This window comes from Herbaspirillum hiltneri N3 (genome assembly GCF_001267925.1).
Lineage (GTDB): Bacteria > Pseudomonadota > Gammaproteobacteria > Burkholderiales > Burkholderiaceae_D > Herbaspirillum > Herbaspirillum hiltneri.
This window is the reverse complement of record NZ_CP011409.1, coordinates 1,949,134-2,064,476: the sequence shown is the minus strand read 5'-3', so window position 1 is coordinate 2,064,476 and position 115,343 is coordinate 1,949,134. Positions and strand designations below refer to the sequence as shown.

101 protein-coding genes, 1 tRNA gene, 1 other RNA gene, 3 pseudogenes and 1 riboswitch (2 of these 107 only partly in view) are annotated in these 115,343 nt (G+C 61.3%); of the genes and pseudogenes, 67 read left to right on the top strand and 39 right to left on the bottom strand.

What is annotated here, in order from left to right; translation table 11 throughout:
- Window positions 1-1,696, bottom strand: the 5' portion of a protein-coding gene (locus F506_RS09275) for a GGDEF domain-containing protein (RefSeq protein ID WP_053196845.1). It extends 32 nt beyond the left edge of the window; 1,696 of the gene's 1,728 nt are visible here — the first part of the coding sequence; it begins with the start codon at window positions 1,694-1,696; its stop codon lies off the left edge, out of view.
- 217 nt (window positions 1,697-1,913) lie between these two features.
- Window positions 1,914-2,003: transfer RNA gene (locus F506_RS09270), tRNA-Ser, on the bottom strand.
- A 263-nt stretch (window positions 2,004-2,266) separates the two neighbouring features.
- Between F506_RS09270 and F506_RS09265 the strand changes: the two genes are divergently transcribed.
- Entirely contained in the window at window positions 2,267-4,147 is a 1,881-nt protein-coding gene (locus F506_RS09265; RefSeq protein ID WP_053196843.1) for a GGDEF domain-containing protein, read from the top strand.
- Window positions 4,148-4,250: 103 nt separating this feature from the next.
- Here the strand turns inward: F506_RS09265 and serS are convergent, their stop codons facing one another.
- Window positions 4,251-5,549: a serine--tRNA ligase gene (gene serS / locus F506_RS09260; RefSeq protein WP_053196841.1), complete on the bottom strand. Its 1,299-nt coding sequence runs from the start codon at window positions 5,547-5,549 to the stop codon at window positions 4,251-4,253.
- 157 nt (window positions 5,550-5,706) lie between these two features.
- Here serS and F506_RS09255 point away from each other — a divergent pair, with 157 nt between their 5' ends.
- On the top strand, window positions 5,707-6,309 hold the full coding sequence (locus tag F506_RS09255; RefSeq protein ID WP_053196839.1) for a hypothetical protein: 603 nt from the start codon (window positions 5,707-5,709) through the stop codon (window positions 6,307-6,309).
- 15 nt (window positions 6,310-6,324) lie between these two features.
- Here the strand turns inward: F506_RS09255 and F506_RS09250 are convergent, their stop codons facing one another.
- A complete protein-coding gene (locus tag F506_RS09250) occupies window positions 6,325-7,620 on the bottom strand; it encodes a replication-associated recombination protein A (protein ID WP_053196837.1) in 1,296 nt (431 codons plus the stop codon).
- A gap of 210 nt (window positions 7,621-7,830) precedes the next feature.
- Between F506_RS09250 and fdxA the strand changes: the two genes are divergently transcribed.
- Window positions 7,831-8,166, top strand: a complete 336-nt coding sequence (gene fdxA / locus F506_RS09245) for a ferredoxin FdxA (protein ID WP_053196835.1) — start codon at window positions 7,831-7,833, stop codon at window positions 8,164-8,166.
- Window positions 8,167-8,185: 19 nt separating this feature from the next.
- Here the strand turns inward: fdxA and lolA are convergent, their stop codons facing one another.
- A complete protein-coding gene (gene lolA / locus F506_RS09240) occupies window positions 8,186-8,851 on the bottom strand; it encodes an outer membrane lipoprotein chaperone LolA (protein WP_053196833.1) in 666 nt (221 codons plus the stop codon).
- Window positions 8,852-8,862: 11 nt separating this feature from the next.
- On the bottom strand, window positions 8,863-11,190 hold the full coding sequence (locus tag F506_RS09235) for a DNA translocase FtsK (protein ID WP_053196831.1): 2,328 nt from the start codon (window positions 11,188-11,190) through the stop codon (window positions 8,863-8,865).
- A gap of 332 nt (window positions 11,191-11,522) precedes the next feature.
- On the opposite strand from F506_RS09235, the gene trxB reads away from it, so the two are divergent.
- Window positions 11,523-12,476 carry a thioredoxin-disulfide reductase gene (trxB, locus tag F506_RS09230; RefSeq protein ID WP_053196829.1) on the top strand — a complete coding sequence of 318 codons (954 nt, stop codon included), beginning with the start codon at window positions 11,523-11,525 and terminating at the stop codon, window positions 12,474-12,476.
- A gap of 79 nt (window positions 12,477-12,555) precedes the next feature.
- Window positions 12,556-13,209, top strand: a complete 654-nt coding sequence (locus tag F506_RS09225) for a Smr/MutS family protein (protein WP_053196827.1) — start codon at window positions 12,556-12,558, stop codon at window positions 13,207-13,209.
- Window positions 13,210-13,215: 6 nt separating this feature from the next.
- Here the strand turns inward: F506_RS09225 and F506_RS09220 are convergent, their stop codons facing one another.
- Entirely contained in the window at window positions 13,216-14,103 is an 888-nt protein-coding gene (locus F506_RS09220; protein WP_053196826.1) for a LysR family transcriptional regulator, read from the bottom strand.
- Between the two features lie 153 nt (window positions 14,104-14,256).
- On the opposite strand from F506_RS09220, the gene F506_RS09215 reads away from it, so the two are divergent.
- Window positions 14,257-15,270, top strand: a complete 1,014-nt coding sequence (locus F506_RS09215) for an aldo/keto reductase (protein ID WP_053196824.1) — start codon at window positions 14,257-14,259, stop codon at window positions 15,268-15,270.
- Between the two features lie 33 nt (window positions 15,271-15,303).
- Here F506_RS09215 and F506_RS09210 read toward each other — a convergent pair whose 3' ends face one another.
- The 4 genes from F506_RS09210 to F506_RS09195 all read right to left on the bottom strand — a co-directional run bounded on the left by F506_RS09210 (window position 15,304) and on the right by F506_RS09195 (window position 19,814).
- A complete protein-coding gene (locus F506_RS09210; protein ID WP_053196822.1) occupies window positions 15,304-16,494 on the bottom strand; it encodes a PA0069 family radical SAM protein in 1,191 nt (396 codons plus the stop codon).
- A 101-nt stretch (window positions 16,495-16,595) separates the two neighbouring features.
- Window positions 16,596-17,693 carry an ABC transporter substrate-binding protein gene (locus F506_RS09205; protein WP_158443124.1) on the bottom strand — a complete coding sequence of 366 codons (1,098 nt, stop codon included), beginning with the start codon at window positions 17,691-17,693 and terminating at the stop codon, window positions 16,596-16,598.
- Window positions 17,694-17,764: 71 nt separating this feature from the next.
- On the bottom strand, window positions 17,765-18,103 hold the full coding sequence (locus F506_RS09200) for a P-II family nitrogen regulator (RefSeq protein ID WP_007881397.1): 339 nt from the start codon (window positions 18,101-18,103) through the stop codon (window positions 17,765-17,767).
- Between the two features lie 97 nt (window positions 18,104-18,200).
- Entirely contained in the window at window positions 18,201-19,814 is a 1,614-nt protein-coding gene (locus F506_RS09195; RefSeq protein WP_053196817.1) for an NAD+ synthase, read from the bottom strand.
- Window positions 19,815-19,893: 79 nt separating this feature from the next.
- On the opposite strand from F506_RS09195, the gene F506_RS09190 reads away from it, so the two are divergent.
- Window positions 19,894-21,042 (top strand): GNAT family N-acetyltransferase, encoded by a 1,149-nt coding sequence (locus F506_RS09190; protein WP_053196816.1) that lies wholly within the window; start codon window positions 19,894-19,896, stop codon window positions 21,040-21,042.
- Between the two features lie 66 nt (window positions 21,043-21,108).
- On the opposite strand, the gene ppa is transcribed toward F506_RS09190, so the two are convergent.
- Window positions 21,109-21,648, bottom strand: coding sequence for an inorganic diphosphatase (ppa, locus tag F506_RS09185; RefSeq protein WP_053196814.1), 540 nt, complete (start codon window positions 21,646-21,648; stop codon window positions 21,109-21,111).
- Here ppa and F506_RS23395 point away from each other — a divergent pair.
- Window positions 21,647-21,817 carry a hypothetical protein gene (locus F506_RS23395; protein WP_158443123.1) on the top strand — a complete coding sequence of 57 codons (171 nt, stop codon included), beginning with the start codon at window positions 21,647-21,649 and terminating at the stop codon, window positions 21,815-21,817. The two genes, ppa and F506_RS23395, sit on opposite strands and share 2 nt — an antisense overlap.
- Here F506_RS23395 and F506_RS09180 read toward each other — a convergent pair.
- From F506_RS09180 to hemC, 4 genes are all read right to left on the bottom strand, one after another.
- The gene (locus F506_RS09180) at window positions 21,814-23,013 is read right to left on the bottom strand and encodes a heme biosynthesis protein HemY (protein WP_053196812.1); all 1,200 of its coding nucleotides are present in this window, start codon (window positions 23,011-23,013) and stop codon (window positions 21,814-21,816) included. The two genes, F506_RS23395 and F506_RS09180, sit on opposite strands and share 4 nt — an antisense overlap.
- A gap of 44 nt (window positions 23,014-23,057) precedes the next feature.
- Entirely contained in the window at window positions 23,058-24,227 is a 1,170-nt protein-coding gene (locus tag F506_RS09175) for a uroporphyrinogen-III C-methyltransferase (protein WP_053196810.1), read from the bottom strand.
- On the bottom strand, window positions 24,224-25,006 hold the full coding sequence (locus F506_RS09170; RefSeq protein WP_053196808.1) for a uroporphyrinogen-III synthase: 783 nt from the start codon (window positions 25,004-25,006) through the stop codon (window positions 24,224-24,226). The genes F506_RS09175 and F506_RS09170 overlap by 4 nt, the downstream gene beginning before the upstream one ends.
- A 64-nt stretch (window positions 25,007-25,070) precedes the next feature.
- Window positions 25,071-26,030 (bottom strand): hydroxymethylbilane synthase, encoded by a 960-nt coding sequence (hemC, locus tag F506_RS09165; protein WP_053196806.1) that lies wholly within the window; start codon window positions 26,028-26,030, stop codon window positions 25,071-25,073.
- A 164-nt stretch (window positions 26,031-26,194) separates the two neighbouring features.
- Between hemC and ppc the strand changes: the two genes are divergently transcribed.
- The 4 genes from ppc to F506_RS09145 all read left to right on the top strand — a co-directional run bounded on the left by ppc (window position 26,195) and on the right by F506_RS09145 (window position 31,853).
- Window positions 26,195-29,107, top strand: a complete 2,913-nt coding sequence (gene ppc / locus F506_RS09160) for a phosphoenolpyruvate carboxylase (protein WP_053201417.1) — start codon at window positions 26,195-26,197, stop codon at window positions 29,105-29,107.
- Between the two features lie 162 nt (window positions 29,108-29,269).
- The gene (locus tag F506_RS09155) at window positions 29,270-30,202 is read left to right on the top strand and encodes a DMT family transporter (protein WP_053196804.1); all 933 of its coding nucleotides are present in this window, start codon (window positions 29,270-29,272) and stop codon (window positions 30,200-30,202) included.
- Window positions 30,203-30,251: 49 nt separating this feature from the next.
- Window positions 30,252-31,175 (top strand): dienelactone hydrolase family protein, encoded by a 924-nt coding sequence (locus tag F506_RS09150; protein WP_053201415.1) that lies wholly within the window; start codon window positions 30,252-30,254, stop codon window positions 31,173-31,175.
- A gap of 198 nt (window positions 31,176-31,373) precedes the next feature.
- Window positions 31,374-31,853: a GNAT family N-acetyltransferase gene (locus tag F506_RS09145; protein ID WP_053196803.1), complete on the top strand. Its 480-nt coding sequence runs from the start codon at window positions 31,374-31,376 to the stop codon at window positions 31,851-31,853.
- Window positions 31,854-31,969: 116 nt separating this feature from the next.
- Here F506_RS09145 and F506_RS09140 read toward each other — a convergent pair whose 3' ends face one another.
- Window positions 31,970-32,797 carry an HDOD domain-containing protein gene (locus F506_RS09140; RefSeq protein ID WP_053196800.1) on the bottom strand — a complete coding sequence of 276 codons (828 nt, stop codon included), beginning with the start codon at window positions 32,795-32,797 and terminating at the stop codon, window positions 31,970-31,972.
- A 237-nt stretch (window positions 32,798-33,034) separates the two neighbouring features.
- Between F506_RS09140 and argH the strand changes: the two genes are divergently transcribed.
- The 7 genes from argH to F506_RS09105 all read left to right on the top strand — a co-directional run bounded on the left by argH (window position 33,035) and on the right by F506_RS09105 (window position 41,086).
- Complete coding sequence (gene argH, locus F506_RS09135; RefSeq protein WP_053196798.1) at window positions 33,035-34,426, top strand: argininosuccinate lyase; 1,392 nt, start codon at window positions 33,035-33,037, stop codon at window positions 34,424-34,426.
- 404 nt (window positions 34,427-34,830) lie between these two features.
- Window positions 34,831-35,997, top strand: a complete 1,167-nt coding sequence (locus F506_RS09130; protein WP_053196796.1) for an ABC transporter substrate-binding protein — start codon at window positions 34,831-34,833, stop codon at window positions 35,995-35,997.
- 217 nt (window positions 35,998-36,214) lie between these two features.
- Window positions 36,215-37,096 (top strand): branched-chain amino acid ABC transporter permease, encoded by an 882-nt coding sequence (locus F506_RS09125; RefSeq protein ID WP_053196794.1) that lies wholly within the window; start codon window positions 36,215-36,217, stop codon window positions 37,094-37,096.
- 4 nt (window positions 37,097-37,100) lie between these two features.
- The gene (locus tag F506_RS09120) at window positions 37,101-37,991 is read left to right on the top strand and encodes a branched-chain amino acid ABC transporter permease (protein WP_053196792.1); all 891 of its coding nucleotides are present in this window, start codon (window positions 37,101-37,103) and stop codon (window positions 37,989-37,991) included.
- Window positions 37,991-38,752 (top strand): ABC transporter ATP-binding protein, encoded by a 762-nt coding sequence (locus F506_RS09115; RefSeq protein WP_053196790.1) that lies wholly within the window; start codon window positions 37,991-37,993, stop codon window positions 38,750-38,752. Before F506_RS09120 ends, F506_RS09115 begins: the two co-directional genes overlap by 1 nt.
- A complete protein-coding gene (locus F506_RS09110; protein WP_053196789.1) occupies window positions 38,749-39,483 on the top strand; it encodes an ABC transporter ATP-binding protein in 735 nt (244 codons plus the stop codon). The genes F506_RS09115 and F506_RS09110 overlap by 4 nt, the downstream gene beginning before the upstream one ends.
- Before the next feature lie 106 nt (window positions 39,484-39,589).
- Window positions 39,590-41,086: a cryptochrome/photolyase family protein gene (locus tag F506_RS09105; protein ID WP_053196787.1), complete on the top strand. Its 1,497-nt coding sequence runs from the start codon at window positions 39,590-39,592 to the stop codon at window positions 41,084-41,086.
- A 70-nt stretch (window positions 41,087-41,156) separates the two neighbouring features.
- Here the strand turns inward: F506_RS09105 and F506_RS09100 are convergent, their stop codons facing one another.
- On the bottom strand, window positions 41,157-42,137 hold the full coding sequence (locus F506_RS09100) for an SDR family NAD(P)-dependent oxidoreductase (RefSeq protein ID WP_053196785.1): 981 nt from the start codon (window positions 42,135-42,137) through the stop codon (window positions 41,157-41,159).
- A gap of 272 nt (window positions 42,138-42,409) precedes the next feature.
- A pseudogene (locus tag F506_RS23080) lies at window positions 42,410-42,814 on the bottom strand (indolepyruvate ferredoxin oxidoreductase family protein); the annotation flags it as partial.
- A gap of 331 nt (window positions 42,815-43,145) precedes the next feature.
- Between F506_RS23080 and F506_RS23485 the strand changes: the two are divergent.
- Window positions 43,146-43,301, top strand: a complete 156-nt coding sequence (locus F506_RS23485; protein WP_167552701.1) for a hypothetical protein — start codon at window positions 43,146-43,148, stop codon at window positions 43,299-43,301.
- A 13-nt stretch (window positions 43,302-43,314) separates the two neighbouring features.
- Window positions 43,315-44,163, top strand: a complete 849-nt coding sequence (locus F506_RS09090; protein WP_053196781.1) for an NAD-dependent protein deacetylase — start codon at window positions 43,315-43,317, stop codon at window positions 44,161-44,163.
- 4 nt (window positions 44,164-44,167) lie between these two features.
- Here F506_RS09090 and cfa read toward each other — a convergent pair whose 3' ends face one another.
- Window positions 44,168-45,331, bottom strand: coding sequence for a cyclopropane fatty acyl phospholipid synthase (gene cfa, locus F506_RS09085; protein WP_053196779.1), 1,164 nt, complete (start codon window positions 45,329-45,331; stop codon window positions 44,168-44,170).
- A 375-nt stretch (window positions 45,332-45,706) separates the two neighbouring features.
- On the opposite strand from cfa, the gene F506_RS09080 reads away from it, so the two are divergent.
- From F506_RS09080 to F506_RS09060, 5 genes are all read left to right on the top strand, one after another.
- On the top strand, window positions 45,707-46,627 hold the full coding sequence (locus tag F506_RS09080) for a GGDEF domain-containing protein (RefSeq protein WP_144424028.1): 921 nt from the start codon (window positions 45,707-45,709) through the stop codon (window positions 46,625-46,627).
- A 263-nt stretch (window positions 46,628-46,890) separates the two neighbouring features.
- Window positions 46,891-47,196 (top strand): hypothetical protein, encoded by a 306-nt coding sequence (locus F506_RS09075; protein ID WP_053196775.1) that lies wholly within the window; start codon window positions 46,891-46,893, stop codon window positions 47,194-47,196.
- A 109-nt stretch (window positions 47,197-47,305) separates the two neighbouring features.
- Window positions 47,306-48,190, top strand: coding sequence for a protease HtpX (gene htpX / locus F506_RS09070; protein WP_053196773.1), 885 nt, complete (start codon window positions 47,306-47,308; stop codon window positions 48,188-48,190).
- A 91-nt stretch (window positions 48,191-48,281) separates the two neighbouring features.
- Window positions 48,282-48,455: riboswitch (FMN riboswitch) on the top strand.
- Window positions 48,456-48,538: 83 nt separating this feature from the next.
- Entirely contained in the window at window positions 48,539-49,048 is a 510-nt protein-coding gene (locus F506_RS09065) for a 6,7-dimethyl-8-ribityllumazine synthase (protein ID WP_053196771.1), read from the top strand.
- A gap of 290 nt (window positions 49,049-49,338) precedes the next feature.
- Window positions 49,339-49,596 carry a hypothetical protein gene (locus F506_RS09060; protein ID WP_407638240.1) on the top strand — a complete coding sequence of 86 codons (258 nt, stop codon included), beginning with the start codon at window positions 49,339-49,341 and terminating at the stop codon, window positions 49,594-49,596.
- Between the two features lie 150 nt (window positions 49,597-49,746).
- Here F506_RS09060 and F506_RS09055 read toward each other — a convergent pair whose 3' ends face one another.
- The gene (locus tag F506_RS09055) at window positions 49,747-50,361 is read right to left on the bottom strand and encodes a DUF2242 domain-containing protein (protein ID WP_083457696.1); all 615 of its coding nucleotides are present in this window, start codon (window positions 50,359-50,361) and stop codon (window positions 49,747-49,749) included.
- Between the two features lie 309 nt (window positions 50,362-50,670).
- On the opposite strand from F506_RS09055, the gene F506_RS09050 reads away from it, so the two are divergent.
- The 3 genes from F506_RS09050 to F506_RS09040 all read left to right on the top strand — a co-directional run bounded on the left by F506_RS09050 (window position 50,671) and on the right by F506_RS09040 (window position 52,980).
- Window positions 50,671-51,714 (top strand): NAD(P)H-dependent flavin oxidoreductase, encoded by a 1,044-nt coding sequence (locus F506_RS09050; protein ID WP_053196767.1) that lies wholly within the window; start codon window positions 50,671-50,673, stop codon window positions 51,712-51,714.
- A 284-nt stretch (window positions 51,715-51,998) separates the two neighbouring features.
- Window positions 51,999-52,220 carry a hypothetical protein gene (locus F506_RS09045; RefSeq protein ID WP_053196766.1) on the top strand — a complete coding sequence of 74 codons (222 nt, stop codon included), beginning with the start codon at window positions 51,999-52,001 and terminating at the stop codon, window positions 52,218-52,220.
- A gap of 358 nt (window positions 52,221-52,578) precedes the next feature.
- Complete coding sequence (locus tag F506_RS09040; protein WP_053196764.1) at window positions 52,579-52,980, top strand: response regulator; 402 nt, start codon at window positions 52,579-52,581, stop codon at window positions 52,978-52,980.
- Window positions 52,981-53,037: 57 nt separating this feature from the next.
- Here F506_RS09040 and F506_RS09035 read toward each other — a convergent pair whose 3' ends face one another.
- The 4 genes and pseudogenes from F506_RS09035 to F506_RS09020 form a co-directional block, all read right to left on the bottom strand.
- On the bottom strand, window positions 53,038-53,223 hold the full coding sequence (locus tag F506_RS09035) for a hypothetical protein (protein WP_053196762.1): 186 nt from the start codon (window positions 53,221-53,223) through the stop codon (window positions 53,038-53,040).
- Window positions 53,224-53,760: 537 nt separating this feature from the next.
- A complete protein-coding gene (locus tag F506_RS23075; RefSeq protein ID WP_053196760.1) occupies window positions 53,761-54,090 on the bottom strand; it encodes a hypothetical protein in 330 nt (109 codons plus the stop codon).
- Window positions 54,091-54,384: 294 nt separating this feature from the next.
- Window positions 54,385-54,858: pseudogene (locus F506_RS09025) on the bottom strand (sensor histidine kinase N-terminal domain-containing protein); the annotation flags it as partial.
- Entirely contained in the window at window positions 54,855-55,532 is a 678-nt protein-coding gene (locus F506_RS09020; protein WP_053201188.1) for a response regulator, read from the bottom strand. The pseudogene F506_RS09025 and the gene F506_RS09020, both read right to left, overlap by 4 nt.
- A 398-nt stretch (window positions 55,533-55,930) precedes the next feature.
- Here F506_RS09020 and F506_RS09015 point away from each other — a divergent pair, with 398 nt between their 5' ends.
- From F506_RS09015 to F506_RS08975, 10 genes are all read left to right on the top strand, one after another.
- Complete coding sequence (locus tag F506_RS09015) at window positions 55,931-56,917, top strand: Bug family tripartite tricarboxylate transporter substrate binding protein (protein WP_144423978.1); 987 nt, start codon at window positions 55,931-55,933, stop codon at window positions 56,915-56,917.
- 42 nt (window positions 56,918-56,959) lie between these two features.
- On the top strand, window positions 56,960-58,054 hold the full coding sequence (locus F506_RS09010) for an ABC transporter substrate-binding protein (RefSeq protein WP_053195237.1): 1,095 nt from the start codon (window positions 56,960-56,962) through the stop codon (window positions 58,052-58,054).
- A gap of 182 nt (window positions 58,055-58,236) precedes the next feature.
- The gene (locus F506_RS09005; RefSeq protein WP_053195238.1) at window positions 58,237-60,045 is read left to right on the top strand and encodes an ABC transporter permease; all 1,809 of its coding nucleotides are present in this window, start codon (window positions 58,237-58,239) and stop codon (window positions 60,043-60,045) included.
- A gap of 71 nt (window positions 60,046-60,116) precedes the next feature.
- Window positions 60,117-61,196 (top strand): ABC transporter ATP-binding protein, encoded by a 1,080-nt coding sequence (locus F506_RS09000; protein WP_053195239.1) that lies wholly within the window; start codon window positions 60,117-60,119, stop codon window positions 61,194-61,196.
- 62 nt (window positions 61,197-61,258) lie between these two features.
- Window positions 61,259-61,333: non-coding RNA, sX9 sRNA (locus F506_RS22635), on the top strand.
- 81 nt (window positions 61,334-61,414) lie between these two features.
- Window positions 61,415-62,488 (top strand): RsmB/NOP family class I SAM-dependent RNA methyltransferase, encoded by a 1,074-nt coding sequence (locus tag F506_RS08995; RefSeq protein ID WP_235471517.1) that lies wholly within the window; start codon window positions 61,415-61,417, stop codon window positions 62,486-62,488.
- Window positions 62,488-63,111: a phospholipase D family nuclease gene (locus tag F506_RS08990; RefSeq protein ID WP_235471443.1), complete on the top strand. Its 624-nt coding sequence runs from the start codon at window positions 62,488-62,490 to the stop codon at window positions 63,109-63,111. The genes F506_RS08995 and F506_RS08990 overlap by 1 nt, the downstream gene beginning before the upstream one ends.
- 30 nt (window positions 63,112-63,141) lie before the next feature.
- Entirely contained in the window at window positions 63,142-64,506 is a 1,365-nt protein-coding gene (locus F506_RS08985; protein WP_053196758.1) for a mechanosensitive ion channel family protein, read from the top strand.
- A gap of 114 nt (window positions 64,507-64,620) precedes the next feature.
- The gene (locus F506_RS08980; RefSeq protein WP_053196757.1) at window positions 64,621-65,817 is read left to right on the top strand and encodes a DesA family fatty acid desaturase; all 1,197 of its coding nucleotides are present in this window, start codon (window positions 64,621-64,623) and stop codon (window positions 65,815-65,817) included.
- 60 nt (window positions 65,818-65,877) lie between these two features.
- Window positions 65,878-66,219 (top strand): MliC family protein, encoded by a 342-nt coding sequence (locus tag F506_RS08975; RefSeq protein WP_235471441.1) that lies wholly within the window; start codon window positions 65,878-65,880, stop codon window positions 66,217-66,219.
- Window positions 66,220-66,343: 124 nt separating this feature from the next.
- Here F506_RS08975 and rpmG read toward each other — a convergent pair whose 3' ends face one another.
- The 3 genes from rpmG to radC all read right to left on the bottom strand — a co-directional run bounded on the left by rpmG (window position 66,344) and on the right by radC (window position 67,590).
- Window positions 66,344-66,511 carry a 50S ribosomal protein L33 gene (gene rpmG / locus F506_RS08970; protein WP_016833197.1) on the bottom strand — a complete coding sequence of 56 codons (168 nt, stop codon included), beginning with the start codon at window positions 66,509-66,511 and terminating at the stop codon, window positions 66,344-66,346.
- Window positions 66,512-66,535: 24 nt separating this feature from the next.
- On the bottom strand, window positions 66,536-66,772 hold the full coding sequence (rpmB, locus tag F506_RS08965; RefSeq protein ID WP_007877026.1) for a 50S ribosomal protein L28: 237 nt from the start codon (window positions 66,770-66,772) through the stop codon (window positions 66,536-66,538).
- Between the two features lie 143 nt (window positions 66,773-66,915).
- Complete coding sequence (gene radC / locus F506_RS08960; protein ID WP_053196753.1) at window positions 66,916-67,590, bottom strand: RadC family protein; 675 nt, start codon at window positions 67,588-67,590, stop codon at window positions 66,916-66,918.
- Between the two features lie 200 nt (window positions 67,591-67,790).
- On the opposite strand from radC, the gene F506_RS08955 reads away from it, so the two are divergent.
- The 11 genes from F506_RS08955 to F506_RS08900 all read left to right on the top strand — a co-directional run bounded on the left by F506_RS08955 (window position 67,791) and on the right by F506_RS08900 (window position 80,404).
- Complete coding sequence (locus F506_RS08955; RefSeq protein WP_053196751.1) at window positions 67,791-68,246, top strand: FKBP-type peptidyl-prolyl cis-trans isomerase; 456 nt, start codon at window positions 67,791-67,793, stop codon at window positions 68,244-68,246.
- 10 nt (window positions 68,247-68,256) lie between these two features.
- Window positions 68,257-69,219, top strand: a complete 963-nt coding sequence (ispH, locus tag F506_RS08950) for a 4-hydroxy-3-methylbut-2-enyl diphosphate reductase (protein WP_053196749.1) — start codon at window positions 68,257-68,259, stop codon at window positions 69,217-69,219.
- A gap of 568 nt (window positions 69,220-69,787) precedes the next feature.
- Window positions 69,788-70,717: a branched-chain amino acid ABC transporter permease gene (locus F506_RS08940; protein ID WP_053196745.1), complete on the top strand. Its 930-nt coding sequence runs from the start codon at window positions 69,788-69,790 to the stop codon at window positions 70,715-70,717.
- Between the two features lie 31 nt (window positions 70,718-70,748).
- Window positions 70,749-71,966 (top strand): ABC transporter permease subunit, encoded by a 1,218-nt coding sequence (locus F506_RS08935; protein WP_053196743.1) that lies wholly within the window; start codon window positions 70,749-70,751, stop codon window positions 71,964-71,966.
- A 39-nt stretch (window positions 71,967-72,005) separates the two neighbouring features.
- Complete coding sequence (locus F506_RS08930; RefSeq protein ID WP_053196741.1) at window positions 72,006-72,776, top strand: ABC transporter ATP-binding protein; 771 nt, start codon at window positions 72,006-72,008, stop codon at window positions 72,774-72,776.
- Window positions 72,777-72,800: 24 nt separating this feature from the next.
- Window positions 72,801-73,526 (top strand): ABC transporter ATP-binding protein, encoded by a 726-nt coding sequence (locus F506_RS08925; RefSeq protein WP_053196739.1) that lies wholly within the window; start codon window positions 72,801-72,803, stop codon window positions 73,524-73,526.
- 155 nt (window positions 73,527-73,681) lie between these two features.
- Window positions 73,682-74,113 carry an RcnB family protein gene (locus tag F506_RS08920; protein WP_053196736.1) on the top strand — a complete coding sequence of 144 codons (432 nt, stop codon included), beginning with the start codon at window positions 73,682-73,684 and terminating at the stop codon, window positions 74,111-74,113.
- Window positions 74,114-74,328: 215 nt separating this feature from the next.
- A complete protein-coding gene (putA, locus tag F506_RS08915; RefSeq protein WP_053196734.1) occupies window positions 74,329-78,000 on the top strand; it encodes a trifunctional transcriptional regulator/proline dehydrogenase/L-glutamate gamma-semialdehyde dehydrogenase in 3,672 nt (1,223 codons plus the stop codon).
- A gap of 269 nt (window positions 78,001-78,269) precedes the next feature.
- A complete protein-coding gene (gene hslV, locus F506_RS08910) occupies window positions 78,270-78,806 on the top strand; it encodes an ATP-dependent protease subunit HslV (protein ID WP_053196732.1) in 537 nt (178 codons plus the stop codon).
- A gap of 18 nt (window positions 78,807-78,824) precedes the next feature.
- Window positions 78,825-80,177, top strand: a complete 1,353-nt coding sequence (hslU, locus tag F506_RS08905) for an ATP-dependent protease ATPase subunit HslU (protein WP_053196731.1) — start codon at window positions 78,825-78,827, stop codon at window positions 80,175-80,177.
- A gap of 29 nt (window positions 80,178-80,206) precedes the next feature.
- Window positions 80,207-80,404, top strand: coding sequence for a hypothetical protein (locus F506_RS08900; RefSeq protein WP_053196728.1), 198 nt, complete (start codon window positions 80,207-80,209; stop codon window positions 80,402-80,404).
- Between the two features lie 40 nt (window positions 80,405-80,444).
- Here F506_RS08900 and F506_RS08895 read toward each other — a convergent pair.
- The 3 genes from F506_RS08895 to F506_RS08880 form a co-directional block, all read right to left on the bottom strand.
- A protein-coding gene (locus F506_RS08895) for an IS3 family transposase (protein ID WP_144424027.1) occupies window positions 80,445-81,676 on the bottom strand; the annotation gives its coding sequence in 2 pieces (ribosomal slippage) (window positions 80,445-81,308 and window positions 81,311-81,676; 1,230 coding nt in all).
- A gap of 113 nt (window positions 81,677-81,789) precedes the next feature.
- The gene (locus tag F506_RS08885) at window positions 81,790-82,434 is read right to left on the bottom strand and encodes a DedA family protein (protein WP_053196722.1); all 645 of its coding nucleotides are present in this window, start codon (window positions 82,432-82,434) and stop codon (window positions 81,790-81,792) included.
- A gap of 87 nt (window positions 82,435-82,521) precedes the next feature.
- Entirely contained in the window at window positions 82,522-83,736 is a 1,215-nt protein-coding gene (locus tag F506_RS08880; protein ID WP_053196720.1) for a serine hydrolase domain-containing protein, read from the bottom strand.
- Between the two features lie 194 nt (window positions 83,737-83,930).
- On the opposite strand from F506_RS08880, the gene F506_RS23070 reads away from it, so the two are divergent.
- On the top strand, window positions 83,931-84,146 hold the full coding sequence (locus F506_RS23070) for a hypothetical protein (protein ID WP_144424025.1): 216 nt from the start codon (window positions 83,931-83,933) through the stop codon (window positions 84,144-84,146).
- Here the strand turns inward: F506_RS23070 and F506_RS08875 are convergent.
- The gene (locus F506_RS08875) at window positions 84,100-84,804 is read right to left on the bottom strand and encodes a GntR family transcriptional regulator (protein ID WP_053196718.1); all 705 of its coding nucleotides are present in this window, start codon (window positions 84,802-84,804) and stop codon (window positions 84,100-84,102) included. The genes F506_RS23070 and F506_RS08875 overlap by 47 nt on opposite strands.
- Window positions 84,805-85,278: 474 nt before the next feature.
- Here F506_RS08875 and F506_RS08870 point away from each other — a divergent pair, with 474 nt between their 5' ends.
- The 6 genes from F506_RS08870 (at window position 85,279) to F506_RS08845 (ending at window position 93,176) form a co-directional block, all read left to right on the top strand.
- A complete protein-coding gene (locus F506_RS08870) occupies window positions 85,279-86,553 on the top strand; it encodes an ABC transporter substrate-binding protein (RefSeq protein WP_053196716.1) in 1,275 nt (424 codons plus the stop codon).
- A gap of 99 nt (window positions 86,554-86,652) precedes the next feature.
- On the top strand, window positions 86,653-87,528 hold the full coding sequence (locus F506_RS08865; RefSeq protein ID WP_053196714.1) for a branched-chain amino acid ABC transporter permease: 876 nt from the start codon (window positions 86,653-86,655) through the stop codon (window positions 87,526-87,528).
- Window positions 87,529-87,536: 8 nt separating this feature from the next.
- Window positions 87,537-90,068 (top strand): branched-chain amino acid ABC transporter ATP-binding protein/permease, encoded by a 2,532-nt coding sequence (locus tag F506_RS08860; RefSeq protein ID WP_053196712.1) that lies wholly within the window; start codon window positions 87,537-87,539, stop codon window positions 90,066-90,068.
- Between the two features lie 38 nt (window positions 90,069-90,106).
- Window positions 90,107-90,889, top strand: coding sequence for an SDR family oxidoreductase (locus tag F506_RS08855; RefSeq protein WP_053196710.1), 783 nt, complete (start codon window positions 90,107-90,109; stop codon window positions 90,887-90,889).
- The gene (locus F506_RS08850; RefSeq protein ID WP_327063302.1) at window positions 90,870-91,856 is read left to right on the top strand and encodes a 3-hydroxyacyl-CoA dehydrogenase; all 987 of its coding nucleotides are present in this window, start codon (window positions 90,870-90,872) and stop codon (window positions 91,854-91,856) included. The genes F506_RS08855 and F506_RS08850 overlap by 20 nt, the downstream gene beginning before the upstream one ends.
- Window positions 91,857-92,249: 393 nt before the next feature.
- Window positions 92,250-93,176, top strand: a complete 927-nt coding sequence (locus F506_RS08845; RefSeq protein WP_053196707.1) for a LysR family transcriptional regulator — start codon at window positions 92,250-92,252, stop codon at window positions 93,174-93,176.
- Between the two features lie 2 nt (window positions 93,177-93,178).
- On the opposite strand, the gene F506_RS08840 is transcribed toward F506_RS08845, so the two are convergent.
- Entirely contained in the window at window positions 93,179-94,852 is a 1,674-nt protein-coding gene (locus F506_RS08840; RefSeq protein WP_053196705.1) for a sensor domain-containing diguanylate cyclase, read from the bottom strand.
- A gap of 139 nt (window positions 94,853-94,991) precedes the next feature.
- Complete coding sequence (locus F506_RS08835; protein WP_200907721.1) at window positions 94,992-95,225, bottom strand: hypothetical protein; 234 nt, start codon at window positions 95,223-95,225, stop codon at window positions 94,992-94,994.
- On the opposite strand from F506_RS08835, the pseudogene eno reads away from it, so the two are divergent.
- Window positions 95,211-95,414: pseudogene (gene eno, locus F506_RS08830) on the top strand (phosphopyruvate hydratase); the annotation flags it as partial. The gene F506_RS08835 and the pseudogene eno overlap by 15 nt on opposite strands.
- Window positions 95,415-95,709: 295 nt before the next feature.
- Window positions 95,710-96,603, top strand: coding sequence for a LysR family transcriptional regulator (locus tag F506_RS08825; RefSeq protein WP_144424023.1), 894 nt, complete (start codon window positions 95,710-95,712; stop codon window positions 96,601-96,603).
- 107 nt (window positions 96,604-96,710) lie between these two features.
- On the opposite strand, the gene pyk is transcribed toward F506_RS08825, so the two are convergent.
- The 5 genes from pyk to gcl all read right to left on the bottom strand — a co-directional run bounded on the left by pyk (window position 96,711) and on the right by gcl (window position 103,139).
- Window positions 96,711-98,123, bottom strand: coding sequence for a pyruvate kinase (gene pyk / locus F506_RS08820; RefSeq protein ID WP_053196698.1), 1,413 nt, complete (start codon window positions 98,121-98,123; stop codon window positions 96,711-96,713).
- A 77-nt stretch (window positions 98,124-98,200) separates the two neighbouring features.
- Complete coding sequence (locus F506_RS08815) at window positions 98,201-99,466, bottom strand: glycerate kinase type-2 family protein (protein WP_053196695.1); 1,266 nt, start codon at window positions 99,464-99,466, stop codon at window positions 98,201-98,203.
- Between the two features lie 146 nt (window positions 99,467-99,612).
- Entirely contained in the window at window positions 99,613-100,500 is an 888-nt protein-coding gene (glxR, locus tag F506_RS08810; RefSeq protein ID WP_053196693.1) for a 2-hydroxy-3-oxopropionate reductase, read from the bottom strand.
- Window positions 100,501-100,547: 47 nt separating this feature from the next.
- Complete coding sequence (gene hyi / locus F506_RS08805) at window positions 100,548-101,327, bottom strand: hydroxypyruvate isomerase (RefSeq protein ID WP_053196691.1); 780 nt, start codon at window positions 101,325-101,327, stop codon at window positions 100,548-100,550.
- 36 nt (window positions 101,328-101,363) lie between these two features.
- On the bottom strand, window positions 101,364-103,139 hold the full coding sequence (gcl, locus tag F506_RS08800) for a glyoxylate carboligase (RefSeq protein ID WP_053196690.1): 1,776 nt from the start codon (window positions 103,137-103,139) through the stop codon (window positions 101,364-101,366).
- 164 nt (window positions 103,140-103,303) lie between these two features.
- Between gcl and F506_RS08795 the strand changes: the two genes are divergently transcribed.
- From F506_RS08795 to mutS, 8 genes are all read left to right on the top strand, one after another.
- The gene (locus F506_RS08795; RefSeq protein WP_053196689.1) at window positions 103,304-104,212 is read left to right on the top strand and encodes a LysR family transcriptional regulator; all 909 of its coding nucleotides are present in this window, start codon (window positions 103,304-103,306) and stop codon (window positions 104,210-104,212) included.
- Window positions 104,213-104,328: 116 nt separating this feature from the next.
- Window positions 104,329-104,532 (top strand): hypothetical protein, encoded by a 204-nt coding sequence (locus tag F506_RS23060; RefSeq protein ID WP_144424022.1) that lies wholly within the window; start codon window positions 104,329-104,331, stop codon window positions 104,530-104,532.
- Between the two features lie 15 nt (window positions 104,533-104,547).
- The gene (locus F506_RS08790; RefSeq protein ID WP_053196687.1) at window positions 104,548-105,846 is read left to right on the top strand and encodes an NCS2 family permease; all 1,299 of its coding nucleotides are present in this window, start codon (window positions 104,548-104,550) and stop codon (window positions 105,844-105,846) included.
- A gap of 214 nt (window positions 105,847-106,060) precedes the next feature.
- Window positions 106,061-107,551, top strand: a complete 1,491-nt coding sequence (gene xdhA, locus F506_RS08785; protein ID WP_053196685.1) for a xanthine dehydrogenase small subunit — start codon at window positions 106,061-106,063, stop codon at window positions 107,549-107,551.
- 12 nt (window positions 107,552-107,563) lie between these two features.
- Window positions 107,564-109,975: a xanthine dehydrogenase molybdopterin binding subunit gene (gene xdhB, locus F506_RS08780; RefSeq protein WP_053196683.1), complete on the top strand. Its 2,412-nt coding sequence runs from the start codon at window positions 107,564-107,566 to the stop codon at window positions 109,973-109,975.
- A 25-nt stretch (window positions 109,976-110,000) separates the two neighbouring features.
- Window positions 110,001-111,080 carry a xanthine dehydrogenase accessory protein XdhC gene (gene xdhC / locus F506_RS08775; protein WP_053196681.1) on the top strand — a complete coding sequence of 360 codons (1,080 nt, stop codon included), beginning with the start codon at window positions 110,001-110,003 and terminating at the stop codon, window positions 111,078-111,080.
- Window positions 111,081-111,212: 132 nt separating this feature from the next.
- Window positions 111,213-112,511, top strand: a complete 1,299-nt coding sequence (guaD, locus tag F506_RS08770; RefSeq protein ID WP_053196679.1) for a guanine deaminase — start codon at window positions 111,213-111,215, stop codon at window positions 112,509-112,511.
- A gap of 274 nt (window positions 112,512-112,785) precedes the next feature.
- On the top strand, window positions 112,786-115,343 hold the 5' portion of the coding sequence (gene mutS, locus F506_RS08765; protein WP_053196677.1) for a DNA mismatch repair protein MutS. It continues 139 nt past the right edge of the window; the window shows 2,558 of its 2,697 coding nt (coding positions 1-2,558); the start codon lies at window positions 112,786-112,788; the stop codon falls past the right edge of the window.

The window sequence follows — 115,343 nt, the reverse complement described above, 5'->3', positions numbered from 1 at the left end:
TGTGCTTGGCGGCGTACAGCGCTTCATCGGCCTGCCGGATCAACTGATCGAGATCTTCTTCCGTGACCAGCGCGCTGACGCCAAAGCTGGCGGTGATGCGGAGCTCGCGGCCGTCATCGAGCGCAAACGCCTGTGCCGCCAGCATTGCGCGCAATTTCTCCGCTACCGCCACACCCTGCCCCAGATCCGCCTCGGGTAGCAGAATGATGAATTCTTCGCCGCCGTAACGCGCAAACACATCCACCTTCCGCAACAGCTGTGCGATCTTCTGCACGGCATTGCGCAGGACGTTGTCGCCGGCAAGGTGGCCGTAGCTGTCATTGAGGCGCTTGAAGTGATCGATGTCGAGCAGCACCAGCGCCAGGTTGCGCCCGTAGCGTTGCGCGATCGCGAGTTGCTGTTCGCTCTGCGCGAAGAAGGCGCGGCGGTTCAGCACGCCGGTCAGGAAATCGGTATTGGACGACAATTGCAACTGACCGATCAGCGTTTCGCGTTCGCCGGCCAGGCTGATGCGCTCCAGACTGCGCTCCTTGAGCACCTGCAGCGCGCGCAGCATGTCGCCGATTTCATCCTTGTGACGCGCCTGCGGGATCGGCGCGTCGTGATTGCCTTCGGCCAGGCCGACCACCAATTGCGTCGCCTTCAGGACCGGCCGCAGCACGCGCTGGCGCACCAGATACAACAACATGAAAAAGAACACGAATGCGAACAGCGTCATCGTGATCGCGCCAACCAGCAGATTGAATGCCTGGCGATGGCGGATTTCCGCCTCACGGATCAAATCGACCAGGATCACGTCTCGCAGCCGCAGGATCGACGCCATCGGCGGCACGTAACGCGCCGCCAGCTCAGCCGTGCTGACCCCGTATGAACCGGATAACAGGCCGGTCTGCAGCAAGCCGTCCAGGAAAGGAAAACCCTGCCCGAAATATTGCGTATCGAGATCGGAGAGCGCCGTGCGGAACGCCGCATTGTCCTTGTAGGCGCGCATTTGAATGTCGAGCAAGGTGCGCAACTGCTCGATGCGGCCGTAGAGCTTGCCGATTTCAATCACTTCGCTTTTGGTCAGCGGACGCTGCATGATGACCGGCGCGGTAAATTTGGAACCGACCTGACCGGCGTATTCGCGCAGGCTGGCGGCGACGCGCATACCGGTCAGACCGTCCAGCACCTCGGGATCGGACCGGATGGCGATGCTCGACAAATCCGCCACCGACGACACCAGCATGGGAATCAGGTCGACCATGCCGTCGACCGCCTCCGTGATTTCGCGCGAGGAACGCTGCCACCTGACCAGACCGACCTGCTGGTCGATGCGCTCACGCGCCGGCCCCAGCGCCTGGCGCACCGCCTCAATCTTGCGGATCGCCGGCGCATAGCGAGGGTCGACCTCCTGGCGCAAGCTGTCGAGCAAATGGAACAGCGCTTCGTCGCTGTCGCGCCGCGCTGCATCCAGCCGCTTGCGCAACGCCGGCAAGGCCTCGGGATCGCCGCCCATGAGGGCATTCGAGGGGCCGCGCTCAACCGAGATCTTTTCCATCGCCAGCATCGTCAGCTGCACCACGCGCACGGCATCGACACTGCGCGCGCCGCGCCGGTAGGCATCCCACTCGATCAGCACGATGCGCGCGGCCAGCACGGAAAACAGCAGCATCAGCGCGAGCGAGACAAGCCAGAACAGGCGATTCAGCGACATCAAGACACCCCGGATGCCCGTGACGATTCAGCCGGGCACATTAATTATTATCAAAAAAGCAATGAAACCTACCATTATAAATCAGCCGGCTTGAATTGCTTATTTTTTAGGCAGGCACTCCGAATGCAAGCGAAGCGGAAAACGAGATGCACACAGGAAACGATAATGCAGGCGGATAGCAAAACGCCCGCATGAGCGGGCGTTTGTGCTTTGATTCTGGCGGAGAGGGTGGGATTCGAACCCACGGTACGATTTAACGTACGCCTGATTTCGAGTCAGGTACATTCGACCACTCTGCCACCTCTCCGGTTAACTTAGTCGAATTGCTTACCCTAGGGCAGCAAAGCAAAAGATTATAGCAGAACCGATTTGAAGATGGAAAGAGCCTTCCTTATAAATCTTTAAATATTTCCCCCGCCTCGTTGTCGAAAATAATTTACACATCATCATCTTGTCATAAATCTTCTCTACGATCAGATGTTGCCCGGCGTTTGGACGCTTTTGGCATGCATGCCGGCGCATGACCGGTACTTATCCATTACCTCTACGGCTGTATCCACTGGACCTGACATGGCCCCATTTGCCTCGCACGATTTCGACCACCATGTTCCGCCCTTGCCTGCCGGCTTGGGCGAGCCGGGCAATGCCCAGACGGCGTCCGAACAGCAAGACTCGCAATTGCTGTCGCATCTGCACGAAATCATCGCCCAGCGCAGCCTGACCGCGCTGTTCCAGCCCATCATCCGCATGCGCAGCGGCGAGATCATCGGCTACGAAGGCCTGATCCGCGGCCCGTCCAACAGCCCGCTGCATTCGCCGCTGAACCTGTTCAAGGTCGCGCGTGCCAACAAGCTGTCCGTCCAGGTCGAACATCTGTGCCGCCACATCGTCATGGCGCAATTCGCGCAATCGGGCCTGCCCGGCAATCTGTTCCTCAACGTCAGCCCGGGCGCGCTGGTCCAGCCCGAGGCGATCCAGGGCGAGACGCTGCGCCATCTCGAAAAACTCGGCATCAATCCGCAGCGCATCATCATCGAACTGACCGAGAACGAACCGACCTACGATTACACCTTGTTGCGCAATGCCGCCATGCATTACCGCGACATGGGCTTCCAGATTGCCATCGACGATCTGGGCGAAGGCTTCTCCAGCCTCCGCCTGTGGTCCGAACTGCAACCGGAGTACGTCAAGGTCGACATGCACTTTATCCAGGGCATCAACAATGACCCGATGAAATTGCAGTTCGTGCGTTCGATCCAGGAAATCGCCGAAAAGTCCGGCTCCATCGTCATCGCCGAGGGCATCGAAACCCAGGCCGAGCTGCTGACCATCCGCGACCTCGGCATCGCCTGCGGCCAGGGTTATCACATCGCCCGCCCGCACGCCAATCCGAAGACCGTCGTCGCCGACGACATCAGCAAGATCCTGCGTCGCGACAAAGTGCCGCTGACCACGCAAAAATACGGCCCGACAAAGAAGAGCGCCACCGTCTTCAAACTGCTGCGCGAAAGCCAGTACGTCGCACCCGACGTGTCCAACGACGAGGTCTACAACCTGTTCGTCAACGATCCCCAATTGCAGGCGCTGCCGGTCGTCAGCAACGGCATCCCGGTCGGCCTGATCAACCGCTACAGCATGGTCGAGCGCTTCGCGCGCCTGTACGGCCGCGAGCTGTACGGCAAGAAATCCTGCACCTTTTTCATGGATCCCAACCCGCTGCTGACCGAACAGGACACCAGCCTGCAGGACCTCAGCCACATCCTCGTCCAGGCCGAATCGCATCACTTGTCGAACGGCTTCATCATCGTCGACCAGGGCCAGTACGTCGGCATGGGCACCGGCCACGACCTGCTGCGCGAAATCACCCAAATGCAGATCGAAGCGGCACGCTACGCCAATCCGCTGACGCAGCTGCCGGGCAACGTGCCGATCAACGAACACATCGAGTTCCTGCTGCAAAGCGGCGTCGAGTTTTGCATCTGCTACTGCGACCTCGACAACTTCAAACCCTTCAATGACGTCTACGGCTACCGCAAGGGCGATGACATGATCCAGCTGACCGGCCGCACGCTGAGCCAGTTCTGCGACACGCAACTGGACTTCATCGGCCACATCGGCGGCGACGATTTCCTGATCATGTTCCAGAGCGAAGACTGGGAACACCGCTGCAACGCAATGCTGGACGCGTTCGCGGTCGCCTCGCAGAATTTCTACTACGTCGAAGACAAGGAACGCGGCGGCTATTACAGCGAAGACCGCCAGGGCAATCGCGTACTGCATCCGCTGGTGAGCCTGTCATTGGGGGCGGTCAAGATCGAACCATCGCAATACTCCTCGCCGCACCAGATCGCCTCGGCCGCGACCAAGGCCAAGAAGCAGGCCAAGAAGACGCCGGGCAACAGCCTGTTCATCGAGCGGCGGGTACCGGCGACTTTCTCGTGGGCAATGTAAACGATCACAAATAGCTGAACGCCCTAATAGGCGGCGCATAAAAAATGGCTGGCGCCCCTGCGGACGTCAGCCATTTTTCATGGTGCGGCGTGGATGGCGCAGATTACGGCACCAGCTTTTCCAGTCCGCCCATGTAAGGGCGCAATACCTCCGGGATCACGACGCTGCCGTCGGCCTGCTGACCGTTTTCGAGCACCGCCACCAAGGTGCGTCCCACCGCCAGGCCGGAGCCATTGAGCGTATGCACCAGTTCCGGCTTGCCCTGGGAATTGCGGAAGCGCGCCTGCATGCGGCGCGCCTGGAAAGCTTCGCAATTCGACACCGACGAGATTTCACGATAGGTGTTCTGCGCCGGCAGCCAGACTTCGATGTCGAAGGTCTTGGCTGCGCCGAAGCCCATGTCGCCGGTGCACAGCGTGATCACGCGGTACGGCAGGCCGAGCTTCTTGAGGATGTTTTCGGCGTGGCCGAGCATTTCGTCCAGCGCCTCGTAGGATTTTTCCGGATGCACGATCTGGACCATTTCGACCTTGTCGAATTGATGCTGGCGAATCATGCCGCGCGTGTCGCGGCCGTAGCTGCCGGCTTCCGAACGGAAGCACGGCGAATGCGCAGTCATCTTCAGCGGCAGCGTGTCGCCGGCGACGATTTCGTCGCGCACCAGGTTCGTGAGCGGCACTTCCGCCGTCGGAATCAGGTACAAAGCGGCGTTGTCGCTGGTGTCGCCTTCCTGGCCGCCCTTCTTCGCCGCAAACAGATCGGCTTCGAACTTCGGCAGCTGGCCGGTGCCGCGCAGCGAATCGGCGTTGACGATGTACGGCGTGTAACACTCGGTGTAGCCGTGTTCGAGCGTGTGCGTATCGAGCATGAATTGCGCGAGCGCGCGATGCAGGCGGGCGATGCCGCCCTTCATGACGGCGAAGCGCGAGCCGGTGAGCTTGGCGGCGACATCGAAGTCGAGGCCGAGCGCGGCGCCGACGTCGACATGGTCCTTGACTTCAAAATCGAATGCGCGCGGCGTACCGACCTTGCGCAGCTCCACGTTGCCGCTTTCATCGGCGCCGGCCGGCACGGATTCGTGCGGCAGGTTCGGCACGGCCAGCAGGAAGTCGCTCAATTGCGCCTGCACTTCTTCCAGGCGCGCAGCGGATGCCTTGAGCTCGTCGCCGATGCCCGACACTTCCGCCATCACCGCCGATGCATCCTCGCCCTTGCCCTTGAGCATGCCGACCTGCTTGGACAGGCTGTTGCGCTTGCCCTGCAGTTCCTCGGTGCGGGTCTGGATCTGCTTGCGCTCGCCTTCGAGCGCATTGAAAGCGGCGACATCAAGCTGGAATTTGCGCGCGGCCAGGCGGGCTGCGACATTGTCGATGTCTTTACGAAGAAGTTGGATGTCGATCATGGAGTGCCAGATAAAAGAATACGAAATGAATGCGGTAAAAACGAGATTGTACCAAGGACATTGACCATCCTCGCGGGCCACCGGCTGAATGCACGAAAAATAGCCACGCTTGCGTTACCATTGCCGCCAACGTCCAGCACCGCTACAGGAACCCGCCATGTCCGACAAACCCTCCCAGCCAAGCCAACCACCTTTGATCGCCTACCTGATCGGCTTCGCGCTGTCCGCTTGCTGCGCCGCCTGGGCCGGCTCGCAATTCGCCCTGACCGGCTCGAGCATCGGCTACGGCGTGCTGACCGGGCTCGCCTTCGGCGCCATGTTCGCCTTCGGGCAACGGGTCAAGAATCGTCTGTTCCCGACGCCGGAATCGACCAAATGGAAGATCAACGCCGGTCCCAGCGCCGCCGACCTGCGTCCGGCCCGTCGCGCTGCCGCGCGTGCCAAGCCGGTGACGGTAGCGTTCGACGATGAATTCATCAAGACCGCTCGCGCCGGCACCGAACTGGAAAGCATCGCCTGGCAAGACCTCGAGCGCATCGTCATCACCATCGGCGACGATTTCCTTCCGATGCCCTACTGGATGCTCGCTACCGCCAAAGGCGGCATCCGCCTGCCCAACGACACCCCCGGGCTGGAAAGCCTGATGGAAGAGTTCAAAGTGAAATTGCCGGGCTACGACAACGACGCCACCTATGCGGCAGTGATCGCGGCGATGGGAGCGATGGAAGGCGTGTTCGAGGTGTGGAAGAAGGCTGCCTGATTTCGCAGACCTGCTTCAATCCTTGTTGTTCTTCTTATACTCGCGATCAAGCTCGCGCAGATGCGCCATCTTGTCGCCGATCTTCGCCTCAAGTCCGCGCGGCACCGGCTGGTACCAATGCGGATCGGGAATTCCCTCCGGCAGATAGGTCTCGCCGGCGGCGTAGCCTTCCGGTTCGTCATGGGCATAGCGATACAGCTTGCCGTAGCCCAGTTGCTTCATGAGCTTGGTCGGCGCATTGCGCAGGTGCTCCGGCACGCCGCGCGACTTGTCCTTGGCGACAAAGGCCCGCGCCTGGTTGTAGGCCATGTAACCGGCATTGCTCTTGGCCGCAATCGCCAGATAAATCACCGCCTGCGCCAACGCCAGTTCACCTTCGGGCGAACCGAGGCGCTCATACGTTGCGGCGGCGTCATTGGCGATCGTCATGGCGCGCGGATCGGCCAGGCCGATGTCTTCCCACGCCATGCGCACGATGCGGCGCGCCAGGTAACGCGGATCGGTGCCGCCGTCGAGCATGCGCGTGAGCCAGTACAAAGCGCCATCCGGGCTGGAACCGCGCACCGATTTGTGCAGCGCTGAAATCTGGTCGTAGAACGCGTCGCCGCCTTTGTCGAACCGGCGCAGCGCATCGCCCAGGCATTCCGCCAGCAGTTCCGTGCCGACACTGGCAACATTCTTCGCCTGCGCGGCGCGCGCCACGATTTCCAGGTTGTTGAGCAGCTTGCGGCCGTCGCCGTCGGCGCTGGCGATCAGCATTTCCTTGGCTTCAGGTTCAAATTGCAGGCCGTCAAGTTCATCGCGGCAGGCGCGGTCGATCAGCGCGCCGAGATCTTCTTCCGTCAGCGACTTGAGCACGTACACGGCCGCGCGCGAGAGCAGCGCGCCGTTGACTTCGAAGGAGGGATTTTCCGTCGTCGCGCCGATGAAGGTGAACAAGCCGCTTTCCACGTGCGGCAGGAAGGCGTCTTGCTGGCTCTTGTTGAAACGATGCACTTCATCGACGAACAGGATGGTGCGGCGACCGGTATTGGCGCGGATCACTTCCGCGCGCTCGACCGCTTCGCGGATGTCCTTGACGCCCGACAGCACCGCCGACAGCGCGATGAATTCGGCGTTGAAACTGTCCGCCATGATGCGCGCCAGGGTGGTCTTGCCCACACCCGGCGGGCCCCACAGAATCATCGAATGCGGCTCGCCCGATTCGAACGCCACGCGCAGCGGCTTGCCCGCGCCGAGCAGGTGCTGCTGGCCGATGACATCGTCAAAGGAGTGCGGGCGGAGACGTTCGGCTAACGGCGCGGAATTCATGGAGCGGTCAAATTGGGGAATTAAAATGGATTGCCAGTCTAACCGATCCGGCGGCGGGTTATCGACCGGGATGCTAGAATCCTGCCGGGCTTGCGAGATGGGACAGATTGGGACGGGTTGGAACGGGTTGCCGGGCAAGCTTTCTATCCGCAACTTGCCCTTTTGCTTACGTTATTCCTTACTCGGCGCGCGACCGGCGCGTTCCTGCTCATGCCTTTTGTCGTCACCGATTCCTGCATCGCCTGCAAATACACCGACTGCGTCAGCGTCTGTCCGATGGATTGTTTCGTCGAAGGCCCGAACTTCCTGGCCATCGATCCGGACGGCTGCATCGATTGCTCGATGTGCGTGCCGGAATGTCCGGTCGGCGCCATCTACAATGAAACCGACCTGCCCGAAGGCCTGAGCCATTTCACCGAACTGAACGCCAAGCTGGCCAAACATCCAGGCTGGAAACCGATCACCCAGGCCCAGGCGCCGATGCCGGACCACGCGCAATGGCGCGAGGTCGAGGGCAAGATCGGCATGCTCAAGACGTCGACCTGACCCTTGCCGCTACATCCGCTTATTGATTGAAGACGTCGGCGCCCTTGGGCACGACGAAACTGAAGCTGGTCGCCTTCAGCGGCGGATTCTTCTCGAAATTGGCGAACGACAGCAGCGAGGTCTGGCCGAACGAATCGCGCAGTTCCATCGCATGCGGTACGCCGTCCTTCAAGCCGATGCCGATCCGGTCAAAGGTCGTGTCCTTGGTTTTGGGCGTGGCTTCCAGCCATTCCATGCCGTCCTTGGCGCCGCCCTCTTTCAGCGTGAAATTCTTTTCCAGATCGTTGCTGCCGAAGAGGATTGCCGCGGGCGACGAACCGAGCGCGTTGCCCAGCTTCTTGGTGGTGACCTGGTTCAGGTCCTTGTCGTAAATGAACAGCTTGTCGCCATCGGCCTGCAAGACTTGCTCATACGGCTTCTGGTAGGTCCAGATGAATTTGCCCGGACGCGAGAACACAAACGTTCCGCTCGAGGTGTTCGATACCTTGACGGTGCCGCTGTCGGTCTTGACCAGGCGCTGCACGAACTCGCCCTTGGCCGATTGCGTCGACGCGACGAACTGCTTGAACTGCTCCAGCGCGCTCGCCGAAGCCTGCGCCGAAAACAGCGCAGCGCTCAGACCGATCGCCGCCGCGGCAACATGCCATTTGTTCAGAAGAGGTGATGCCTGTCTTTTTATTTGCATGGTGTGCGTCTTTACTCTGTAGTGTTTCCTGCCGGCACGAGAATTTCCCGGTTGCCGTTCGATTGCATCGTCGACACCAGACCGCTCTGCTCCATCTGCTCCAGCAGACGCGCGGCGCGGTTATAGCCGATGCGCAAGTGACGCTGCACCAGAGAAATCGAGGCCCGGCGATTTTTCAGCACGACCGCGACGGCCTGATCATAGAGCTCATCGCCTTCGCTGCCGCCCGCAGCGCCGCCGACTGCACCATCGGCATCGTCGGCAACGCCTCCTTCTAGGATGCCCTCGATGTAATTCGGTTCCCCCTGCTCTTTCAGGTGATCCACCACGCGATGGACCTCTTCATCTGAAACAAAGGCGCCATGGACGCGAATCGGCAAGCCGGTGCCCGGCGGCATGTACAGCATGTCGCCCATGCCGAGCAGCGCTTCCGCGCCCATCTGGTCGAGAATCGTGCGCGAGTCGATCTTGCTGCTGACTTGGAAGGCAATGCGGGTCGGCACGTTGGCCTTGATCAGGCCGGTGATGACGTCGACCGAAGGACGCTGGGTCGCCAGGATCAGGTGGATGCCGGCGGCGCGCGCCTTTTGTGCGATACGCGCGATCAGCTCTTCCACCTTCTTGCCGACCACCATCATCAGGTCGGCCAGTTCGTCGATGATGATGACGATGGTTTCGAGCTGTTCCAGCGGTTCCGGCGCATCCGGTGTCAGGCTGAACGGATTCGGGATCTTCTCGCCGCGCTTGTCGGCATCGATGATTTTCTGGTTGTAGCCAGCCAGGTTGCGCACGCCCAGTTTCGACATGCGCTTGTAGCGGCGCTCCATCTCGGCCACGGCCCAATTCAGCGCATGGCCCGCCTGGCGCATGTCGGTCACAACCGGCGCCAGCAGATGCGGGATGCCTTCGTAGATCGACAGTTCCAGCATCTTCGGATCGATCAGGATCAGGCGCACCTGCTTCGGCGTCGACTTGTACAGCAGCGACAGGATGGTGGCGTTGATGCCGACCGATTTGCCTGAACCGGTGGTGCCCGCGACCAGCAAGTGCGGCATCTTGGCGAGGTCCGCCACCACCGGATTGCCGGCGATGTCCTTGCCGAGCGCGACGGTCAGGGTGGAGTGGCTGTCGTTGTAAACCTTGGAGCCGAGGATTTCGGTCAGGCGCACGATCTGGCGCTTGGGATTGGGCAGCTCCAGGCCCATGTAGTTCTTGCCCTGGATGACTTCCACCACGCGGATCGAGGTCAGCGACAGCGAACGCGCCAGGTCGCGCGCCAGGCCGACGATCTGGCTGCCCTTGACGCCGGTGGCCGGTTCGATTTCGTAGCGGGTGATGACGGGGCCGGGATACGCCGCGACCACTTTGACTTCGACGCCGAAGTCGGACAGTTTCTTCTCGATCAGGCGACTGGTGAATTCCAGCGTTTCCACGGAAACCGTCTGCTGCGCCGGCGGCGCTTCGTCCAGCAGCGACAGCGGCGGCAGACTGGAGTCTATATCCTGGAACAGGCTGGTCTGGCGTTCCTTCTCGATGCGCTCCGACTTCGGCACCGCAACCACCTGGGGCTCGATGCGGATCGGCGGCGCCTCATCGATCTTGGCGCGCTCCTGCACCACGACCTCTTCGCGCTTGACGGCGGCAACGTGGCCGACCTTGCGGTCTTCGCGCGCCGAGTAGAAATTGCGGATCCAGAAAATACCGTCTTCAATCGCGCCGCCAATACGTTCGACCGCCGCCAGCCAGGAGACATGGAAGAACAGGCTGAAGCCCAGCCCGAACAGCAGCAGCAACAGCAGTGTGGCGCCGGTGAAACCGAGCGAGGTCTGCGCCGCGCTGCCGATCATTTCGCCCAGCACGCCGCCAGGCGCACGCGGCATCGGCGCCTTCATGGTGTACATGCGCATGTATTCGAGGCCGAGGCTGCCGGCCAGCAGGAACACGAAGCCGATGGCGCGGATCAGGCCTTCCTGGTGATGTTCGGGTTCGGTTTCTTTCTGCACCAGGAAGCGGTTGGCCATGCGGCGATAGCTGCGCCAGATGGAATGCCCCAGCAGCACACACCACCACCAGGTCGACATGCCGAAGATGTACAGCATCAGATCGGCCATCCACGCGCCGACGCGGCCGCCCCAGTTATGCAGGTGCGGCACGGAGTTGGCCACCGACCAGCCCGGGTCGCTGCGCGAATAAGTCAGCAGGATCAGCGACAAATACACCAGCAAGGTCGCCATGGCCAGCCAGCGCGCTTCGTACAGGAGGCGCACCAGCCTGCTCGGCAGCTGCGGAGTTTCGGCGGCTTTGGTGTTGCGGGTATAGGCTTGGCTGGTCTTGGTCATAAATCTTTATCTGGCGCGCCTGCGGGGCGCATTTAACTCAGGCGACATTGTAACGGCGATTGCCGGGCAGAAAACCGGCTAGCGGAAATCCGCGGCAAATCAGGGCGGGCCGCCCTATTGATCGGATAGCGTAATTCCATCGGGCCGGTCTGGCGCTTCGTCTATAATCTTAACCGTTTTGCAGCGCAATATAGGATAAACGGCAACATAAGCCGCCGTCTCGGGTAACGCAGTTGACAATCCTCGCGCCTGCATTGAAATCCGGCAGTCCGGCATCATTTTCTTCCCATGCCGCTGCACCCCGCTTCTGTTCAGTTCATTAAGAGTATTTTATGACCACGCCCAAACACGCCAAGGTTTTGATTCTCGGTTCCGGCCCCGCCGGTTACAGCGCAGCCGTCTACGCAGCCCGCGCCAACCTCAATCCGGTGCTGATCACCGGCGTCGAGCAAGGCGGCCAGCTGATGACCACCACCGACGTTGAAAACTGGCCCGGCGATCCGATGGGCGTGCAAGGCCCGGAACTGATGCAGCGCCTGCTGCAGCACGCCGAGCGTTTCAACACGGAAATCATTTTTGACCATATCCACACGACCAAGTTGTCGGAACGGCCATTCCGCCTGATCGGCGACTCCGGTGAATATACCTGCGACGCGCTGATCATCGCCACCGGCGCTTCGGCGCAATACCTCGGCCTGCCGTCGGAAGAAGCCTTCATGGGCAAGGGCGTGTCGGCCTGCGCCACCTGCGACGGCTTTTTCTATCGCGGCAAGGAAGTCGCCGTGGTCGGCGGCGGCAACACCGCGGTCGAAGAAGCGCTGTATTTGTCCAACATCGCCAGCAAAGTCACCATCATCCATCGCCGCGACAAGTTCCGTGCCGAGCCGATCCTGATCGACCGCCTGCTGCACAAGGTCACCGAAGGCAAGATCGACATCAAATGGCATCACACGCTCGATGAAGTCGTCGGCGATGAAAGCGGCGTCACCGGCATCAAGATCAAGTCGACCCAGGACGGCAGCGTCACGCCGATCACGCTGCACGGCCTGTTCATTGCCATCGGCCACAAACCGAACACCGGCATCTTCGACGGCCAGCTGGACATGCATAACGGCTACATCAAGACCCGCACCGGCCTGGAAGGCTTCGCCACCGCCACCAGCATCAACGGCGTGTTTGCCGCCGGCGACGTGCAGGATCACATTTACCGCCAGGCCATCACCAGCGCCGGCACCGGCTGCATGGCCGCGCTGGACGCCCAGCGCTACCTGGAAGGCCTGGAGTAAGCGGCTTGTCATCGCAGCCCTCCCTCTTCATCGCGGGAGGGCTTTTTCATTTCTTACCGGCCTCACCGGCTCGACAATCATGGCGACCATCAAGGATTTTTCGGCGCTCAAGTCATTGCGCAAGGATCTCAAGGCGCAGGAAGAAGCCCGCCTCGCCGCCGAGCGCCAGCGCCTGGAGGACGAAAAGCGCCTGCGCGCCGAAGCCGACATTTTCCGCACCAGCGTCGGCAAGATAGCACCGCTGCGCAGCAATGAAAAAGCGGCCCTCGTTCCGCCGCAACCGTTGCCGATCGCGCGCCACCACATTGCCGACGAACAGGCGGCGCTGATGGAATCGTTGTCCGACGAATTCACTTTCGACACCCTGCTCGACACCGATGAGAACCTCAGCTTCGCGCGTCCCGGCGTGGGCAGCGACGTGCTCAGCAAATTGCGGCGCGGCCATTGGGCAATCCAGAACCAGCTCGACCTGCACGGCCTGCGCCGCGACGAAGCACGCGAAGCGCTCGGAGAATTCCTGCGTCAGGCGCGCCGACGCGGCCAGCGCTGCGTACGCATCATCCACGGCAAGGGACTGGGCTCGGTCAACAAGGAGCCGGTGCTGAAACAGAAAGTGCGCAACTGGCTGGCGCAGAAGGACGAAGTCATCGCCTTTTGCCAGGCGCAACCGGCCGATGGCGGCTCGGGGGCGCTGATCGTGTTGCTGCAATCGAGCGCACCGGCGGCGCGCTAGCACTGATCAACGAATTTTCAGTATCTCGGCAAGCCAGTCGACGAACACCCGCACACGCGGCGACAGATGGCGATTGTGCGAGTACACGATCGCCACCGGCAACGGCGGCGGCTTGAACTCCGGCAGCACTTCTTCAATCATGCCCTGCGCCAGCAAGTCCTCCGCGCCCAGCAAAGGCGCCTGCACCAATCCCAGTCCCGCCAGGCAACACGCCATATAAGCCTCGGAGCTCGCGACCGATACCTGGCCACGCAGCTTCAACGTCTTCAGCTCGCCGTTCTGCATGTACTCCCACGGCAGCTCGCGGCCGGTGCGGCTGGAAAAATAATTGATCATCACGTGCTGCCCCAGCTCCGCCAGCGTACGCGGCCGGCCGTGGCGATCGAGGTAGGCCTTGGAAGCGCAAGTGATCTGCTCCATCGCGCCGATGCTGCGCGCAATCAGCGTTGAATCGCTGAGGAGGCCGACCCGCACCACGCAGTCGACGCCTTCGCCGATCAGGTCGACGAAGCGATCGCTGGCATTGAGTTTGACGCTGATGTCCGGATAACGCGCGAAGAACTCCGGCAGGCGCGGAATGACGTTCTTGTGCGCCAGCCTTTCGGGCAGGTCGACACGCACCACGCCCTGCGGCTGTTCGTTGTCGAACAGGTTCTCGACATCCTGGAATTCCGCCAGCAAGCGCTGGCAACGCTCAAGGTAAGCCGCGCCGTCGTCGGTCAGCGTGACCTTGCGCGTGGTCCGCTGCAGCAAGCGCACGCCGACGCGCTTTTCCACCGCCTGGATGGCGTTGGTCACGGTCGCCGCAGGCAAGCCCATCTGCTCGGCAGTCTTGCTGAAGCTGCCCAGTTCGGCGACGCGCACGAATACTTCCATTGCCTGCAAGCGATCCATATTGATAATTAATTATTTTCGAATAAAGAAATCATTTTAACGCCATTTATTCGAAATTAAACAAGTCCAATAATATCACCATGCGCCAAGGAATGGCTGCTGTCGCCCTCTCTCCGGCTGGCGCCCCTCACTTTTCGACTGGAAGGAATCATCATGGAACAACGCATACTCGGCCGCGACGGCCTATCCTCGTCGGCCCTCGGCCTCGGCTGCATGGGCATGTCGGATCTGTACGGCCCGGCCGACGAACAAGCCGGCGTCGACACCATCCATGCCGCGCTGGACGCCGGCGTCACGCTGCTCGATACCGGCGATTTCTACGGCATGGGTCACAATGAAATGCTGATCCGCGACGCCTTGCGTAGCAAAGGCGGCGCCGGAGCCGGCAGCCGCGACAAGGTCCTTCTGAGCGTGAAATTCGGCGCCATGCGCGACGCCGGCGGCAACTGGGTCGGCATGGACAACCGTCCGGCGGCGGTCAAGAATTCCCTGGCTTATACCTTGCGCCGTCTGGGCACCGACCATATCGACATCTACCGTCCGGCGCGCCTCGATCCATCCGTGCCGATCGAAGACACCGTGGGCGCCATCGCCGACGAAATCAAGGCTGGCCGGGTGCGTCACATCGGCTTGTCGGAAGTCGGCGCGGACACCCTGCGCCGTGCTCACGCAGTGCATCCAATCACCGATTTGCAGATCGAGTATTCACTGATCTCGCGCGGCATCGAAAAAGATATCCTGCCGACCTGCCGCGAACTGGGCATCGGCATCACCGCTTACGGCGTACTGTCGCGCGGCCTCATCAGCGGTCATTGGGATCCGGCGCGCAAGCTGGCGGCGAACGATTTCCGCGCGCACAGCCCGCGCTTCTCGGGCGACAACCTGGCGCATAACCTGTCGCTGATCGACGTGCTGCGCCGTGTCGCCGCCGACAAAGAGGCCACACCGGCGCAAGTGGCGATTGCCTGGGTACTGGCGCAAGGCAGCGATATCGTGCCGCTGGTCGGCGCACGCCGCCCGGAACGCCTGACGGAATCGCTGGGCGCGCTCAAGCTGACGCTGACGGCACAGGATCTGGCGCGCATCGAAGAAGCAATTCCGGCCAATGCCGCGGCGGGCGATCGCTATGCCGCGCATTCGATGGCGCATCTGGACAGCGAGAAGTAAGACCATCGCGGGGAAGCGCCCCGCCCCGGCCGGTCAGAACAGATTGAACTGGCCGGACGGGGACGCTCTCGCCGGCCGGGCGGGCGCCACGAATTGCGAGGCGTCGAGCATGTCGAACCAGCCGTGCTGATGCATGCCGCTGCGCTGCACGGCCTTTTCAAAACGCTGGCGTATCAGCTCCGCCCACACGCCTTCACCGCGCATGCGCGTGGCGAAATCGGAGTCGTTGTCCTTGCCGCCGCGCATTTCGCGGATGCGGTTCATGACACGGTTCGCCCGCTCCGGAAAGTAGGTCTGCAGCCATTGCTGGAACAGCGGATTCACCTCCCATGGCAAGCGCAGCACGGTGTAACCGGCGCGGCGCGCGCCGGCCTCTGCGGCAGCCGCGACGATGTCTTCCAGCTCCGGCTCGTTGATGAAGGGAATCACCGGCGCAACGCTGACGCTGACCGGAATGCCCGCTTCAGCCAGCGTGCGGATTACCCGCAGGCGGCGCGTCGGCGTGGCCGCACGCGGCTCCAGCTTGCGCGCCAGCGCCGGGTCGAGCGTGGCGATGGTGACGGCGGCAATCATCTGGCGCCGCGCGGCCATCGGCGCCAGGATATCGATGTCGCGTTCGATCAGCGAAGATTTGGTGATCAGCGCCGCCGGATGACGGCAGTCGCTCAGTATCTGCAACACGCGCCGCGTGATCTGCAGTTCTCGCTCACATGGCTGATAGGCGTCGGTATTGATGCCGACGGTAATCGTCTCGGGCAGATAGGACGGCTTCGCCAGCTCGCGCAGCAGCAATTCCGGTGCGTTGGTCTTGGCAAAAATCCTGCTCTCGAAATCCAGCCCCGGCGACAGGCCGAGATAGGCGTGCGTGGGCCGCGCGAAGCAGTACACGCATCCGTGCTCGCAGCCGCGATACGGATTGAGCGACGCATTGAAAGGCAGGTCGGGCGACTTGTTGCGGCTGATGATGGTCCTGGCGGTTTCTTCGGTGATGATGGTGCGCAGGGCCGCAGGTTCGCCGCCTTCGTCCGTTTCTCCATTCTCCGGTTCAGGCACGCCCCAGCCGTCGTCGAAACCGACGCGTTGTTCCACTTCATAGCGTCCCTGCATATTGCTGACCGCGCCACGGCCCTTGCGCGCATCGAACACGCGCGTGAATGTCTCGCCTTCGCTCTCGCGCACTTGCGTGATTTGCAACGGTACTTTGCGGTAACCGGACTTGCTCATGGGGTCATTGCCTCCGCATTTGAATACTGTACATATATACAGTATTTTAAACCAAATGCGATGGCAATCGTGAAAACAGGGATTTCCCTGAATTGACGGCCTCAGTTCATGAAACGGGCGTCCTTGGTCATAGTCGCGATATCCACGTACATCGACCCTTGATGCCGGGTGGAGGAGAAATTGACGGCATAGCCGCCGCCGTCATAGTTGCGCGCGTTGATGCTTTCGAGCGCACGGATCAGGCGCTCGCGCGTGAGATTGCGCCCTGCCCGTTTCAGCCCTTCCACCAGCACGCGCGCGGCAATATAGCCTTCCAGGCCGGTGACGGAGAGTTCTTCGCGGCCGGCTTCAGCCACGCGCTTGCGATACTCGGCGACCAGCGGCATCGACATCCGCCACGGCAACGGCACCACTTGCGTAACCAGGAGGCCGTGCGCCAGTTCGCCCAGTTCGCCGGCCAATTGCTTGTTGCCGACGAAAGACACGGCGAAGAATTGGCCGAGGAATCCATCGTCGCGCAAGCCGCGCACGAGGCGCGCGTTGACCTGGTAGTCGGCACTCACCAGCATGACGACGTCGGCATGCACGGCCAGCGTCTTCTCGATCAGCGGCGCCAGATTGATCCCGCCGTGGCTGATGCCGATGCTGGTCAGCTCGATGGCTTCGCGCCGTGCGTGGTTTTCCAGGTCCTGCTTGAGCGACACGCCATACTGGTCTTGCTGATACAGCAGCACCAGCTTGCGCGTGCCGAGCCAGTTCATGTTGCGCAGGAAACGGGCATATTCGTCCGCATAACTGGCGCGAATCGAAAACAGATGGCGGTTGAAAGATGGCTGGAGCGCGCCGCCGGTGAAAGGCGCGAAGAAAGGAACACGTGCCCGCGAAGCGATCTGCAGCCCCGCCTGGCTGGCCGGCCAGCCGACGAATCCGAACAGGGCGAACACCCCGTCCCGCTCTATCAGTTGTCGCGTGTTGTAGGCGGCGAGAGACGCCGTGTACTGGTCGTCGCGGGTGAGCAGCTCAATACGCCTGCCGTGGACGCCGCCTTGCTGGTTGATTTTGTCGAAATAGATTTTGGCGCCGTTCAGCGCCTGGCGCGCGTATTGCGCCGTGGGGCCGGACATGCCGGCCGATTGCCCGAGCAGGATGCGGGTATCGGAGACGCCGGCGCCGGCATGTGCGGGGGAGAACAAACACATGAACAGCAAGATCGGAAGAATTCGAAACAACCACCGAAGCTGCTCCGACATGCGATCCCCCCTTCACGGTGTTATACCGCTTCCGCTCCTGTCTCGCCGGTACGGATGCGAATGACCTGTTCGACTTCCTGTACGAAAATCTTGCCGTCGCCGATCTTGCCGGTGCGCGCGGCCTTGATGATGGCGTCGACCACCGGTTCCACCACGCTGTTGTCGACCACGACTTCGATCTTCACCTTGGGCAGAAAATCGACCACGTATTCGGCGCCGCGATACAGCTCGGTATGACCCTTCTGGCGGCCGAAACCCTTGACTTCGGTGACGGTCAGTCCGGTGACGCCGACTTCGGCCAGCGACTCGCGCACTTCGTCCAACTTGAACGGTTTGATGATAGCAGTGACTTGCTTCATGGCTATTCCCTCCTTATAAAATGTCGCAGAAAATCGAATTAAATCAATAAAAGTTTTTACGAAACACTCTTAATTATGAGCGCGGCACGACGTAATATTATTCGCGGAATCTTGATGTAATCGGATATCGCCAATCACGGCCGAACGCTCTGTGCGTGACCCGGATACCGACCGGAGCCTGGCGCCGCTTGTATTCGTTGATCTTGATCAGGCGCGTGATGCGCTCGATATCGTCCTTCTGGTAACCGGCCCGCTCGATCTCGCCGATGCTGAGGTTCTCTTCCATGTACATCTGCATGATGGCGTCGAGCACTTCATACGGCGGCAGCGAATCCTGGTCTTTCTGGTCGGGCCGCAACTCGGCCGACGGCGCACGCGTGAGAATGCGTTCCGGAATGACTTCGGAAATACTGTTGCGGTAAGCACACAGGCGATAGACCAGTGTCTTGGCGATGTCCTTGATCACCGCGAAGCCGCCGGCCATGTCACCGTACAAGGTGCAGTAGCCGACCGCCATTTCGCTCTTGTTGCCGGTGGTCAGGACGATGGAACCGTACTTGTTGGACAGCGCCATGAGCAGCGTGCCGCGAATGCGCGCCTGGATATTTTCTTCGGTGGTGTCTTCCTTGAGTCCCTTGAACTCCTCGGACAGGGTGCTGCGGAAGGCCGAGAAGCAGTCGTTGATCGGGATCTCGTCGTAACGCACCTTGATGCGCTCGACCATGTCGCGCGAGTCGATCCAGGAAATGTCGGCAGTGTAAGGCGACGGCATCATGATCGCGCGCACCTTGTCGGCGCCCAGCGCATCGACGGCGATGGCCAGCGTCAGCGCCGAATCGACGCCGCCGGACAGGCCGATCAGCACACTAGGGAAACCGTTCTTGCCGACGTAGTCACGCACACCCAGCACCAGCGCCTGGTATACCTGCGCTTCGATCGACAGCGCAGGCGCCATCTGCGGATTGCGGATCTGCACGCCGTCGAATTCGATGACCTGCAAATCTTCCTGCGCGTGGGCGAGGCTGGCGACCAGCTCGCCGGCGATATCCATGGCGAAGGAATTGCCGTCAAAAATCAATTCGTCCTGCCCGCCCACCAGGTTGGCGAACACCAGCGGCATGCCTTGTTTGGTGACGTTGTCGCGCATCACGTCGAGGCGCAGCAACTGCTTGTTCATGTGATACGGCGAACCGTTCAGGATCAGCAGGACTTGTGCACCGGCATCCCTGGCGCGCGCAGGAGCGCGCGGGAACCAGGTGTCTTCACAGATGTTGATGCCGAATTTCGTGCCCTTGACGTCGAACACCAGCGGCGTCCCGTCAGGCGTGAAGTAGCGTTTTTCGTCGAACACGCTGTCGTTGGGCAGTTCCAGCTTGTGGTAGCTGCCGGTGATCCGGCCGTTCAGCAGGACCGATGCCGCGTTGAAGCGCGCACCATCCTTGAGCACCGGATGACCGACGACCACGTGTACGTCTTTCAGTGTCGCCAGCTCGGCCGTCAGCGCTTGCAACGCTTCTTCGGTTTTTGCGTAGAATGCCTGACGCAGCAACAGGTCTTCAGGCGGATAGCCGACCAGCGACAACTCCGGAGTGAGGACGATATCCGCACCCTGCGCTGCGGCACGGCGAGCGAATTCGACGATTTTGTTGCGATTGCCCGAGATATCCCCAACGGTGCTGTTGATCTGGGCGATGGCGACTTTGACTGACATGATGGCCACAAGTAAGAAATAACGGTAAGAAAATGACGAAGAGTAAGGACGGAACACCTGTGCCAGGGAGCTGCACGCAGTGAACGCAGAGGCTCATTATCGCACGCGAATCATTTCTTCTCTGGCAGAAGTTGGCCGGCCGGCATGGGATGCGCTGCTTGCCGCCCAGGCCGACGCGACGCCTTTTTTGTCCTACGCTTTCCTGCATGCGCTGCACGAAAGCGGCTCCGCCGCCAGGGACACCGGCTGGGAGCCGCAATACCTGACGCTGTGGCAAGGCGATACCTTGAAGGCGGCCCTGCCGCTCTACCTGAAATATCACTCCTACGGCGAATACGTCTTCGACTGGGCCTGGGCCGAAGCCTACGAGCGTCACGGCTTGCCCTATTACCCCAAGCTGCTGTCGGCGATTCCGTTCACGCCGGTCAGCGGCGGCCGTCTTCTCGCGGTTGACGGCGCCGCGCGCCAGGCGCTGGTGCAAGCCTTGCAGGAACTCCAGGAAGCTGCGCAGACCTCGTCCACCCACGTGCTCTACCCTCCCGCGGCGCAAGCGCAGACGCTGGCCGAGGCTGGCTTCATGCTACGCAGCGGCGTACAGTTCCATTGGCACAACGAAGGCTACCGCGACTTCGCCGAGTTCCTGGCGACGCTGGAACGCAAGAAGCGCAAGAACATCCTGGCCGAGCGCCGCAAGGTGGGCGAAGCGGGCGTGACGTTCCGCCATCTGCGCGGCCATGAAGCCGGCGAAGGCGACTGGCGTTTCTTCCACCGCTGCTATCGCCACACTTACGCGGCGCATCATTCGACGCCTTACCTGAACCTCGACTTTTTCCTGCGCATTGCCGCCGAGATGCCGCAACACCTGCTGCTGACGATCGCCCGTCGCGACGGCAAAGCCATCGCTTCGTCGCTGGTGGTGTACGACGACGACGCGCTGTACGGCCGTTACTGGGGAGCCCTGGAAGAGGTGCCTTGCCTGCATTTTGAAACGGCTTACTACCAGCCGCTGGAATTCTGCATCGACAACCGGATCGCCTGGTTTGAAGGCGGCGCCCAGGGCGAGCACAAGATGGCGCGCGGTTTCCTGCCGCAAAAAACCTGGTCGGCGCACTGGCTCGCGCATCCTTCGTTTGCCGATGCGGTGGAGCGTTTCCTTGAACGGGAAGGCGGCGGCATCGACGATTACCTGAGCGAACTCAACGAGCGCAACCCGTTCCGCGCGGGTTAATTCCGGCAGGGACAAAAAAAGCGCACCCGCAGGTGCGCTTTTTTCTGCAATGCAAGGATTGCCTGATTATTTGGCTTGCTGCTTCTGGTAGGCTTCGACGCCGGCCAGGATTTCCGCCTTGGCCGATTCAGGACCTTCCCAGCCGTCGATCTTGACCCATTTGCCCTTTTCCAGGTCCTTGTAGTGCTCGAAGAAATGCTGGATCTGCTTCAGGCGCAGTTCGTTCATGTCTTCCGGCTTTTGCCAGTGCGTGTAGATTGGCAGGACCTTGTCGACCGGCACGGCCAGCAGCTTGGCGTCAACGCCCGACTCATCGGTCATCTTGAGCACGCCGATGGGACGGCAACGCACCACCACGCCTGGGAACAGCGGGAACGGCGTGATCACCAGCACGTCGACCGGATCGCCGTCTTCCGAGAGAGTTTGCGGGATGTAGCCGTAGTTGCACGGATAGTGCATCGCGGTACCCATGAAACGGTCGACGAAAATGGCGCCGCTATCCTTGTCCACTTCATACTTGATCGGATCGGCGTTCATCGGGATCTCGATGATCACATTGAAGTCGTTGGGCAGGTCGCGGCCGGACGGGACGTTATTCAGGCTCATGGTGCTTTCTCGTAAAGAAATGATGGGATGGGAAACCCGGAATTATAACGGCATTCAGGCCGTCAACCTCAATCTGCGCCGAATCCGCATGCTCTTGAAAACAGGCAATAAAAAAGCCGCCGGGGCCTTGCAGCGACCCGGCGGCTATTTTCGAACCTGCAAAAACTAACGAATCGCCGTCGCCAGCGCGCATTGCTTGTAATGCGCCGCGGCCTGTTCGTGCTGGTCGAGCGCATCATGCAGCTGGCCAAGGCTCAGATGCGATTCGCGCACGGTGCGCGGCTCGATCGCATCGGACAAGGCTTGCTCCAGATGGCGCTGGGCCTTGCCCCACAGCTTCTGGCGCAGGCAGAACATACCCAGCGTCAGCGCCAGTTCGGCATCGGTCGGACGTTTCGCCAGCCAGGCCTCGCAGCGTTCGATCTGTGCCAGCAGCGCAGGCGAACCGGCTTCCGCCGTCGAATCGCGGTAGGCGCGGATCAAGCGATCATCCCAGTCGGCGGCCAAGGCGCGTTCCAGCAAGGTGCGCGCTTCGTCGTGCAGGCCACGGCTGCTGAAGGCCTGGGCGGCGCGCGCAGCGATATAGGGCTTCAGGCGATCAGCGTTGGGCACCTCGGCCCACAGGCGGCGGATCGATTCGGCGTCATGCGCACGGTCCGACAGCAAAGCGTCGTAAGCCATTTCGCGCAGGCGATTGGACAAGGCCGGATGCAGCGCATTGCGCTTGTCCAGCGTTTGCACCAGACGCAGCACTTCCGGCCAGTTCTTGGCTTGCTGATTGGCCTTGAGCGCCCATTGCAGCGCCTGGATGTGGCGCGTGCCGTTGGCGTTGAGCTCGTCGACGGTGTCGAGCGCGGCCTTGAACTGGTGGTCGTCGACCAGCAATTCCAGCGTCGTCATCAGGCGTGCGGCCTTGAGGCTGTTATCGCCGTCGGTGCTGGCCAGCCAAATGTCGCGGCGGTCGGTCTGGCGCATGCGATGTGCCGCACGCGCGCCGACCAGCGCAGCGATGCCCGCGTTGTCGGGCAGTTCGGCGGCGCGCGTGGCGGCTTTTTCAGCGTGGCCGAAACGGCCTTCGAAGAACGCCTTGAGCGAGTCGCGCAAGGCCTTGTTGCCGTCGTTTTCACGCTTTTGACGGCGATAGGCGATCACGCGGCCGGGCAGCTTCTGGGTCAGGCGCACCGCACGGATCAGCACATACAGTGCGATGAACAGCACCACCACCGCAGCCAGGAAAAAGTTGAGCGACAAATCGACGCGGTACGGCGGATAGAACAGCACGACGTTGCCGGGATTGAAGCGCGCCAGTACCGCCAGGCCGATGGCGGAAGCAAACAGGGTCAGGAGCCAGAGGAGAATTCGCATATAAAGTTCTGTCGTTGTCGTCGTTGTCGTTTAATGCAACGGCTTCAGCGACGGCCTTTGTAATTGCGCACCGCGTTGATGCTTTCGCTGAGCGTCGGCATCTGGATCGACAGGTTGCTGCCCTGGACTTGCTTCAACAGCGCCTGCGTGGTTTGCACTTGCTTGGCGCGGGTATCGAAGTACTTGGCGATGGTGTCTTGTGCCGCGCTGAGATCGTTGCGGAACGCAAACTCGTTGCGCGACAGCAGCGCCAGGCGTGCATTGAGCAGACGCAGCTTGAGGTTTTCACGGGCATAGTAAGCCTGGGTCGGCGACAGCAGCAAGGCGTCCGGCGTATCGACGCTGCGGATGCGCACCAGCTGCTTCAGTTCGGTCCACATCTCGGCGCTGAAGCTTTGCCACTTTTCTTGCGCATCGGCCAGCCAGTCGCTCGCAGGCGCCGCAGCGGGCTGTTCCTTGCCGTTCACCTTGGCGGCGGCTTTGGGAGCGGCGCGCGCCGCTTGCTTCTTCGGTTCGGTCACCGACACCACCGGCTTCTCGTCCGACAGCAAAGGCATGCCGTCAATCTGGCCGATGATGCTGTCGAGGCGCACGGCGATGCCGGGGACGTCGACCGTCGGCAAGGCTTTCAGGCGATCCTGGTCGCGCGCGATGGCGCGGCGGATGGCGATGAACTGCGGCTTGTCGGAGCGCGACAGGCTCTTGTCGGCGTTCTGCAAGGCGATCAGCGCACCCTGCACGTTGCCCGCCAGTTCCAGCTGCTGGCTGGCCGTCGAGAGGACCTCTTCGATTTCCGACAGGGCCCAGTCGTCGCGGTTCTTGGAAAGATCCTGGTAGAGCTGCTCAAGCGCCAGTTGCTGGCTTTGCGACTCGGCCTGCTTGCTGTCGAGCACGCTGACCTTGGCTTGCAATTCCTTGGTGCTTTCCTGGACGGTCTTGAGCACGCCCTTGACTTCGGTATTGGCGACGTCGCCGGTTTGCAGGCGGCGTGCGACTTCTTCGCGCAGGCCGCGGATTTCGCTATGCGACATCCACCACTGCACGACCAGCACGATGGCGAGGATCGCCACCAGCAGGGTCAGCAGCCGCAGGCGCTTTTTCAGCACGCCATTGTCCGAAGGTGTAAAGGAAGGGAGCACCATGCTCGCCTGCAGTCCGGGATCCGCTTTCGCGTCCGGCTGGTTCTGGTCGGGGGAGGATTGCAGTTCGTTCATGCTGGGGATTGTAACGCGGCAATCAGGCGTTCGTCCCCTGATCCGGTCATGGTCACAAGGGAGAAACCCAGCGATTGCGCTGTTTCAGCGATCCGCTGGTGCGAAACGATGATTTCGTTGCGTTGTAGTTTTACCACACAGTCCTGTCCCAGCATGTCGGCCGTGATTTGCCGTAGGTTGCGCAAGACCTCGGAACTGGTAACCACCCATTCGCTGCCGGCGTCGATCAGGCTGCGCAGATGCGCGGCCTTTTCAGCGTCGATTTGCGGCAGCCGCCGCTGATAGGCGGTCACGTGATCAACCTCGACCTGCCCGGCGCGCAGCATGTCGGTCAAGAAATCCCTCCCGGCCTGACCGCGCACGATCAGCACACGTTTGCCGCGCAGCGCATCGAGGTCGAGCGATTTGAACAATTCTTCGGAATCCATGCGCTCGCTGTTGCGCGGCGCGTAGATGGAGGCATGTGACGCGTCGACGCCGTGGCGCTGCAGAGCCAGCCGGCTGCCTTCGCCCACAATGCCGATGGCCACGGCTTGCGGCCATGACGGAATGAACTGGAACGCGGCATCGATGGCGTTGGGGCTGACAAACACCACCAGCGCATAGTGCTCCAGCATGGACAGCACGCGTTGCAGTTCGGTGCTGTCGGCCACGGGTGCAATTTCCAGCAAGGGGAAAATCACCGGCAGGCGACCGATCGCCGTGACTTGCGTGGCGAACGCACCGGCTTGCGCCAAGGGGCGCGTGATGACTACCGGCCTGGAAGCGCGTTCCTTCACGGCGTCCCCTTCAGTTCAGAGTGAAGACGGATGGATGATTGACGCTGAAACAATCGATGCTGAATCATTCAGCCGCATCACCGTCAGCGTCAGCCTTGCATGCCGCCAGGATCGCTGCAGCGCCCTGCGCCTGCAGCAAGTCGGCAATCTGTTTTCCGAGCGCGGCCGGGGCTTCGGCCGGACCGTCGGCTTCGGCTGCGGCGACTTGCTTGCCGTCCGGCGTCGCCACTAGGGCGCGCATGTGCATGCGATCGCCTTCGATGGTGGCGAAGGCCGCCAGCGGAATCTGGCAACTGCCGCCGAAGGTGCGCGACAGCGTACGCTCCGCCGTCACTGCGCGATCCGTTGCGAGATGGTTGATCGGCGCCAGCACGCGTTGCAAGTCGGTGCGTTCGGCCAGGATTTCGATGGCCATGGCACCCTGCCCTGGAGCCGGCAAGCTTTGTTCCGGTGCGATGGCGGAACGGATGCGCGACTCCAGACCAAGGCGTTTCAGGCCGGCGACGGCAAGAATGATGGCGGCATAATCGCCGCGGTCCAGCTTGCCCAGGCGCGTATCGAGATTGCCGCGCAAAGGCTTGATGACCAGGTGCGGATAGCGCGCCGCGATCAGGGCCTGGCGGCGCAGGCTGCTGGTGCCGACCACTGCGCCCGCAGGCAACTCGTCGAGTCCCGCGTAATCGTTGGAGACAAACGCATCGCGCGGATCTTCCCGCTCCAGAATGGCGCCCAGCACAAATCCTTCCGGCAGCTCCATCGGCACGTCCTTGAGCGAATGCACCGCGAAATCGGCGCGCCCCTCGGCCATGGCGACTTCCAGCTCCTTCACGAACAGCCCCTTGCCACCCACCTTGGACAAGGTGCGATCGAGGATCTGGTCGCCGCGCGTGGTCATTCCGAGGATACTTATGCTGCACTGCGGATATAATGCAGCCAACCGGTCGCGCACATGCTCGGCTTGCCACATGGCGAGACGGCTTTCGCGCGAAGCGATGACCAGACTGGAGGGAGGAAATTCTTTCAAGACGGCTCTTCCGGTAGTCGCCGAGTCATCTGTGAAGATGCCCGGCGCATAAAAATATAAAAAAAGTGAGGCAAACAAGTGAGCAGATTCTAGCACGCAGCATCACTGACAGTTCGACCAGCACGCCCGACTTTCTCCTCTGAAAACCGTAGCAATTGTTGATCATGGCAACTAAACCAAAAACCCAAACCCCTGCTCGTTCTGCCCCTGTCCGTTCCGATAAACCTGCTGAAAAACGTACCGCCAAAACCGGCGCCGACAAAGACGCGCCGCTCAAGGAAGACATCCGTCTGCTGGGCCGCCTGCTCGGCGAAGTGCTGCGCCACCAGGAAGGCGACACCGTCTTCGAAGTGGTCGAAACCATCCGCCAGACGGCCGTGCGCTTCCGTCGCGAATCCGACGCCAAGGCCGGCGCCGAACTCGACAAGCTGCTCAAGAAACTGACCCGCGACCAGACCAACTCGGTGGTGCGCGCGTTCTCGTATTTCTCGCACCTGGCCAACATCGCCGAAGACCAGCACCACAACCGCCGCCGTCGCGCCCACCTGCTGGCCGGCTCGGCACCGCAACCGGGCAGCGTCGCTTACGCGCTGTCGCGCCTGGACAATGCCGGCGTGTCGGGCAACACCGTGCGCAACTTCCTGTCGGAGTCGCTGATCTCGCCGGTGCTGACTGCGCATCCGACCGAAGTGCAGCGCAAGAGCATCCTCGACGCCGAGCGCGAAATCGCCCGCCTGCTGGCGCTGCGCGACCAGCCGCTGACGCCGAAGGAATTGCGCGACAACACCGAGCTGCTGCGCGCACGCATCGCCACGCTGTGGCAAACCCGCATGCTGCGCTACACCAAGCTGACGGTCGCCGACGAAATCGAAAACGCCCTGTCCTATTACCGCATCACCTTCCTGCGTGAATTGCCTGCGCTGTACGACGACATCGAGGAAGAAATCCACGCGCAGTTCCCGTCGCGCTTGCGTACCAAAACTAGTGCGCGCACCACACCGGCGGAACTGCCGCCGTTCGTGCAGATGGGCAGCTGGATCGGCGGCGACCGCGACGGCAACCCCAACGTCAATGCCGGCACCATGCAGCGCGCGCTGCAACGCCAGTCGACCACAATCTTCGATTTCTATCTCGATGAAGTTCACGCGCTCGGCGCCGAACTGTCGATCTCGACATTGATGGTCGACGCCAGCGCCGAACTGCTGGCGCTGGCCGACGCATCGCCCGACAACTCCAACCATCGCGCCGACGAGCCGTACCGCCGCGCGCTGATCGGCGTGTATGCGCGCCTGGCCGCGACGGCCCGCCATCTCGGCGTGGTCAACATCCTGCGCCAGGAAGTCGGCGCCGCCGCGCATTACGCCGGCCCGGAAGAATGCATCGCCGAACTGCAGGTGCTGGTCGACTCGCTCAACGCCAATCATGGCGGCGCACTGGTCAAGCCGCGTCTGGCGGTGCTGAAGCGTTCGATTGAAATCTTCGGCTTCCACCTCGCCACGCTGGACATGCGCCAAAGCTCCGACGTGCACGAGCGCGTGCTGGGCGAACTGTTCGCCAGCGCGCAGGTCGAGCCGTCCTACGCCGGCCTGAGCGAAGAAAAGAAAATCGTCCTGCTGCTGGCTGAATTGGCTAAGCCGCGCCTGCTTTATTCGCCCTACCTGACGTATTCGGACGAAACCAATTCCGAGCTGACCATCCTGCGCACGGCCCGCGAAATCCGCCAGCGCTACGGCGCGCGCGCGATCCGCAACTACATCATCTCGCACACCGAAACTGCGTCCGACCTGTTGGAAGTCTTGCTGCTGCAAAAGGAAACCGGCCTGCTGCACGCCGACGCCAAGGATCCGTCCAAGCTGGTCGAACTCGAACTGATGGTGATCCCGCTGTTTGAAACCATCCCCGACTTGCGCTGCGCCGCCGACATCATGGAGCAATGGCTGTCATTCCCGCAGGTGACGCCGCTGATCGACAGGCAAGGCAAGCTGCAGGAAGTGATGCTGGGCTATTCGGACTCCAACAAGGACGGCGGCTTCCTGACCTCGAACTGGGAGCTGTACAAGTCGGAAAACCGCCTGGTGGAATTGTTCAACCGCGCCGGCGTCAAGCTGCGCCTGTTCCACGGCCGCGGCGGCACCGTCGGCCGCGGCGGCGGCCCGAGCTACCAGGCCATCCTGGCGCAACCGCCGGGCACGGTCAACGGCCAGATCCGCCTGACCGAACAAGGCGAAATCATCGCCTCCAAGTTCTCCAATCCGGAAATCGGCCGTCGCAATCTGGAGCTGCTGGTCGCCGCAACGCTGGAAGCGAGCCTGATGCCGGAAACCACCGACGCCAAAGAGACCCGCAAACTGGCCGAGTTCGAACGCGTCATGGGCGACCTCTCGGATCGCGCTTACCAGGCGTATCGCAATCTGGTCTACGAGACCCCGGGCTTCACCGACTACTTCTTCGCCGCCACGCCGATCGCCGAAATCGCCGAGCTCAACATCGGCTCGCGCCCCGCTTCGCGCAAGTCGACACGCCGCATTGAAGACCTGCGCGCGATTCCATGGGGCTTCTCGTGGGGCCAGTGCCGCCTGCTGTTCCCGGGCTGGTACGGCTTCGGCAGCGCGGTGTCGGAATGGCTGCAGGAAGGCGGCAGCAAGGAGAGCGCAAAAAAACTGGCGACGCTGCGCGCGATGTACAAGGAATGGCCGTTCTTCGCCGCGCTGCTGTCGAACATGGACATGGTGCTGTCCAAGACCGACCTGGCCGTGGCGTCGCGCTATGCCGGACTGGTCGCCGACCGCAAGCTGCGCAACGCGATCTTTGGCCGCATCGTGGGCGAGCACGATCGCACCAGCCAGTTGCTCGGCTCGATCACCGGCAACAAGGATCGCCTGGCCGGCAATCCTTTGCTCGCGCGTTCGATCAAGAACCGCTTCGCCTATCTCGACCCGCTGAACCACTTGCAGGTCGAGTTGATCAAGCGCCACCGCTCCACCGCAGCATCCGGCAAGAAGGTCGAGGAACGCGTGCAGCGCGGCATCCACCTGACCATCAACGGCATCGCCGCCGGCCTGCGCAATACGGGCTGACAGCCCTGCTCTGCCTGCTCCGCCCGCTCCCTGACGCCCGATACGGGTGCGGGGAGTGGGGAGCGGTGGCCGGCATCAGGAAAATCACGATAGCAAGTTTTGGAGTGCGGCGGCATCATCGGCTGGTCAAGATGAGCGCTCCGCATTGCGTCAGGAAGTGTCATGAAACCAGCCGATCTGCTCCGCCTGCTAGCACTGGCCGCCATCTGGGGCGCCAGTTTCCTGTTCATGCGCCTCGCTGTGCCGGAAATGGGTGCGCTCAATACCGCTTTCTTTCGGGTGCTGTTCGGTGCGGCCGGTTTGCTGCTGTTGCTGGCCGTCTTGGGCGTAAAATGGCGCTTTCAGGGCAAGCTACGCGCCACAATGTTGCTCGGTGCCATCAATTCGGGCTTGCCGTTCGTGCTCTTCAGCGTGGCCGCCAAGGTATTGCCGGCCGGTTACTCGGCCATCCTCAATGCGACGACTCCCTTGATGGGCGTGGTCATCGGGGCATTATTTTTCGGCGATAGGCTGACACCGCGCAAGGTGGGCGGCGTGATGCTAGGCCTGGCCGGCGTTGCAGTCCTGACAAGGACCGGACCGGTGGCTTTTGACCCGGCGACTGTTTCAGGTGCGCTGGCGTGCCTGCTGGCGACCAGCTGTTACGGCCTGGCCGGTTTCCTGACCAAGCGCTGGATCACGGATCGCGGCGGCCTGGACAGCAAACTGGTGGCATTTGGCAGCCAGTTGGGTGCCGTCGCGCTGCTGCTGCCATTTTTTGCCGTCATGACAATCCTGGAGGACGGCCCGGCCGCTCCGCTGCGTGCCGGCATTGGTACGTGGTTTGCTTTATTGATTTTGGGATTTGTATGCTCTGCGCTGGCTTACATTTTATTTTTCCGATTAATTGCCGATATAGGTCCTGTTAAGTCATTGACCGTCACGTTCCTGATCCCGTTGTTCGGGGTCTTGTGGGGGTGGCTGTTCTTGCAGGAACAATTATCGTGGGCGTATGCCGCCGGCGGCGCACTGATCGGGATGGCGCTGCTGCTGGTGTTGATGCCCGCGCAAGCAGGCTCAAAACAAAAGATTGACGGCAAATCCCCGGCAAGCTGATCTCATGCAGGTCGGCGCCAGGGGTTGCCAACACAACAAGGGGAAGTTCATGGGTACCTGGGGTAAAACCATCGCGTCGCTCTGCCTCGCAGGGCTGTGCGGACACGTTGTTGCCGCCGCGCCGAAGGAAACGGTCAAGCAGCTGCCGCCATTGCGCACCGAACGCGTCACGCTGACCAGCGTCGATACGCCGGGCGGCAAGGCGACTGCATTGTTCGGCTTCTGGTTCAAGGGCAAAGGCAAGTCCGAAAAGAAAGCCACCATCATCGCCCTGCACGGTTGCGGCGGTCTCTACAGCAGCGTCAACAAGGAAAAGATCGAATTCACGCCACGCCATATCGCCATGGCGCGCGCGCTGACCGATGCCGGTTATAACGTCTTGTTCCCCGACAGTTTCACACCGCGCGGCCGCCGCTCGATCTGCCAGGAAAGCCTGCAGCAGCGTGAGGCCAGCAGCGCCAACCGCCGTCTTGACGTGCAGGTCGCACTGCGCTGGCTGGCCACGCAGGACGATGTCGACTATGCCCGCGTCGGCATGGTCGGCTGGTCGCATGGCGCCACCACCATCCTGTCGGCGCTGAACCTGGCGCAAACCGATGTCGCCGTACGCAAGGTGCAGCCCAAGGCCGCCGTGGCGTTTTATCCGACCTGTACGGCCTTTTCGAAAAACCGCACGCCTTACAAGCCGGCCGCACCGATGCTGATCCTGATGGGTGAAAACGACGACTGGACGCCACCGGAAGCCTGCGAATCGCTGGAAAAGAAAATGCAGGACAGTGACACGCCGATCACGCTGCGTCTCTATCCCGATACCTACCATGACTTCGACGCGCCAGGCATGCCGATGCACGTGCGCATGGACATCCCCGGCGTCGGCAAACCGGGCGCCGGCGTCACCAGCGGCGGCAACGCCGATGCGCGCGCCGAGGCCTATCGCGAGATGCTGAAATTCCTGAAGGACAAGCTGGACTGAACGCTGCGCCAGCCATGAAAAAAGCGGATGAAGCCTAGGCTTCATCCGCTTTTTTTCGTCCCATGACGGATGATCAATCTGCCCGGAATTCGCTGCGGCCAATGGTGTCAATGGTGTCAATGTCGTCACGAACAACAAGAACAACTATTATTGACGAGATTATCCAGAAGATAAGCCAGCACTCCCGGAAGGACGTCTATGCCGCACCGACTCAAGATGATTCCCATGACAAGCAGCGATTTTGAACACTTTGTCGACACCTCGTCAGCCGACTATGTCGAGCAATGCCGCCTGAGCGGCCTGCCGTCGCTGGCGACCAGCCAGCTGCAGGCGCGCGGCAATGTGCAGGCATTGTTGCCGCTGGGACTGGCCACCCCGGGACACTACCTGATGCTGCTGCAAGAGGAAGACAGCGGCGCCAGCGTGGGTGAGATCTGGTTTGGAGAAGTGACGGAAGACGGCCTGACCTCGGCCTTTCTTTATGACCTGACGATCGATGCGGCATATCGCCGGCGCGGTTTTGCCGGCGCGGCATTGGAGTTGCTGCTGGAAGAAGCCCGGCTGCGCGGTCTCGGCAGCGTGAGCCTGAATGTATTCGCGCACAACACCGCAGCGCAGGCGCTCTATCGAAAAGCCGGATTCGCCGCCAGCGAAATCACGATGGTCAGGGAATTGTAGAAGCACGAGATACGGATCGCGCAAAAATTACGGCCGGCAATGCCGGCCGTAATCCCACGAACTCATTTCATCATCAGCAGGCGTGAGATGCGTTCCGGTCGTTTCCCCGGAAGTTCTCAGGAAATCAATTCCTCCATCCCCGCCCCCAACTCGGCCAGCGGCGGCAGATCGTCGAGCAGCACACCCGACTTCACACCGAGCTTGGCAGCCACATCGTCGGGGAAGGTCGATTCCATTTCCTCGCGGGAATATTCGTTCTCTTCCGCGCGAGCACGCCAGGCGGCGATATGGATCACGGCGGCGATCTTGTTGAACGGTTCGGCTTCCAGCGGATTCGGGAACGCAGCGATGGTCGCCGAGAATTCTTCCGGGAAGCGCCAGCGCTTGGCCAGTTCCGCACCGACGTCGGCGAAGTCGTAACCGAACGAGGTGTGCTCGACATCCAGGCGGCGTGCGTCAATGGTGCTGGCGATCTTGTCGACCTGGCGGGTCTGCTCGGGCATGGCGGCATGCATGACGAGCTGGCCGATGGCGTGCATCAGGCCGACCGTGAACGCGAGGTCCGAATTGAGACCCTGCTTCTTCGCCAGCCATTTGGCGACGATTGCGGTGTGCAAACTGTAGCGCCAGAACAACTTGAGATCCACGCCGGACATGGACTTGAAGCTGCCCGTGAGGCCGGTGCTGACGACCAGCGTGCGCACGGTCATGAACCCCAGCATCAGTACGGCGTCATCGACGGTGCCGATGCTGCGCGAGACGTGATAGTAGGACGAATTTGCCAGGCGCAGCAGCTTGGCGCTCAGCACCTGGTCGGCGCTGAGTTTTTTGGCGATGTCCTCGATCGAGACGTTGTCGTTATTAAAGCTCTCGATGACTTCCTGCACCACTTTGGGAATGCTGGGTAACGCCGCTTGCTGCTGAAACAGTGCTTCAAGATTCATGAGACCTCTCCCCGGACGAGTCCAAATACGGCAAATTCGAATAGTTTGGATTTACAAAACAGCGTTTTGAGTATCTTAAAGATTTGGCAAGTGTGCAATGGTTTTTGTGCCATCCTCCTCCGCAATCGGCATCCATACCACGCAGAAAATTCCCTATTGACTCCGCCCGAAAACGGCTGCGGCGTGGCTCAAATGTCATCGACTTGCTATAATCGCGTATTCTTCGGGACCCCCACTATGACAGCACAATTATCGAAAAAAGGCGAAGCCTGGTCGGCTCGCTTTTCCGAACCCGTTTCCGATCTGGTGAAACGATACACCGCCTCTGTCTTTTTCGACAATCGCCTGGCGCAATTCGACATCCAGGGCTCGCTTGCCCATGCCGAAATGCTGGCGCACCAGCAAATCATCAGCGCGCAAGACTACGCCGACATCCAGCGCGGCATGGCGCAAATCAAGGGTGAAATCGACGGCGGCCAGTTTGAATGGCTGCTCGACCTCGAAGACGTCCACCTGAACATCGAAAAACGCCTGACCGAACTGGTCGGCGACGCCGGCAAACGCCTGCATACCGGCCGCTCGCGCAACGACCAGGTCGCCACCGACATCCGCCTGTACATGCGCGCCGCCATCGACGACATCAGCGGCCTGCTGCGCGACCTGCGCGCCGCGCTGGTGGATCTGGCCGAACAGCATGCCGACACCATCCTGCCCGGCTTCACCCACATGCAAGTGGCGCAGCCGATCACCTTCGGCCATCACGTGCTTGCCTACGTCGAAATGTTCGGCCGCGACGCCGAGCGCATGGCCGACGCCCGCAAGCGCGTCAACCGCCTGCCGCTGGGCGCTGCCGCACTGGCCGGCACGACCTTCCCGATCGACCGCCTGCGCGTGGCCAAGACGCTGGGCTTCGACGACGTCTGCCGCAATTCGCTGGACGCCGTTTCCGATCGCGACTTCGCCATCGAATTCTGCGCCGCCGCCGCCATGGTCATGACCCACATCTCGCGCATGTCCGAAGAGCTGGTGATCTGGATGAGCCCGCGCGTCGGCTTCATCGATATCGCCGACCGCTTCTGCACCGGTTCGTCGATCATGCCGCAAAAGAAAAACCCCGACGTCCCTGAACTGGCGCGCGGCAAGACCGGTCGCGTCAACGGTCACCTGATCGCGCTGCTGACCCTGATGAAAGGCCAGCCGCTGGCCTACAACAAGGACAACCAGGAAGACAAGGAACCGCTGTTCGACACCGTCGACACGCTGACCGATACGCTGCGCATTTTCGCAGACATGGCGCGCGGCATCACCGTCAAGCCGGACGCCATGCGCGCCGCAGCGCTGCAGGGTTACGCCACCGCCACCGACCTGGCCGACTATCTGGTCAAGAAGGGCCTGCCGTTCCGCGACGCCCACGAAGCCGTCGCCCACGCGGTGCGCACCTGCGTCGACCGCAACTGCGACCTGTCGGACCTGACGCTGGACGAACTGCGTGCATATTCGCCATTGATCGAGAACGACATCTTCGCCGTCCTGACGCTGGAAGGCTCCGTTGCCGCCCGCGACCACATCGGCGGCACCGCCCCGAATCAGGTGCGCCAGGCGATTGCGGAGCTGCGCAAATCGCTGTAAAGAATGCAACGCAAGAAATAAAGCAATAAAGAAATACCAGCGGCATCCGAACTGCCAACGCGCCCCGGATGCCGCTGTACTGAGTCTGTACCAAAAGTAGCAGTGCGAGGTAATCAGCAGGACCGCTCCGTCTTCGGATGGAGCCGCATCAAATCTGTCATCAGTGTCACCTCCGCTTCGGCGGAGTCAGCAGACGGTTGCAAGGCGGCTTATCAGGTTGCAGTGCAGCAGTGTGTTTAAACCGGTTTACGGTATTCTTGACCGGTTGTATCCCAAAGACCGCACGACGGTCTAAAGAGGATGGAGCAAATAGGGAGGTCCCACCAAAGACTTCCTGCGCCGGTACCCCCGGCTCATATTTCGCGTCATCCTCTATAAGAATATCTAACTAAGGAGAGAACTCGATGCGATTCAACATGCTTAAAACTGCTTTAAAGACCTTGCCTGCGCTGATGATCGGCGTGACCATGGCAAATGCCGCACTGGCCGCCGACGTCAAGCTCGGTCTCGCCGCTGCGCTGACCGGCCCTGCCGCCAAGTACGGCGTCGCCATCAAGAACGGCTTCACCCTGGCCACTGATGAAGTCAACGCCAAGGGCGGCGTCAACGGCAACAAACTGGTTCTGATCCCGGAAGACGAGCAAGGCAAGAAAGAAGAAGCCATCAACGTCTTCAAAAAACTGATTTTCCAGGACAAGGTGCTGATGGTCTTCGGCCCGACCTTGTCCAACTCGGCATTCGCTGCTGACCCGATCGCCAACGCCTCCAAGGTCGTCGCCTTCGGCACCAGCAACACCGCCGACGGCATCACTGCCATGGGCCCGTTCACCTTCCGCAACTCCGTCATGGAAGCCGACGTGCTGCCAGTGACCGTCAAGGCTGCCGTCAAGCATTTCGGCATCAAGAAGGTTGCCGTGATTTACGGTAACGACGACGCATTCACCAAGTCCGGCTACGACGTTTTCAAGGCCACGCTGGAACAGCAAAAGATCCCGGTCACCACGACTGAAGCGTACGCCAAGGGCGACGTCGACTTCAAGGCGCAGCTGACCAAGATCAAGGCCGGCAATCCCGACGCCATCGTCTGCTCCTGCCTGGCTGAAGAAGCGGCCAACATCATCCTGCAAACCCGCACGCTGGGCATGAAGCAACCGTTCATCGGCGGCAATGGCCTGAACTCGCCGAAGCTGTTTGAAATCGCCAAGGACGCCGGCGACAACACGCTGATGGGCAGCCCATGGTCGGCGGAAAACCTGACTCCGGCCAACAAGGCGTTCATCGCCGCGTACAAGGCCAAGTTCGGCACCGACCCTGACCAGTTCGCAGCACAAGCCTACGACGCGCTGTATGTCGTGGTCGAAGCGCTCAAGAACGTCAAGCTGTCCGGCGCTCTGGACAAGGACCGCGACGCCCTGCGCGCAGCCCTGCCTGCAGTGAAGATCGACGGCGCGACCGGCAAGTTCGCCTTCCGCCCGGCTCCGCCGGTAGCCGGCAAGCAAGTCGGTTTCGACGCGCAGCAGGAAGCGATCGTCAATATCGCCAAAGGCGGCAAGTTCGTTCTGCTGAAGTAATCTTCGGTCGAACCGCGACGCTCACAAAGACTCCGGTATTTCTTACCGGAGTCTTTTTGTTGCATCGCTTGCCCCAGCTCACTGATCGCGAAAAAGAACAGGCTCATCAAAAGCCGCTTTTCTGATGTAACGAGGGTACATCGCCAACCTGCACGTTCACTCAAACGGCAGATGAGACGCGGCGACCTCATCACTCTTTTCTCGACTTGCAGGCCCTATGTTAGAACAACAACTTATCAACGCCCTTTCGCTGGGCAGCGTCTATGCGCTCTTTGCGCTGGGCTTCACGCTGGTGTTCGGCGTGCTCGGCGTCATCAACCTGTCGCATGGCGCGATCTTCATGCTGGGCAGCTATGCCGCCCTCCTGCTGGTCGAGAAAATGGCGCTGCCGCTGTGGCTGGCCATGCTCGCCGCGATGGTCGCCACCGGACTGATCGGCCTGATCGTCGACGTGCTGGTATTGAAACCGCTGCGCAAACGCAATGCCCCCCACCTGATTCCCATGATCGCCACCATCGGCGTGGCGATCATGCTGACCAATCTGGCGCAAGGCCTGTTCGGCGCCGAGAACAAGCGCTTCCCGGTCGGCACCATTCCTGAGGACAGCGTCACCATCGGCAACCTGCACGTCACTGCCGTGCAGGTCGGCATCGTCGTCATCGCCTTCGTGCTGATGATCGTGCTGCTGGCCGTGATGCGCCGCACGCAACTGGGCCGCGCGCTGCGCGCCATTGCCGAGTCGCCGAAAGCGGCTTACCTGCTGGGCATCAATGTCGAAGGCCTGTTCTACCTGACGTCGTTCGCAGCCGCGGCCCTCGGCGGCGCTGCCGGCGTGCTGGTCGGCCTGTCGTTCAACGCGATCTCGCCGTTCATGGGCCAGCCGATGCTGCACAAGGGCATCGCCGTCATTATCCTGGGCGGCATGGGAGACATCCGCGGCGCCATGATCGGCGGCCTCTTCCTCGGCTTTGCCGAGGTGCTCACGGTGGCATATATCTCGAGCGACTTCCGCGATGCGGTGGCGTTCGGTCTGCTGTTTTTGATTTTGTTGGTCAAGCCTTCAGGCATGTTCGGCAAAGTGCTGGAAAGAAAGGCTTAATCCCATGACTATGATGGAATGGTGGGATGGATTCTGGGCGACGTACAACACCGTCATCTTCAGCGTCGGCGTCAACGCCATGCTGGCCCTGTCAATCTACGTCACGCTGTCGTGCGGCCTGCTGTCGCTGGCCAACGCAGCGTTCATGGGGATCGGCGCTTACGTCGCCTCCCTGATTACCATGCAGGCAGGCCTGCCCTTCCCGGTCGCGCTCGCGGCCGGCGGCATCCTGCCGGCGCTGGTGGCGCTGGTGATCGGCATCCCGACGCTGCGCCTGTCCGGCGTCTACCTCGCGATGGCGACGCTGGGCTTCGGCGAAGTGGTGCGCGTGGTGGTGCTGAACATGGAAATCACCGGCGGCCCGATGGGTCTGAACGGCGTTCCGCCGGTCACCGAGTGGTGGCACATCGTGCTGCTGCTGGGCGTGACCGTGTATTTCCTCGCCCGCGTACGCCGCTCCAAGATCGGCCGCGCATTTGAAGCGATCAAGGAAGACGAAGTCGCGGCCCGCCTGATGGGCGTCAACGTGGCCGGCTACAAGCTGCTGGCCTTCGTCATCGGTGCAGCAATCGCCGGTATCGCCGGCGCGTTGAATGCACACTACACCTTCACGATCGGCCCCAACAACTACGGTTTCGAAAACGCCGTGGACATCCTGACCATGGCCGTGTTCGGCGGCACCAGCAACCTGATCGGCCCGATGATCGGCTCGACCATCCTGTCGCTGCTGCCGGAAGTGCTGCGCCATTTCAAGGACTTCCGCCTGGCCGCCAACGGCCTGATCCTGATCCTCGTCGTGCTGTATCTGCCGAAGGGCATCTGGGATCCGCGCCGCATCCGCGCATTTATGCAACGCCGTAACGGTAACAATTCTGCAAGCAAGAAGGTGAACTGATGCTTTTACAATTCAACCAGATCAGTAAAAACTTCGGCGGCTTGCAGGTCCTGCAAGGCGTCCAGTTCCACGTGCCGGAAGGCGGCATCTTCGGTCTGATCGGCCCCAACGGCGCCGGCAAGACCACCGTGTTCAACCTGATCACCGGCCTGTTGCGCGCCTCCTCCGGCAACATCGTGTTCGACGGCCAGGACATCGGCAACGTCGCCCCCCACAAGATCACCGAACGCGGCATCGCCCGCACCTTCCAGAACATCCGCGTGTTCAAGGAAATGACGCTGCTCGAAAACGTCGTGGTCGGCATGCACGATCACCTCGACTACGGTTTCGGCGGCCTGCTGCTGAACCTCGGCTCGTTCCGCAAGATCGAGAAAGAAGCCCGCGAACGCGCGCTCGAGCTGCTGTCCTGGGTACGCCTGGACCACAAGGCCGAGATGCTGGCCGACAGCCTCTCCTACGGCGAGCAACGCAAGCTGGAATTCGCCCGCGCGCTGGCGACCAAGCCCAAGCTGCTTTTGCTGGACGAACCGGTGGCCGGCATGAATCCGGCGGAAAAGACCGAGCTCATGGCTGAAATCATCAACATCAAGCAGCGCGGTTTCTCGATCTTCATGATCGAACACGACATGCGTTTCGTGATGGGCCTGTGCGACCGCATCGCCGTGCTCAACTTCGGCAAGATCATCGCCGAAGGCACACCGGATGAGATCAAGAACAACCAGGAAGTGATCGAGGCTTACCTCGGCAAGGAAGAAGAATGAGCCCGACCCAGACTGCCCCCAACGTTATTCTGCAAGTCCAGGACCTGGCGGTTTCCTACGGCCACATCGAAGCCGTCAAAGGCATCAGCCTGACCTTGAACGAAGGCGAAATCACCGCGCTGGTCGGCGCCAACGGCGCCGGCAAGAGCACTTCGCTGCTGGCCATCTCCGGCCTCGTCAAGGCGACGCGCGGCAAGGTGATCTTCAACGGTGAAGACCTCACGCAGCAATCGCCGCACCGCATCGTCGGCAGCGGCGTCGTACAAGTCGCCGAAGGGCGCGCCACGCTGACCACGCTCACCATCGAAGAAAACCTCTCCCTGGGCGCCTACACGCGCAAGGACAAGGCTGCGGTGGCCGGCGACCTGGAGTGGGTCTATTCGCTCTTCCCGGTCCTGAAGCAACGCGCCAAGGGCCTGGCCGGCAACCTCTCCGGCGGCGAACAGCAGATGCTCGCCATCGGCCGCGCGCTGATGGCCCGTCCCAAGGTCTTGCTGCTGGACGAGCCGTCGATGGGTCTCGCGCCGCTGATCATCCAGGAAATTTTCCGCATCGTGAAAGAGATCAACAAGACCGGCATGACGGTCCTGCTGGTCGAACAGAACGTGCGCCAGGCCTTGCGCATCGCGCAACGCGGCTACGTGCTCGAAACCGGCAAGATCGTGCTGGAAGACACCGGCGCCAACCTGCTGCATAACCCTAAAGTGGTGGAAGCCTATCTGGGCGGCTGATCGCTCCGCGCTTGCGGTCATCAAGAACAGCGGCCTTGCGGTCGCTGTTTTTGTTTGCGCCGGCGAGATGCTTTACCATCCTGTTATTGCTCCCACCTGATCCTCCATGCCGACTTTCGACTCTTCCCTCGTCTGGTTCCGCCGCGACCTGCGCATCAGCGACCACGCTGCGTTGTACTACGCGCTCAAACAAAGCAAACAGGTGTATTGCGTCTTCGTCTATGACCGCGACATCCTCGATGCGCTGATTGCCGACGGCTTGCAAGCCGATCGCCGCATTGACTTCATCATGGCCTGCATTGCCGAGCTTGATGCTGCCTTGCGTGCAGCCGGCGGCGCGCTGATCGTGCGCCATGCGTCGGCGCAACAAGACATCCCGGCGCTGGCGGCGGAACTTGGCGTTGATGCCGTCTTCACCAATCACGACTACGAACCACAGGCGATCAAGCGCGATGCTACGGTCAAGAATCGATTGGAAAAAGATGGTCGCCAATTGCTGACCTACAAGGATCAGGTCATCTTTGAAAAAGACGAGGTACTGTCGCTGGCCGGTCGTCCCTTCTCCGTCTTCACGCCGTACAAGAATGCGTGGATGAACAAGCTGTCCGGTCCCGGCGGCGACTTCTACCTCAAACCTTATCCGGTGGACGCTTATTTCGCGCAACTCGCACCGCCTTCGAAGAAATACCACAAGGCTTTGCCCACGCTGGAAGACCTCGGCTTCCTGCCGAGCAATCTGAAAGACCTGCGCATCCCGACAGGCATGTCTGGCGCAGCGCAATTGCTGGAAGACTTCCTGCCGCGCCTGGGCAAGTACGGCGACACGCGCGATTTCCCGGCGATCAAAGGACCATCGTATCTGTCGGTGCACCTGCGCTTCGGCACGATCTCGATCCGCACCCTGGCGCGCGCGGCGGTCGACGCCATGCGCATCGGCGAAGGACGCCGCGGTGCGCCGGTGTGGTTGTCCGAGTTGGTCTGGCGCGACTTCTACTTCATGATCCTGTTCCATCATCCTCGCGTGGCGGAACGCTCCTTCAAGTCGGATTACGACGCCATCCAGTGGGAAGGCGGCAAGCACGCGCGTGACATGTTTGCCAGGTGGTGCGAGGGTCGCACCGGTTATCCGCTGGTCGACGCCGCCATGCTGCAGCTGAACCAGACCGGTTACATGCACAATCGCCTGCGCATGGTGACGGCCAGTTTCCTGACCAAGGACCTGGGGATCGACTGGCGCTGGGGCGAGAAGTATTTTGCGGACCTGCTCAATGACTTCGACCTGTCGGCCAACAATGGCGGGTGGCAGTGGGCGTCGTCTTCCGGCTGCGATGCGCAGCCTTATTTCCGCATCTTCAATCCGATTACGCAGTCGGAAAAATTTGATGCGGAGGGCAAGTTCATCCGGCGCTATTTGCCGCAGCTGGCCGGTTTGCCGGACAAGCATATTCATGCACCGTGGCTGTGTCCGGCGGACTTGCTGAAGGCGACGGGAGTGAAGATCGGGAAAGACTATCCGGAGCCGATGGTGGATCACGCCGAGGCGCGCAAGAGGACCTTGTTAAGGTATGCGGTGGTGAAGAAGGATCTGGGGGAAGAAGAGTAGGACCGGTCCCGGCGAGCGCCGGGACCAGTGACGTCAATGCACTGCCCGTCGTAGGTGCGCGATGACGTTTTTAAAACTTCTCTCCCACAAGCTCTCCCGCCTTGGCCCACAACGCATCGGCGCGCGCGGCATCGATTGCGAAGGGACGCACGCCGGCGCTGAACGCACTGACAACGGCATCATCCGGCAAGATCTCACCGACATGGCAATCCTCGCAATAGCGGCCGCCGATCGTCTCCGCATCGGCAACGATGCCGGCCCATAAGGTCGTTGCCGCTCCTTGTGCGACGGTTTTCACTTCGAACGGCTGGTGCCCTTGCGCCAGATGCTGTTCATTCATCGCCGTGAACGCCGCCTGGAAGGCTTCCGGCTCCATGTGGCGAATCAGCTCGGTCTGAATCACGCCGGGATGGATGCTCGCTGCGCGCACCCCGCGATGGCGGTGTCGCGCATCGAACGCAACCGCCAGCAAGGCGTCGCCGGTCTTGGAGCGACCGTAGGCAACCCAGGGATCGTAGGGCGTGTTCGCAAAGTTCGGATCCTCAAGATCGACGTCTGCAAAACGATGGCCGTTGGAAGACAGCACGATCACCCGTCCGCCCTGCCGCATCAATGGCGCAAGGCGATTGATCAGCACATAGTGGCCAAGCACGTTGGTGCCGAACTGAAGTTCGAAGCCGTCTTTGGTATGCCCAAACGGCGTCGCCATGATGCCGGCGTTGGCGACCACCAGGTCGAAGGGCTTCCCGGCGGCGGCCATCGCATCGGTGACCGCACGCACCGATGACAGATCGGCCAGGTCCATCCGGATGATTTCAAAACGGCCGCCGCTTTGCTCCGCCGCGTCGCGCACGACTTTCGTCGCGCCATGCGCTTTGTCGAGATCGCGCACCGTGCCGATCACTTCGGCGCCGCGCGCCACGAGGGCGCGCGCCGTTTCCACGCCCAGCCCGGCCGAGACGCCGGTGATGAAGGCGCGTTTGCCGCGCAGATCGATATCGCCCAATACGTCGTCTGTTGTCGATTTCGCATCGAAATGTTTGATGGTCAAGATTTTCTCCCGTGAAGTTAAGTGCGCAATGACCGCGCCCGTCTTGCCCAAGATACGCTCCCGACCCCCTGCTCGCTCGCCAAAACTGCGCAGATTCTTGCCTGATCCGCTCATTTCATTGATCTCACCTCCAAGTCGTGCCACACTGGTTTCATGAAAGATTTACTGGATCAGATGTGCCGCCGGGTGCTGCGCCACGCCGACGAAAAACAGTTGGAGAGCGCCATTCCGCGGCTTGCCATCGGCGCCTTCCGGCAACCGGAGCCGACGTTCACGGCGGTGGCCGCCATGTCTTCATTGGTGCCGGGCTGGAACCTGATCTTGTGCGCGTCGAGATGCGGCTGCGCCTTCCAGAGGGCTTCGTCGAGTCCGCCCAGCGGCGAGCCGCGATAGCCGGAAATGAAGCCCGCGGTGTTGAGCCCGGCTTTCTGGTCGCGCAGATACTGCAGCAGCGGCAAGCGCACCAGCGCCTGGATGCCGGACAAAAAGATCGAACCCGAAGTTGCGGTGTATTTGTCGTCGAGACTGACCGTCGCGAGCGGTGCAGCCCCCGAGACGGGAGTGGATGCTGAAGTTGCTGCTGAATTTTCTGCTGTGGTTGCTACCTTTTGCACTGCCCGCCCCGACCGGTCAGGGGCTGACAATTCAACAGGCTCGGCTGCCGAACGGTATTCCATGTACGTCTCCAAAATGGTTATTCAGATATCGCCTGCCGTTACTGCACCGGGTACGATGCGTTACTGCCAGACAAAGCGGCCGTGGTAGCGGCCTTCACAACAATCCGTCCTCCGAAACTGCTGTGACTGAAGTCTATTCTCTTAAGACAAGATCAAGGAAATACGGATTGTCGATAGGGGTATAAGTTTTAAATATGCCCCTGCCCGCACCTGTCTGCGCTTGTCCGCTTGGGGAAGCCCGGGCTGCCATTGCCGTCAATCAATGATAGGATCTCAACGTCGCCGTCGCTGAACCGGCGGGCATCTTCATCAACATCAACAAGATCAAGTCATGAAACGAGTCATCACCTGCATCCTCATCGGCGTCGTCCTCTACTTCCTGCTGCCGGTCATCACCAAGTTCATCCCGCAATATCGCCTGGCCGTCTGGTCGATCACGGCCGCGCTGGTGTCCTTCATCGTGACCGCGGGCATGGACCGGGTTTAAGACCGGGACTTTCTTGGAAGACCATCTCTTCGCGGACGTGGACGCGCTGGCCGCGTTCATCGCGCCGCATCGCCGTGTACTGGTCCTGAGCGGCGCCGGCATCAGCACGGCCTCCGGCATTCCCGATTATCGCGACGCCAACGGCGTGCGGCGCGGCAAGGCGCCGATGGAAGGTCCGGCCTTCCGCAGTTCGGAAGCGATGCGCCGGCGTTATTGGGCGCGCAGCATGATCGGCTGGCCCAAGCTGGCGGGAACAACGCCAAACGCCGGCCACCGCGCATTGGCGGCGCTGGAAATTGCAGGCAAGATCTCCACCATCCTCACGCAAAACGTCGACGGCCTGCACCAGCAGGCCGGCAGCAGCGACGTCATCGAATTGCACGGCAACATCCATCGCGTGGTCTGCCTCGATTGCGGCGCCACGCATACGCGCCGCAGCGTGCAGGACTTGCTGGAACTCGCCAATCCCGAACTGGCCGCCAGCGATGCGGCGGCCCTGCCCGACGGCGATGCAGATCTGGAAACGGCCGCCCTGGCCGGCTTCCATGTGCCGCCTTGCCCGGTGTGCGGCGGCATGCTGCAACCCGACGTGGTGTTTTTCGGCGACGGCGTGCCGCGTGCGCGCAGCGAAGCGGCCGAGCGCGCGGTGGCGGCGGCCGATGCGGTGCTGGTGGTGGGGTCGTCGCTGGTGGTGTTTTCGGGATACCGTTTTTGCCGCATGGCTGCAGAAGCCGGAAAACCGATCGCCGCCATCAACCGCGGCGTCACGCGCGCCGATCCTTTGCTGGCGATCAAATCCGAGGAGGCAGCGGAGTTGCTGCTGCCTTTGCTGGCGGATCGCCTGGGGTCAGCACAGGCTTAGGACCTCAGATGCGCTCGCGCCGATAACCGCCCATCACGCCCTTCTTCGACAACACCCACTGCCACAGCTGGATGTCGCGTGCGCGGAATGCCCCGGCGCAGGACAGCAGGTAATAACGCCACATGCGGCGGAAACGCGCCCCCAGTTGCGCCTCGAAACGCGGCCACGCCGCTTCGAAATTGCTGTGCCAGGCCATCAGCGTCTTGTCGTAGTCGGCGCCGAAGTTGTGCAGATCCTCCACCACGAACAGATGATCGAAGGCGTCGCCCATCTGACCGATGGACGGCAGATCGCCATTGGGGAAAATGTATTTGTCGATCCATGGATCGGGCGAGGACTTGCGCTGGTTCTTGCCGATGGTGTGCAGCAGGAACAGGCCGTCGTCGGCCAGGCAGCGATGCGCGACTTCCATGTAGGTGCGGTAGTTGCGACGGCCCACATGTTCGAACATGCCGATGCTGACGATGGCGTCGAAGCGTTCGTTGAGTTCGCGGTAGTCCTGCAGGCGGAAGTCGAGCGGCAGGTGCCCGTGACGCTCTTTCGCCAGCGCGATCTGTTCCTTGGAAATGCTCACTCCCACCGCTTCAATGCCGTAGCGCTCGGCGGCAAAAGCCATGAAGCTGCCCCAGCCGCAGCCGATATCGAGCACGCGCATGCCGGGCTTCAGTTTCAGCTTGCGGCAAATCAGGTCGAGCTTGGCTTCCTGCGCTTCTTCCAGCGTGGTTGCGGTGTTCCAGTAGCCACAGGTGTAGGTCATGCGCGAATCGAGCATCGCCGCGTAGAAATCGTTGCCGAGGTCATAGTGCATTTCGCCGACCATGCGCGAGCGTTTGAGGTTCTGGCGATTCATGAATTTCGCGGCCAGCACGTGACCTACCAGCCGCAGGGGCTTGATGTTGTCGGTCAGTCGCGTGCGCAACAGCCGCGAGAAAAATTCGTCCAGCTGTTCGGCGTCCCAGTCGCCATCCATGTATGCCTCACCGAGGCCGAGGTTGGCTTGCGCAAAGGCGCGTTCGGGCACGCCGGCGCGATGCAGCTGGATATCCCAGGGATTATTGCCGTTGATGCGGATACCGCCGTGGCCGAGCATCTCGGCGAGTGCGCGAAAAATTGCTGAGTCTTGTTGTGGTGCGGCGGGCGAGCTGATGGTGGAGGCATTCGAAGACATGTGCTGCGTTCCTGTTTGATGAGTTGAGGGGCGAGTGCGCTGCTCGGGCAACGTCGAATCTTTCTGCAAGTCATGTCCTGAAAGATAAATCAGACGAAAGTCTTTTGCACAATTGATTAAATGTTTTAAATCAATTGACGATTGCTATCACTTTTCAACAAGCATGAAACCGCCCTCAACTCCGCGCCCTGCGGGCCTCGGCGCACGGGCCACCGAACCTGCCGATCATTTTTCAACGCGTTTTCATGCGTCCCCCGACACCCCGGGTTATTCTTACGACAATTTCCTTTCCGCCAACGGCGGGCCGGATCACACCCCGGCTCGTCACGCCCAACTCACCCCGACGTCCACATGACCAGACAAGCACCAAAGCAAATGGAACCCGACAGCGCCGTCTACAAAACCCTCCTTGAATCGACCAAGGCAATCCCCTGGAAAATCGACTGGGCCACCATGAAGTTTGCCTACGTCGGTCCGCAGATCGAAGCGCTGCTGGGCTGGGCCCCTGAGAGCTGGGTGTCGGTGGAAGACTGGGCCATGCGCATCCATGCAGAAGATCGTGAAGGCGTGGTGAATTTTTGCGTGGCGCAGTCGAAGGCCGGCGTCGACCACGAAGCCGACTACCGCGCCATCACGCGGGACGGCGAACATGTCTGGATTCGCGACGTGGTGCACGTGGTGCGCAAACCGGACGGCGAAGTGGAAGCGCTGATCGGCTTCATGTTCGACATCACCGAGCGCAAGAAGAACGAAGCGCGCCTGGCGGAGCTGCAGAAAGAACTGGAAGCGCTGTCCTACCGCGACGGCCTCACCAACGTCGCCAACCGCCGCATGTTCGATTCGGCGCTGGAAGTGGAATGGGCCAACGCCGTCAGGAACCGCACACCGCTGTCGCTGTTCATGATCGACATCGATTACTTCAAGCAATACAACGACCACTACGGCCACGTTGAAGGCGACAAGGCACTGCAACTTGTCGCCAACACCCTGCGCGCGCAGATGCGCAGGCCCACCGATATCTGTGCGCGCTACGGCGGCGAAGAATTCGTGATGCTGATTCCGGGATTTACCGAAGAGCAGGCGGAACGTTTTGCCGAGCGGCTGCGCACCAGCGTCAATGACCTCGCCATCGCGCATGCGAAATCCTCGGTGCAGGAGCATATGACCATCAGTGTCGGCGTCTGCACCATGACCCCGGACCAGGGCAGCGAGGGCAAGACCTTGCTCAGGATCGCCGACAGCGCCTTGTACCGCGCCAAAAAGCATGGCCGCAACCGGATACAGAGCGCTTCCTGAGCAATTCCTGCTCAATCGCGCGAAAGCTTGAACCCATGCGGCTTGCGCGCGGTCATAAACAAGTTATCAACAGGGTTGGCCACATTTTCTGTGGGTAACTTGGCTGGCGGCTTTTGCGTATAATGCGGCCCTTGCGACCCTTGTTGTCCCCTGTGTTTCAACGCCACCCAGTGGTCCTTATTGCCTCGCCCATGCGCCGATTCTGTTTTTTGTTGCTGGCATTCCTGTTTCCCTTGCAATTGTTTGCGGGGGCGCTTGAGCCTATGGCGAACTCCGCCGCAACAGCGGACCAGGCGATCGTGATTGTTTTTGGTGCGACGGACAGCGCTTCTGACCCGGCTTCCGATCCGGACAATGCGGATACGCCGGCAAGTGCGCAGGCGGCCGATGACGAAGCCGGCGCCGACTCTGATCCCCGGAAGGTGCAAGCCGACCTGGAAGACCAGACGCTGCCGGTGCCTGTGGCCACCTTGCCGCTGGACTGGCAACCTTTTCCCCATCTGTATCCCCGCGTGAGCGGCGGCACGTCCGCGTTCATCGATTTGCTGCGGCCGCCTCCGGCCGTCTGATCTCCTGCCTGCGTCTGCGTCGTGACGCGGCGCCATCCTTTTATCCGAATTTGTTTTTTCTGCGACGATCGTCCTGGGACGGTCGCGCCCTCTTTGCATAGGAAGCATCATGAAACGCGTCATTCTTTTCCTCGTCACCAACCTGGCAGTGATGCTGGTGCTGAGCGTCACCGCCAGCATCCTCGGCATCAACCGCTACATGACCGCCAACGGCCTCAACTTCGGCATGCTGCTGATGTTCTGTGCGCTGATGGGTTTTGGCGGCTCGTTCATCTCGCTGCTGCTGTCCAAGACCATCGCCAAATGGTCGACCGGTGCGCGCGTCATCGAACATCCGCAAAACTCCACCGAAATGTGGCTGGTCGACACCGTCAATCGCCTCGCCACGCGTGCCGGCCTGACGATGCCTGAAGTCGCCGTCTACGACGGTCCGCCCAACGCCTTCGCCACCGGCGCCAGCAAAAGCAATTCGCTGGTGGCGGTGTCGACCGGGCTGCTGCAAGGCATGACTAGGGAAGAAGTGGAAGCCGTGCTGGCGCATGAAGTCGCGCACATCGCCAACGGCGACATGGTCACGCTGACATTGATCCAGGGCGTGGTGAACACCTTCGTGATGTTCTTCGCGCGCATCGTCGGCTACTTCGTCGATTCGGCCTTGCGCCGCAACAACGAACAATCGTCGGGTCCCGGCATCGGCTACATGGTCACGGTTGTTGTGTGCGAGATCGTTTTCGGTATCCTCGCCAGCATCATCGTCATGTACTTCTCGCGCCAGCGTGAATACCGCGCCGACTCCGGCGCCGCCAAGCTGATGGGTTCGCCGACGCCGATGATCGGCGCCTTGCGTCGCCTCGGCGGCATGGAAGCGGACGGCCTGCCGCAAAACCTGCAGGCTTCCGGCATCGCCGGCCGCGGTTCGTGGATGGGTTTGTTCTCCAGCCATCCGCCGATCGAATCGCGGATCGCCTCGCTGCAAGGCCGGGCCGTTGCATAAGGAAACCGAGAGGCCGCCAGCAGTTTTTTTTCAGCCATGATAAATTCCTGCGTGGCGAAAAAATCGTATCTGATGCGACATTTTTCGACCGCAATGTTCTCGGGGCGGGGTGGAATTCCCCACCGGCGGTAATGCTGTGGCGACGTCGTTTCCGGCGTCATTGCAGCGAGCCCGCGAGCGCTTGGCGGACGCCCGTCCGTCAAGGTCAGCAGACCCGGTGTGATCCCGGGGCCGACGGTCATAGTCCGGATGAAAGAGAACGAAAACCTGTCGCGCGCATGCATTTCGTATGCGCTCGCCGGTTTTCATGCGCCCTGTTTTTATTTGACAAACAGGAGTCCTGAACAAATGCAACATCCATCCAGCAATACCTCGCCAGCCAAAAAACGCATCGCCTTCATCCAGGCCAGCTGGCACAAGGAGATCGTCGACCAGTGCCGCATCTCCTTCACTGCAGAGATCGCCAAACTCGGTTTCGCCGAATCCGGCATCGACTTCTTCGAATTGCCCGGCGCCTTTGAGATCCCGTTGCACGCCAAGCTGCTGGCCAAGACCGGCAAATACGTCGGCATCGTCGCCGCCGGCCTGGTGGTTGACGGCGGCATCTATCGTCACGACTTCGTCGCGCAAGCGGTGATCACGTCGCTGATGAACGTGCAGCTCGACACCGAAGTGCCGGTGTTCTCGGCAGTGCTGACGCCGCATCATTTCCATTCGCACGGCGAGCATCAGCAGTTCTTCCATGAGCATTTCGTGGTCAAGGGCCAGGAAGTGGCGCGGGCCTGCGCCGATACCGTGACCAAACTTGCCCGCATCGAAGCAGGGCAGGGTAGCGTGGCCGTATTGAACGCCGCCTGAGGCAGGGGGTGAAAACAAAGCGGGCCTCGTTGAAGCGAGGCCCGCTTTTTTATTGCAGGTGTCAAACCACGTCAGGAATTTGTTGCATCTTGTTACAAGGCTTACCGTCAACTGACTGGTATCCGGTCTCGAATTGGATTTAAATACAGCTAAGGATTCAACGTCTTATTTCTCAGCAAAGTATTAGTACCTTTAGGCACTTCCAAGGAGCCATCGTGAAAAAATCTCTTCTTTCCGTGACAGTCATTTCTGTCGGCGTGCTCGCCGCGAGCCTGTTCGCGACGCCGGCGATGGCTACCCATGTCGGCGTGGGCATCAACATCGGCGTGCCGGTCTATGCACCGCCCCCACCGCCGGTCTACTACGCGCCCGCACCGGTATATGTGCCGCCGCCACCGGTTTATGTCCGCCCCGCACCGGTCTACTACGCGCCTGCGCCGATTTATGTTGAGCGCGGCGGGTACTACCGCTACGGTCCCGGTTACTACCGCCATGGTCCACGCTATTACGGTCACGGCTATTATGATCGCCACGGCTACCGCCGCTAAACCGGCTCGCCGAATTACTCGCAGTTACCCACAGAAACTGTGGGTAACCATGTGAGCAAGTTTGTACAAAGTCGGCAAGTCGTTGATTTTATTGAAATGTTCTAGCTCGCCTCAAAATCAGGCAAATGCTCAAAAAACGCGCAGGGAGTCCTATTTGGACTCCTTTTTTTGTGGCTGCAGCAAAGGACCGTCAAGTTCGGTCTTGCTGGCTTTGGCGGCGTCATCCTCGCCCGGCGCCAGGTAGCGTTCCACTGCGCCGAAGAAGCGGTCATAGAAATGTGCCGAGCGAATGGTTTCGCTGGCTACCCGCACCAGCGAGTCGTCGCTCGAGCCGAACGGCATCGAGACCGAGCCGAGCACGCCGACGCCCAGACTGGCCGAGTTGTTGGTCTTCTTGAGCGCATAGCGGTCCTGGGTGGCGCTGACGAATACCGAGGCATTCTGGTCGGCCTTGCCGTTGCCGGCGCAAACAATGTGGAACGCGATCTCGACATGCTGGTCGGCTTCCGGCTGGAAACTCTTGGTGCCGTCGACGATATTGGCCTGCGCCTTGCTGATGATGTAGCCCTGGCCCAGCAGGGCGCGGCGTGCGGCTTCGCAGACCGCGGCATCGCTGCCGCCGAAGCTGCGCGAATAAGTGTCGGTTTCGCTGAAATCTTCCTGATGGTAAAACGATGGCTTCGACGTGGAACAGCCGGCCAGCAAAGCGACGGTCACGAGCGGCAACACGGTGGAAGCGAAGGGCAAAGGAAGCGAACGGCGCATGCCTGGAATCTCCTGAAGGTAATTCGATACCCCGATTGTAAATTATCGGCAAGCCCGCAAGTCGAAGCAGAAGGTAAGGAGTGGTAACAGTGCAGTAGTCGCCACTCGCCAGTCGCCGACGCGAAATGGCGCAGCCCGCTATACTTGGGCAGAACACATGTATTTTGATTTAGATAAGATTTTTGTTTAAATTTTGATGAAAGTTTCTCGCCATTAATGACGTAAAAATTTCAGTTGCCGCGCCATCGGCGAGGCAGCGGTTTGACGGCATCATGAAGCGCAGAAAAGAATCGAGGGACAGGAACAGTCATGGACACACTGCAGAAATTGCTCGGTATCGAACTGCCGTTGATTCAGGCGCCGCTGGCCGGGATTCAGGGGCACGCCATGGCGATCGCGGTATCGAACGCCGGCGGGCTGGGCTCGCTTCCTTGTGCGATGCTGACGCCCGACGCCTTGCGGAAAGAACTTGAACTGATCCGCGCGGGTACCTCCAAACCCTACAACGTCAACTTCTTCGCCCACACGCCGCCGACACCGGACGCCGCGCGCGAAGCCGCCTGGCGCAGCGCGCTGGCGCCGTACTATCGCGAGTTCGGCATCGATCCCGACACCATCCCGGCAGGCGCCGGCCGCGCGCCGTTTTCCGCCGAGGCGGCCGAACTGCTGAGCGAATTCAAGCCGGCCGTCGTGAGTTTTCATTTCGGATTGCCGGATCAGGTCTTGCTGGACCGCGTACGCAGCTGGGGCGCCAAAGTGCTGTGTTCGGCAACTACCGTCGCGGAAGCCCGCTGGCTGGAAGAGCAGGGCGTCGACGCCATCATCGCGCAAGGCATCGAAGCCGGCGGTCATCGTGGCTTCTTCCTTAGCCACGATTTGTCGACGCAGCTCGGCACCTTCGCCCTGTTGCCGCAAATCGTGCGCGCCGTGAAGGTGCCGGTAATCGCCGCGGGCGGCATTGCCGACGCTGCCGGCGTGGCCGCAGCCAAGGTGCTGGGCGCGGCCGGCGTGCAGATCGGCACGTCCTACATGCTGACTCCGGAAGCGTTCACCAGCGCACCGCATCGCGCCGCACTCAAGGGTCCCGCCGCCGACCACACCGCCCTGACGACCTTGTTCACCGGCGGCCCGGCGCGCGGCATCGTCAATCGCCTGATGCGCGAATTGGGGCCGTTGAGCAGCGCCGCGCAAGTGTTTCCGCTCGCCACGGCTGCGATTGCGCCGTTGCGCAGCAAGGCGGAAGCCCAGGGCAGCGGTGATTTTTCACCGCTGTGGTCGGGACAGAATGCGCGCGGTTGCAAGGAAATCCCTTCCGCCCAGCTGACGCGCGAGCTCGCCGCCGGTTGGGTTTAAGTACGGATAGCGGAGTGGGAGCCAATAAATTGATCGGGATCATGTCTTCGCAAAAATTGGTATAAAAGCTCAGTAGATTTTTGTTTTGATGTAGAAATTCGGTGTAATGTCTATTGCGCAATGCCAAGTTCGTAATCAAGATACCGAAATGAATGCGAGTCACGAGCTTGAAAGAATTGATGCATAGTATGGTGTCGGGGTTGCGTGATATATTTCCGTGTGGAAACATATCGGTTGCCACGCCAACCGTCAGATTCGAATAACCGGCGAGCTAAAACAAATCGATGGACAAAACCAAGAAAACGGAACTGGAGCGGATCCGTAGGGAATTGATCAACGCGCACAATCGCGCCGCGTGGCATATGGCGGCGACGATCGTCAAGGCGTCATTGGTCAAGGGCGGGATGGATGAGCCGCCGACGGCAAAGGAACTGGCCGATCTCAACGCGACGATCACCAATTTGCGCAGCGTCGCCGAAGACGCCATTGAACTGTTGAAGAAGTAGGACGGCAGGCGAAGCATATCCGCCTGCATCCCTGCATCACCCAGGCCTGTTTCCTGTTTTGGAAAGAGGCAGCGTATTTCCCGTAAGCTTCACCTGAATATTCCGCGATCGGTGCACGGATAGATCACGTTTTTGCCGATATTGAACACGGCTTGGCGGGAAATGTCTTTACAATACGATCTCGTAAAAATATTGCTTATTAACAAATAAGAATCTTGAATTTTTATCGATTAATACGATAACTGTGTCGTAAAGTATTGAAGTTTTCGGAAATGTTTTAAACTGGCAACAGAAGAATTCCAGCTAAAAATAAGTAGTCCTCGCTCTCACTAACTCGCAAGAATCAATTAACCCAAAAATGGCAGATGATCAATATTTCCTGGTGGTAGACGACTTTTCTACCATGAGGCGCATCGTAACCGGTTTGCTCAAAGAGCTTGAGTTCACCAAGATGGCCGAGGCCGAAGACGGTTCAGCCGCGATGAAAGTGCTGGAGGGCGGTGCAGCTCCCATCACTTTTGTGCTGACCGACTGGAACATGCCGGTAATGGACGGTCTGGCCTTGCTGAAAAAAATCCGCGCGACACCATCTCTGGCGCATTTGCCGGTGCTGATGATTACCGCCGAAGCGAAGAAGGAAAATATTGTCGAAGCGGCGCAAGCCGGCGCCGACGGTTATATCGTCAAGCCGTTCAATGCCGCAACGCTGAAAGATAAAATCGAAAAAATCATTCATCGTCGCGCCAACATGGCGACGTAATGATGAGTGAGGCATGAGGATCGGACGGTCCTCATGAGATAGATAGTCGCTTCGCCGTCAGCCGATGGCGAAGTAAGCGCGGATATCGCCCGCTGTCCAGGATTTGATTACCGCACCTTTCAGCAGCACCCGGTATTCGGGCCGATGAGTCCCATCCGCCGCCGCGATGGTGCGGCTTTGCAAAAGATACTCAACGTTGTTGATGATGGTCGGCAGTTCGACACATTCGTGACCGTCAGGCATTCTTCTTTTCTCCCTTGAATGACAAAATCCTAGCATGAACCTTTCGCTTTTCGCGGGATGTTTTGTGCAGAAAAGGTGAAATATTTTCCCTGGCTTGTCGCTTTGTCAAAGCTCGCCGGAATTAATATGCAATCCTGCAAATGAAACTGCACATTTGCTTGTCATCTCGATCATTTTTCGCCGTTCAGTTTTCACTGAGCGTCGATGTCCCTGGAAAGGTTTCGCGGCTATCAAGGTCCGCAAGCTTGCTTCCTTCTTTGCAAATTTTTGCAGCGTTTTACTGAACGTGAACGAACTTCTCCCTCGCCCGTTTCTATACTGGCGCATGCCCGGCAATGATGCTGCGGCGAATTGAACGCGAGAGGAAACGGCATGACCTTCGACTGGCTCTTGCACGCATTGGCGGTAGTTGCCGCTGCACTTTGTGTTGTGGTGATCTGGATTGTCGCGAGGCAGGAGTTGAGTACGTGAGCCGTTCAGTTTGCCGCTACGGCGGGGCATAGCGGCAAGCCTGATTGCAGCCAGCAGATGAATTGATTAACGGCCGCTACCTGCGCCGCCGCTACCCGCGCCACCAGCACTGCCTGCACCACCTGTGCCGGCGCCACCGCCTGCAGCGCTGCCGCCGCTCGTGCCGCTGCCGCTATTGCCGCCGCCCGGCGCCTTGGGGCTGTCGCCGGCATCCTTGGACTGACGGGCGCTTTTCCGGGCCGCTTTGGATTTCGACTTGGACATGTCCTTGTCATTGGCGACGGTCTGGGCCGAATCATTGGTAGTGCTGGTGCCGGCAGCGCCGGTACCGGCCTGTGCAAATGCGCTGCCGCTGAAAGCTGCGGCGACGAGAACTGCGATGAGCTTGGAATGCATGACGGTCTCCTTGGTTGTGAGCGCCAGGCAAATGCAAGGCGCATGCGACCATCCTAAAGAAGAACCCTTGACGCGGCAGTCGGCTATCGCCGCAATCGCGTGTCAGAGGAGCGCCGCCGTTTTGTCGTCTTTTGCCGTATGGATGCGCAGGCCGTGCTGCAGGAAGTAATCCGTGAACGCCTGAGGGCCGCCCGTCGGATCGGCGCATGCGATATAGGCATCAGGCCGCAGCAGATAGGCGGCATTGCGCGCCAGGCCGGCGTGATCGTGCTGCGCGGCCCATGCAAAGACATGCAGCGCGATGCCGCGCATCGTATCGTCGTAGACCGGCTGGTAGAGCGCGGCGATGCGCACCGGCTGGCCGTGATATTCGGCCTGGTAAAAACGCACCAGCGCCGGATAGGCTTCGGAACGCTTGACGTTGGCCGGCAACGGCGGCAAGTCGTCATAGCCGGACACGAACTCGCCCTTGACGCCGGTCACCTTGTAATAGATGCGGCCCAGCGTGTCGGTCTCGAAACTGTCGAGCGCCACGTAGGGCACGTCGGCCACGACCTGGCCGTTGACGACGGATACGCGCTCGGCCAGCGCGCGCGTCGATGCGAGCAGCGAACGATCGTAGGCGATGTCGGCCACTTCCAGTGCGTTGTAATACACCGAGACCGCGTCGAGAGCGACCAGGATCAGCAGCGGCACCAGTAGCCAGCGCATCAGCTGGCTGCGCAGGCTGCCGAGGCTACCCGGTCCCGCGGCGGCGTTGCGTATCATCCGGCCGCTTGCAGCAGGTAACCGAGGCCGCGCAAGGTGGTGATGGATACTCGGCCTTCATCGACGGCGTCGAGTTTCTTGCGCACGCGATGGATATAGATTTCGATGGCGTCGACGTTGGCGTTGTCGTCCAGCGAGAACACTTCCTGGAACAGTTTCTCCTTGGCGACGGTGCGGCCGGCGCGCGTGATCAGCGTCTCCAGCACGGCGTGTTCACGCGGTGTCAGCGCCAGCATCGCGCCGCCATAGGTGAACATGCGCGACACCGTGTCGAAGCTCAATGCGCCGCACTGGATAGTGACCGCTTCATTTCCTTGAGCGCGTCGCAGCAGCGCCTTCACACGCGCTTCCAGTTCCACCAGCTCGAAGGGTTTGGCGAGGTAGTCGTCGGCGCCGAGATTGAGGCCGTTGACGCGGTCGTTGAGCCCGCCGCGCGCGGTCAGGATCAGCACCGGCGTGCGGCTGCCGCGTGCGCGCAGGCGCTTCAGCACATCGAGGCCATCCATCTTCGGCAGCGTCAGGTCGAGGATGACCAGCGCGTACTCCTGCGTCAGCAGCAGGCTGTCGGCGTCATCGCCGTTGTTGGCGCATTCGACGGTCAGGTGCGCATCCTGCAGCGCCTTGGAAATCCAGCGGGAAAGTTCGACATGATCTTCAACCAATAGAATGCGCATGATGCAGATACCGAATGAGAAGCGAAATGACGGAAACACATGAAATCGCAGTGCAGTGCAACAAGGAGACCCGCATGAAAAAAATCAGCCCGGCCGGCGCTGCGATGCAACGGATAGTTGCGGATGCTAACAGAAGCGCGGCCTTTGCAATAGCGGCTTTGCAGCCGGTGGTGCAAAGCTTTAACAACACTGAAAGCCGAATGAAAGTTTGGCCGCGTAGCATCCGCCCACATAGTCAAATCAAAAATAATAATAACCAGACATCGGAGACACGGCATGAGCCATCGCACTTGTTTGCGCACTTATTTTTGTACTTGTTTTCGTGCTGCCGGCAAAAGTACTTTCCCGTATTCGCTGCACCGCGTGGCTGCCATTTCGCACGACGTCTGACGGCTGTCATGAACTCGTTCATCCGGCGTCATCTGTTGACGGCGTGCGCCTTGTTCATCGGCGCTGCCGGACTGCATGCGCCGGCGGCGCAGGCGGCGCGTGCGGTGGAATGCATCGTGCCGGCCAAGCCCGGCGGCGGAATGGACGGCGCTTGCAGGATGATCCGCAAAGCCTTGCCGCTGGCCACAGAGGACGCGCCGGTCAAGATCAGTTACCTGCCCGGCGGCATCGGTGCGGTGGCATGGAGTTCGGTGGTGTCGCAGCGCCGCGGCGGCGCCGACACGTTGGTGACGTTTTCGGGCGGTTCGCTGCTCAACCTGGCGCAAGGAAAGTATGGCAAGGCCGCCGTATCCGACGTGCGCTGGCTGGCCGGCGTCGGCGTCGACTACGGCATGATCGCCGTGCGCAGCGACGCACCATACAAGAACCTGCGCGAGCTGATCGACGCCATGCGCAGCGAGCCGGGCAAGATCACTGTTGGCGTCAGCGGTACGGTCGGCAGCCAGGACTGGCTCAAGGTGGCGATGATCGCGCGCCGCGCCGGCGTCGATCCGCGCAACTTCCGCTTCGTCGCGCTGGAAGGCGGCGGCGATTCATTCACCGCCCTGCAGGCGAATCACGTGCAGGTGATTTCAGGCGACGCTTCGGAAGCGGCTTCGTCTGCCAAGGATGGGAAATTTCGCGTGCTGGCGGTGTTGTCCGAGCAACGCCTGCCGGGTGTGCTGGCAGAGGTACCGACCGCGCGCGAGCAAGGTTTCGATGTGGTGTGGCCGATCATTCGCGGCTTCTACATGAGCGCCCATGTCAGCGACGCCGACTATCAGCGCTGGGTGGCGGTGTTCGACCGCACCATGGCGACCGACGAATTCAAGCGCCAGCGCGCGACCGCCGGACTCTATCCATTCGCCATGACCGGCGCGCCGCTGACCGACTACGTCCGCAAGGTGGTTGAGCAATATCGCAAGCAATCGCAGGAACTGGGGTTGGTCAGATGACCGCTCCGTCTTGCTTCTGAATAACTGAAGAGGAGATTTCGCATGTTCGTAAAACGCCGCATCACGATCGCACTGGCGCTGGCCGGTTTGTCCTTAAGCGCATTGGCGCAGAGTCCGTCTGGCTATTCGGCTGATTACGCCAAGGTAGTCGAGGCGGCGAAGAAGGAGGGCAAGGTCGTGGTCTACAGCACCACTGATTCCAAGGCGGCCGAAGCGCTGATCCGGGATTTCAGCGCGCTGTATCCGGCCGTGAAGGTGGAGTACAACGACATGAATTCCACTGAGGTCTATAACCGCTTCATCTCCGAAGCCGCCGCCGGCGGCGCGACCGCCGACGTGATGTGGTCGTCGTCGATGGACCTGCAGATGAAGCTGGCGTCGGAAGGTTACGGCCTGGCCTACAAGTCGCCGGAAGCCGCTGCCGTCCCGGCCTGGGCCAACTGGAAGGACACCGCCTACGGCACCACCTTCGAGCCCACTGCCATCGTCTACAACAAGCGTCTGGTGCCGGAGGCCGAAGTGCCGGCCACGCACGCCGACTTCACCAGGCTGCTGACCACCAAACTCGACAAATACAAGAACAAGGTCACCACCTACGACATCGAAAAATCCGGCGTCGGTTTCAGCCTGATTACGCATGACCTGAAGCTCAATCCGCAATTCTGGGACTTCGCCAAAGCGCTCGGCGGCGTGGCGGTGCGCGTGCAGTCCTCCACCGGTACCATGCTCGAACGCATCTCGTCGGGCGAAAACCTGATCGGCTACAACATCCTGGGTCCCTATGCATTGACCCGGGCCAAGAAGGACCCGTCGATCGGCATCTCCTTCACCAAGGACTACAACCTGGTGCTGTCGCGCGTGATCTTCATCAACAAGTCGGCCAAGAACATCAACGCCGGCAAGCTGTGGCTGGACTACATTCTGTCCAAGCGCGGCCAGACCATCATCGCCAATGACGCACAACTGTTCGCGATCCGCGGCGACGTCGTCGGCTCGACCACCTCGGCTGAACTGACGAAACAACTCGGCGCCGCCCTGAAGCCGATGCCGGTCAACACCGACTTGCTGGAATACCTGGACCAGACCAAGCGCCTGGCCTTCCTCAAGCAATGGAAGGACGCGGCCGGCAAGAAGTAAACGCCGGCAGCGACAGGTCCTGATCAACCCGGCGTGCAGCCGGGCGGCCTTTCAGCAACATTTCTCACGTAATACCCGTCATGGGCGGCGCAACTGTTGCGCCTCCCAGGCCCCCGGCTTGTCTGAATTTTCGAGATGCCGGGGGACACGGGCGGCTTCATCACCAGAAACGGCAGGTTCCCATGCAAACACTTTCTTCCACTCCCGGCGCCTTGCCGATACGGCGCGCCCGGTTCCGCCTGAACTGGCCACGCGGCGTCGTGGTCGCGCTGGCGTCGCTGGCCATCTTCGTGCCGCTGCTGCTGATTTTTTACCAAAGCTTCTTGTCGGCGCCGTTCTTCGCGCCGGTCAAGACGCTGACGCTGGATTCGTATCGTTTCATCTTTGACGACCCGGATTTTCGCCAGGCCTTCGTCAATGGCTTCTATCTCGCCTCCGGGCTGGCGCTGATCGCCGTGCCGCTGGGCGGCATGCTGGCCTTCCTGATGGTACGCACCGATCTGCCGGGACGCGCCTGGATTGCGCCGATGCTGCTGGTGCCGATCTTCGTCTCGCCGATGGTGATCGCCTTCGGCTACGTGGTGTCAATGGGGCCGGTCGGGTTCTATACGGTGTGGGTGCGCAACCTGCTGTCGGTGGTCGGTTTTGAAGGCGACCCGTGGAATGTGTATTCCTTCCCGGCCATCGTCGTCATCGCCGGCCTGACGCACGTGCCGCACGTTTACCTGTACGCGTCGGCGGCGCTGAAGAGTCTCGGTTCGGATGTCGAGGAGGCCGCGCGTGTCGCCGGCGCATCGCCGCTGCAAGTCGCGCTCAACGTGTCGCTGCCGATGATCATGCCGGCGCTGGCGTATTCGGGCGTACTGGTGTTCTTCCTCGGGTTCGAAGTGTTCGGCCTGGTGCTGGTGCTCGGCGATCCGGAAGGCCACCTGGTGCTGGCAACCTATCTCTACAAGCTGACCAACAAGCTCGGCACGCCCTCGTATCACCTGATGGCGGCGGTTGCGGTCTGCCTGGTGGCGGTGACGATGCCGCTGGTGATGTTGCAGCGGTGGCTGCTGAAGTCTGCCAACAAGTACGTTTCGATCAAGGGCAAGGGTGCGCGCCAGAAAGCGCTGCCGCTCGGCAAGTGGCGCTGGATCGCGTTCACGCTGATCGCTTTCTGGCTGCTGTTCACCGTGGTCGTGCCGCTGTCGGGCATCGCCTTGCGCACCTTTGTGTCGCACTGGGGCGACGGCGTCAGGTTGATGGAAGTGCTCACGCTGCAAAACTTCCGCGACGTCTGGAGCCAGCCTTCGCTGGTGCGCGGCATCGTCAACACGGTGTTGATCGGTGTCATCGGCGGCGCGTTCGCAGTGGTGTGCTACAGCGCGATTGCGCTGGCGATGCATCGCAAGAACGACGGCGTCACGCGCTTCCTCGACTACAGCGTGCTGGTGCCGCGTGCGGTGCCGGGCTTGCTGGCCGGCCTGTCCTTCCTGTGGGTATTCCTGTTCGTACCGTCGTTGCTGGATAACTTCCTCAAAGGCTTCGATAACGACGTCGCACGCTGGCTGGTCGACAGTTTCATCCCGCAGTTGCGATCGCTGCGCTCAACCATCTTCTCGGTATGGCTGGCGTATTCGGTGGTGTGGATGGCCTACGGCCTGCGCCTGATCACGACGGCCTTGCTCCAGGTCGGTCCTGAACTGGAAGAGGCGGCGCGCGCGGTCGGCGCGCAACGTGGCCAGGTCACGCGCGACGTCACGCTGCCGCTGGTGAAGTACGGTCTGCTGGGCGCATGGCTGATGGTGTTCCTGATCTTCGAGCGCGAGTACTCGACCGGCGTCTACCTGCTGTCGCCGGGCACCGAAGTGATCGGTTCGATGATCGTTTCGATGTGGGCGGCAGGCGCGGTGGAGCTGGTGGCGGCGCTGTCCTTCATCAACATCACGCTGGTGGCCATCGGCCTCGGCATCGCCCTGCGCTTCGGCATCAAGCTGCACGACTAACTCATCGGCTCCGTCATTCACTACACGAGGCCGCGGCAAGAGCGTCGCGGCCGGCAATCAAAGGAATCATCATGTCAGAACTCACCGTCAACGACCTCCACCTCGACTACGGCAGCGGCGCCGGCGCCAATCCGATTCTCAAGGGCGTCTCCATGCAATTGCAGCGCGGCGAAGTGGTTGCCTTGCTGGGCCCTTCGGGCAGCGGCAAGACCACGCTGCTGCGCGCCGTCGCCGGGCTGGAGTCGCCCAAGGCCGGCACCATCGATATCGCCGAGCGCCGGGTGTTCGACGGCGCGCGCAATTATGAAATGCCGGCCGAGGAACGCAACCTCGGACTGGTGTTCCAGTCGTACGCGCTGTGGCCGCACAAGACCGTGTTCGACAACGTCGCCTACGGTCTCAAGCTGCGCAGGATGGGCGGCACGGAGATTGCAGAACGCGTCAAGACCGTGCTGTCGCAACTCGGCCTCGGCCATCTCGGCGAACGTTTCCCGCACCAGCTCTCCGGCGGCCAGCAGCAGCGCGTCGCGATTGCGCGTGCGCTGGTCTACAACCCGCAGGTCATTCTGCTTGACGAGCCGCTGTCCAATCTCGACGCCAAGCTGCGCGAAGAAGCGCGCGCTTTCCTGCGCGAACTGATCGTGCGGCTCGGTTTGTCGGCGTTGATGGTCACCCACGATCAGGGCGAGGCGATGGCGATTTCGGATCGCATCCTGCTGCTCAACAACGGCAAGATCGAACAGCAGGGTACGCCGCAGAGCATGTACCAGACGCCCGACACCTTGTTCACGGCGGAGTTCATGGGCAGCAACAATCGTCTCAAGGGCAAGGTGCTGCAGCGCGACGGCCAGCGCGTCACCTTGCAGGTCGAAGGCGGCACCGTGGTCGCCAGCGCACGCGGCGGCAATACCGGCAACGAGGCCATCGGCATCATCCGCCTCGAACAAGTCCGCATCGCCGACCACCAGACCGACAACGCCATTCGCCTGCCGCTTTCCACGTGCATGTACCTGGGAGATCGGTGGGAGTGCCTGTTCAAAGCCACGAGCGCGGACAGCACGACAGTCGGCTTGCGCGCCTACGCGCCGCACAAGCTGGAGCAGGGCGAGTACTGGCTCACATTGCCGGAACAGGCGCTGTGGGCCTTCTGAGAACCTGCTCATGATCTTACTGCGAGGCCATGACCCGGCGTCGGGCGGTGCTCGGAATCTTCATGTGCTCAAGCACATTCCGGTTCCTGCGCTCCGGCCGCCACCGGCTGATGGCCTCTCGCTACAGATCGTGAGCAGGTTCAGAGCAACGCGACAACCATAAAAACGATTTTTACCAAGGAGAAACCAGAGTGCAAAAGAAATTACTGGCAGCAGCCATCCTGACGGCCGTGAGCGGTGCGGCAGCGGCGCAAAGCAACGTCACCGTGTACGGCCTGATCGACACCGTCAGCATCGAGTCGATCGCCGGCCTGTCGCCGGAAGAAGTCGAATGGCTTACCCGTACCGCGCAGATCGACCGCAACAAGCTGCCGCTGGCGATGCGCGCCAACATGCCGCCATGGCTGCTCGACAAGCTGATCGCCCGCGACGGCGAAGCCGCCGCCATGGAACTGGCCGCGGCATTGAACCAGCCTGCGCCGCTGGACTTGCGCGTCAACGCCATCAAGGCCAACCGCGAAGACGTCATGGCTGCGCTGGCGGCAGCGCCCATCCTCTGCGAAGCGACCCCGTATTCGCCGCTGGGCCTGCGCGTGATCAAGAAACCGGCGCTGCAGAACCTGCCGCTGTTCAAAGACGGCGCCATCGAAGTGCAGGATGAAGGCAGCCAGTTGCTGGCCCAGATCGTCGGCGTCAAGCGCGGCGAGATGGTGGTAGATTTCTGCGCCGGTGCGGGCGGCAAGACGCTGGCATTGGGCGCCGCCATGCGCAACACCGGTCGCCTGTACGCCTTCGACATATCGGAAAAGCGTTTGGCCAAGCTCAAGCCGCGTCTGGCGCGCAGCGGCCTGTCCAATGTGCATCCGGTCATGATCGCCCACGAGAACGACGCCAAGGTCAAGCGCCTGGCCGGCAAGATCGATCGGGTGCTGGTCGACGCGCCTTGCAGCGGCCTCGGCACGCTGCGCCGCAATCCCGACATGAAATGGCGCCAGACCGTCGAGACCGTGGCCGAAATGAACGTCAAGCAGATCAGCATCCTCACCAGTGCGGCGCGCCTGGTCAAAGCCGGCGGTCGCCTGGTCTATGGCACCTGCAGTTTCCTCAATGAAGAAAACGAAGACATCGTCACCGAGTTTCTGCAAGCCAATCCGGACTTCACGCTGGTGCCGATGAACACGGTGCTGGCCGAACAGAAGATCGATCTGGACACCGGCGAGTACCTCAAGATGCTGCCGCACGTGCATCACACCGACGGCTTCTTCGCGGCTGTACTGGAACGCAAGAAGTAATGCCGGGTTTGCGGACCATGCTGTCCTGTCTGTCCGGTATGCGGCGGCATGCAAGCCATGTCGTCGCGTTCGCCACGTTCGCCTTGATCGCCTGCGCGGGTGTTCCTGCCGCGCATGCCTTCGTCGCCGGCGGGCCGGCGCTGCCGGCGCAGGGAACGCTGGAGGCCGCTTTCACGCCGGGCGACGACATCGAAGGTCTGCTGACCGATGCCGTCGACAAGGCGCGCCGGCAAGTGCTGGTGCAAGCCTACATCCTGACCAGCAAGCCGCTCACCAGCTCGCTCATCGCCGCCCGCAAGCGCGGCGTCGACGTGCGTGTGCTGGTCGATGCCGGCCAGCTCAACAAGCTCGGACACGAACGTATCGCCGCCATGCTTGCCGCCGGCGTTACGGTGCGTGAAGAGACCAGATACAAGAGTGCGCACAACAAGGTCATCGTCATCGATGCCGCCGGCGCCGACGCCACCGTGATCACCGGTAGCTATAATTTCACCTGGTCGGCGCAAAACAAGAATGCCGAGAACATCCTGATCGCGCGCAAGAATCTGCCGCTGGCGGCAAAGTACGTCGCCAACTGGACGCGCCATTTCGAGGAAGCCGAAGCCTACCGGGCCGACCGCTAGCGCCGCGGCCTTTCACTGCCAAGAAGGATCATGTCGACTTTGCTGACCGATTTCTATGACTATCTGTTCGGCGAGCTGCCGCTGACGGAGCTGCTGCGCCAGCTCGCGGTCATCGCCCTGTGCATCGCGTGCGGCTGGGGTTTGTCGCGCTGGCTGCGCAAGCTGTTCACACTGTCCGGCGGCGACGAGCAGAGCGTGGTGCATATCGGCGTCAAGAGCTTCATGCGCGTGCTGTCGCCGCTGCTGATCCTGATTCTGCTGTCGCTGGCGCGGCTGGCGCTGATTCGCCTGAAGCTGCCGGTGACGCTGTGGCACGTCATGATGCCGCTGATGATTTCGCAGGTGGCGATGCGTTTCGTGTTCTATGTCCTGCGCCGCATCTTCGTCAAGGAAACCACCGCCGGCGCCTTCCTCCTGCTGTTTGAAAAAGTCTTCGCGACGCTGGTCTGGATCTGCGTGCTGCTCTACATTACCGGCATGTGGCCGGACCTGGTCGACTACCTCGACACCACGATGCTGCCGCTGGGCCGGCACAAGACCTCGCTGCTGACCATCCTGCAGGCCACCGCCTCGGTACTGGTGACGCTGATCATCGCGCTGTGGGCCGGCGCCATGCTGGAAGACCGCATGATGAAGCTCAGCTCCATGCACTTGTCGCTGCGCACGGTGGTGGCGCGGATGGTGCGGGCGATCCTGATCCTGGTGGCGATCCTGGTCAGCCTGTCGCTGGTCGGTATCGATCTGACGGTGCTGTCGGTGTTCGGCGGTGCACTGGGTGTCGGTCTGGGTCTCGGCCTGCAAAAAATCGCCAGCAGCTATGTATCGGGCTTCGTGATCCTGCTTGAACGCAGCCTGGCGATCGGTGATATGGTGAATGTGGACCGCTATTTCGGAAAAGTGACGCAAATCAACACGCGCTATACCATTCTCGAAGGGCTGGACGGCATTGAGTCGGTGTTGCCCAACGAAATGTTCATGTCGACGCCGGTCCAGAACTACTCGCTGAATCGAAAAATTATACGTTTGGCAACACAAGTTACGATCTTGTATCAGGACGATATCGAAACGGTGTTGTCTATGCTCGAGAAGGCCGCATTTGCAGTGGAGCGCGTGTCCGACCAGATCCTGCCGCAAGCCCTGCTGCTCAAGATCGGCGAAGACGGCTTGCAGCTGGAAATAGGTTTTTGGATCACCGACCCCGAAAACGGTCGTCTGAATGTGCTCTCGGACGTTAACAGGGCTATCTGGAGGGTCTTCAAGACCCAGGGAATTCAGGTGGCGCATCCAAAACGCGACATTCGGCTGATGGATCCGCGCAGTTTTGAACAAAGTGTTGACAGCATGGCATCTTCCGCGCACAAGTCTGCACAATCAGCGTACAATGCCGGAAAATAAAAGAATATAAGTGCTAGATGGTGGCAACTTCACACGGCAAGTTGCTCAGCAAGTTGTATTGGCAAGCCCGTTGGCAAACTCATTTGCCGTGAAGTTTTTCTTTTTGGAGTGGTAATGACAGTAGATTCGATCCTGGACTTTCTTTCGAACGGCTTGCTGCACGCAACCGGTTGGCAGATTTTCTTTTACACCCTGATTGTGACTCACATCACGATTGCGGGCGTCACCATTTACCTGCATCGCTGCCAGGCGCACCGTGCGCTGGATCTGCACGCCATTCCGAGCCACTTCTTCCGCTTCTGGCTATGGATTACCACAGGCATGGTCACCAAGGAGTGGGCCGCGATTCACCGCAAGCACCACGCCAAGTGCGAGACCGAAGAAGATCCGCACAGCCCGCAAGTGCGCGGCATCAAGAAGGTGCTGCTGGAAGGCGCCGAGCTGTATCGCGCTGAGTCCAAGAACGCCGAAACCATGGAAAAGTATGGCCATGGCACACCGGACGACTGGGTCGAACGCAACGTCTACACCCGCTTTGGCTGGCAAGGTGTCGGCCTGATGCTGATCATCGACGTCATGCTGTTCGGCGTCATCGGCCTGACCGTCTGGGCTGTCCAGATGCTGTGGATCCCGATCACCGCCGCCGGCATCATCAATGGCATCGGCCACTTCTGGGGCTACCGCAACTACGACTGCAACGACGCTGCGACCAACGTGTTCCCATGGGGCATCATCATCGGCGGCGAAGAGCTGCATAACAACCACCATACTTTCGGCACGTCGGCCAAGCTGTCGTCCAAGTGGTACGAGTTCGATATCGGCTGGATGTATATCCGTATTCTGGAAATGATGGGCCTGGCCAAGGTCAAGAAGGTTGCTCCCGCACCGAAGTTCGATCGTCAGAAACTGGTCGCCGATTTCGATACGCTGCAATCCGTGATCGCCAACCGTTATGACGTCATGTCCAAGTACGCCAAGTCGCTCAAGCGCGCCTGGGCCGATGAGCTGGAGCATTTGGCGGAAAAGGCCAAGCTGGAGTCGCGTTTCCTGAAGTCGTCCAAGCAGTTGCTGCAACGTGAGCCGGCCAAGCTGGAAGACGGTCAGAAGCAACAATTGTCCGAGCTGTTCACGCACAGCAAGGCGCTGCAGACCATGCACGAAATGCGCGTGGAGCTGGGTGCAATCTGGGGCCGGTCCAATTCGACCCGCGAACAGTTGCTGCAGCAGTTGCAAGACTGGTGCGCCCGTGCTGAAGCCTCGGGCATCCAGGCTTTGCGCGATTTCGCATTGCGTCTGCGCAGCTACGCTTAATTTGTACGGTCGGCTGTGAGTAAAGTTATTCCTGCAATTTTGCTCGCAGCCTTCGCCGCTTTGGCGGCATTTCCCGGCGCAACGCTGGCGAAGACTTCGCTCCCTGTCCTCACTCTCCCCGACGTCAAGATCCAGAGCCAGCAGCGCCTGATTTATCGCTGCGCGGGCGATGTGCGCCTGCCGGTTCGCTATCTCAATACCAATGCGGGCGCTTTTGCGTATCTGCCGGTGGCCGGCAAGCGCCAGCTATTTGTCAGCGTGGTCGCTGCTTCGGGCGTGAAATACGTCGCCGGACGCTACGTCTGGTGGAACAAGGGCAAAGAGGGATTTCTGGCGGATGAAACGCTGGGCGAAGACGCCGAGCCGATCCTCAAGGACTGCAAGCAGATTGAAAACTGGTGAGGGCAGGTGGCGGTTTTCCGCACTGGCGCCATACAGCCTTCAGCAACGCCGGGCGATAAGCCTGGCAATAAAAAAAGCCCCGGATGCAAATCGCGGGGCTTTTTTACGACAAGAGAAAAATCAATTACTTGATCTTGGTCTCTTTGTATTCAACGTGCTTGCGAACCTTGGGATCGAACTTCATGATCGCCAGTTTTTCAGGTGTCGTACGCTTGTTCTTTGTCGTGGTGTAGAAGTGACCTGTACCTGCGGTCGACTCCAGCTTGATTTTGTCGCGGCCGGATTTAGCCATGATAGATTTCCTTTACTCTGCTAGTTAGACTTTTTCGCCGCGAGCGCGCATATCGGCCAAAACGGCATCGATGCCGACTTTGTCGATCACACGCAGGCCGGCGTTGGACAAGCGCAGGGAAACCCAACGGTTTTCCGACTCGACGAAAATGCGGCGATTTTGCAGGTTAGGCAAAAAGCGACGCTTGGTCTTGTTGTTCGCATGGGAGACGTTGTTGCCGACCATCGGCCCCTTCCCGGTGACTTGGCATACACGTGCCATGTAGTGCTCCTTAAAAATTCCAGAAATTGGAAAAAAAGAGAGTATAGCCAAAAAACATTGATTATTCAATGACTTGCGAAAAAGAATTGTGTCATTGTTTCATATTTTGTTTAACAATTAAAAAACCTCCCGGATCCCTTGTTCTATAGCTGCCCGTGCTCCGCAAACGAATGCGTGCGCCGTCCGGCCACCACGATGTGATCCAGCACGCGCACGTCAACCAGGCCCAGCGCCTGTTTCAGGGTCTGCGTCAGCAGCAGGTCGGCGCTGCTCGGTTCGGGCTCGCCGGAGGGGTGATTATGGGCCAGGATGACGCCCGCCGCATTGCGGGCCAGCGCTGCCTTGACGATTTCGCGCGGATAAACGCTGGCTTGCGTCAGGGTGCCGCGAAACATTTCCTCCGCCTCGATCAGGCGATTCTTGACGTCAAGAAACAGCACCACGAAGCTTTCATGCGCCTTGCCCTGGAACAGCAACTGCAGATAATGCACCACCGCCTTGGGCGAGGTGAGCGCTGTACCGGTCGTCAGTTCTTCCGCCAGCGCACGCCGGGCCAGCTCCAGCACGGCCTGCAACTGGGCGTATTTGGCAGGGCCGAGGCCGTTGATGCCGCAGAAATCGGCCAGCCGTGCGGCAAACAGCGCCTGCAGCGAGCCGAAATGCCCGACCATGTCGCGCCCGAGGTCGACCGCGCTCTTGCCCGTCACGCCCACGCGCAGGAACACCGCCAGCAATTCGGCGTCAGACAGGGACTGGGCGCCTTGCCGGATCAGCCGTTCGCGCGGGCGCTGGTCTTCCGGCCAGTCGGTGATTGCCATACGGTCCTTTTTAAAGTCGGGGAAGTCATGGGGTTTTATACGGAGCTGCGCAACGTGGCTTACAATAGCGGGCTGCCGTATTCATTTTTATCGGATCAATCCGGTACGCTGATTTGTCTTTTGCTTGTCTTTTGCTTGTCTCTTGTTCGTCATTTGTTACGCGTTATTTGTCACGCTGCCACGCTTACTGAAAACTGTTCATGTCCAACGCCTCCGTCCCGGTCGTCACCGAAACCGCTTATCTCACCCTGCATTACCGTCTGGCTTCGCTGACCGGTGAAAACATCGTCAGCACCTTTGAAGAAAAGCCTGCCACGCTGCAATTCGGCCAAGGTCAGCTGGCGCCGTTTCTGGAAGCTTGCCTGCTGGGTTTGCCGGAAGGCGTGCATCAGACCTTCGAGCTGGCGCCGGAGCAGGCTTTTGGACCACGCAACCCGGAATTGATTCAGCGCATTTCGCGCGCCACGCTGGAAGAAAACTCGTCGATGGACGAAGAATATCGCGTCGGCGACCTGGTCGATTTCGCGGCGCCGGGCGGCGGCCGCTTTGCCGGGGTGCTGCGTGAGATCGACGCGCAAGGCGCGCTGTTCGATTTCAATCATCCGCTGGCCGGACAAACACTCAAATTTGAAGTAAAAATCATCGGGATTCTGTAAGGTGCTCGATATGGACAAGCAAGAATCTGAAATTTTATTGGCTCAGCCGCGTGGTTTCTGCGCAGGCGTCGATCGCGCCATCGAAATCGTCGAGCGCGCACTGGTGCAATTCGGCGCACCGATTTACGTGCGCCATGAAATTGTCCACAACGCCTATGTCGTCGCCGACCTGCGCAGCAAGGGCGCCATCTTCATCGAAGAGCTGGCCGATGTACCGGCCGGGAACACCGTCATCTTTTCGGCGCACGGCGTCTCCAAGGCGGTGCAGGCGGAGGCTCAGGAGCGCGGCCTGACCGTGTTCGACGCGACCTGTCCGCTGGTGACCAAGGTGCACATGGAAGTGGCCAAGATGCGCCGCGACGGCCGCGAGATCATCATGATCGGCCACGAAGGCCATCCGGAAGTCGAGGGCACCATGGGCCAGACCGAAGCCGGCATGTACCTCGTGGAAACCGTCGACGACGTGCTCAAGCTGCAGGTCGCCGATCCCGACTTGCTCGCCTATGTGTCGCAAACCACCTTGTCGGTGGACGACACCACCGACATCATCGCCGCGCTCAAGCAGCGCTTCCCGAATATCGCCGAACCGAAAAAAGGCGATATCTGCTACGCCACCACCAACCGCCAGGAAGCGGTCAAATTCATGGCGCCGCAAGTCGACGTCGTGATCGTGGTCGGCAGTCCCAACAGCTCCAATTCCAACCGCCTGCGTGAAGTCGCAGAAAAGAAGGGCGTGCCCGCCTACATGGTCGACAACGCCGAACTGATCAGGCAGGAGTGGCTGGACGGCAAGCGCCGCGTCGGCGTCACCGCCGGTGCATCTGCGCCGGAAGTCCTGGTGCAGGCCGTCATCGACCGGATCAAGGAAGGCTCCTTGCGCAGCGTGCGCATCCTCGAAGGCATCGAAGAACATGTCACCTTCCCGATGCCCAAGGGGCTGAGCGGCAGTCGTGCCGTGACCGGCAATAGCTGAACGATCGCTGAACAATTGGTTTTCCGGTATTGGCCGGGACAGAAAAGAGCGCACCCCAGTGCGCTTTTTTCATGGTCGGGATGGCGCGGAGGAGCAGGCCGCTGCCTGCGGGTTCTTTCCTGAAGGGCGCCGGCCGCGCGCTGTATTCCCTGCGCTCCTTGCGCGTGGAACGCATTTCACACCTGTTGACGCAAATCAGTTCTGGGTATAATCCCGCTCCAACCGCGAGTCCCCACAAGGCGTACTCGCTTTTTTGATCGTCCCAAGACCTTTCGACAAAGAAGGAGCGTCCCATGATCATGACCATCTGCATGAGCACCCACGACAATTTGCCCCAGCTTGCCCTTGCACGCTCCATCTTGACGCGTTCCTCCCTTGTTTCCCGTCTGACCTCATAGTCTTGCTCCGCCGACAGCTGGCGCCAGCGGCCCTCTCCGGGCACCTGCAAGCGCTTGCACCATTCGGCCGATCGGGAACGCTTTTTGCTCTATCGCTCGCATGCCCGGCCGGCCCGGCTTTGCCCTCGCAGGCATTTCATTTATTCGTTACGCATAGTTAGGAAGCATCCATGGACATATTCATCCAGCAAATCATCAACGGCCTGGTTCTGGGGAGCATGTACGCCCTGATCGCCCTGGGTTACACGATGGTGTACGGGGTCTTGAACCTGATCAATTTTGCGCACGGTGACGTGCTCATGATCGGCGCGATGGCCGGCTTGAGCATTTTGAAGCTGGTGCAGCACGTGGCGCCGGACCTGCCGGGCATCGTCAAGCTCATCATCGCCATCATTGGTGCGATCCCGGTGTGCGTGATCGTCAGCATGATCATCGAACGCGTGGCGTATCGTCCGCTGCGCAACGCCCCGCGCCTGGCGCCGCTGATCACCGCCATCGGCGTGTCGATCCTGCTGCAGACGCTGGCCATGATGATCTGGGGCCGCAGCCCGCTGCCGTTCCCGCAAATCATGCCCTCGGACCCGGTGCACATCGCCGGCGCGCTGATCTCGCCGACCCAGATCATGCTGTTGCTGCTGGCGTTGGCCGCCATGATCGGCCTGGTCCTCATCGTCGAGAAGACCAAGATGGGCCGCGCCATGCGCGCCACCGCCGAGAACCCGCGCATTGCCGGCTTGATGGGTGTGGATTCGAACCGCGTCATCGTCGTCACCTTCATCATCGGCGCCGCGCTGGCGGCCATCGCCGGCGTCATGTGGGCCGCGAATTACTCCACCGCGCAATTCGCCATGGGCTTCGTCCCCGGCCTGAAAGCCTTCTCGGCAGCGGTGCTGGGCGGCATCGGCAACATCTACGGCGCCATGCTCGGCGGCATCCTGCTGGGCCTGATCGAAAGCCTCGGCGCCGGCTACATCGGCGACCTCACGGGCGACTTCCTGGGCAGCAACTACCAGGACATCTTCGCCTTCATCGTGCTCATCATCGTGCTCACACTGCGTCCGTCCGGGATCATGGGTGAACGCGTGGCCGACCGCGCTTAAGTCAAACCGATACTAAAAAAGAGAGACCGACATGGCCTTCCTCAGCTTCGACAAGAAACGCAACCCGCGCCAGGCCAATATCAGCCTGGTGGCGCTGTTGATCCTCATGATCATCTTCCCCTTCATTGCCAGCCAGTTCGGCAATTCCTGGGTACGCATCATGGACATCGCCCTGCTGTACATCATGCTGGCCCTGGGCCTGAACGTGGTGGTGGGCTTTGCCGGCCTGCTCGACCTGGGCTACATCGCGTTCTACGCCATCGGCGCGTATACCGCCGGTTTGCTGGCCTCGCCGCAGTTCGCCGACGTGCTGCAATCCTTCGTCAACACCTACCCTGCGGTGGGCAACTTCCTCGTGATGGTGTGCGGCCCGCAGATCGTGCAGACCGGCATCCACCTGTCGCTGTGGATCATCGTACCGCTGTCGGCATTGATTGCCGCCTTGTTCGGCGCCTTGCTGGGCGCCCCGACCCTGAAGCTGCGCGGCGACTACCTCGCCATCGTGACCCTGGGCTTCGGTGAAATCATCCGCATCTTCATGAACAACCTCAATGCGCCGGTCAACATCACCAACGGCCCGCAAGGGATCAACCTGATCGACCCGATCCGCGTCTTCGGCGTCTCGCTGGCCGGCGAACCCGGCTCCGGCTCGATCGTCAAGTTTCTCGGCTTCTCAATGCCCTCGGTGAACGCCTACTACTTCCTCTTCCTGCTGCTGTGCATCGGCGTGATCTTCTTCTCGATCCGGCTGCAAGACTCGCGCCTGGGCCGCGCCTGGGTCGCCATCCGCGAAGACGAGATCGCCGCCAAGGCCATGGGCATCAACACCCGCAACGTGAAACTGCTGGCGTTTGCCATGGGCGCCTCCTTCGGCGGCGTGGCCGGCGCCATGTTCGCCTCCTTCCAGGGATTCGTCTCGCCGGAATCCTTCTCCCTGACCGAATCGATTGCGGTGCTGGCCATGGTCGTGCTGGGCGGCATCGGCCACATCCCCGGCGTGGTGCTCGGCGGCGTCATCCTGGCCGCCTTGCCGGAAGTCCTGCGCCACGTGGTGGAGCCGGTGCAGATGAGCCTGTTCGGTAAAGTCTGGATCGACGCCGAAGTGCTGCGCCAGCTGCTCTACGGACTGGCCATGGTGGTCATCATGCTCAACCGTCCTGCCGGCCTGTGGCCCTCGCCGCGCCACGAAGACCGGCCCGAAGCCGACCACCCGCATGGCAGTGATGCCGTCGGTGTCGTCAAAGCATAACCATCGACGCGCATAGAAAAGACAGCAGAGGACGAATCCATGAGCACCAGCACCCTGTTAAAAATCGCCGACGTCAGCAAACGCTTCGGCGGCCTGCAAGCCCTCTCGGGCGTAAGCCTGACCATTGAACAAGGCCAGATCTACGGCCTGATCGGCCCCAACGGCGCCGGCAAGACCACCTTCTTCAACGTCATCACCGGCCTGTACCAGCCCGACACCGGCAGTTTCGAGCTGGCCGGCAAGCCCTACAGCCCCAGCGCCCCGCACGAAGTGGCCAAGGCCGGCATTGCCCGCACCTTCCAGAACATCCGCCTCTTCGGCGACATGACCGTCCTGGAAAACGTCATGGTCGGCTGCCATGTCAGAACGAAACAGAACGTCTTCGGCGCCGTGTTCCGGCACAAGGCCGCCCGCGACGAAGAAGCGGCGATCAAGGACAAATCGCAGAAGCTGCTCGACTTCGTCGGCATCGGCAAATTCGCCTCCAGAACGGCACGGCACCTGTCGTACGGCGACCAGAGAAGACTGGAAATCGCCCGCGCGCTGGCCACCGAACCGCAACTGCTGGCACTGGACGAACCGGCTGCCGGCATGAACGCCACCGAGAAGATCGGCCTGCGCGAACTGCTGGTCAAGATCCAGGCCGAAGGCAAGACGATCCTGCTGATCGAACACGACGTCAAACTGATGATGGGCCTGTGCAACCGGTTGACGGTGCTGGACTACGGCAAGCCGATTGCCGAAGGGGTGCCGGCCGACGTGCAGAAGAACCCCGCCGTGATTGAAGCCTACCTCGGCGCCAGTCATTAAGAGACGGAAAACGGAAAGATCACAATGACAACGAACATCCTGAAAATCGAAGACCTGAGCGTGGCCTACGGCGGCATCAAGGCCGTCAAGGGCGCGAGCCTGGAAGTCAACGAAGGCGAACTGGTGACCCTGATCGGGGCCAATGGCGCAGGCAAGACCACCACCCTCAAGGCCGTCACCGGCACGCTGCCGGACTCGAAAGTGGGCGGCCACATCAGCTACCTCGGCCAGCCGCTGAAGGGGCAAAGCTCCTTCAACCTGGTGCAGCAAAAGCTGGCGATGGTGCCGGAAGGCCGGGGCGTCTTTACGCGCATGAGCATCCACGAGAACCTCCTCATGGGCGCCTACACCAGCGACGACAAGCAGCAGATCGCCCGCGACATCGAGCACTGGTTCAGCGTCTTCCCGCGGTTGAAGGAGCGGGCGAGCCAGATGGCCGGCACGCTGTCGGGCGGGGAACAGCAGATGCTGGCGATGGCGCGTGCGCTGATGAGCCATCCGAAACTGCTGCTGCTGGATGAACCGTCGATGGGACTGTCACCGATCATGGTGGAGAAGATCTTCGAGGTGATCCGCAACGTGTCGGCACAGGGCATCACGATCCTGCTGGTGGAGCAGAACGCCAAGCTGGCGCTGGAGGCGGCGCATCGCGGGTATGTGATGGAGTCGGGACTCATCACCATGAGCGGCAATGCCAGCGAGATGCTCAATGATCCGCGCGTGAAGGCGGCTTATTTGGGGGAAGGGTAAACCAGGCTGATCCGGACAGATCGTCCGGTAGCATTCAGATACATCCTTGAGGGAACGAAGGGGCTTGCCGGGGTATCCACTGTATGGTCCCGCCGCATCGTGAGCAACACTGCATGCGGCGGGCTTCAGACTTTCCCTATCGCAAGGAGCCCTCCATGAATAAGAAATCCATCGTCTCCTCGGTTCTCGTCCTGACGCTCGGCGTCGGCACCTTACCCTTGGCCCAGGCGCAACAATACGGCCGCGATGACCGCCGTCCGCCGCCAGGCCAGGATGATCGCCGCGGTCCGCCCGATCGCCATGACGATCGTCACGATGATCGCCATGATGGCCGACACGACAACCGCCGCGACGACCACCGCGGTCCTGATCGTCGCGATGAGCGCGGCGCCGGTCCCAACCACGCCTTTCATCGCGGCGATCGCCTGCCGCCGGAATACCGCAACCGCCAGTACGTCGTCAACAACTGGCGCGAACATCGCCTGAGCCCGCCGCCGCGCGGCTATCAGTGGGTGCAGACCGGCGGCGATTACGTGCTGGTGGCAATCGGCACCGGCATCATCCTGCAATTGCTTCTCGGTAATTAAATTCAGCCTTGCCGATACGCCCGCCGTGTTCACCCGGCGGGCGTTTTTGTTTTTCCTTGGGTCAGCATGGTTGAGAATTTAATTCTCTTAAATTTAATTAAGAAAAATTAAATTCGTAATATCTACCTTAAATGCAGAATTAATATTGGTTAATCCCGAATAGAATCGCAGCAGGCAAAAACCGTATTTTGCTGAATTTTCCGAGACAAACCAATATGAACAGCGCCTCCCATCCGTCCGTCGTTTCTTCCCTCTTCGCCCCCGCCTTCAGCGTCTTCCAGCAGGAAGTCATGCAGAATCCGACCTCATTGCGCGCGGCAATCACGGCGGTCTATCGCCGTGACGAGCGCAGCGCAGTGCAATGGCTGCTGGCACAGGTGCAAAGCAACGCGAGCTGGACCGAGGCGACGCAAAAGCTGGCGCGCAAACTGGTGCAGGCGGTACGCACCAAGCGCACACGCTCGTCCGGCGTTGATGCGCTGATGCACGAATTTTCGCTGTCGTCGGAAGAGGGCGTAGCGCTGATGTGCCTGGCCGAAGCCCTGCTGCGCATCCCCGATCACCAGACCGCCGACCGCCTGATCGCCGACAAGATCAGCAAGGGCGACTGGCGCAAGCATCTGGGCGAGTCGCCATCGCTGTTCGTCAATGCCGCTACCTGGGGCTTGCTGATCACCGGCAAGCTGGTCGGCACCAGCAGCGAGAGCGGCCTGGCTTCGGCGCTCACGCGCCTGATCAACAAGGGCGGCGAACCGCTGATCCGCAAGGGCGTCGATCTCGCCATGCGCATGCTGGGCAACCAATTCGTGACGGGCCAGACCATCGCCGAAGCGCTGGCCAACAGCCGCGACAATGAAAAGCGCGGCTATCGCTATTCCTACGACATGCTCGGCGAAGCGGCGCTGACCGGGCACGACGCCGACTTCTATTACCAATCCTACGAAGACGCGATCCATGCCATCGGCCGCGCTTCCAACGGTCGCGGCATCAAGGACGGTCCCGGTATCTCGGTCAAGCTGTCGGCGCTGCATCCACGCTATTCGCGCGCCCAGCATGCGCGCGTGATGAGCGAACTGCTGCCGCGCCTGAAGCAATTGCTGGTGCTGGCCAAGTCCTACAACATCGGCCTCAACATCGACGCCGAAGAAGCCGACCGCCTCGAGCTGTCGCTGGATCTGATGGAAGCGCTGGCGTTCGACCGCGACCTCGACGGTTTCGAAGGCATCGGCTTCGTGGTGCAGGCGTATCAGAAGCGCTGCCCGTTCGTGATCGACTATCTGGCCGACCTGGCGCGCCGCAGCGGCCGCAAGCTGATGGTGCGACTGGTCAAGGGCGCCTACTGGGACAGCGAAATCAAACGCGCCCAGGTCGACGGCCTGAGCGGCTATCCGGTCTACACGCGCAAGGTGCATACCGATCTGTCCTACCTGGCCTGTGCACAGAAACTGCTGGCTGCGACCGACGTCATCTATCCGCAATTCGCCACCCACAACGCGCACACGCTCTCCGCCATCTACACCTGGGCGCAGCAGCACAAGATCGACGACTACGAATTCCAGTGCCTGCACGGCATGGGCGAAACCCTGTACGACCAGGTGGTCGGCGCTGACCAGCTCGGGAAGGCCTGCCGCATTTACGCGCCGGTCGGTTCGCATCAGACGCTGCTGGCTTACTTGGTGCGCCGCCTGCTGGAGAACGGCGCCAATTCGTCCTTCGTCAACCAGATCGTCGACGAAGCCGTCGCCATCGACACGCTGATCACCGACCCCATCGTCGCCGTGCAAAAATCGGGCGGCGAACCGCATCCGCAGATCGCCTTGCCGCGCAACCTGTACGGCGAAGAACGCAAGAATTCCACCGGTGTCGACCTCAGCAACGAAGACACCTTGCGTGGACTCGAGCACGCCTTCGCCCAACTGAGCACGCAGCAATGGCAAGCCGCACCGCTGCTGCACGACGGTGCCGTATCCATCGGCCAGACGCAGTCGATCACCAATCCGGCCGACCGCCGCGACCTCGTGGGGCAGGTCATTGAAGCCTCGCGCGACGACGTCGAGAGCGCCCTGCACGCGGCCACCGAGTATGCCGTGCAATGGCAGGCCGTCTCGTCCGGCGATCGCGCACAAGCGCTGGAACATGCCGCCGACTTGTTCGAAACACATCAGGCCGAACTGATGGCGCTGGCCGTGCGCGAAGCCGGCAAGTCGCTGCCCAACGCGATCGCCGAAGTGCGCGAAGCGGTCGACTTCCTGCGTTACTACGCAACGCAATCGCGTCACGACGGCAATGCGCTGGCGTGGGGCCCGGTGGTCTGCATCAGCCCGTGGAATTTCCCGCTGGCGATCTTCATTGGCGAAGTCAGCGCCTCGCTGGCCGCTGGCAACGTGGTGCTGGCCAAGCCGGCCGAACAGACGCCGCTGATCGCGCATCGCGCGGTGCAGCTGTTGCATGAAGCGGGCGTGCCGCGCGCTGCGCTGCAATTCCTGCCGGGCCGCGGCGACACCGTCGGCGCGGCGCTGACCGGCGACGCGCGCGTCAAGGGCGTGATCTTCACCGGCTCGACCGAAGTCGCGCAACTGATCAATCGCACGCTGGCTCAGCGCATCAAGGACGAGCACGGCGATATTCCGTTCATCGCCGAGACAGGCGGGCAGAATGCGCTCATCGTCGACTCCAGCGCCTTGCCCGAACAAGTAGTGCAGGATGTCCTGAGCTCGGCCTTCGATAGCGCCGGCCAGCGCTGCTCCGCGCTGCGCGTGCTGTGCCTGCAGGAAGACATCGCGGACAAGACCATGACCATGCTGAAGGGGGCGATGCAGGAGCTGCGCATCGGCCGTCCCGATTGCCTGGCAACCGACATCGGCCCGGTCATCGACGACGAAGCGCGCACACAACTGCTGGCGCACATCGACCAGATGAAAAAGGGCGGCAAGGTCTATCAATTGCCGCTCGACGAACGCCATGAGCACGGCACCTACGTCGCACCGACCGTGATTGAGATCAACTCCATCGCCCAGCTCAAGCGCGAAGTGTTCGGTCCCGTGCTGCACGTGCTGCGCTATCGCCGCGACCAGTTGCCGCAGCTGATCGACACCATCAATGCCAGCGGCTACGGCCTGACCCTGGGAGTGCATTCGCGCATCGACGAGACCATCGCCTTCGTCGCCGACCGCGCCCACGTCGGCAACATCTATGTCAATCGCAACATCGTCGGCGCCGTGGTCGGCGTGCAACCGTTCGGCGGCGAAGGAAAATCAGGTACCGGCCCGAAAGCCGGCGGCCCGCTATACCTCAAACGCCTGCAACGCCATGCAGAGGTCAAGCTGTTCAATGACACTACGCCGGCGGCATCGGAACCATTGACGTCCTTGCTGGACTGGGCGGCGACCCACGGCCACGCCAAGCTGGCGCAACTGGGCGCGACCTATGTGCAGGAAAGCCTGTTGTACAAGACGCTGACCTTGCCGGGACCGACCGGCGAGCGCAACACGCTGTCCTTCGCGCCGCGCGGCAAGATACTCTGCGCGGCGGCCGATGTCGCGGCGCTGCTGAACCAGGTCGCTGCGGTGCTGGCTACCGGCAACACCGCCGTGGTGCCGGCTGCGCAAGGCAAGCTGATTCCGGCCGGTCTGCCGGCCGAGGCGCGCCGGGCGATCGAACTCAGCGGCGACATCGCTGCGCCGGACTTGCATCTGGCGCTGGTCGACGGTCCGGTGATCGCACAATGGCGCGGCGTGCTGGCGGCCCGCGACGGCGCGCTGGTGCCGCTGGTGCCGACTGCCGAAGACACGCCGATTGCCTTGTGGCGTCTGGTCGCCGAACGCGCGTTGTGCGTCAACACGACGGCCGCAGGCGGCAATGCCAGCCTGATGACCTTGTCGGTTTAACGTATTGCCGCCATCCCGGTGCGCGCCGGGATGGCGTGTTTTTGTAAGCCATTCTCTTTGCTTTCTTGAGCCTCTCAAAGTAGACAGATTGTCATCTGTCCTGCTCTTCTTCCTCCTGCATTCTGTGTCCTGCCGTAGCGGCGTAAAATAATGCCTCTGCGCCGGCAGGCTTGCGCGTCCGCGGACTCCTTGCAATCTGCCCGGCTGTCCCCATTTCACCAGAACAAGCAAAGCAAGACTCTGGGCAACACCTACATTGAGGCATTAGCATGGAACAATTTCACGGCACGACCATCCTCTCCGTCCGACGCGGCAACACCGTGGCGCTGGGCGGCGACGGCCAGGTGACGCTCGGCAACGTGGTCATGAAGGGCACCGCGCGCAAGGTGCGAAAGCTCTACAACGGCAAGGTACTGGTCGGTTTCGCCGGCGGCACGGCCGATGCGTTCACGCTGCTTGACCTGTTCGAATCCAAGCTGGAAAAACATCAGGGCAATCTCATGCGCGCCTCGGTCGAACTGGCCAAGGAATGGCGCACCGACCGCATGCTGCGCCGTCTCGAAGCGATGCTGCTGACCGCCGACCGCGACAGCACGCTGGTGATCACCGGCAACGGCGACGTGCTGGAGCCGACCGACGGCATCGGCGCGATCGGCTCGGGCGGCACCTTCGCCCAATCCGCGGCCAAGGCGCTGCAGGAAAACACCGACCTGTCCCCGGCCGACATCGTCAAGAAATCACTGGTGATCGCAGGCGAACTCTGCATTTACACCAACCTGAACCACATCATCGAAACTCTCGATTAAAGAGCAAAGAACATCACCATGAACATGACTCCCAAAGAGATCGTCTCCGAACTCGACAAACACGTGGTCGGCCAGGGACGCGCCAAGCGCGCCGTCGCCATCGCCCTGCGCAACCGCTGGCGCCGCCAGCAGGTCGAGGAGCCGCTGCGCCACGAGATCACGCCCAAGAACATCCTCATGATCGGCCCCACCGGCGTCGGTAAAACTGAAATCGCCCGTCGCCTGGCCAAGCTGGCCGACGCGCCCTTCATCAAGATCGAAGCGACCAAGTTCACCGAAGTCGGCTACGTCGGCCGCGACGTCGACACCATCATTCGTGACCTGATCGACATCGGCGTCAAGCAGACCCGTGAAGGCGAAGTCCGCAAGGTGCGTGCGCGTGCCGAAGACGCCGCCGAAGACCGCGTGCTCGACATCCTGCTGCCGCCGGCGCGCGATTTCGGTTTCGCACCGGAAGGCGGCAAGAGCGCATCGGGCGACGGCATGGAAGAAAAAGGCAGCACCACACGCCAGACTTTCCGCAAGCGCCTGCGCGAAGGCGCGCTCGACGACCGTGAAATCGAGATCGAGCTGTCCGACTCCTCGCCGGCAATGGAAATCATGGCGCCGCCCGGCATGGAAGAAATGACCGAGCAAATCAAGAGCATGTTTTCCGGCATGGGCAACAACCGCAAGAAGACGCGCAAGATCAAGATCCGTGAAGCCATGAAATTCCTCATTGAAGAAGAAGCCGGCAAGCTGGTCAACGAAGAAGAACTGAAGCAGAAGGCCATCGCCAACGTCGAGCAGAACGGCATTGTCTTCCTCGACGAAATCGACAAGATCGCCACGCGTTCGCAAGGCAGCGCCGATGTGTCGCGCGCCGGCGTGCAGCGCGACCTGCTGCCGCTGGTCGAAGGCACCACCGTCAACACCAAATACGGCATGATCAAGACCGACCACATCCTGTTCATCGCGTCGGGCGCGTTCCACCTGGCCAAGCCGTCCGACCTGATTCCGGAACTGCAGGGCCGCTTCCCGATCCGCGTCGAGCTGGATTCCTTGTCGATCGATGATTTCAAAACCATCCTGACCGGCACTGACGCTTGCCTGACCAAGCAATACCAGGCCTTGCTCGAGACCGAAGGCGTCAAGGTGGAGTTCGACGACAGCGGCATCCAGCAACTGGCGGAGATCGCATTTTCGGTCAATGAAAAGACCGAAAACATCGGCGCGCGCCGCCTCTACACGGTGATGGAAAAACTGCTGGAAGAGATTTCGTTCTCAGCCGGCGAAACCGGCGCGCAGACCATCGCAATCGATGCCGCTTATGTCAGGGATCGCCTGGGCGAACTGGCGGTCAACGAAGATCTGTCGCGCTACGTGCTGTAAGCGGCGCTAGCGAACGGAAGGAGGGCGGCATGGCAAACAAGACGCTGGGAACGCGGCAGAAGCTGAGCTTCCGCATCGAGCCTTCGCAGATTGCCAAGCCGCGCAATCCGGTGGCGGTCGCCGCCAAGCAGCGCGCCGCCGGTCCGCATCGCAAGACTGCCTCCGCTTTGCGGCAGTCGGCGCGGCTCGAAGTGAAAAAGAAACTGGATGAGCCGGATCGGAACTGAGCCGGTTCAGCTGTCCAGTCCTAAAATAGGTTGACAGGTTTTATTGCAACAAAGACGCCCGATGCACCGCATCGGGCGTTTTGTATTTCAAGGCCGTATGCGGCCGTTCCTGGTTGTAGATCCGAACCGATTGCGCCACCATCTTTGCCGCTTGAGGCAAGTCCGCCGGACGGTTGAGCAAGAACTCTCCCTTGAGGATGCCGTTGACTCGCTCTGCCAATGCATTCTGGTAGCAGTCATACCCATCCGTCATCGAGCATACCAATCCATGGCGACGATGGATGTCCTGGTAATACGTCGAGCAGTACTGGATGCCTCTGTCAGAGTGGTGAATCACCGGCGTACTGCCATGACGCTCACGCAACGCCATCTTGAGCGCCTGACTGACTTCCTCTGTCTGCAAGCTGCCATGCACGTGGTAGCCGACGATCTTGCGTGACCAAGCATCCGTCACCAGGCTCAGATAGACGAACTTGCCTCGTGTGGGCAGGTAGGTAATATCGGCAACCCAGACCTGTTCCGGCCCCGTCGGCACCACTTGCGCCGGCCCGGCCTTGAGCAGATTGGGATGACGCCGGAAGCGATGATGGCTGTCGGTGGTCTTGTGATAGGCCCGCTGTGGCTGCACCAGCATGCGCGCCTGCCTCAGAATATGGAACAGTCGATCCCGACCAACCTTCAGGTCTGTTCCGGCAAAGCTGCTACCCAATAAGCTATGTAGTTTGCGTGTCCCTATGCGCGGCTGGCGAAGCCGTATCGGTTGCACCAGCTTCACTACGGCATACGCCTGATGCGCCAGATCTTGTTCTCGCTGGCAACGCTTGTAAAACGCCTGACGGCTCATGCCTATGTGATGGCAAGCCTTCTGTATGCTCAGTCCTTGGACTTCACCACTACAGATAGCTTGCCGGCACGCTTTTTTACGCTCACCCCGTGCTCATCGCGCATGATATCGATCACCTTCTCGAACAAGGCCGACTTCAGCTTCTCGTCCTTAAGCTGGCGCTCCAGCTCCTTGATACGCTGCTCGGGTGTTAGTGGTTTAGTTGGTTTGTTGCTCATCTGCGCTCTCCGCTTGCTCGGCCCCCGCGGTTGGGTCCAATCCTGCAGGCCATGTTTGCGACACCATACCAAAACTGTCGACCGGCCTTGTATTCCGTACCGCTTTTGCGCCTGCTTGTACGTCATCTCGCCTTTTTCTACCTGCTCGACAACGTTCAATTTAAAAGCCAGGCTGTAATCACGCTGGCTGCGACGTTTCTCTTGTTCCATCTGACACTCCTTCCTCTCTTCGGAAAAGTGTCAACTTATTCCAGGACGGGTCACCGGACAAAAAAAAGCCGTTCATCGCTGAACGGCTTTTCAATGCATCGACTGCAGCAAACTCAGCGCGACGATTTCATGCGCTGGCGCAGGTAGCCGATCACGCCCGGCAGGATCGACAACACCACGATCGCCACGATCAGCAGGCTGAGATTCTGCTTCACCACCGGCAGGTTGCCGAAGAAATAGCCGGCATAGCTGAAGCTGGCCACCCACAGGATGCCGCCGATCACGTTGTACGCAAAGAAGCGCGGATACGTCATCGCGCCGACGCCGGCCACGAACGGCGCAAAGGTGCGCACGATGGGTGCGAAGCGCGCGATGATGACGGTCTTGCCGCCGTGGCGCTCATAGAAGGCATGCGTCTTGTCGAGATACTCGCGCTTGAAGATGCGCGAGCCCGGCTTGTCGAACACCTTCAGCCCGACGGCCTTGCCGATCTGGTAATTGACGCTGTCGCCAAGGATCGCCGCCACGATCAGCGTCAGCACCATCAGGTGGATGTCGAACGCGCCGGTTGCGGCAATCGCGCCGGTCACGAACAGCAGCGAATCGCCCGGCAGGATCGGCGTCACCACCAGTCCGGTTTCGGCGAAGATGATCAGGAACAGGATCAGGAACAGCCACGGGCCGTAGGACGCGGCCAGTTCGGCCAGATGACGATCGATGTGGACGATGAAATCGACCAGGAACAAGAGGAAATCCATGGGTACCCGCTGCAAGGTTGAAAAATGAATCGGAACGAACGCGCATTGTAGCAAGACGCACGTTCGCCCCCTGCTGTCGTCATGCCGTCAGGGCGCGAACTGCCGGTACAGTTTCTCCGCCACCGCGAACAAGGCATCGTTGGCGCCCTTGCTGGCGATGTTGGTCACCACCACGATGGCGAAATCCTTTTCCGGGCTGAGCCAGATGTGCGCCAGGTTCTTCTGGTTCGAGCCGCCGTGGAACACCAGCGGCTGCGGCGCCCAATCCATCTTCGCCGTCACCCAGCCGAGGCCGTACTTGCCGTCGGTCGGCGTTCCCGGCACCGGATTCTGCACATGCGGCATGTCGATCACCGGTGCGTGCAGCAGCTTCAGCGTCTCGGGCTTGAGCAGCGCCGGACCGCGCTTGCCCTCACCGGCATTCCAGCCGGCCCAGCGCGCAAAATCCAGCACCGACATGTTGGCGCCGCCGGCCGGTGCGATCAGTTGCGGATTATCGTCGCCGGGGCCGGCCATGAAGGGCTTGGCAATGTCTTCGCCGACCAGCACATGGCCCAGCGCGGCGTCAACGCGGCCCAGCGTCGCCTGCGAACCCAGACCGGCGCTCTTGAGCTCCATCGGATCGAAGATCCATTCGTTGATCAGTTCTTCCCAGCTCTTGCGCGCCACCCGTTCAATCATTGCGCCGGCAATCGTGTAGCCCAGGTTGGAGTACGCAAAGCGTTGACCCTGCTGTCCCGGTTGCCCCGGCAGCGGCTTGCTCATCCATTGCTGCAGAGTCCAGTAGCGCAGGTCGTCGAGATTGCCTTCTTCGAACATCGACTTGGCCAGCAGCTCCAGGAACTCGGCGTTGTCGGCCGGGATACCCGAAGTGTGCGACAGCAGCTGGCTGATCGTGATGCGGCGGAAATCCGGATCCATCTTCGGCGACAGTTCCGGGAAGGCTTCGCCCAGCGTCGTGGTCCACGCCATTGCGCCGCGGTCGACCAGGATGCCGGCCAGCGTAGCGGTGAAGGCCTTGGTGTCGGAACCGATGTGGAAGCGATCGTTGACCGTCACCGCAATGCCCGAGCCGACCTTGCGCGTGCCGACCGCGCCGGCGGCGATAATGCGGCCATCCTGCACCACGGCGGCAGCCAGCGCCGGCAATTTGTATTGGACCAGAGCAGCCGTCAGGGTCGGTTCGAGCGGCGCAAAGGCGACCGGTGCCGGCGCGGGACTCTGGGCAGCAGCGAACTGGCAGGCGCACCACAGCAGCGCCGAGAGCAGCACTCTGCGGGAATTGAGATTCGGAACGGACATGAGATCCCTTTGTTTGAAAAGGTATTCGTAGATGATCGGGTGCCCGCATTTTATCCGCATTCGCGCCCACGCAAACTTACCTTTCTTTACGCGGAAATCACGCAAGTCTGCAACGCCGTGGTCGATATCCATGACAGGACCCCGCGCCGCAGAGTCCATCCACATTCATCCGGAACTCATCCAAGGAGAGCACCATGCGACTTCGTTTGATGGCGGGATTGTCCGCCGTGTTTTTGTTACTGCTGATGGCGTTCGCAACGCACTACAAAGTGCGGCTGGAAATGATGGAACCGCGTGCCGGCATCCTGGAGATGCTGGCTGCGGCGATACCGCTGTTGAGTCTGGTAGTTGCCAGCCTGTTTGCTAATCCGGCAAGCCGTCGCCGGCCAGGATCATCTGCGCGGCGCTGAGCAGGTCGCCCGACAAACCGGCGCGCGCCTGCTCCGGGGACTTGTCCTGCAAGCCCTTGAGCAGCGCGGCGTGATGCACCAGCGCCGGCGCTTCCGACAGGCGGCGCGAACCGGCGCGCAGGTCGAGATTGATGACCGGACCGACTTGCAGCCACAGGCTCTCGATCAGGCCGACCAGCGTCGCCATGCCGGAACCTTCGTAGGCAGCAAAGTGCAATTGCTTGTTGAGGCGAATGATGAGGTCGACGTTGGGTTTCTTGCGATGCATTTCGATGCACAGCGTGTCGTGCAGGTCGGCCACGGCCTGCAAGCCTTCGGCAGAAATGTTCTGCGCCGCATGTTCGACCGCCAGCCCTTCCAGCGCCAGCCGGATCTTGAGCAGCTCGCGGAATTTGTCCTTGGTCATCAGCGGCACGCGCACGGCGCGGTTGGGCAGGATTTCCAGCGCGCCTTCCGCCGACAGCTGCCGGATCGCTTCACGCACCGGCATCTGGCTGGTGCCGAGCGCCTCGGACAGGCTTTTCAGCGTCAGCTTCTGACCGGGGCGGACCTGTCCTGCCAGCAGCAGCTCGCGCACATCTTCGTATACGCGCTGCGACAGCGTCGCGTGGGTGATTTTGCGTATCTGCGAAAGGTCCGCAAGTATCGTGTGTTCCATGGTTCCCGGCTTCTCACTTGAAACCATTTCATCCGTGCCGATGAAATGCGTCGGTTATTCAAAATTGCGCGAATTATAGCAGTCACCATCCTCCGTCCTTGTCCCCAAATGCAGTACTGCCGCGCGTCTGCGGCGGTTTGATGCGCTGTCGGGACGCACTTTTTCAAGGCGATGTCCTGCGCCGCAGACTTGTCCAAGCGTGCTGCATCGCCGATTGACACATCCCAATTCTATCGAATACATTTGATCACATGTCAAATAAATGACATAAAAAAGAGGCTGTTGCAAAAATCATGAGATGGAAGCGAAGCGGGTCGACGCCAACAATGGCGTCATTTTTTCCCATCATTTCCCGTCTTGTCCTGCTTGCCGGCGGCACTCAATAAGAAAACAAGTCGTAGCGGCAGTCCGTCGCCGCCACCGGCTTTTCATCGAGACACCCGGCTTGCGCCGGACCCTTAGGAGGTATGTACCATGGAGCAAGAACAGAGCAAAGATCGCAGCAAGATCCTGTCGCCTGGCCGTCGCACCGTACTGAAAGCCGGCGCCACCGTCGCAGCCACCTCGGCAATGGGCTTCCCCGCCATCGTCAGGGCGCAGTCGGACAAAATCATCATCGGCCACCTGACCCCGCGCACCGGTTTCCTCGGCCCGCTGGGCGAATACGCAGTCATGAGCATCACGCTGGCAGTGGAAGAACAGAACAAGGCCGGCGGCCTGCTGGGTCGCCAGCTGACGCTGATCTCGGAAGATTCGGTCAATCCCCCGACCGCCTCCTCCAAGGCGCAACGCCTGCTGGAACGCGACGGCGCCGCGGTGCTGATCGGCGAAATCTCGTCCGCCTCGGCGCTGGGCATCGCGCAAGTCGCACAGCGCAACAAGAAGCTGTTCATGAATACCGGTTGCAACTCCGACGAACTGCGCGGCAAGAGCTGCAACAAGTACATGTTCCACATCGAGGCCGCCAACTCGACCTACGTCAAGGCCTGCGGCCGCTCGCTGCTGCACGACAACCTGATCAAGGGCAAGAAGCTGTACGCCCTGTCGGCCGACTACGCTTTCGGCCACGACCTGCTGCGCGCCGCCAAATCCTTCGTCTCGGCCAACGGCGGCACCATCGCCAACGATGAGCTGGTGCCGACCGACGCCACCGATTTCAGCCCTTACCTGCTGAAGATCCGCCAGGCCAAGCCGGACCTCGTCATCTCCAACCTCGCCGGCAACCAGATCACCAACTTCATCAAGCAATACTCGGAGTTCGGCCTGCCTTTCCCGATTGCCGGTTTCGGTTTCGATACCGCCGTGGCATGGGGTGCGGGCGCCGACAACTTCGCCGGCACCTGGCCGACCACCTGGCACCACGACGTCAACGCGCCATCGGCCAAGGCCTTCGTCGCCGCCTTCACCAAGAAATTCGGCAAACCGCCGGAGAACCAGGCATGGGGCGAATATGTCGCCTTCCGCTCGATCGTGCAGGCGATCACCGAGACCAAGACGCTCGACACCGCCAAACTGATCGACTACTTCGAAAAAGGCGCGCAGGTCGATGTGCTGAAAGCGCGCAAAGGCGTCTACCGCGCCTGGGATCACCAGTTGCTGCAAGAGATGTACACCGTCACGCCGAAGCCGAAGGCGCAGGTCAAGGACAAATGGGACTTCATGCTGCTGGGGGCTTCAGTACCCGGACCGAATGAGTCGCTGGAAGTCCTGGCGCCGACCATGCAAGAGAACGCCTGCACCTTTACCTGAACCGGGTAGTCCGTCGCCGTCGCTGCGGTGAAAGCCGCGGCGGCGACCGATGGTTTCGGAACTCGCTCGCTTTTCCCGTACGCCCTCTCCGGAGCAGCAATGCAAATCGTTTTCCTGTTGGAACAAATCCTCAACGGCCTGCTGGTCGGCGGGTACTACCTGCTGATCGCGCTCGGGCTGTCGCTGATTTTCAGTCTCGGCGGCGTGGTCAATCTCGCGCACGGCGCCTTCTATGCCATCGGCGCCTACCTCGCGGTGGAGATCACCAAATACCTCGGCTTCACCGGCGCCCTGATCATCTCGCCCTTGCTGGTGGCGCTGATCGGCATCCTGTTCGAACGCTTCCTGCTGCGCCGCTTCTATTCGGCAGATCCGATCCTCGGCTTGCTGCTGACCTTCGGGCTGGCGATGGTGGCGGAACAGGTCATCCGCATTTTCTGGGGCGCGTCGCCGCTGCCGGCATCGATCCCGCCGGCGTTCAAGGGCCAGATCATGGTCGGCGATTTCATGTATTCCAAATACCGCCTGCTGATGCTGGCGGCGGTCATCGCCGCGCTGACGCTGATCTGGCTGTTGCTCAACAAGACGTCATTCGGCCGCGTGGTGCGCGCCGGCGTGCAAAAGCCGGACATGGTCGCGGTGCTCGGCATCAGGCTGCAGCCTTACATGACCGCCATCGTGATGCTCGGCGTCGGCCTCGCTGCGCTGGCCGGGGTGCTGTTCGCGCCGATCTCCGGCGTACATCCCGCCATGGGTGCGGAAATCATGACCGCCGCTTTCGTGGTGGTGGTCATCGGCGGACTCGGCAGCTTCTGGGGTGTGGTGCTGGCCGCATTGCTGGTGGGCGTGGTGCGCGGCATCACGATCCAGTTCTATGCGCCGGCCGGCGAAGCGTCGATGTACCTGCTGATGTTGCTGGTCCTGATTTTCCGTCCGCGCGGTCTCCTCGGCGAACGCATCGAACGTTTTGAATGAGAGCGGACATGCACAATCCTTACAATAAATATCAATCCCTGCTGGTCGGCGCACTGGCGCTGATCATCGTTCCCATCCTGCTGCAACTGCTCGGCCTGACCATGTCGTCCTCCACCGACGTCGTCATCTACGCCATCGCGGCGATGGGCCTGAACCTGCTGGTCGGCTACACCGGCCTGACCTCGTTCGGCCACGGCGCCTGGTTCGGCGTCGGCGCGTATGCGGCGGCGCTGTCGCAGAAGCACTGGTTCCCCGGCCAGATCGTCGCCCCCATGCTGTTCACGATCGCCTTCATCGCCGTATCGGCGGCGATTGTCGGTTTCCTGATCCTGCGCCGGCGCGGCGTGTACTTCTCGCTGCTGACGCTGGCCTTGTCGGCGCTGACATTTGCGATTGCCTTCCGCTGGACCGATTTCACCGGGGGTGAATCGGGACTCGGCAATGTGGTGCGGCCGGTCGTGGCCGGCATCGATCTGGACAAGTCGCTTCCTTTCCTGGTGTTTGTCAGCGTGATTGCGCTGATCGTGCTGTACGTGCTGCAACGCGTGATCCGCTCGCCGTTCGGCCACACCATCGTGGCGATCCGCGAGAACGAGCAGCGCGCGCGTTTCCAGGGCTACAGCACCATCGTCTACAAGCTGATCATGTTCATCGTATCGGCCAGCGTGACCGGCCTGGCGGGCGCATTGCTGGCCTTCCACCACCGCTTCGCCTCGGCCGAACCGACCTCGGTCGCGTTCTCCGGCGAGTTGCTGGCGATGGTGGTGATCGGCGGCATGCGCAGCTTCCTCGGCCCGGCATTGGGCGCGCTGTTCTACATCCTGTTCCGTGAATGCCTGTCGATCTGGACCGAGAACTGGCTGCTGTGGTTCGGCCTCGCCTTCGTCGGCTTCATCCTGTTCTCGCCCACCGGGCTGGTCGGCATCTGGCAACAGATCAAGCGGCGCCTGCGTCCACCGGCCGAAGTCGGCGCCGCGATGAGCCAGCGCCAGATCGTCGACGGCCTGCCTTTGCCTGCGTTCCTGCAACCGCCACGGCAAGATGGGCTGGTACTGGAGGTCAAGGACGTTGACATCCGCTTCGGCGGCATCCAGGCGGTCAAGAGCGCGCAGGTCGATCTGCATGCCGGCGAGATCCACGCGCTGATCGGCCCCAACGGCGCAGGCAAGACCACGACCTTCAACCTGATCTCCGGCATGTTCGTGCCCAATCACGGCACGGTGAAACTGAACGGCGAAGAAATCCAGGGCCTGACGCCGGGGCAAATCTGCCAGCGCGGCCTGGCGCGATCGTTCCAGATCACCAACCTGTTCAAGGGCCTGAGCATCTACGAAAACCTGCGGCTGTCCTTGCAGGCGCGCCACGCTTCGCGCTTCAACATGTGGAAGGACATCGACAGCTATCCCGAGATCCACGCCGAAACCGACGAGCTGATGCGCTTCCTCGGACTCAAGGGCATCGACCTGATCGAAGGCGGCGCGCTGTCCTACGGCGGCCAGCGCCTGGTCGATCTGGGCATCGCGCTGGGATCGAAGCCGCATGTGCTGCTGATGGACGAACCTCTGGCCGGCCTCGCCGCCGCCGAGCGCGAACGCGTATCGCGCCTGGTGAAGATCATTGCCGAAAATATCCCGGTGCTGATCGTCGAACACGACATCGATCGCGTGCTCGGCTTCTCGCAACAGGTCACCGTCATGAACCAGGGCAGCGTGCTGATGTCGGGTACGCCCGACCAGGCGCGCGCCGACCAGCGCGTGCAAGAGATCTACACCGGCACCGGTACGCCGCAGGTCACCGGACGCGTCGCCGGCGATGCGCAGGAACGTCCGCAGTTGCTGGCCTTCGACAAGGTCAACGCCTTCTACGGCAAGAGCCACATCCTCAACGACGCCACGCTGGAAGTGCGCGAAGGTGAAATCGTCGCCCTGCTCGGCCGCAACGGCGCCGGCAAGTCGACGCTGTTGAAAGCGCTGACCGGTTTGCTCAAGCCCGCTTCAGGCGCGATCCGCTACCACGGCAAGGACATCGCCGGTCTCAGCGCACCCGAGATTGCGCGCCTTGGCATCGGCTACGTGCCGCAGGGGCGCGGCCTCTTCGCCGGCATGACGGTGGCGGAAAATCTCTCGCTAGGCCGGCTCGCGCGCAAGACGGATTGCTCCAACGGCATCGCCTGGAGCGAAGAAAAAATCCTGCACTACTTCCCACGCCTGAAAGAGCGCCTGCACACGCCGGCCGACTTCCTCTCCGGCGGCGAGCAGCAGATGGTGGCGGTGGCGCGCGCCTTGTCGGGCAATGTCAGGCTGCTGTTGCTGGACGAACCCTTCGAAGGTCTCGCACCGGCCGTGGTGCAAGAGCTGTTCACCGTCTTCGACCAATTGCGCCGCGAAGTCTCCATCGTCATCGTCGAGCACAACCTCGACCTGGTGCTGGCGCTGGCCGACCGCGTGTTCGCACTGGAACGCGGCGCGGTTTTCCACACCGGTCCGGCCGAACCGCTGCTGACCGACCTGACTTACCGCAAACAGATTCTCTGGCTGTAGTTTTCAATTCATTTTTTACCCAAGCAACAAGGACCAACATGAACACCAGTTTGAAAGATCAACGCGTCGTCGTCACCGCAGGCGCCCAGGGCATCGGCCTGGCCATTACCGCCTCCTTCGTCGAAGCCGGCGCGCACGTCCACATCTGCGACGTCAGCGACGACTTCCTCGACAGCGCGCGCAAGCAATTCGCCAACGCACCGGTCAGCTACAGCAAGACCGACGTCGCCAGCGAGCAGCAGGTCGACGCCATGTTCGCCGAACTGGCGCAACGCTGGGGCACGCTTGACGTGCTGGTCAACAATGCCGGCATCGCCGGCCCGACCGCCAAGGTAGAAGAAACCGAATTGTCGGCCTGGGACCAGACCATCGCCGTCAACCTGACCGGTCCTTTCCTGTGCACGCGCCGCGCGGTGCCGCTGCTCAAGAAAGCCGGTGGCGGCTCCATCGTCAACATTTCGTCGGCGGCCGGCCGTCTCGGCTTTCCGCTGCGTACGCCCTACTCCGCCTCCAAGTTCGGCGTCATCGGCCTGACCGAAAGCTGGGCGATGGAACTCGGCCCGTCCAACATCCGCGTCAACGCCATCCTGCCGGGCATCGTCGCCGGCGAACGCCAGGAGCGCGTGATCGCCGCCAAGGCGGCGTCGTACAACATCGGCCACGAAGAGATGCGCGAGCGCCTGTTGTCCAAGGTCTCGATGCGCAAGATGGTGACAGCGCAAGACATCGCCAATCAGATCATCTACATCTGCTCGCCGGCTGGTTCCGCCATCAGCGGGCAGAGTTTGTCGGTCTGCGGTAATGTCGAGCATCTCGGTTAGCAACATCCATTCGACATCCATTCAAGGAGACACCATGAATGAAAAAATCGCCGTCATCGGCGCCGGCCTGATCGGCCGCGCCTGGGCCATCGTCTTCGCCCGCGCCGGCTGCAGCGTCGCCATCTACGACGCCGTGCCGGAAGCGCTCAGCGCCTGCACCAAGCTCCTGCACGACAACATCAGCGACCTGGCCAGGCATGGCCTGATCACGGAAACACCCGAGGTGGTGCTGGCGCGCATCAAGCCCGCGAAGACCCTGGCGGAAGCGCTCAAAGGCGCTGCACTGGTGCAGGAAAACGTCAAGGAAACCGTCGAAGTCAAACGCCAGATCTTCGCCGAGATGGACAAGCTGGCCGAACCCGGCGCCATCCTCACCAGCTCGACGTCGTGGATCCCCACCTCCGAGTTCTCGGAACACCTCCCCGGCCGCCACCGCATCCTGGTCGCCCACCCGGTGAATCCACCCTACCTCGTTCCCCTGGTCGAACTCGCGCCTGCGCCGTGGACGTCGGAAGAAACCGTCAAGCGCGCCCACGACATCTACACCCGCGCCGGCCAGTCTCCGGTACTGTTGAAAAAGGAAATCACCGGCTTCCTGCTCAACCGCATCCAGGGCGCGGTACTCAACGAAGCGCTGAACCTGTACGAAAACGGCTACGCCTCCTCGGAAGACCTCGACAAGGTACTGAAAGACGGCCTCGGCCTGCGCTGGTCCTTCATGGGCCCGTTCGAAACCATCGATCTCAATGCCCCGGAAGGCGTGATCGACTACGCCAAACGCTACGGCCACACGTATCGCGACGTCGCCAAGACGCAGTTGCCCAATGAATGGGATGCAGCGACGCTAAAACAGATCGAAGACGAACGGCGCAAGGTCCTCAAAGCCGATCAACTGGAAGAACGCTCGCGCTGGCGCGACAACCGCTTGATGGGATTGGTGGTGCACAAGCGGAAGCAGGCAGTATAAGAAGAAAGAAATCACGATGCCGCAGGCGAGCCCCCCAAGGCAAAGCGAAGCGAGCCGAAAAAGAAGTTCCGCTTATGAGTCGCCGTTGGTGACGTGCTCAAATCGGAAAAAGAAGGGAAACTTGTTTGAGCGAAGCGAGTTTGTTTCCCTTCCCGATTTGAGCACGTCACCAACGGGAACCCCGCGCAGCGAGGCGACGAATCGCGGTCGCCTTTCTTTGCTTACTTTCTTTGGCGAAGCAAAGAAAGTGAGCGGCTGCCGGGCCGCCCCCGGCAACCCCGGCCGTCCGAAGAGAGAAACAAATAAGCTACCCAGAACAGCGAAGTCGGAGCAGAACAGCAGATGTAAAATGTATTCACATCCAGACTTCCAAACCCAAAAGAGATAACAACAATGGAACTCCGCCACCTCCGCTACTTCCTCGTAGTCGCCGAAGAACAACACTTCACGCGCGCCGCCGAACGGCTGGAGATGCAGCAACCCCCGCTAAGCCACCAGATCAGGATGCTGGAAAAGGAACTCGGCTTCGACCTGTTCCGCCGCCACCCGAAAGGCGCCGAACTGACCGCCGGCGGCGCCGCTTTCCTGCAGGAAGCCAAAGCCATCCTGCGCAGCGTCGAACTGGCGTCAGCCAAGGCGGCGCGCGCGGCGCAAGGCTTCGAAGGCACCATCGTGATCGGCTTCACCAGCTCGGCCGCAGCGCATCCGCTGATCCCCGGCATCATCCGCGCCTATCGCGATGCCTACCCCGGCGTGCATCTCGACCTGCGCGAAGGCAACGCCGCCGAACTCACCGAAGAGATTGAAGACGGCAAGGTCAACCTCGGCTTCCTGCGCGCGCCGGTCAGCCAGCCGCGCGGCATCGGCTTCCTGCAATTGCTGGATGAAGAAATGCTGTTGATTCTGCCGATGGGACATGCGCTGCTCGGCAAGCAACAGACAGGCGACATGCCGACCGTATCGCTGCGCGCGCTGGCAGACGAACAGTTCATTCTGGTCCGGAGACACGGCGCACCGGGCATGTATTCACGCCTGATCGAAGCGTGCGAAAACGCCGGATTCACGCCGCACATTGCCTCCGAAGTCGAACGCATGCTGACCAACATCAGCCTGGTCGCGGCCGGCGGCGGCATCTCGGTGGTGCCGGCATCGATGAAGGATTTCCATCGCGACAGCGTGGTGTATTGCCGCATCCGTGACGCCAGGCCGACGCTGGTGGCGCCGATCACGCTGGTGAGCCGTACCGCCAGCATCTCGCCGGCGGAAAAGAATTTCCTCGACCTGGCGAAGAAGATCACCCGCCAATACAAGAAAAACTGAAATCAGGACGAGGCCGGCAAATCGCTGCTGCTGCAGATGCGATCGCGGCCCTGCGCCTTGGCGAGATACAGCGCCTTGTCGGCGGCGCGCATGAGTTTGTCGGGCGCGTCGACGTCGCGGATCGGTACGAACGCGCTCACGCCCGCGCTGATGGTGACGATGCCTGCTTCGTTGCCTTCATGCAGCAGGCCGAGCTGGCGCACCGCCATGCGGATGCGTTCGGCCACCGCCATCGCGCCGGCCTCGTCGGCGCCGGGCAGCAGGATGCCCACTTCCTCCCCGCCGTAGCGCGCCATCAGGTCGCCGGGACGCGTCTGCTGCGCCTTGATCACGCGTCCGACCTTGCGCAGGCACTGGTCGCCGGCGAGGTGGCCGTAAATGTCGTTGTATTGCTTGAAGTGATCGACGTCGATCATCACCAGCGCCAGCGAATTGCCGTTGCGCATGGCGCGGCTGAATTCTTCCTGCAGGCTGAGATCGAACTGGCGGCGATTGGCGAGGCCCGTGAGATCATCCTCCAGCGCCAGCCGTTCGAGCGCCTTGTTCATGCTTTCCAGATTGACGCGCGCCTGGTCTAGCTCCATCTCGGCATCCTTGCGCTCGCGCATGAGGGAATTGAACGCGCTGCCGAGGTCGCCGATCTCGTCTTCCCGATACGATAGCGGCACTTCGTCATAGGTCTTGGCGCTGCGGATTTTCTGGATGTGGCCGTGCAGCCGGTGCAGCGGATCGATCAGGCGCGACATGATCAGCCAGGCCAGCCAGCCGGCCAGAACGGCCATCACCAGCGACAGCAGCAAGGCCTTGTCCTGCATGTCGCGGATCGGCTGGAAAGCGTCGTTCTGCAGATAGATCGACCCGATGATCCAATCCACCGTCTGCATGCGCTTGAACGAAAACAGCGCGGGCTGGCCGCTCCGGCTGAGGCCTTCCATGCTGCCTTCGAAACCGGCCAGCGCCTGCTGGGTGCCGCCGCTCTTGCCGCCGGCGCTGTCGACATGCTGCAGGATGCGCGCCTTGTCGGCGTGGTCGACGATCACGCCCTTGGAGGTGATGATGTAGATGAAGCCGGTCTTGCCGACCTTGATGTTGGTGAACTGGCCGAGGAAATTGGCTTGTTGCAAATCGATGCTGGCGACGAACACCATCACGATGTTGCCGCTGTCGTCGAACACCGGCTCGGTCATCAGCACGATGGCGCGCTTCGATATCTGGCTGCGCAGCGGTTCGGAAATCACGCCGCGCTTTTGTTCCAGGGTGCGCTGCATGTATTCGCGGTCGGCGACGTTGAAACGGCCGATGGCGTTGGTGTCGATGAAATTGGCGAGCAGCTGGCCGTCGGCGCCGAACACCGAGAAATTGAAGAACAGCTCGGTCAGGCTGGTGTGGCTGGCGAGGTAGACCTGCAGCAGGTGCGGGTCATGCCGCGCTGCCGGGGGCAAACCCTGCGATAGCGAACGCAGGGTGATGCGGCGCGTCTGGAAGCTCTCGTCGAGGGCGGTGGCGATCATCTTGATCGTCGTGTATTGCTGCGCGCCGATCAGCGCCTTGATGTCGCGCTTCATGACGGTCAGCGAAACGGCGACAATCACCGCCGTCGTCACGAGGACGGCAGCGACCACGACCATGATGACCTTGGCCTTGAGCGTCCATTTGACTCGCCACAGATTGTTCAAAATATTTTTCTTCTCGGAAATGCCGTTCGATCCAGTCCGGAAACCGGTTCAATGGTACCCGAGTTTGGCTGGCGCAATTGCCGCAAGACCTTGCAAAGATTCGAGATTTCCCGCATTTCCATCGGGAAATTCCGCTGCATCAGATCACCTGCAAGGCCTGCAGCAAAGGCAGCCGCTCGACGAAGAAACGCTGCGCCTGCAGGCTCAGCTCATCGAGGTTGTCTTGCTCGTCCTCCAGCCGCACGCCGTCGCGCACGATCTTCTTGCCGCCGGCGGAGATGTGCCGCCACGCAAAACCGACGATGGCGTCCGGCGTCTCCTGCCCTTCCAGCACCGCCAGCATGAATAATTGCTGGATGCGGTCGGCCGGCACGCCGCCGCCGGTGACCGGGCTGGACAGATGTTCGATATCGCCGTCGGCACCAACGCGCTGCAGATCAAGACCGGCTCGATGTCGCGTTCGGACCGCATGGCCAAGTACAACCAGTTGCTGCGTATCGAGGAAGAGCTGCGCGATATCGCCGGCTACGCCGGCAGCAAGGCGTTCCCTCATCGGCGCTGACAGGCAGGCCAAGGCCCAAGGACCACGTCGTCAGGCGAGTCACGATCCGCACGTAGCATGACGTGTGCGCGACCGGTAAGCGCATCATTTGTCATGCAATCTATTGGTCTTGGCGCTTGCGTTCAGGAGAGCAAGCGCCTTTTTTATTTTGCGGGCAGCCCAGCTTTCGCGATTCAGGAAATATCATGACGCCGGCCGCTGCCCCTGCATTTGTTTTGTGTTTACAATCCCAAGCTGTAGCAGATTTTTCCTCGCATCCCAGTTGTTTTATGTTTCCGACCAGCGACGCCATACCATGGAAATTTATCAACTTCGCGCTTTCTTGACCGTTGCCAGCACAGGTCACTTGACGCGTGCCGCTGAGATCCTGAATCTCACACAGCCGACCGTCAGTAAGCAAGTCAAGGCCCTTGAGGAAGAACTCGGCGTGACGCTCTTCGAGCGTACTTCCAGCGGCATGACGATCACCAAGCCGGGGGAGCTTCTGCTGGAGCATGCGCGCAAGACTCTCAGCAATGCCGTTGATCTGGTCAACACGGCCAGGAAGATGCAAGGAGAGGTGGCTGGAACGGTACGCCTGGGGACCATTATCGATCCGGACTATATCCGTCTCGGAATGCTCTTGCGGCACATTGTCAGCTTTTATCCGAAAATGGAAATCAGGCTGGCGCATGGTATTTCCGGCTTCATCATGGAGCAGGTCGCCGCACGCAAACTGGACTGCGGTTTCTATCTTGGTGAAGTCGATGATCCGGCCATGTGCACGTTGCGATTGAGCACGCTGACCTATCTGGTCGTAGCGCCGCCCACTTGGGCTGGAAAAATCGCTGAAGCAGGCTGGCGAGAGATTGCTGCCATGCCTTGGGTGGGTACGCCGGTGTATAGTTCGCAGCATCGCCTGGTGCGGGAGATGTTTCAGGAATACGGGGGGGAGCAGACGACCGTAGCGGAAGCGGACCAAGAATCTTCCATGGCAAGTCTGGTCAAGATGGGTGTCGGTCTGTGCCTATTGCGTAACGACGTCGCCATGGCAGCACAAGGGAAAGGGGAGCTGGTCATCTGGGACAAGATAGAACAGCACTGCGCCTTGTCTTTCATTTATCTGAAAAGCTGTTCCAGCGATGTCGGCGTCAGTACGTTGCTAGGCGTCATAAAGGACGTCTGGGGCATCGACGATATCAAGGCATAGGAAGTCCATTCGCGGATCGAAAGGGCGACGTACCGATTGAATGACATGCCTGACAGGATCAGGCTCTGCCGGACGGTTTCTTGTGTAGCCCTTTAAATCCGAGTCCGTTACACCTGCGCCAACCGCAACAAGTTAGTACTCCCCGGCTGCCCAAAAGGCATGCCGGCGGTGATGGCGATCTGATCGCCTTTCTTCGCAAATCCTTCCCTCAATGCCGTTTGGCATGCCGCGCTGACCATCTCGCTTTCGTTGTGGATCTGGTCGCTGATCGTTGAATGCACGCCCCACACCAGTGCCAGTTTTCGTGCCGTTGCAATCTTCGGTGTAATGCTCAGGATCGGCGCCATCGGGCGTTCGCGGGCAGCGCGCAGGCTGGTGTGGCCGGAGCTGGTGTAGGTCACGGTGGCCGTGGCGCCGACGATGCGCGTGACGTCGCGCAGCGCTGAACAGATGGCGTCGGAACTGTTGGACTGCGGCGTTTCCTGCTGGGCGTCGATCATGTTGCGGTAAAGCGGGTCGCGTTCGACTTCGCCGATGACGCGGTCCATCATGGCGACCGCTTGCAACGGATAGCTGCCGTTGGCGGATTCGGCAGACAGCATGACGGCGTCGGAGCCGTCATAGATGGCGCTGGCGACGTCGGAGACTTCGGCGCGCGTCGGCACCGGGCTGGTGATCATCGATTCCAGCATCTGGGTAGCGATGATGATCGGCTTGCCCTGCTGGCGGCAGGCGCGCAGGATGCGCTTTTGCGTGCCGGGCACGCGCTCGGGCGGCAGCTCGACGCCGAGGTCGCCGCGCGCGACCATGATGGCGTCGGAGGCCTGGACGATTTCGTCGAGGCGGTCGAGGGCCGCGGGTTTTTCCAGTTTGGACAGCACGGCGGCGCGGCCGTTGATCAGGGCGCGGGCTTCGTGCACGTCTTCCGGACGCTGGACGAAAGATAATGCAATCCAGTCGACGCCGAGTTCCAGTGCAAAGGACAGATCGCGCTTGTCCTTCTCGGTCAGCGCGGGAATCGGCAGCACGGCATCGGGTACGTTGACGCCCTTGCGGTCGGACAAGGCGCCGCCGTTGATGACCCACGTGCGGATGCGTTGGCCGTCGCTGTCCAGCACCTGCAGGCGCAGTTTGCCGTCGTCGAGCAGCAGCGACTGGCCGGCGGCAATGACCTCGAACAGTTCGGCATGCGGCAGGCAGACGCGCGTGGTGTCGCCTGGCGTAGTGTCGCAGTCAAGCACGAACTCTTGCCCTGCTTCCAACTGAACCTTGCCGTCGGCGAATTGACCGACGCGCAGCTTGGGACCTTGCAGGTCGGCGAGGATGGCAATCGGCCGACCGACTTCGCGCTCGACCGCGCGCACGATCTCGAAGCGCGCATGATGGTCGGCGTGGGTGCCGTGGCTGAAGTTGAAGCGGAACACATCGGCGCCTGCTTCGAACAAGGCCTTGATCATGTCTTTGGTGGCGCTGGCGGGGCCGAGCGTGGCTACGATTTTTGCCTGGCGTTGACGTCGCATGGACGGTCTCCTTGGTGGTGTTGCTGTTGTTGCTGCTGTTGCTGTCGTTGGTATACGGCGTCGATGCCGGGAATTTCTTAAAGGATCAGGATGGCGCGGAAGTCATTGACATTGGTGCGCGTCGGGCCGCTGACGACGAGGTCGCCGAGCGCGCTGAAAAAGCCGTAGCCGTCGTTGTTCTCCAGCAGCGCCTTGGGATTCAGACCGAGTTCTTCGGCACGTTTCATTGAGTCCGGCTGATAGACGGCACCGGCGTTGTCCTCGGAGCCGTCGATACCGTCGGTATCGCAGGCGATCGCGTGCATGCCGGGTGCGCCATTGAGGGCGTTGGCGAGGCTGAGCAGAAATTCCGCGTTGCGTCCGCCGCGACCGGTGCCGCGCACCGTGACGGTGGTTTCACCGCCGGAAATCAGCACGCAGGGTTTCTTGAACGGCTGGTCGTATTGGGCGATCTGTCTTGCGATGGCGGCGTGCGCCAGGCCGATGTCGCGCGCTTCGCCTTCCATGTCGTCGGACAAGATGTAGGGAGTGACGCCGGCTGCGCGCGCAGCTGTCGCCGCTGCCTGCAAGGCTTGCTGGGCGGTGGCGATGACGTGGTGCTCATTCGTCTTGAGACGCGCGTCGCCGGGCTTGGGGGTTTCGCCGATGCCGGACTCGAGATGCGCTTGCACCGAGGGTGGGATCTCGATCTTGTATTTGCGCAGCACCGCCAATGCCTCGGCGCAGGTGGTGGCGTCGGGTAGTGTCGGGCCGCTGGCGATGATGCCGGGATCGTCACCGGGGATATCCGAGATCATCAGCGTTACCACGCGCGCCGGCGCACAGGCCAGCGCCAGCCGCCCGCCTTTGACGGCGGAGAGGTGTTTGCGGACGCAGTTCATTTCGAAGATGTTGGCGCCGCTTTTGAGCAGGGCTTTGTTGATGGCCTGCTTTTGTTCGAGGGTGATGCCTTCGGCGGGCAATGCCAGCAATGCGGAGCCGCCGCCGGAGATCAGGCAGAGGACGAGGTCGTCTTTGGTGAGGCCTTGCACCATCGCCAGCATGCGGGCGGCGGCTTTTCTGCCGGCTTCATCCGGTACTGGGTGGGAAGCTTCGACGACTTCGATTTGTTTGCAGTCGGCGCCGTGGCCGTATCGCGTGACCACCAGTCCTGATATTTTTCCGGGCCAGTGCTGCTCCACGGTCTTGGCCATGGCTGCTGCGCCTTTGCCTGCGCCGATGACGATGGTTCTTCCTTGCTTTGGCGGTTCGGGCAGGAATGTCGGGAGGGATTTTTCTGCGCTTACTGCGGAGACGGCGGCGGTGTAGAGGTCGAGGAGGAATTGGCGTGGGTTGTTCAGCATGCTGTTGTTTCCTTTTGTTCCGACTCTCGGTCGGTGGCAATTGATTTTGGTCTCTCTTCGATCAACCCTGCCGGGCCCGGCAGGTTTGATCGAAGAGCGAACAGCGTCAGCAACGACCAGCCGATCAGCCGGAACAGCCGACCAGATCAGCCCTTGGCAATCTCATGATTCGACATCAACTCAATCGCCCGGCACAACGCCGAATGATCCAACCCGCTCATCCCATTCGCCGCACAAGCATTCATCAACTCCTGAGTAGCAGCCGTATTAGGCAAGCTCACACCCAAAGCCTTCGCCCCTTGCAAGGCAAGATTCAAATCCTTCTGATGCAACTCAATCCGGAAACCAGGATTGAAGGTGCGCTTAACCATGCGCTCGCCATGCACCTCCAGGATGCGTGACGAGGCGAACCCGCCCATCAACGCCTGCCGTACGCGCGCAGGATCCGCACCAGCCTTGGAAGCAAACAGCAATGCCTCCGCCACGGCCTGAATGTTCAGCGCCACGATGATCTGGTTGGCGACCTTGGTGGTCTGGCCGTCGCCATTGCCGCCGACCAGCGTGATATTCTTGCCCATCAGTTCAAACAGCGGCTTGACGTCATTGAACGCCGACTCATTGCCGCCGACCATGATCGTCAGCGACGCCGCCTTGGCGCCCACTTCACCGCCGGAGACCGGCGCGTCCAGGTATTCGCAGCCAAATGCGTTGATCTTTTGCGCGAAGCCCTTGGTGGCGATCGGCGAGATCGAGCTCATGTCGACCACGATCTTACCGGCGGAGAGGCCTTCGGCGACGCCGCCCTTGCTGAACAGCACCGCTTCCACGTGCGGGGTGTCCGGCACCATCACGATGATGATGTCGGCGCGCTTGGCCACTTCTGCGCCCGAGGTACAGACGGTGGCGCCGCCCTCGATCAGCGCTGCGGGGGGATTTTTCTGGTCATGCAGGTAGAGCTTGTGACCGCCCTTTTGCAGGTTCTCCGCCATGGGCGAACCCATGATGCCCAATCCGATGAATCCGACTTTTGCCATGATGTGTCTCCTCTAAGATGAATAAATGAATTCCTTGCAAGCCTGGATCACAGGCCGTGCGCAGCGCGCCAGCCCAGCCCCTCTACCGTGCCGGCCTTAGGCTTGTATTCGCAGCCGATCCAGCCCTGGTAGCCGATCTCGTCCAGATACCGGAACAGGAAGCGATAGTTGATCTCGCCGGTGCCCGGTTCGAAACGGCCGGGATTGTCAGCCAGTTGCACATGGCGGATCAGCGAGAGATTGGCCTTGATGGTGTTGGCCAGTTCGCCCTCCATGCGCTGCATGTGATAGATGTCGTACTGCACGAACAGGTTGTTGGAGCCGGTCGAGGCGATCAGTTCGGCAGCCTGCTTCGTGGTGTTGAGGAAGAAGCCCGGAATGTCGAAATAGTTGATCGGCTCGATCAGCAAGGCGATGCCTTCGGCTTGCAGCTTGTCGGCGGCGAATTTCAGATTGGCGACCAGCGTCTCGCGTGCGGCGGCGGCGCTGATGCCTGGCGGCTGGATGCCGACCAAGCAGTTGAGTTGCCTGACGCCCAGCACCTTGGCGTAGCGGATCGCCTCGTCGACGCCCTGGCGGAATTCACCGACGCGATCCGGATGGCAGGCGATGCCGCGTTCGCCGGCTTCCCAGTTGCCCGCGGGCAGATTGTGCAGGACCAGTTCCAGTTCGTTCTTGCGCAGTTGCTCGGCGATCTGCGCCGGTTCGAAGGCGTAGGGGAACAGGAATTCCACAGCCTTGAAATTGGCTTGCGCGGCGGCGCGGAAACGCTCGATGAACGGCAGCTCGGTGAAGAGCATGGTGAGGTTGGCGGCAAGTTTTGTCATGTGTGCGTCCTTGATGAGCGTGATGCTGCGTGTAAGTCAATCCAGCAGGCTAATCGCCGTCGGCGCATGTTCGCGCTTGGTGGCCAGCTCTTCGAATTCGTTGATGGCGTTGATCTCGGTGCCCATCGCGATGTTGGTCACGCGCTCCAGGATGATTTCCACCACCACCGGTACGCGGTACTCGGCCATCCAGCGCTGTGCCAGCGCGAAAGCGTCCTGGATCTCGTTCGGGTTGGTGACGCGGATCGCCTTGCAGCCGAGGCCTTCCACCACGGCCACGTGGTCGACGCCGTAGCCGTTGAGTTCCGGCGCATTGATGTTCTCGAACGCCAGCTGCACGCAGTAGTCCATTTCGAAGCCGCGCTGCGCCTGGCGGATCAGGCCGAGATAGGAGTTGTTCACCACCACATGCAGGTAGGGCAGGTTGAATTGCGCGCCGACGGCCAGTTCTTCGATCATGAACTGGAAGTCGTAGTCGCCCGAGATCGCCACCACCTTGCGTTGCGGATCGGCGGCGCACACGCCCAGCGCGGCGGAGATCGTCCAGCCCAACGGACCGGCCTGGCCGCAGTTGATCCAGTGGCGATCCTTGTAGACGTGCAGGAATTGCGCGGCGGCGATCTGCGACAGGCCGATGGTGCTGACGTAGCAGGTGTCGCGACCGAAGGCGCGGTTCATCTCTTCATAGACGCGTTGCGGCTTGATCGGCACTTCTTCGAAATGCGTGCGGCGATGCAGGGTGCGCTTGCGCTCCTGGCATTCGGCCAGCCATGCCGAGCGATCCGGCAGCTTGCCGGCGGCTTTCAGTTCTTTCGCGACTTCGATGAACAGTTTCAGCGCCGCCTTGGCGTCGGAGACGATGCCGTAGTCCGGACCGAACACGCGGCCGATCTGGGTCGGCTCGATGTCGACGTGGACGAACTTGCGGTCCTTGGTGAACACCTCAATCGAACCGGTGTGGCGATTGGCCCAGCGGTTGCCGACGCCAAGCACGAAGTCGGACGCCAGCATGGTGGCGTTGCCGTAACGGTGGCTGGTCTGCAGACCGACCATGCCGGCCATTTGCGGATGATCGTCGGGGATCGCGCCCCAGGCCATCAGGGTCGGGATGACCGGCACGCCGGTGAGTTCGGCGAACTCCACCGCCAGTTCAGCCGCATCGGCATTGACCACGCCGCCGCCGATGGTCAGCAGGGGACGCTCGGACTGGTTCAGCATGGCCAGCGCTTTTTCGATCTGGGCGCGGGTGGCCGACGGGCGATAGACCGGCAGCGGCTCGTAGGTGTCGGGATCGAATTCGATTTCGGCCATTTGTACGTCGAACGGCAGGTCGATCAACACCGGACCGGGACGGCCCGAGCGCATCAGGTGGAACGCCTGCTGGAACACACGCGGCACCAGCGCCGGTTCGCGCACGGTGACGGCCCATTTGGTGACCGGCTTGGCGATCGATTCGATATCGACGGCCTGGAAGTCTTCCTTGTACAAGCGTGCGCGCGGCGCCTGGCCGGTAATGCACAGGATCGGAATCGAGTCGGCTTGCGCGGAGTACAGCCCGGTGATCATGTCGGTGCCGGCCGGACCGGAGGTGCCGATGCACAGGCCGATGTTGCCGGCCTTGGCGCGGGTATAGCCTTCGGCCATGTGGGAAGCGCCCTCGACGTGACGGGCCAGGACGTGCTGGATGCCTCCATGGCGTTTCAGCGCCGAGTAGAATGGATTGATCGCTGCACCGGGCACGCCGAAGGCTTGCAGGCAGCCCTCTTTTTCCAGCACATATACCGCCGCGTCTACTGCCTTCATCTTTGCCATGTTGCCTCCTGAGTTTATGGATACGCCGGAAGCAACGACGATGCCCCTCGACCGATGAGATGCATCCTATAACCAACAATATTGTTTGATAAGAAGACTAAATATCTGTTTATTCCGTACTAAAAATATGGAAATATAGAAAAAGTATGGAATAAGGAGGATTTGTGGACAAACTCAAACAGATAGAAGCTTTCGTGTCCGTGGTCGAAAAAGGGAGTCTCGCGGCGGCGGCGCTGGAGGAAAACATCACCCCCGTAATGCTCGGCCGGCGCATCGACGCACTCGAAAAACGCCTCGGCACCAAGCTCATGCATCGCACCACGCGACACCTGACATTGACGGAACAGGGCAGCGTCTTCCTCGACCACTGCCGCAAGCTGCTGGGCGATATCGAGGTGGCGGAAAAAAGCATCGCCGAGGGGCGCCACAAGGCCACCGGCCATCTTGTCGTCTCCACGCCGGCGGCGTATGGACGACTGCACGTAGCGCCGCACGCGCCGGCTTTCCTGGCCAACCATCCGGAAGTGCAGATTTCGTTCAACCTGACCGACCGCGTGGTGGACCTGGTGCGCGAGGGTTACGACCTCGGCATCCGCATCGGCGGCGCGATCGAGCCGAGTTTTGTCGCGGTCAAGCTGGCCGGCAACCGCCGTGTGGTGTGCGCCGCACCGGAATACCTGCACCGCAACGGTATCCCCAAGACGCTGGACGATCTGGCGCAGCACAATTGCCTGGCCTTCAACCTGCAGGGCGGACAGCAGCGCGGCTGGTATTTCCAGCAGAACGGCAAGCCGGTGATCATCCGCGCGCAGGGCAACCTGGATTGCAATGACGGCGAATTGCTGCATCGCTGGGCCAGCGAAGGACTCGGACTGGCGTGGCGCTCGACCTGGGAAATCCAGTCGCAGCTGGCCTCGGGCGAACTGATCACGGTGCTGGACGAGTATGCCCTGCCCCATTACGACATCATGGCGGTCTACCCGCAACAACGGCACCTGCCGGCGAAGACGCGCTTTTTCATCGATTACCTGAAGGAGGTGTATTCGCAGCCGGATTACTGGACCAGACCCTGAATTCGCTGAATTCCATACTTTCGCAGAAGGAATGGCGACTGTCGGCACGATGCCAGACAGACAATATTCGATTTCTGCATAGTCATATACCCATAGACTTATAGTTGATATTCCCGATGACTTACGTTTTGCCCAAATATTTCAACGACATTACATACGCTGCAATCAATCTGCTCAAGGCCGGTTTCCGTGCCTGTCGTCAGGGATGGGAAGCGGCACAAAACAAGATACAAATCAGAACGCCCATTTTTTGCGGACCTGAGAAATCTGCAAGTTTTCTGGCGTATAAAAAAGAATCGCGCACTGTACACAGTGCGTAAACGGAGACAATTCTCATGACTTTTCTAGACAAGTTTTTCAAACTCAGCGACAACGGTACGACCGTCCGTACCGAGCTGCTGGCCGGTCTCACGACCTTTCTCACGATGGCCTACATCATCTTCGTCAACCCATCCATCCTCGGGGATGCGGGCATGCCGAAGGATTCCGTTTTCGTCGCCACCTGCGTGGCGGCGGCGATCGGCACCCTGATCATGGGCCTGTACGCCAACTACCCGATCGGCCTGGCGCCGGGTATGGGCCTCAACGCCTATTTCGCCTACGCCGTGGTCAAGGGCATGGGCTTCCCGTGGCAGGCTGCGCTGGGTGCGGTGTTCATCTCGGGCTGCCTGTTCCTGCTGGTGAGCCTGTTCCGCATCCGCGAGCTGATCATCAACGCGATTCCGCATTCATTGCGCACGGCGATACCGGCGGGGATAGGACTGTTCCTGGCGCTGATCTCGCTCAAGAACTCCGGCATCGTTGCCGCCAGCCCTGCCACCTTCGTCACCATGGGCGACCTGCATCAGGTCGCACCGGTGCTGGCCATCATCGGTTTCCTGGTGATCGTCGCACTGGACCAGCTGAAGATCCGCGGCGCGCTGCTGATCGGCATCCTGAGCGTGACAGTGCTGAGCTTCATCTTCGGCGGCAATCATTTCAACGGCGTGTTCTCCGCTCCGCCGTCGATCTCGCCGACGCTGTTCCAGCTTGACCTCAAGGGCGCGATCTCGATGGGCCTGCTCAATGTCGTGCTGGTGTTCTTCCTGGTGGAACTGTTCGACGCCACCGGCACGCTGATGGGCGTGGCGCAGCGCGCCGGCCTGGTGAAGGACGGCAAGATCGAGCGCATCAACAAGGCGCTGCTGGCCGACAGCGGCGCGATCGTCGCGGGTTCGCTGCTTGGCACATCGAGCACCACTGCCTATATTGAAAGTGCGGCCGGCGTGCAGGCGGGCGGCCGCACCGGCCTGACTGCGGTGGCGGTGGCGGTATTGTTCCTGCTGGCGCTGTTCATTGCGCCGCTGGCAGGCGTGGTGCCGGCATATGCAACGGCGCCGGCGCTGTTCTTCGTGGCGTGCCTGATGCTGCGCGAACTGGCCGACATCGACTGGAACGACACGACGGAATGCGTGCCGGCCGTGATTACCGCGCTGGTCATGCCGTTCACGTATTCGATCGCCAACGGCCTGGCGCTGGGCTTCATCAGCTACGCCGCATTGAAGCTGCTGACCGGCCGCGTCAAGGATGTGTCGGCGGTGATCTGGGTGATCGCGGCGATTTTCCTGTTCAAGATGATTTACCTGGGCGGATAACGGCGCAGGGTTTTACCTGACGCAATGCCGGCGTCACTCCTGGGAGCGACGCCGGTAGCGAAACAGAAGAATTCGAAGGATTTTTCAGAGAGCAGGCCCCGACAATTTGCCGCAACAATCGACTGCGGCAAATAGGTCTTCTCTCTAAAAGGTCCCGGCACAGATCTTGATTCACCGTTTCTTCGATAGCCATTTTCATATAGCAAAGCACACCATGTCCGAACCGATTCGCTTCTATTTCCGCGGCGAGACCCATCAAGTCGATGGATTGCCCAATACACGCACCGTTTTGCAGCATTTGCGCGAGGACTTGCATTGCACCGGCACCAAAGAGGGTTGCGCGGAAGGCGATTGCGGCGCCTGCACGGTGGTCGTGGGGGAATTGCGCGGCAACGATCTGGAACTGAAAACGGTCAACTCCTGCATCCAGTTCGTGCCGACGCTGGACGGCAAGGCGCTGTTCACCGTGGAAGACCTGAAGCAGCGCGACGGTTGCCTGCACCCGGCCCAGCAGGCCATGGTGGAATGCCATGGCTCGCAATGCGGCTTCTGCACGCCGGGCTTCGTGATGTCGCTGTGGGGCTTGTATCTCAAGCATGAGCAGGACAACGTCGCGCCGAGCACGCGCGAAATCGACGACGCCCTGTCCGGCAACCTGTGCCGCTGCACCGGCTATCGTCCGATCATCGACGCGGCGCGGCGCATGGGCGAATTGCCGAAAGCCACCTTTGACCGCGCGCCGGTGATCGACGCCTTGCGCGCGATCCGGCGCGAAGAGCCGTTGCGCGTCACGCATGCCGGACAGACTTTCCATGCGCCGCGCACGCTGGCGCAACTGGCGACGCTGCGCAACGACTTGCCGAAGGCGCGCATCCTGGCCGGCTCGACCGACGTCGGCCTGTGGGTGACCAAGCACATGCGCGATCTGGGCGACATCATCTACATCGGCCAGGTCGAAGAAATGCGCCACATCACCGACACCGGCGGCTGGCTGGAAATCGGCGCCGGCGTCACGCTGGAACAAGCCTATGCCGCATTGACCGGACACTATCCGGAGGAGCTGTCGGAAATGTGGCAGCGCTTTGCCTCGCTGCCGGTGCGCAACGCCGGCACGCTGGGCGGCAACGTCGCCAACGGTTCGCCGATCGGCGATTCGATGCCGTGGCTGATCGCGCTCGGCGCCGAGATCGTGCTGTATGGCGTTGACGGCCGGCGCGTCATGCCGCTGGAAGATTTTTATATCGCCTACCAGAAGTCGGCGATCCTGCCGAACGAGTTCGTCCAGGCCGTGCGCGTGCCGTTGCCGCGCAAGGAGATCGCTTTCCGCGTGTACAAGCTGTCCAAGCGTTTCGACCAGGACATCTCGGCGGTCTGCGCGTCGTTCGCCTTCCGTCTTGAAAGCGGCAAGGTGGCCGATGCCCGCATCGCCTACGGCGGCATGGCGGCCACGCCCAAGCGCGCCGCGCAGGCCGAGGCCGCGCTCAACGGCAAGGAATGGAACGAGGCCAATGTCAAGGCGGCAATGCTTGCGCTGGCGCAAGATTACGCGCCGCTTTCTGACATGCGCGCCTCTTCGGCGTATCGTATGAGAACCGCACAAAACCTGTTGTACCGCTACTGGCTGGAAACGCGCGCCGACGCGCCGCTCCAGCCCGCTTCGGTAAGCGCTTTTGTGCACGGCAAGACTGCTGCACAGATTGCTTAGGAAGGAAACGCAATGAACAAGCAAACTGAAGAATTCATGTCCGCAAAAAAAGCCCCGGCCCTGTCCACCTCCGCCTCCGCCTCCACCTCTGCCTGGACCGAGATCGGCAAACCGCATCCGCACGAATCCGCCATCCTGCACGTGACCGGCGAAGCCACCTACACCGACGACATCGTCGAACTGCAAGGCACGCTGCACGCCGCGCTCGGCCTGTCGGCCAAGGCGCATGCGAAACTGCGCGCAATCGACCTGAGCAAGGTGAAGGCGTCCACGGGCGTGGTGGCGGTCTACACCGCCGCCGACATCCCCGGCGAGAACCAGTGCGGCGCCATCATCAAGGATGATCCGGTGCTGGCGGAAGACCTGGTGCAGTACGTCGGCCAGCCCATCTTCATCGTCATCGCCGACAGCCACGACAACGCCCGCCGCGCCGCGCGCCTGGTCGTGATCGACTATGAAGAACTGCCGGCCGTGCTGACGCCGCGCGCTGCGCATGCGGCCGAATCCTATGTGCTGCCGCCGATGCACCTGACGCGCGGCAATCCGGCGGAAGCCTTCGACAAGGCGCCGCACAAGCTGGCCGGCAAGTTCGACGTCGGCGGCCAGGAACAGTTTTACCTGGAAGGCCAGATTTCCTACGCGATCCCGAAAGAGGGTCGCGGCATGCACGTGTATTGCTCGACCCAGCATCCGAGCGAGATGCAGCATCACATTGCTGAAGTACTGCACGTCGCTTCGCATGACGTGCTGGTGGAATGCCGGCGCATGGGCGGCGGCTTCGGCGGCAAGGAATCGCAATCGGCGCTGTGGGCGTGCGCCGCCGCGGTGGCCGCAGTGCGCCTGCGCCGTCCGGTCAAGCTGCGCGCCGACCGCGACGACGACATGATCGTCACCGGCAAGCGCCACTGCTTCGCCTACGATTACGAAATCGGCTATGACGACAACGGCCGCATCGTCGCGGCGAAGATCGACATGGTGTCGCGCGCCGGCTTCTCGGCCGACTTGTCGGGCCCGGTCGCCACGCGCGCGGTGTGCCACTTCGACAACGCCTACTATCTGTCGGACGTGGAAATCCACGCCATGTGCGGCAAGACCAACACGCAGTCGAACACCGCCTTCCGCGGCTTCGGCGGTCCGCAAGGCGCCATCGCGATCGAATACATCCTCGATGAAATCGCCCGCAATCTCGGCAAGGATGCGCTCGAAGTGCGCCGCGCCAATTTCTACGGCGACAGCGCCGCCGAAGGACCGGATGCACGCAACACCACGCACTACGGCCAGCGCGTTGAAGACAACGTGATCCAGGCCCTGGTGGATCAACTGGAAAGCACCAGCGAGTATCAGGTGCGCCGTCAGGCCATCAATGTCTTCAACGCCGAAAACACCATCCTCAAACGCGGCCTGGCGCTGACGCCGGTGAAGTTCGGCATCTCGTTCAACGTACCGCACCTGAACCAGGCCGGCTCGCTGGTGCATGTCTACACCGACGGCTCGGTGCTGGTCAATCACGGCGGCACGGAAATGGGCCAGGGTCTCAACACCAAGGTCGCGCAGGTTGTCGCCAACGCGCTCGGCCTGCCGCTGGAGCAGGTGCGCTGCACCGCCACCGACACCAGCAAGATCGCCAACACCTCGGCCACCGCCGCCTCGACCGGCAGCGACCTGAACGGCAAGGCGGCGCAGGATGCGGCCTTGCAGATCCGCGGACGGCTGGCGCAGGTGGCCGCCGAACGCTTTGGCGTCGATGCCGGCGAGGTGCGCTTCGCCGACGGCATGGTCTCGACCAACGCTCCATCTATGGCATCGGTGACGTTCGAAGAACTGGTGATGCAGGCTTACCTCAAGCGCGTGCAATTGTGGTCGGACGGGTTCTATTCGACGCCCAAGGTGCACTGGAATGCCAAGACCATGAACGGCCATCCGTTCTTCTATTTCGCCTATGGCGCGGCGGTGTCCGAAGTCGTAATCGACACGCTGACCGGCGAGTGGCGCCTGCTGCGCGCAGATTCACTGTACGACGCCGGCGAGAGCCTGAACCCGGCCATCGACATCGGCCAGGTGGAAGGCGGTTTCATCCAGGGCATGGGCTGGCTGACGACGGAAGAGTTGTGGTGGAACAAGGACGGCAAGCTGATGACGCATGCGCCGTCGACGTATAAAATCCCCGCGGTGTCGGATTGCCCGACCGATTTCCGCACGCAGTTGTTCAAGAACAGCAATGTCTCGGACACCATCCACCGCTCCAAGGCCACCGGCGAACCGCCGCTGCTGCTGCCGTTCTCGGTATTCCTGGCGATCCGCGATGCGGTGTCGGCGGTGGGCGAACATCGCATCAATCCGCCGCTGCGCGCGCCGGCGACCAGCGAGGCGATTCTGGATGCGATTGATGCGGTGAAGGCCGCAGCCACGGCCACGGTGCAATAACGTTCCCGATCCGACAGGAGAATTCATGACAGCATGGCTCGCCGCACTCAAGGACTTGCACAGCACCGCCATCCCGGCAGTGCTGGTCACGGTGGCGACCATCCAGGGGTCGACGCCGCGCGAGGCGGGTGCGCGCATGGTGTTTACGGCCGACGGCCAGTACGACACCATCGGCGGCGGTCATCTGGAATGGCGGGCGGCGCAGATCGCGCGCACGATGTTGGAAGCGGATGCGACGGCGTTTTCCGGCATCCGCAAATTCGAACGCATTGCACTCGGACCGAGCCTCGGCCAGTGCTGCGGCGGCGTGGTGTTCCTCGTGTTCGAACGTATCGATCAACACGCAGGAGCCATGCTGACCGAACTCGAACGGCACTGGAGCGCCGGCGTCGACGTCTGGCGCGCGGTCGCGCTGGAATCGGACGACCCGACGCTGCTCTACGAACTGGAAGGCGAAGCCTGCGACCTCAGCGTGCCCGACAACGGTCTGGATGCAGAACAATTCCGTCATGCCGGCAACACGCATGTAGCGCAAGACCGCTACGGCCGCCGTTGGCTGCTCGACCGCTGCCGCGCGCACCAGCCGCAAGTGGTGCTGTTCGGCGCCGGCCACGTCGGCGCCGCCATCATACGCGTGCTGGCGACGCTGCCCTGCCGCGTGCTGTGGGTGGATGAACGCGAAGACATGTTCCCGCCGGATCTGCCGATGCAGGTGACGGTGGAAGCGACCGACGTACCCAATGCCGTGGTCGATATGGCCGAGCCGGGCGCCTGCTTCCTCGTGATGACGCACAGCCACGCGCTGGACCAGCAACTGAGCGAACGCATCCTGAAGCGCGCCGACATCGGCTGGTACGGGCTGATCGGATCGCAGACCAAGCGCAAGCAATTCGAACACCGTCTGCTTGAGCGCGGCATCACACAGGAACAACTGAACAAGATGACCTGCCCGATCGGCATTCCGGGCATCTATGGCAAGGAACCCGCCAGCATCGCGATCGCGGTGGTGGCGCAACTGATGCAGTTATGGGAAATCCGTTCGCAGCAGCCGGACCGAAACATCAGGGCCAAGCTGGCCACACACATGCTGGACGGCCGGAGCTAAGGACAACCGGACCGTCGCCTCAGCAGCATCTGTTCCAGCGTTTCATCCCATACCAGTATCATTCGGTTGTTCGCAGTTGCGCCTTCACGTCATGCGCAGCACGCAACCGGATAGCCAAGATTAAGGACCATCATGACTCCCCACGTGCAAGCCTACCGCGCCAGCCTGCTCCATTTCCGCAACGACCCCGCCTTCGACGAACACGCCACGCAATGGCACAGCGACGGCCTGCTGATCGTCGCCGATGGAAAAATCGTCGCCGCCGGCGATTACGGCAAACTGTCCGCCACCCTGCCCGCCGGCTGCGTGCCGCTCGACTATCGCGGCAAGATCATCACGCCCGGCTTCATCGACACCCACGTCCACTACCCGCAGACTGACATCATCGGCTCGCCCGCACCGGGCCTGCTGCCGTGGCTGAACACGTACACCTTCCCGGCCGAGCGCCGATTCGAGAGCGGCGAACATGCGAGCGAAGTGGCCGACTTCTTCCTGGCCGAACTGCTGCGCAACGGCACCACCACGGCGGCCGTGTATTGCACCGTGCATCCGCAATCGGTGGATGCTTTTTTCAACCGCAGCAGCGAGCTGAACCTGCGCATGGTGGCCGGCAAATGCCTGATGGACCGCAACGCGCCGGACTTCCTGCGCGACACGGCCGAAAGCGGTGCGCGCGAAACCGAAGCGCTGATCAAGCGCTGGCACAACAAGGGCCGCCAGCACTACGCCATCACGGTGCGCTTTGCGCCGACCTCGACGCCACAACAGCTGAAGCTGGCCGGCGAACTGGCGATGCAATATCCGGACACCTATATCCAGACCCATGTCGCCGAAAACACCGACGAAGTGCAATGGGTCAAGGAACTGTTTCCCGACAGCCGCAGCTATCTCGAGGTCTACGATCAATATGGCCTGATGCGAAAGCGCGCGCTGTACGCGCACTGCATCTGGCTGGACGACGCCGACCGCGCGCGCATGGCGGCGACGCAATCGGTGGCGACGGTGTGCCCGACCTCCAACCTGTTCCTCGGCAGCGGCCTGTTCGATTTCGCCAACGCCGACAAGCTGCGCATGCCGGTATCGCTGGCAACTGACGTCGGCGGCGGCACCAGCTTCTCGATGCTGCAAACGATGAACGAGCTGTACAAGGTCGGCCGCATGGCCGGCACCCATCTGTCCGCGCAGCGCATGTTCTACCTGGCCACGCTGGGCGGCGCGCGCGCCCTGCAGCTGGAAGGCAGGATCGGCAACTTCGCCGCCGGCTGCGACGCCGACTTCATCGTGCTGGATCCGAAATGCACGCCGCTGTTGGCGCGCCGCAGCGCCACCACGGAGAGCCTGGAAGAACAACTTTTCGCGCTGGCGATCCTGGCCGACGACCGGGCGATTACCGCGACTTATTCGGCGGGAGCTTGCGTGCATACGCGCTGAAACTGAAAGCTGTTTCGGTTTTTTGAGGAGTTGGGGCGGGCTGCGCGAGCAGGTCGCCCTTTTTCTTGGCGGAACAGCAATATGTACGGAACCGCAGAATTAACTGTCTGTCAACTACCGTTAACGGTAGAACCATCTGGAGTCCGCCTTGTACTTCAGCCTCGTATGCGGCCTCTGCACGCGGTAAAATGGCAGATCGCCAGAATCCACGAAAACCTTCGCAAGACGACGCCATTCTCATTTCATCCTTGAAGCGGCGTCGGCAATTGACTGAATGACCAAACACTTGAAATCCACCGTTGAATCCGATCCCGGCAGCGCCGGCGGCGAGAAGCACACTCCCATGATGGTCCAGTACCTGCGCATCAAGGCGGAGTATCCGACCACGCTGGTGTTCTACCGCATGGGCGACTTCTACGAATTGTTTTTCGACGACGCCGAAAAGGCGTCGCGCCTGATGGGCATCACCTTGACACAGCGCGGTTCGTCGAACGGCTCGCCGATCAAGATGGCGGGGATTCCCTTCCACTCGGTCGACCAGTACCTGGTCAAACTGATCAAGCTGGGCGAATCGGTGGCGATCTGCGAACAGATCGGCGACCCGGCCACCAGCAAGGGGCCGGTCGAACGCAAGGTGGTGCGCGTGATCACGCCGGGCACGCTGACCGACTCCGACCTGCTGCCGGAAAAATCGGAACGCCCGCTGCTGGCCGTCAACGTCGCCTCCGGCAAACAGCGCAAGACCGTCACCGTCGGCCTGGCCTGGCTGTCGATGGCAAGCGGCGCATTGAAGCTCATGGAGTTCAGTGCTGAACCGGCCTTGCTGGAAGCGCGCCTGAAGCAGGAGCTGGAGCGCATCTCGCCAGCCGAAACGCTGATCGGCGACGCTGAAGAAGTGGCCTATTCGCACATCCTCGCCGGCAAGCCGACCACGGTGCCGGACTGGCATTTCGACCAGCCCAGCGGCGAGAAGGCCTTGCTCGATCAATTGTCGGTAGCCACGCTGAACGGCTTCGGCGCGGAAGGCATGAGCGCCGCCATCGGCGCCGGCGGCGCGCTGCTGCGCTATGCGCAGTCGACCCAGGGCAAAGGCCTGCAGCACGTGCGCGCGCTGACGGTGGAATCGGAAAACGAGTTCATCGGCCTCGACGCGTCCACCCGCCGCAACCTGGAACTGACCGAAACCATCCGCGCGCAGGACGCCAGCGCGCTGGCGCCGACGCTGTTCTCGCTGCTCGACCATTGCCGCACGGCGATGGGTTCGCGCCTGCTGCGCCACTGGCTGCATCATGCGCGCCGCGACCAGAAAGTCGCCCGTGCACGCCACGCCGCCATCAATGCATTGATGCGCACCGACGCTTGCTCCGGCCTGTCCGCGACCTTGGCGGCGGTCCCGGACATCGAACGCATTACCACGCGCATTGCGCTGCTGTCGGCGCGTCCGCGCGATCTCGCCGGCCTGCGCGGCGGTCTGCAGCAACTGGGTTCGCTGCGCAATTACGTGGCGATGTGCAGCCGCGACGCCGATGCGCCGTTGCTGCTGGACCTGCACGACGCGCTGGCGACGCCGACCGAATGCCTCGACCTGCTGGAACGCTCGATCATGCTGGAACCGGCTGCAATGGTGCGCGACGGCGGCGTGATTGCACGCGGCTTCGACCCCGACCTCGACGAGTTGCGCGGCCTGTCGGAAAACGCCGGCCAGTTCCTGATCGATCTCGAAACGCGCGAGCGCGCCCGCACCGGCATCGCCAACCTGCGCGTCGAATACAACAAGGTGCACGGCTTCTACATCGAAGTCACGCACGGCCAGACCGACAAGGTTCCGGACGACTATCGCCGCCGCCAGACGCTCAAGAATGCCGAACGCTACATCACACCCGAACTGAAGGCCTTCGAAGACAAGGCCTTGTCGGCGCAGGAGCGCGCCTTGTCGCGCGAGAAGTTCCTGTACGAGCAACTGCTGCAGGACCTGTCGCCGCACATCGTGACGCTGCAGGCCATCGCCCACGCGCTGGCCCAGCTCGATACCCTGGTGGCGCTGGCCGATCACGCCGCGCGCAACAACTGGTGCGCACCGCAACTGGTGACCGAACCGACCATCGTGATCGAACAGGGCCGCCATCCGGTGGTGGAAAACCAGATCGAACGCTTCATCGCCAACGACTGCGCTTTCACGTCCGAACGCAAACTGCTCCTGATCACCGGCCCCAACATGGGTGGTAAATCGACCTTCATGCGGCAGGTGGCGCTGATCACGCTGCTGGCTTATGTCGGCAGTTTCGTGCCGGCCACGAGCGCGACGATCGGTCCGATTGACCGCATCTTCACGCGTATCGGCGCGGCCGACGACCTGGCCGGTGGCCGTTCGACCTTCATGGTGGAAATGACGGAGTCGGCGTCCATCCTCAACAACGCCACGGAGAATTCGCTGGTGCTGATGGATGAAGTCGGCCGCGGCACCTCGACCTTCGACGGCCTGGCGCTGGCCTGGGCAATCGCCAAGCACCTGATTGACGCGACGCGCAGCTTCACGCTGTTCGCCACCCACTATTTCGAACTGACGCAATTGCCGGAAGTACATCCGACCGCTTCCAACGTGCATTTGTCGGCTGTCGAGCACAAGGACAGCATCGTATTCCTGCATGCGGTGCAGGCCGGGCCGGCTTCGCAAAGCTACGGCTTGCAGGTGGCGCAACTGGCGGGCGTACCGACGCCGGTGATCCGTGCGGCACGCAAGCATCTGGCGGCGCTGGAAACGCAATCGGTCCAGACCACGCCGCAGTTCGACCTCTTCAGCACACCGCCGCGCGCCGACGACGATGACGCGCA

What these genes read in the sequence shown, in the direction of transcription:
- F506_RS09265 (WP_053196843.1), top strand. Translation starts at nt 2,267, where the DNA reads ATGGCCCCATTTGCCTCGCACGATTTCGACCACCATGTTCCGCCCTTG.
- serS (WP_053196841.1), bottom strand. Translation starts at nt 5,549, where the DNA reads ATGATCGACATCCAACTTCTTCGTAAAGACATCGACAATGTCGCAGCC.
- F506_RS09255 (WP_053196839.1), top strand. Translation starts at nt 5,707, where the DNA reads ATGTCCGACAAACCCTCCCAGCCAAGCCAACCACCTTTGATCGCCTAC.
- F506_RS09250 (WP_053196837.1), bottom strand. Translation starts at nt 7,620, where the DNA reads ATGAATTCCGCGCCGTTAGCCGAACGTCTCCGCCCGCACTCCTTTGAC.
- fdxA (WP_053196835.1), top strand. Translation starts at nt 7,831, where the DNA reads ATGCCTTTTGTCGTCACCGATTCCTGCATCGCCTGCAAATACACCGAC.
- lolA (WP_053196833.1), bottom strand. Translation starts at nt 8,851, where the DNA reads ATGCAAATAAAAAGACAGGCATCACCTCTTCTGAACAAATGGCATGTT.
- F506_RS09235 (WP_053196831.1), bottom strand. Translation starts at nt 11,190, where the DNA reads ATGACCAAGACCAGCCAAGCCTATACCCGCAACACCAAAGCCGCCGAA.
- trxB (WP_053196829.1), top strand. Translation starts at nt 11,523, where the DNA reads ATGACCACGCCCAAACACGCCAAGGTTTTGATTCTCGGTTCCGGCCCC.
- F506_RS09225 (WP_053196827.1), top strand. Translation starts at nt 12,556, where the DNA reads ATGGCGACCATCAAGGATTTTTCGGCGCTCAAGTCATTGCGCAAGGAT.
- F506_RS09220 (WP_053196826.1), bottom strand. Translation starts at nt 14,103, where the DNA reads ATGGATCGCTTGCAGGCAATGGAAGTATTCGTGCGCGTCGCCGAACTG.
- F506_RS09215 (WP_053196824.1), top strand. Translation starts at nt 14,257, where the DNA reads ATGGAACAACGCATACTCGGCCGCGACGGCCTATCCTCGTCGGCCCTC.
- F506_RS09210 (WP_053196822.1), bottom strand. Translation starts at nt 16,494, where the DNA reads ATGAGCAAGTCCGGTTACCGCAAAGTACCGTTGCAAATCACGCAAGTG.
- F506_RS09205 (WP_158443124.1), bottom strand. Translation starts at nt 17,693, where the DNA reads ATGTGTTTGTTCTCCCCCGCACATGCCGGCGCCGGCGTCTCCGATACC.
- F506_RS09200 (WP_007881397.1), bottom strand. Translation starts at nt 18,103, where the DNA reads ATGAAGCAAGTCACTGCTATCATCAAACCGTTCAAGTTGGACGAAGTG.
- F506_RS09195 (WP_053196817.1), bottom strand. Translation starts at nt 19,814, where the DNA reads ATGTCAGTCAAAGTCGCCATCGCCCAGATCAACAGCACCGTTGGGGAT.
- F506_RS23395 (WP_158443123.1), top strand. Translation starts at nt 21,647, where the DNA reads ATGGTGCTTTCTCGTAAAGAAATGATGGGATGGGAAACCCGGAATTAT.
- ppa (WP_053196814.1), bottom strand. Translation starts at nt 21,648, where the DNA reads ATGAGCCTGAATAACGTCCCGTCCGGCCGCGACCTGCCCAACGACTTC.
- F506_RS09180 (WP_053196812.1), bottom strand. Translation starts at nt 23,013, where the DNA reads ATGCGAATTCTCCTCTGGCTCCTGACCCTGTTTGCTTCCGCCATCGGC.
- F506_RS09175 (WP_053196810.1), bottom strand. Translation starts at nt 24,227, where the DNA reads ATGAACGAACTGCAATCCTCCCCCGACCAGAACCAGCCGGACGCGAAA.
- ppc (WP_053201417.1), top strand. Translation starts at nt 26,195, where the DNA reads ATGGCAACTAAACCAAAAACCCAAACCCCTGCTCGTTCTGCCCCTGTC.
- F506_RS09155 (WP_053196804.1), top strand. Translation starts at nt 29,270, where the DNA reads ATGAAACCAGCCGATCTGCTCCGCCTGCTAGCACTGGCCGCCATCTGG.
- F506_RS09150 (WP_053201415.1), top strand. Translation starts at nt 30,252, where the DNA reads ATGGGTACCTGGGGTAAAACCATCGCGTCGCTCTGCCTCGCAGGGCTG.
- F506_RS09145 (WP_053196803.1), top strand. Translation starts at nt 31,374, where the DNA reads ATGCCGCACCGACTCAAGATGATTCCCATGACAAGCAGCGATTTTGAA.
- F506_RS09140 (WP_053196800.1), bottom strand. Translation starts at nt 32,797, where the DNA reads ATGAATCTTGAAGCACTGTTTCAGCAGCAAGCGGCGTTACCCAGCATT.
- argH (WP_053196798.1), top strand. Translation starts at nt 33,035, where the DNA reads ATGACAGCACAATTATCGAAAAAAGGCGAAGCCTGGTCGGCTCGCTTT.
- F506_RS09130 (WP_053196796.1), top strand. Translation starts at nt 34,831, where the DNA reads ATGCGATTCAACATGCTTAAAACTGCTTTAAAGACCTTGCCTGCGCTG.
- F506_RS09125 (WP_053196794.1), top strand. Translation starts at nt 36,215, where the DNA reads ATGTTAGAACAACAACTTATCAACGCCCTTTCGCTGGGCAGCGTCTAT.
- F506_RS09120 (WP_053196792.1), top strand. Translation starts at nt 37,101, where the DNA reads ATGACTATGATGGAATGGTGGGATGGATTCTGGGCGACGTACAACACC.
- F506_RS09115 (WP_053196790.1), top strand. Translation starts at nt 37,991, where the DNA reads ATGCTTTTACAATTCAACCAGATCAGTAAAAACTTCGGCGGCTTGCAG.
- F506_RS09110 (WP_053196789.1), top strand. Translation starts at nt 38,749, where the DNA reads ATGAGCCCGACCCAGACTGCCCCCAACGTTATTCTGCAAGTCCAGGAC.
- F506_RS09105 (WP_053196787.1), top strand. Translation starts at nt 39,590, where the DNA reads ATGCCGACTTTCGACTCTTCCCTCGTCTGGTTCCGCCGCGACCTGCGC.
- F506_RS23485 (WP_167552701.1), top strand. Translation starts at nt 43,146, where the DNA reads ATGAAACGAGTCATCACCTGCATCCTCATCGGCGTCGTCCTCTACTTC.
- cfa (WP_053196779.1), bottom strand. Translation starts at nt 45,331, where the DNA reads ATGTCTTCGAATGCCTCCACCATCAGCTCGCCCGCCGCACCACAACAA.
- F506_RS09080 (WP_144424028.1), top strand. Translation starts at nt 45,707, where the DNA reads ATGGAACCCGACAGCGCCGTCTACAAAACCCTCCTTGAATCGACCAAG.
- F506_RS09075 (WP_053196775.1), top strand. Translation starts at nt 46,891, where the DNA reads ATGGCGAACTCCGCCGCAACAGCGGACCAGGCGATCGTGATTGTTTTT.
- htpX (WP_053196773.1), top strand. Translation starts at nt 47,306, where the DNA reads ATGAAACGCGTCATTCTTTTCCTCGTCACCAACCTGGCAGTGATGCTG.
- F506_RS09065 (WP_053196771.1), top strand. Translation starts at nt 48,539, where the DNA reads ATGCAACATCCATCCAGCAATACCTCGCCAGCCAAAAAACGCATCGCC.
- F506_RS09060 (WP_407638240.1), top strand. Translation starts at nt 49,339, where the DNA reads ATGGCTACCCATGTCGGCGTGGGCATCAACATCGGCGTGCCGGTCTAT.
- F506_RS09055 (WP_083457696.1), bottom strand. Translation starts at nt 50,361, where the DNA reads ATGCGCCGTTCGCTTCCTTTGCCCTTCGCTTCCACCGTGTTGCCGCTC.
- F506_RS09050 (WP_053196767.1), top strand. Translation starts at nt 50,671, where the DNA reads ATGGACACACTGCAGAAATTGCTCGGTATCGAACTGCCGTTGATTCAG.
- F506_RS09045 (WP_053196766.1), top strand. Translation starts at nt 51,999, where the DNA reads ATGGACAAAACCAAGAAAACGGAACTGGAGCGGATCCGTAGGGAATTG.
- F506_RS09040 (WP_053196764.1), top strand. Translation starts at nt 52,579, where the DNA reads ATGGCAGATGATCAATATTTCCTGGTGGTAGACGACTTTTCTACCATG.
- F506_RS09035 (WP_053196762.1), bottom strand. Translation starts at nt 53,223, where the DNA reads ATGCCTGACGGTCACGAATGTGTCGAACTGCCGACCATCATCAACAAC.
- F506_RS23075 (WP_053196760.1), bottom strand. Translation starts at nt 54,090, where the DNA reads ATGCATTCCAAGCTCATCGCAGTTCTCGTCGCCGCAGCTTTCAGCGGC.
- F506_RS09020 (WP_053201188.1), bottom strand. Translation starts at nt 55,532, where the DNA reads ATGCGCATTCTATTGGTTGAAGATCATGTCGAACTTTCCCGCTGGATT.
- F506_RS09015 (WP_144423978.1), top strand. Translation starts at nt 55,931, where the DNA reads ATGAACTCGTTCATCCGGCGTCATCTGTTGACGGCGTGCGCCTTGTTC.
- F506_RS09010 (WP_053195237.1), top strand. Translation starts at nt 56,960, where the DNA reads ATGTTCGTAAAACGCCGCATCACGATCGCACTGGCGCTGGCCGGTTTG.
- F506_RS09005 (WP_053195238.1), top strand. Translation starts at nt 58,237, where the DNA reads ATGCAAACACTTTCTTCCACTCCCGGCGCCTTGCCGATACGGCGCGCC.
- F506_RS09000 (WP_053195239.1), top strand. Translation starts at nt 60,117, where the DNA reads ATGTCAGAACTCACCGTCAACGACCTCCACCTCGACTACGGCAGCGGC.
- F506_RS08990 (WP_235471443.1), top strand. Translation starts at nt 62,488, where the DNA reads ATGCCGGGTTTGCGGACCATGCTGTCCTGTCTGTCCGGTATGCGGCGG.
- F506_RS08985 (WP_053196758.1), top strand. Translation starts at nt 63,142, where the DNA reads ATGTCGACTTTGCTGACCGATTTCTATGACTATCTGTTCGGCGAGCTG.
- F506_RS08980 (WP_053196757.1), top strand. Translation starts at nt 64,621, where the DNA reads ATGACAGTAGATTCGATCCTGGACTTTCTTTCGAACGGCTTGCTGCAC.
- rpmG (WP_016833197.1), bottom strand. Translation starts at nt 66,511, where the DNA reads ATGGCTAAATCCGGCCGCGACAAAATCAAGCTGGAGTCGACCGCAGGT.
- rpmB (WP_007877026.1), bottom strand. Translation starts at nt 66,772, where the DNA reads ATGGCACGTGTATGCCAAGTCACCGGGAAGGGGCCGATGGTCGGCAAC.
- radC (WP_053196753.1), bottom strand. Translation starts at nt 67,590, where the DNA reads ATGGCAATCACCGACTGGCCGGAAGACCAGCGCCCGCGCGAACGGCTG.
- F506_RS08955 (WP_053196751.1), top strand. Translation starts at nt 67,791, where the DNA reads ATGTCCAACGCCTCCGTCCCGGTCGTCACCGAAACCGCTTATCTCACC.
- ispH (WP_053196749.1), top strand. Translation starts at nt 68,257, where the DNA reads ATGGACAAGCAAGAATCTGAAATTTTATTGGCTCAGCCGCGTGGTTTC.
- F506_RS08940 (WP_053196745.1), top strand. Translation starts at nt 69,788, where the DNA reads ATGGACATATTCATCCAGCAAATCATCAACGGCCTGGTTCTGGGGAGC.
- F506_RS08935 (WP_053196743.1), top strand. Translation starts at nt 70,749, where the DNA reads ATGGCCTTCCTCAGCTTCGACAAGAAACGCAACCCGCGCCAGGCCAAT.
- F506_RS08930 (WP_053196741.1), top strand. Translation starts at nt 72,006, where the DNA reads ATGAGCACCAGCACCCTGTTAAAAATCGCCGACGTCAGCAAACGCTTC.
- F506_RS08925 (WP_053196739.1), top strand. Translation starts at nt 72,801, where the DNA reads ATGACAACGAACATCCTGAAAATCGAAGACCTGAGCGTGGCCTACGGC.
- F506_RS08920 (WP_053196736.1), top strand. Translation starts at nt 73,682, where the DNA reads ATGAATAAGAAATCCATCGTCTCCTCGGTTCTCGTCCTGACGCTCGGC.
- putA (WP_053196734.1), top strand. Translation starts at nt 74,329, where the DNA reads ATGAACAGCGCCTCCCATCCGTCCGTCGTTTCTTCCCTCTTCGCCCCC.
- hslV (WP_053196732.1), top strand. Translation starts at nt 78,270, where the DNA reads ATGGAACAATTTCACGGCACGACCATCCTCTCCGTCCGACGCGGCAAC.
- hslU (WP_053196731.1), top strand. Translation starts at nt 78,825, where the DNA reads ATGAACATGACTCCCAAAGAGATCGTCTCCGAACTCGACAAACACGTG.
- F506_RS08900 (WP_053196728.1), top strand. Translation starts at nt 80,207, where the DNA reads ATGGCAAACAAGACGCTGGGAACGCGGCAGAAGCTGAGCTTCCGCATC.
- F506_RS08885 (WP_053196722.1), bottom strand. Translation starts at nt 82,434, where the DNA reads ATGGATTTCCTCTTGTTCCTGGTCGATTTCATCGTCCACATCGATCGT.
- F506_RS08880 (WP_053196720.1), bottom strand. Translation starts at nt 83,736, where the DNA reads ATGTCCGTTCCGAATCTCAATTCCCGCAGAGTGCTGCTCTCGGCGCTG.
- F506_RS23070 (WP_144424025.1), top strand. Translation starts at nt 83,931, where the DNA reads ATGCGACTTCGTTTGATGGCGGGATTGTCCGCCGTGTTTTTGTTACTG.
- F506_RS08875 (WP_053196718.1), bottom strand. Translation starts at nt 84,804, where the DNA reads ATGGAACACACGATACTTGCGGACCTTTCGCAGATACGCAAAATCACC.
- F506_RS08870 (WP_053196716.1), top strand. Translation starts at nt 85,279, where the DNA reads ATGGAGCAAGAACAGAGCAAAGATCGCAGCAAGATCCTGTCGCCTGGC.
- F506_RS08865 (WP_053196714.1), top strand. Translation starts at nt 86,653, where the DNA reads ATGCAAATCGTTTTCCTGTTGGAACAAATCCTCAACGGCCTGCTGGTC.
- F506_RS08860 (WP_053196712.1), top strand. Translation starts at nt 87,537, where the DNA reads ATGCACAATCCTTACAATAAATATCAATCCCTGCTGGTCGGCGCACTG.
- F506_RS08855 (WP_053196710.1), top strand. Translation starts at nt 90,107, where the DNA reads ATGAACACCAGTTTGAAAGATCAACGCGTCGTCGTCACCGCAGGCGCC.
- F506_RS08850 (WP_327063302.1), top strand. Translation starts at nt 90,870, where the DNA reads ATGTCGAGCATCTCGGTTAGCAACATCCATTCGACATCCATTCAAGGA.
- F506_RS08845 (WP_053196707.1), top strand. Translation starts at nt 92,250, where the DNA reads ATGGAACTCCGCCACCTCCGCTACTTCCTCGTAGTCGCCGAAGAACAA.
- F506_RS08825 (WP_144424023.1), top strand. Translation starts at nt 95,710, where the DNA reads ATGGAAATTTATCAACTTCGCGCTTTCTTGACCGTTGCCAGCACAGGT.
- pyk (WP_053196698.1), bottom strand. Translation starts at nt 98,123, where the DNA reads ATGCGACGTCAACGCCAGGCAAAAATCGTAGCCACGCTCGGCCCCGCC.
- F506_RS08815 (WP_053196695.1), bottom strand. Translation starts at nt 99,466, where the DNA reads ATGCTGAACAACCCACGCCAATTCCTCCTCGACCTCTACACCGCCGCC.
- glxR (WP_053196693.1), bottom strand. Translation starts at nt 100,500, where the DNA reads ATGGCAAAAGTCGGATTCATCGGATTGGGCATCATGGGTTCGCCCATG.
- hyi (WP_053196691.1), bottom strand. Translation starts at nt 101,327, where the DNA reads ATGACAAAACTTGCCGCCAACCTCACCATGCTCTTCACCGAGCTGCCG.
- gcl (WP_053196690.1), bottom strand. Translation starts at nt 103,139, where the DNA reads ATGGCAAAGATGAAGGCAGTAGACGCGGCGGTATATGTGCTGGAAAAA.
- F506_RS23060 (WP_144424022.1), top strand. Translation starts at nt 104,329, where the DNA reads ATGACTTACGTTTTGCCCAAATATTTCAACGACATTACATACGCTGCA.
- F506_RS08790 (WP_053196687.1), top strand. Translation starts at nt 104,548, where the DNA reads ATGACTTTTCTAGACAAGTTTTTCAAACTCAGCGACAACGGTACGACC.
- xdhA (WP_053196685.1), top strand. Translation starts at nt 106,061, where the DNA reads ATGTCCGAACCGATTCGCTTCTATTTCCGCGGCGAGACCCATCAAGTC.
- xdhB (WP_053196683.1), top strand. Translation starts at nt 107,564, where the DNA reads ATGAACAAGCAAACTGAAGAATTCATGTCCGCAAAAAAAGCCCCGGCC.
- xdhC (WP_053196681.1), top strand. Translation starts at nt 110,001, where the DNA reads ATGACAGCATGGCTCGCCGCACTCAAGGACTTGCACAGCACCGCCATC.
- guaD (WP_053196679.1), top strand. Translation starts at nt 111,213, where the DNA reads ATGACTCCCCACGTGCAAGCCTACCGCGCCAGCCTGCTCCATTTCCGC.